At 59.9% G+C, this 114,432-nt stretch carries 109 protein-coding genes, 1 pseudogene and 2 riboswitches (1 of these 112 only partly in view); of the genes and pseudogenes, 88 read left to right on the top strand and 22 right to left on the bottom strand.

What is annotated here, in order from left to right:
* The 6 genes from PTZ19_RS11225 to PTZ19_RS11200 form a co-directional block, all read left to right on the top strand.
* Positions 1-934, top strand: partial view of an aldose 1-epimerase gene (locus PTZ19_RS11225; RefSeq protein ID WP_276354485.1) — the 3' portion only. Its footprint begins 44 nt before the window's first position; the window shows 934 of its 978 coding nt (coding positions 45-978); its start codon lies beyond the left edge, outside the window; it ends in the stop codon at positions 932-934.
* 39 nt (positions 935-973) lie between these two features.
* The gene (locus PTZ19_RS11220; RefSeq protein WP_276354483.1) at positions 974-2,068 is read left to right on the top strand and encodes a fatty acid desaturase family protein; all 1,095 of its coding nucleotides are present in this window, start codon (positions 974-976) and stop codon (positions 2,066-2,068) included.
* 71 nt (positions 2,069-2,139) lie between these two features.
* Positions 2,140-2,457 carry a MocE family 2Fe-2S type ferredoxin gene (locus tag PTZ19_RS11215; protein WP_276354481.1) on the top strand — a complete coding sequence of 106 codons (318 nt, stop codon included), beginning with the start codon at positions 2,140-2,142 and terminating at the stop codon, positions 2,455-2,457.
* Positions 2,458-2,476: 19 nt separating this feature from the next.
* The gene (locus PTZ19_RS11210) at positions 2,477-3,715 is read left to right on the top strand and encodes an NAD(P)/FAD-dependent oxidoreductase (RefSeq protein WP_276354479.1); all 1,239 of its coding nucleotides are present in this window, start codon (positions 2,477-2,479) and stop codon (positions 3,713-3,715) included.
* A 27-nt stretch (positions 3,716-3,742) separates the two neighbouring features.
* Positions 3,743-4,729 carry an aldo/keto reductase gene (locus PTZ19_RS11205; RefSeq protein ID WP_276354477.1) on the top strand — a complete coding sequence of 329 codons (987 nt, stop codon included), beginning with the start codon at positions 3,743-3,745 and terminating at the stop codon, positions 4,727-4,729.
* Entirely contained in the window at positions 4,707-5,606 is a 900-nt protein-coding gene (locus PTZ19_RS11200) for a creatininase family protein (protein ID WP_276354476.1), read from the top strand. The genes PTZ19_RS11205 and PTZ19_RS11200 overlap by 23 nt, the downstream gene beginning before the upstream one ends.
* 468 nt (positions 5,607-6,074) lie before the next feature.
* On the opposite strand, the gene PTZ19_RS11195 is transcribed toward PTZ19_RS11200, so the two are convergent.
* Both PTZ19_RS11195 and PTZ19_RS11190 read right to left on the bottom strand, forming a co-directional pair.
* A complete protein-coding gene (locus PTZ19_RS11195; protein ID WP_276354475.1) occupies positions 6,075-7,649 on the bottom strand; it encodes a response regulator transcription factor in 1,575 nt (524 codons plus the stop codon).
* Positions 7,624-9,180, bottom strand: a complete 1,557-nt coding sequence (locus tag PTZ19_RS11190) for a sensor histidine kinase (RefSeq protein WP_276354474.1) — start codon at positions 9,178-9,180, stop codon at positions 7,624-7,626. The genes PTZ19_RS11195 and PTZ19_RS11190 overlap by 26 nt, the downstream gene beginning before the upstream one ends.
* A 209-nt stretch (positions 9,181-9,389) precedes the next feature.
* Here PTZ19_RS11190 and PTZ19_RS11185 point away from each other — a divergent pair, with 209 nt between their 5' ends.
* From PTZ19_RS11185 to PTZ19_RS11165, 5 genes and pseudogenes are all read left to right on the top strand, one after another.
* The gene (locus PTZ19_RS11185) at positions 9,390-10,346 is read left to right on the top strand and encodes an ABC transporter permease (protein ID WP_276354473.1); all 957 of its coding nucleotides are present in this window, start codon (positions 9,390-9,392) and stop codon (positions 10,344-10,346) included.
* Between the two features lie 59 nt (positions 10,347-10,405).
* A complete protein-coding gene (locus tag PTZ19_RS11180) occupies positions 10,406-11,479 on the top strand; it encodes a sugar ABC transporter substrate-binding protein (RefSeq protein WP_276354472.1) in 1,074 nt (357 codons plus the stop codon).
* Positions 11,480-11,506: 27 nt separating this feature from the next.
* Positions 11,507-13,006, top strand: a complete 1,500-nt coding sequence (locus tag PTZ19_RS11175; RefSeq protein WP_276354471.1) for a sugar ABC transporter ATP-binding protein — start codon at positions 11,507-11,509, stop codon at positions 13,004-13,006.
* 87 nt (positions 13,007-13,093) lie between these two features.
* A pseudogene (locus tag PTZ19_RS25405) lies at positions 13,094-13,401 on the top strand (transposase zinc-binding domain-containing protein); the annotation flags it as partial.
* Between the two features lie 851 nt (positions 13,402-14,252).
* Complete coding sequence (locus tag PTZ19_RS11165) at positions 14,253-15,980, top strand: ABC transporter ATP-binding protein (RefSeq protein ID WP_276354469.1); 1,728 nt, start codon at positions 14,253-14,255, stop codon at positions 15,978-15,980.
* Positions 15,981-16,072: 92 nt separating this feature from the next.
* On the opposite strand, the gene PTZ19_RS11160 is transcribed toward PTZ19_RS11165, so the two are convergent.
* Positions 16,073-16,699, bottom strand: coding sequence for a response regulator (locus PTZ19_RS11160; protein ID WP_276354467.1), 627 nt, complete (start codon positions 16,697-16,699; stop codon positions 16,073-16,075).
* Positions 16,700-16,760: 61 nt separating this feature from the next.
* A complete protein-coding gene (locus PTZ19_RS11155) occupies positions 16,761-18,140 on the bottom strand; it encodes a sensor histidine kinase (RefSeq protein WP_276354634.1) in 1,380 nt (459 codons plus the stop codon).
* A 210-nt stretch (positions 18,141-18,350) separates the two neighbouring features.
* Between PTZ19_RS11155 and PTZ19_RS11150 the strand changes: the two genes are divergently transcribed.
* The 3 genes from PTZ19_RS11150 (at position 18,351) to gntK (ending at position 24,616) form a co-directional block, all read left to right on the top strand.
* Positions 18,351-21,488, top strand: coding sequence for an S-layer homology domain-containing protein (locus PTZ19_RS11150; protein ID WP_276354466.1), 3,138 nt, complete (start codon positions 18,351-18,353; stop codon positions 21,486-21,488).
* A gap of 200 nt (positions 21,489-21,688) precedes the next feature.
* Positions 21,689-23,050 carry a GntP family permease gene (locus tag PTZ19_RS11145; RefSeq protein WP_276354465.1) on the top strand — a complete coding sequence of 454 codons (1,362 nt, stop codon included), beginning with the start codon at positions 21,689-21,691 and terminating at the stop codon, positions 23,048-23,050.
* A gap of 36 nt (positions 23,051-23,086) precedes the next feature.
* Positions 23,087-24,616 (top strand): gluconokinase, encoded by a 1,530-nt coding sequence (gntK, locus tag PTZ19_RS11140; RefSeq protein ID WP_276354463.1) that lies wholly within the window; start codon positions 23,087-23,089, stop codon positions 24,614-24,616.
* Between the two features lie 97 nt (positions 24,617-24,713).
* Here gntK and PTZ19_RS11135 read toward each other — a convergent pair whose 3' ends face one another.
* Positions 24,714-25,907 carry a lysylphosphatidylglycerol synthase domain-containing protein gene (locus PTZ19_RS11135; protein ID WP_276354461.1) on the bottom strand — a complete coding sequence of 398 codons (1,194 nt, stop codon included), beginning with the start codon at positions 25,905-25,907 and terminating at the stop codon, positions 24,714-24,716.
* Between the two features lie 195 nt (positions 25,908-26,102).
* Here PTZ19_RS11135 and PTZ19_RS11130 point away from each other — a divergent pair, with 195 nt between their 5' ends.
* From PTZ19_RS11130 to PTZ19_RS11095, 8 genes are all read left to right on the top strand, one after another.
* Positions 26,103-26,477, top strand: coding sequence for a MerR family transcriptional regulator (locus PTZ19_RS11130; protein ID WP_276354460.1), 375 nt, complete (start codon positions 26,103-26,105; stop codon positions 26,475-26,477).
* Positions 26,474-26,794, top strand: coding sequence for a thioredoxin family protein (locus tag PTZ19_RS11125; protein ID WP_276354458.1), 321 nt, complete (start codon positions 26,474-26,476; stop codon positions 26,792-26,794). Before PTZ19_RS11130 ends, PTZ19_RS11125 begins: the two co-directional genes overlap by 4 nt.
* Before the next feature lie 165 nt (positions 26,795-26,959).
* The gene (locus tag PTZ19_RS11120; RefSeq protein ID WP_276354457.1) at positions 26,960-27,514 is read left to right on the top strand and encodes an MOSC domain-containing protein; all 555 of its coding nucleotides are present in this window, start codon (positions 26,960-26,962) and stop codon (positions 27,512-27,514) included.
* Between the two features lie 17 nt (positions 27,515-27,531).
* On the top strand, positions 27,532-28,125 hold the full coding sequence (locus PTZ19_RS11115) for an AAA family ATPase (RefSeq protein ID WP_276354456.1): 594 nt from the start codon (positions 27,532-27,534) through the stop codon (positions 28,123-28,125).
* A gap of 136 nt (positions 28,126-28,261) precedes the next feature.
* Positions 28,262-28,471, top strand: a complete 210-nt coding sequence (locus tag PTZ19_RS11110) for a DUF4177 domain-containing protein (RefSeq protein WP_276354453.1) — start codon at positions 28,262-28,264, stop codon at positions 28,469-28,471.
* 266 nt (positions 28,472-28,737) lie between these two features.
* A complete protein-coding gene (locus tag PTZ19_RS11105) occupies positions 28,738-30,258 on the top strand; it encodes a malate:quinone oxidoreductase (RefSeq protein WP_276354452.1) in 1,521 nt (506 codons plus the stop codon).
* 171 nt (positions 30,259-30,429) lie between these two features.
* Positions 30,430-31,299 carry an AraC family transcriptional regulator gene (locus PTZ19_RS11100; RefSeq protein ID WP_276354451.1) on the top strand — a complete coding sequence of 290 codons (870 nt, stop codon included), beginning with the start codon at positions 30,430-30,432 and terminating at the stop codon, positions 31,297-31,299.
* Between the two features lie 118 nt (positions 31,300-31,417).
* Positions 31,418-32,227: a hypothetical protein gene (locus PTZ19_RS11095; RefSeq protein ID WP_276354450.1), complete on the top strand. Its 810-nt coding sequence runs from the start codon at positions 31,418-31,420 to the stop codon at positions 32,225-32,227.
* 16 nt (positions 32,228-32,243) lie between these two features.
* On the opposite strand, the gene arfA is transcribed toward PTZ19_RS11095, so the two are convergent.
* Positions 32,244-33,755 (bottom strand): arabinosylfuranosidase ArfA, encoded by a 1,512-nt coding sequence (gene arfA, locus PTZ19_RS11090; protein ID WP_276354449.1) that lies wholly within the window; start codon positions 33,753-33,755, stop codon positions 32,244-32,246.
* Positions 33,756-33,926: 171 nt separating this feature from the next.
* Between arfA and PTZ19_RS11085 the strand changes: the two genes are divergently transcribed.
* On the top strand, positions 33,927-34,853 hold the full coding sequence (locus PTZ19_RS11085) for an ArsR/SmtB family transcription factor (RefSeq protein ID WP_276354448.1): 927 nt from the start codon (positions 33,927-33,929) through the stop codon (positions 34,851-34,853).
* On the opposite strand, the gene yyaC is transcribed toward PTZ19_RS11085, so the two are convergent.
* Positions 34,826-35,422: a spore protease YyaC gene (gene yyaC / locus PTZ19_RS11080; RefSeq protein WP_276354447.1), complete on the bottom strand. Its 597-nt coding sequence runs from the start codon at positions 35,420-35,422 to the stop codon at positions 34,826-34,828. The two genes, PTZ19_RS11085 and yyaC, sit on opposite strands and share 28 nt — an antisense overlap.
* 166 nt (positions 35,423-35,588) lie before the next feature.
* Between yyaC and PTZ19_RS11075 the strand changes: the two genes are divergently transcribed.
* Positions 35,589-36,200 (top strand): hypothetical protein, encoded by a 612-nt coding sequence (locus tag PTZ19_RS11075; RefSeq protein ID WP_276354446.1) that lies wholly within the window; start codon positions 35,589-35,591, stop codon positions 36,198-36,200.
* A 94-nt stretch (positions 36,201-36,294) separates the two neighbouring features.
* On the opposite strand, the gene PTZ19_RS11070 is transcribed toward PTZ19_RS11075, so the two are convergent.
* On the bottom strand, positions 36,295-37,152 hold the full coding sequence (locus PTZ19_RS11070) for a manganese catalase family protein (protein ID WP_276354444.1): 858 nt from the start codon (positions 37,150-37,152) through the stop codon (positions 36,295-36,297).
* Positions 37,153-37,358: 206 nt separating this feature from the next.
* Between PTZ19_RS11070 and PTZ19_RS11065 the strand changes: the two genes are divergently transcribed.
* The 8 genes from PTZ19_RS11065 (at position 37,359) to PTZ19_RS11030 (ending at position 46,917) form a co-directional block, all read left to right on the top strand.
* Positions 37,359-37,799 (top strand): MerR family transcriptional regulator, encoded by a 441-nt coding sequence (locus PTZ19_RS11065; protein WP_276354443.1) that lies wholly within the window; start codon positions 37,359-37,361, stop codon positions 37,797-37,799.
* 11 nt (positions 37,800-37,810) lie between these two features.
* Complete coding sequence (locus PTZ19_RS11060; protein WP_276354442.1) at positions 37,811-38,998, top strand: MFS transporter; 1,188 nt, start codon at positions 37,811-37,813, stop codon at positions 38,996-38,998.
* A 178-nt stretch (positions 38,999-39,176) separates the two neighbouring features.
* The gene (locus PTZ19_RS11055) at positions 39,177-40,184 is read left to right on the top strand and encodes a substrate-binding domain-containing protein (RefSeq protein WP_276354441.1); all 1,008 of its coding nucleotides are present in this window, start codon (positions 39,177-39,179) and stop codon (positions 40,182-40,184) included.
* Positions 40,181-41,644, top strand: a complete 1,464-nt coding sequence (locus PTZ19_RS11050) for a sensor histidine kinase (RefSeq protein ID WP_276354440.1) — start codon at positions 40,181-40,183, stop codon at positions 41,642-41,644. The genes PTZ19_RS11055 and PTZ19_RS11050 overlap by 4 nt, the downstream gene beginning before the upstream one ends.
* Positions 41,619-42,950, top strand: coding sequence for an AraC family transcriptional regulator (locus PTZ19_RS11045; RefSeq protein WP_276354439.1), 1,332 nt, complete (start codon positions 41,619-41,621; stop codon positions 42,948-42,950). Before PTZ19_RS11050 ends, PTZ19_RS11045 begins: the two co-directional genes overlap by 26 nt.
* A 215-nt stretch (positions 42,951-43,165) precedes the next feature.
* Positions 43,166-44,602, top strand: a complete 1,437-nt coding sequence (locus PTZ19_RS11040) for a sugar porter family MFS transporter (protein WP_276354438.1) — start codon at positions 43,166-43,168, stop codon at positions 44,600-44,602.
* Positions 44,603-44,787: 185 nt separating this feature from the next.
* A complete protein-coding gene (locus PTZ19_RS11035; protein ID WP_276354437.1) occupies positions 44,788-46,059 on the top strand; it encodes a methyl-accepting chemotaxis protein in 1,272 nt (423 codons plus the stop codon).
* Positions 46,060-46,146: 87 nt separating this feature from the next.
* Positions 46,147-46,917 (top strand): TSUP family transporter, encoded by a 771-nt coding sequence (locus PTZ19_RS11030; protein ID WP_276354632.1) that lies wholly within the window; start codon positions 46,147-46,149, stop codon positions 46,915-46,917.
* 8 nt (positions 46,918-46,925) lie between these two features.
* Here PTZ19_RS11030 and PTZ19_RS11025 read toward each other — a convergent pair whose 3' ends face one another.
* Positions 46,926-47,309 carry a carboxymuconolactone decarboxylase family protein gene (locus PTZ19_RS11025; protein WP_276354436.1) on the bottom strand — a complete coding sequence of 128 codons (384 nt, stop codon included), beginning with the start codon at positions 47,307-47,309 and terminating at the stop codon, positions 46,926-46,928.
* 89 nt (positions 47,310-47,398) lie between these two features.
* Between PTZ19_RS11025 and PTZ19_RS11020 the strand changes: the two genes are divergently transcribed.
* Together PTZ19_RS11020 and PTZ19_RS11015 are read left to right on the top strand one after the other, a co-directional pair.
* Positions 47,399-47,785: a MerR family transcriptional regulator gene (locus PTZ19_RS11020; protein WP_276354435.1), complete on the top strand. Its 387-nt coding sequence runs from the start codon at positions 47,399-47,401 to the stop codon at positions 47,783-47,785.
* Positions 47,786-47,877: 92 nt separating this feature from the next.
* On the top strand, positions 47,878-48,510 hold the full coding sequence (locus tag PTZ19_RS11015) for a GntR family transcriptional regulator (RefSeq protein WP_276354434.1): 633 nt from the start codon (positions 47,878-47,880) through the stop codon (positions 48,508-48,510).
* An 89-nt stretch (positions 48,511-48,599) separates the two neighbouring features.
* Here the strand turns inward: PTZ19_RS11015 and PTZ19_RS11010 are convergent, their stop codons facing one another.
* Positions 48,600-48,836 carry a transporter gene (locus tag PTZ19_RS11010; protein ID WP_276354433.1) on the bottom strand — a complete coding sequence of 79 codons (237 nt, stop codon included), beginning with the start codon at positions 48,834-48,836 and terminating at the stop codon, positions 48,600-48,602.
* A 603-nt stretch (positions 48,837-49,439) separates the two neighbouring features.
* On the opposite strand from PTZ19_RS11010, the gene PTZ19_RS11005 reads away from it, so the two are divergent.
* From PTZ19_RS11005 to PTZ19_RS10975, 7 genes are all read left to right on the top strand, one after another.
* Positions 49,440-50,663 (top strand): quaternary amine ABC transporter ATP-binding protein, encoded by a 1,224-nt coding sequence (locus PTZ19_RS11005; protein ID WP_276354432.1) that lies wholly within the window; start codon positions 49,440-49,442, stop codon positions 50,661-50,663.
* Complete coding sequence (locus PTZ19_RS11000) at positions 50,635-51,468, top strand: ABC transporter permease (RefSeq protein WP_276354430.1); 834 nt, start codon at positions 50,635-50,637, stop codon at positions 51,466-51,468. The genes PTZ19_RS11005 and PTZ19_RS11000 overlap by 29 nt, the downstream gene beginning before the upstream one ends.
* A gap of 42 nt (positions 51,469-51,510) precedes the next feature.
* The gene (locus PTZ19_RS10995) at positions 51,511-52,350 is read left to right on the top strand and encodes a glycine betaine ABC transporter substrate-binding protein (RefSeq protein ID WP_422614996.1); all 840 of its coding nucleotides are present in this window, start codon (positions 51,511-51,513) and stop codon (positions 52,348-52,350) included.
* 75 nt (positions 52,351-52,425) lie between these two features.
* Complete coding sequence (locus PTZ19_RS10990; protein WP_276354428.1) at positions 52,426-52,959, top strand: DUF2179 domain-containing protein; 534 nt, start codon at positions 52,426-52,428, stop codon at positions 52,957-52,959.
* Positions 52,960-53,195: 236 nt separating this feature from the next.
* A riboswitch (cyclic di-AMP (ydaO/yuaA leader) is annotated at positions 53,196-53,337 on the top strand.
* Between the two features lie 114 nt (positions 53,338-53,451).
* Complete coding sequence (locus tag PTZ19_RS10985; protein WP_276354426.1) at positions 53,452-54,669, top strand: KamA family radical SAM protein; 1,218 nt, start codon at positions 53,452-53,454, stop codon at positions 54,667-54,669.
* Between the two features lie 99 nt (positions 54,670-54,768).
* Entirely contained in the window at positions 54,769-55,473 is a 705-nt protein-coding gene (locus PTZ19_RS10980; protein WP_276354631.1) for a class I SAM-dependent methyltransferase, read from the top strand.
* 67 nt (positions 55,474-55,540) lie between these two features.
* A complete protein-coding gene (locus PTZ19_RS10975; RefSeq protein ID WP_276354424.1) occupies positions 55,541-55,996 on the top strand; it encodes an Hsp20/alpha crystallin family protein in 456 nt (151 codons plus the stop codon).
* On the opposite strand, the gene PTZ19_RS10970 is transcribed toward PTZ19_RS10975, so the two are convergent.
* A complete protein-coding gene (locus PTZ19_RS10970) occupies positions 55,980-56,480 on the bottom strand; it encodes a hypothetical protein (RefSeq protein WP_276354423.1) in 501 nt (166 codons plus the stop codon). The two genes, PTZ19_RS10975 and PTZ19_RS10970, sit on opposite strands and share 17 nt — an antisense overlap.
* A 9-nt stretch (positions 56,481-56,489) precedes the next feature.
* Positions 56,490-56,960: an Hsp20/alpha crystallin family protein gene (locus PTZ19_RS10965; protein ID WP_276354421.1), complete on the bottom strand. Its 471-nt coding sequence runs from the start codon at positions 56,958-56,960 to the stop codon at positions 56,490-56,492.
* A gap of 140 nt (positions 56,961-57,100) precedes the next feature.
* On the opposite strand from PTZ19_RS10965, the gene PTZ19_RS10960 reads away from it, so the two are divergent.
* Genes PTZ19_RS10960 through PTZ19_RS10945 form a run of 4 tightly spaced genes read left to right on the top strand, consistent with a single transcriptional unit; the run spans position 57,101 to position 58,124 of the window.
* Positions 57,101-57,355 (top strand): hypothetical protein, encoded by a 255-nt coding sequence (locus tag PTZ19_RS10960; protein ID WP_276354419.1) that lies wholly within the window; start codon positions 57,101-57,103, stop codon positions 57,353-57,355.
* A gap of 5 nt (positions 57,356-57,360) precedes the next feature.
* Entirely contained in the window at positions 57,361-57,630 is a 270-nt protein-coding gene (locus PTZ19_RS10955; RefSeq protein WP_276354418.1) for a hypothetical protein, read from the top strand.
* Positions 57,627-57,860: a hypothetical protein gene (locus tag PTZ19_RS10950; protein ID WP_276354417.1), complete on the top strand. Its 234-nt coding sequence runs from the start codon at positions 57,627-57,629 to the stop codon at positions 57,858-57,860. The genes PTZ19_RS10955 and PTZ19_RS10950 overlap by 4 nt, the downstream gene beginning before the upstream one ends.
* A 27-nt stretch (positions 57,861-57,887) precedes the next feature.
* Positions 57,888-58,124 carry a hypothetical protein gene (locus PTZ19_RS10945; protein ID WP_276354415.1) on the top strand — a complete coding sequence of 79 codons (237 nt, stop codon included), beginning with the start codon at positions 57,888-57,890 and terminating at the stop codon, positions 58,122-58,124.
* Between the two features lie 65 nt (positions 58,125-58,189).
* Here PTZ19_RS10945 and map read toward each other — a convergent pair whose 3' ends face one another.
* Positions 58,190-58,936 (bottom strand): type I methionyl aminopeptidase, encoded by a 747-nt coding sequence (gene map / locus PTZ19_RS10940; RefSeq protein WP_276354414.1) that lies wholly within the window; start codon positions 58,934-58,936, stop codon positions 58,190-58,192.
* Between the two features lie 76 nt (positions 58,937-59,012).
* The gene (locus PTZ19_RS10935; RefSeq protein ID WP_276354413.1) at positions 59,013-59,705 is read right to left on the bottom strand and encodes a DUF421 domain-containing protein; all 693 of its coding nucleotides are present in this window, start codon (positions 59,703-59,705) and stop codon (positions 59,013-59,015) included.
* A 207-nt stretch (positions 59,706-59,912) separates the two neighbouring features.
* Between PTZ19_RS10935 and PTZ19_RS10930 the strand changes: the two genes are divergently transcribed.
* Both PTZ19_RS10930 and PTZ19_RS10925 read left to right on the top strand, forming a co-directional pair.
* Complete coding sequence (locus PTZ19_RS10930) at positions 59,913-60,050, top strand: sporulation protein YjcZ (protein WP_276354412.1); 138 nt, start codon at positions 59,913-59,915, stop codon at positions 60,048-60,050.
* A gap of 136 nt (positions 60,051-60,186) precedes the next feature.
* Complete coding sequence (locus tag PTZ19_RS10925; protein ID WP_276354630.1) at positions 60,187-60,648, top strand: CBS domain-containing protein; 462 nt, start codon at positions 60,187-60,189, stop codon at positions 60,646-60,648.
* A gap of 53 nt (positions 60,649-60,701) precedes the next feature.
* Here PTZ19_RS10925 and PTZ19_RS10920 read toward each other — a convergent pair whose 3' ends face one another.
* Both PTZ19_RS10920 and PTZ19_RS10915 read right to left on the bottom strand, forming a co-directional pair.
* Complete coding sequence (locus PTZ19_RS10920; RefSeq protein ID WP_276354411.1) at positions 60,702-61,532, bottom strand: carbohydrate ABC transporter permease; 831 nt, start codon at positions 61,530-61,532, stop codon at positions 60,702-60,704.
* On the bottom strand, positions 61,532-62,419 hold the full coding sequence (locus PTZ19_RS10915; protein ID WP_276354409.1) for a carbohydrate ABC transporter permease: 888 nt from the start codon (positions 62,417-62,419) through the stop codon (positions 61,532-61,534). The genes PTZ19_RS10920 and PTZ19_RS10915 overlap by 1 nt, the downstream gene beginning before the upstream one ends.
* Before the next feature lie 209 nt (positions 62,420-62,628).
* Here PTZ19_RS10915 and PTZ19_RS10910 point away from each other — a divergent pair, with 209 nt between their 5' ends.
* From PTZ19_RS10910 to yjcZ, 13 genes are all read left to right on the top strand, one after another.
* Positions 62,629-64,476 carry a sensor histidine kinase gene (locus tag PTZ19_RS10910; RefSeq protein WP_276354407.1) on the top strand — a complete coding sequence of 616 codons (1,848 nt, stop codon included), beginning with the start codon at positions 62,629-62,631 and terminating at the stop codon, positions 64,474-64,476.
* The gene (locus tag PTZ19_RS10905) at positions 64,469-66,103 is read left to right on the top strand and encodes a response regulator transcription factor (protein ID WP_276354406.1); all 1,635 of its coding nucleotides are present in this window, start codon (positions 64,469-64,471) and stop codon (positions 66,101-66,103) included. Before PTZ19_RS10910 ends, PTZ19_RS10905 begins: the two co-directional genes overlap by 8 nt.
* A gap of 105 nt (positions 66,104-66,208) precedes the next feature.
* Complete coding sequence (locus PTZ19_RS10900) at positions 66,209-67,525, top strand: ABC transporter substrate-binding protein (protein ID WP_276354404.1); 1,317 nt, start codon at positions 66,209-66,211, stop codon at positions 67,523-67,525.
* 102 nt (positions 67,526-67,627) lie between these two features.
* Positions 67,628-69,727, top strand: coding sequence for a glycoside hydrolase family 36 protein (locus PTZ19_RS10895; RefSeq protein ID WP_276354403.1), 2,100 nt, complete (start codon positions 67,628-67,630; stop codon positions 69,725-69,727).
* A gap of 67 nt (positions 69,728-69,794) precedes the next feature.
* Positions 69,795-70,856 carry a hypothetical protein gene (locus tag PTZ19_RS10890; protein ID WP_276354400.1) on the top strand — a complete coding sequence of 354 codons (1,062 nt, stop codon included), beginning with the start codon at positions 69,795-69,797 and terminating at the stop codon, positions 70,854-70,856.
* 447 nt (positions 70,857-71,303) lie between these two features.
* Complete coding sequence (locus PTZ19_RS10885; protein ID WP_276354399.1) at positions 71,304-72,542, top strand: MDR family MFS transporter; 1,239 nt, start codon at positions 71,304-71,306, stop codon at positions 72,540-72,542.
* A gap of 72 nt (positions 72,543-72,614) precedes the next feature.
* Positions 72,615-73,211: a bifunctional transcriptional activator/DNA repair enzyme AdaA gene (locus PTZ19_RS10880; protein ID WP_422614993.1), complete on the top strand. Its 597-nt coding sequence runs from the start codon at positions 72,615-72,617 to the stop codon at positions 73,209-73,211.
* A gap of 831 nt (positions 73,212-74,042) precedes the next feature.
* Entirely contained in the window at positions 74,043-75,827 is a 1,785-nt protein-coding gene (locus tag PTZ19_RS10875) for a sensor histidine kinase (protein WP_276354396.1), read from the top strand.
* Positions 75,820-77,343, top strand: a complete 1,524-nt coding sequence (locus PTZ19_RS10870) for a response regulator (protein ID WP_276354394.1) — start codon at positions 75,820-75,822, stop codon at positions 77,341-77,343. Before PTZ19_RS10875 ends, PTZ19_RS10870 begins: the two co-directional genes overlap by 8 nt.
* 161 nt (positions 77,344-77,504) lie before the next feature.
* Positions 77,505-78,470: an ABC transporter permease gene (locus PTZ19_RS10865; protein WP_276354392.1), complete on the top strand. Its 966-nt coding sequence runs from the start codon at positions 77,505-77,507 to the stop codon at positions 78,468-78,470.
* A gap of 13 nt (positions 78,471-78,483) precedes the next feature.
* Complete coding sequence (locus PTZ19_RS10860; RefSeq protein WP_276354391.1) at positions 78,484-79,392, top strand: carbohydrate ABC transporter permease; 909 nt, start codon at positions 78,484-78,486, stop codon at positions 79,390-79,392.
* A 106-nt stretch (positions 79,393-79,498) separates the two neighbouring features.
* The gene (locus tag PTZ19_RS10855) at positions 79,499-81,235 is read left to right on the top strand and encodes an ABC transporter substrate-binding protein (RefSeq protein WP_276354389.1); all 1,737 of its coding nucleotides are present in this window, start codon (positions 79,499-79,501) and stop codon (positions 81,233-81,235) included.
* Between the two features lie 133 nt (positions 81,236-81,368).
* Positions 81,369-81,470, top strand: coding sequence for a sporulation protein YjcZ (yjcZ, locus tag PTZ19_RS10850; RefSeq protein WP_276354386.1), 102 nt, complete (start codon positions 81,369-81,371; stop codon positions 81,468-81,470).
* A 151-nt stretch (positions 81,471-81,621) separates the two neighbouring features.
* Here the strand turns inward: yjcZ and PTZ19_RS10845 are convergent, their stop codons facing one another.
* Positions 81,622-82,023 carry a hypothetical protein gene (locus PTZ19_RS10845; protein WP_276354384.1) on the bottom strand — a complete coding sequence of 134 codons (402 nt, stop codon included), beginning with the start codon at positions 82,021-82,023 and terminating at the stop codon, positions 81,622-81,624.
* Between the two features lie 156 nt (positions 82,024-82,179).
* Here PTZ19_RS10845 and PTZ19_RS10840 point away from each other — a divergent pair, with 156 nt between their 5' ends.
* From PTZ19_RS10840 to PTZ19_RS10800, 9 genes are all read left to right on the top strand, one after another.
* Positions 82,180-82,677, top strand: a complete 498-nt coding sequence (locus PTZ19_RS10840; protein WP_276354382.1) for an Hsp20/alpha crystallin family protein — start codon at positions 82,180-82,182, stop codon at positions 82,675-82,677.
* 33 nt (positions 82,678-82,710) lie between these two features.
* Entirely contained in the window at positions 82,711-82,935 is a 225-nt protein-coding gene (locus PTZ19_RS10835; RefSeq protein ID WP_276354380.1) for a hypothetical protein, read from the top strand.
* Positions 82,932-83,381, top strand: coding sequence for a hypothetical protein (locus tag PTZ19_RS10830; protein WP_276354377.1), 450 nt, complete (start codon positions 82,932-82,934; stop codon positions 83,379-83,381). Before PTZ19_RS10835 ends, PTZ19_RS10830 begins: the two co-directional genes overlap by 4 nt.
* Positions 83,382-83,385: 4 nt before the next feature.
* Positions 83,386-83,667: a hypothetical protein gene (locus PTZ19_RS10825; RefSeq protein WP_276354375.1), complete on the top strand. Its 282-nt coding sequence runs from the start codon at positions 83,386-83,388 to the stop codon at positions 83,665-83,667.
* A 108-nt stretch (positions 83,668-83,775) separates the two neighbouring features.
* Entirely contained in the window at positions 83,776-84,096 is a 321-nt protein-coding gene (locus PTZ19_RS10820; RefSeq protein WP_276354374.1) for a hypothetical protein, read from the top strand.
* A 124-nt stretch (positions 84,097-84,220) separates the two neighbouring features.
* A complete protein-coding gene (locus tag PTZ19_RS10815; protein WP_276354373.1) occupies positions 84,221-84,757 on the top strand; it encodes a hypothetical protein in 537 nt (178 codons plus the stop codon).
* Positions 84,758-84,806: 49 nt separating this feature from the next.
* Positions 84,807-85,019 (top strand): hypothetical protein, encoded by a 213-nt coding sequence (locus tag PTZ19_RS10810; protein WP_276354628.1) that lies wholly within the window; start codon positions 84,807-84,809, stop codon positions 85,017-85,019.
* A gap of 17 nt (positions 85,020-85,036) precedes the next feature.
* A complete protein-coding gene (locus tag PTZ19_RS10805; protein WP_276354372.1) occupies positions 85,037-85,306 on the top strand; it encodes a hypothetical protein in 270 nt (89 codons plus the stop codon).
* 12 nt (positions 85,307-85,318) lie between these two features.
* Positions 85,319-86,035: a S1C family serine protease gene (locus tag PTZ19_RS10800; protein ID WP_276354369.1), complete on the top strand. Its 717-nt coding sequence runs from the start codon at positions 85,319-85,321 to the stop codon at positions 86,033-86,035.
* 80 nt (positions 86,036-86,115) lie between these two features.
* Here the strand turns inward: PTZ19_RS10800 and PTZ19_RS10795 are convergent, their stop codons facing one another.
* Positions 86,116-86,832 carry a DUF1259 domain-containing protein gene (locus PTZ19_RS10795; RefSeq protein ID WP_276354368.1) on the bottom strand — a complete coding sequence of 239 codons (717 nt, stop codon included), beginning with the start codon at positions 86,830-86,832 and terminating at the stop codon, positions 86,116-86,118.
* 168 nt (positions 86,833-87,000) lie between these two features.
* Positions 87,001-87,636, bottom strand: a complete 636-nt coding sequence (gene udk, locus PTZ19_RS10790) for a uridine kinase (protein WP_276354367.1) — start codon at positions 87,634-87,636, stop codon at positions 87,001-87,003.
* A gap of 125 nt (positions 87,637-87,761) precedes the next feature.
* A riboswitch (ZMP/ZTP riboswitch) is annotated at positions 87,762-87,840 on the top strand.
* Between the two features lie 64 nt (positions 87,841-87,904).
* Here udk and PTZ19_RS10785 point away from each other — a divergent pair.
* The 7 genes from PTZ19_RS10785 to PTZ19_RS10755 all read left to right on the top strand — a co-directional run bounded on the left by PTZ19_RS10785 (position 87,905) and on the right by PTZ19_RS10755 (position 95,059).
* Positions 87,905-88,756 (top strand): bifunctional 5,10-methylenetetrahydrofolate dehydrogenase/5,10-methenyltetrahydrofolate cyclohydrolase, encoded by an 852-nt coding sequence (locus PTZ19_RS10785; RefSeq protein WP_276354366.1) that lies wholly within the window; start codon positions 87,905-87,907, stop codon positions 88,754-88,756.
* Positions 88,757-88,765: 9 nt separating this feature from the next.
* On the top strand, positions 88,766-88,921 hold the full coding sequence (locus tag PTZ19_RS10780) for a hypothetical protein (protein WP_276354365.1): 156 nt from the start codon (positions 88,766-88,768) through the stop codon (positions 88,919-88,921).
* Between the two features lie 353 nt (positions 88,922-89,274).
* On the top strand, positions 89,275-90,375 hold the full coding sequence (locus tag PTZ19_RS10775; RefSeq protein ID WP_276354363.1) for a type III polyketide synthase: 1,101 nt from the start codon (positions 89,275-89,277) through the stop codon (positions 90,373-90,375).
* 44 nt (positions 90,376-90,419) lie between these two features.
* The gene (locus PTZ19_RS10770) at positions 90,420-91,106 is read left to right on the top strand and encodes a methyltransferase domain-containing protein (protein WP_276354361.1); all 687 of its coding nucleotides are present in this window, start codon (positions 90,420-90,422) and stop codon (positions 91,104-91,106) included.
* Complete coding sequence (locus PTZ19_RS10765; protein WP_276354359.1) at positions 91,103-92,245, top strand: NAD(P)/FAD-dependent oxidoreductase; 1,143 nt, start codon at positions 91,103-91,105, stop codon at positions 92,243-92,245. Before PTZ19_RS10770 ends, PTZ19_RS10765 begins: the two co-directional genes overlap by 4 nt.
* Positions 92,246-92,273: 28 nt before the next feature.
* Positions 92,274-94,307, top strand: a complete 2,034-nt coding sequence (locus PTZ19_RS10760; protein WP_276354357.1) for an MMPL family transporter — start codon at positions 92,274-92,276, stop codon at positions 94,305-94,307.
* A gap of 185 nt (positions 94,308-94,492) precedes the next feature.
* Positions 94,493-95,059, top strand: coding sequence for a 50S ribosomal protein L25 (locus PTZ19_RS10755; protein WP_276354356.1), 567 nt, complete (start codon positions 94,493-94,495; stop codon positions 95,057-95,059).
* A gap of 74 nt (positions 95,060-95,133) precedes the next feature.
* On the opposite strand, the gene PTZ19_RS10750 is transcribed toward PTZ19_RS10755, so the two are convergent.
* Positions 95,134-96,600 carry a stalk domain-containing protein gene (locus PTZ19_RS10750; RefSeq protein ID WP_276354355.1) on the bottom strand — a complete coding sequence of 489 codons (1,467 nt, stop codon included), beginning with the start codon at positions 96,598-96,600 and terminating at the stop codon, positions 95,134-95,136.
* Between the two features lie 183 nt (positions 96,601-96,783).
* On the opposite strand from PTZ19_RS10750, the gene PTZ19_RS10745 reads away from it, so the two are divergent.
* Both PTZ19_RS10745 and PTZ19_RS10740 read left to right on the top strand, forming a co-directional pair.
* The gene (locus PTZ19_RS10745) at positions 96,784-97,572 is read left to right on the top strand and encodes a hypothetical protein (RefSeq protein ID WP_276354353.1); all 789 of its coding nucleotides are present in this window, start codon (positions 96,784-96,786) and stop codon (positions 97,570-97,572) included.
* Positions 97,572-98,030, top strand: a complete 459-nt coding sequence (locus PTZ19_RS10740; RefSeq protein WP_276354352.1) for a hypothetical protein — start codon at positions 97,572-97,574, stop codon at positions 98,028-98,030. Before PTZ19_RS10745 ends, PTZ19_RS10740 begins: the two co-directional genes overlap by 1 nt.
* A gap of 24 nt (positions 98,031-98,054) precedes the next feature.
* On the opposite strand, the gene PTZ19_RS10735 is transcribed toward PTZ19_RS10740, so the two are convergent.
* Positions 98,055-98,237 carry a hypothetical protein gene (locus PTZ19_RS10735; protein ID WP_276354350.1) on the bottom strand — a complete coding sequence of 61 codons (183 nt, stop codon included), beginning with the start codon at positions 98,235-98,237 and terminating at the stop codon, positions 98,055-98,057.
* A gap of 130 nt (positions 98,238-98,367) precedes the next feature.
* Here PTZ19_RS10735 and PTZ19_RS10730 point away from each other — a divergent pair, with 130 nt between their 5' ends.
* On the top strand, positions 98,368-99,288 hold the full coding sequence (locus PTZ19_RS10730; RefSeq protein WP_276354349.1) for an AraC family transcriptional regulator: 921 nt from the start codon (positions 98,368-98,370) through the stop codon (positions 99,286-99,288).
* Positions 99,289-99,407: 119 nt separating this feature from the next.
* The gene (melA, locus tag PTZ19_RS10725; RefSeq protein WP_276354348.1) at positions 99,408-100,910 is read left to right on the top strand and encodes an alpha-glucosidase/alpha-galactosidase; all 1,503 of its coding nucleotides are present in this window, start codon (positions 99,408-99,410) and stop codon (positions 100,908-100,910) included.
* A 130-nt stretch (positions 100,911-101,040) separates the two neighbouring features.
* Here the strand turns inward: melA and PTZ19_RS10720 are convergent, their stop codons facing one another.
* On the bottom strand, positions 101,041-103,743 hold the full coding sequence (locus tag PTZ19_RS10720) for a glycoside hydrolase family 78 protein (protein WP_276354347.1): 2,703 nt from the start codon (positions 103,741-103,743) through the stop codon (positions 101,041-101,043).
* 157 nt (positions 103,744-103,900) lie between these two features.
* On the opposite strand from PTZ19_RS10720, the gene PTZ19_RS10715 reads away from it, so the two are divergent.
* The 8 genes from PTZ19_RS10715 (at position 103,901) to PTZ19_RS10680 (ending at position 114,229) form a co-directional block, all read left to right on the top strand.
* Complete coding sequence (locus tag PTZ19_RS10715) at positions 103,901-104,779, top strand: AraC family transcriptional regulator (protein WP_276354346.1); 879 nt, start codon at positions 103,901-103,903, stop codon at positions 104,777-104,779.
* On the top strand, positions 104,767-106,356 hold the full coding sequence (locus PTZ19_RS10710; protein ID WP_276354344.1) for a response regulator transcription factor: 1,590 nt from the start codon (positions 104,767-104,769) through the stop codon (positions 106,354-106,356). The genes PTZ19_RS10715 and PTZ19_RS10710 overlap by 13 nt, the downstream gene beginning before the upstream one ends.
* Positions 106,353-108,179, top strand: coding sequence for a sensor histidine kinase (locus PTZ19_RS10705; protein WP_276354342.1), 1,827 nt, complete (start codon positions 106,353-106,355; stop codon positions 108,177-108,179). Before PTZ19_RS10710 ends, PTZ19_RS10705 begins: the two co-directional genes overlap by 4 nt.
* Before the next feature lie 103 nt (positions 108,180-108,282).
* Complete coding sequence (locus PTZ19_RS10700; protein WP_276354340.1) at positions 108,283-109,212, top strand: carbohydrate ABC transporter permease; 930 nt, start codon at positions 108,283-108,285, stop codon at positions 109,210-109,212.
* A 10-nt stretch (positions 109,213-109,222) separates the two neighbouring features.
* Positions 109,223-110,035 (top strand): carbohydrate ABC transporter permease, encoded by an 813-nt coding sequence (locus PTZ19_RS10695; RefSeq protein WP_276354339.1) that lies wholly within the window; start codon positions 109,223-109,225, stop codon positions 110,033-110,035.
* A gap of 100 nt (positions 110,036-110,135) precedes the next feature.
* A complete protein-coding gene (locus tag PTZ19_RS10690; protein ID WP_276354337.1) occupies positions 110,136-111,620 on the top strand; it encodes an ABC transporter substrate-binding protein in 1,485 nt (494 codons plus the stop codon).
* A 23-nt stretch (positions 111,621-111,643) separates the two neighbouring features.
* Positions 111,644-113,137 carry a sulfatase family protein gene (locus PTZ19_RS10685; RefSeq protein ID WP_276354336.1) on the top strand — a complete coding sequence of 498 codons (1,494 nt, stop codon included), beginning with the start codon at positions 111,644-111,646 and terminating at the stop codon, positions 113,135-113,137.
* A 138-nt stretch (positions 113,138-113,275) separates the two neighbouring features.
* Positions 113,276-114,229, top strand: coding sequence for an LLM class flavin-dependent oxidoreductase (locus PTZ19_RS10680; protein ID WP_276354335.1), 954 nt, complete (start codon positions 113,276-113,278; stop codon positions 114,227-114,229).
* Positions 114,230-114,432: the final 203 nt, after the last annotated feature.

The following is a 114,432-nucleotide window of genomic DNA, read 5'->3' as shown; positions in this document are numbered from 1 at the left end:
CGTCATCGTGCTGCGGGACGCGGAACGCGACGCGCACGCGGCGATCGTGCCGGAAATCGGCAACAACTTGTTCCGATTCGTCGTCGGAGGACGCCCAGTCATTCAATCTCCCGAGCAAACGCAAGATTTCAAGAAGGATCCGTCCGTTGCGTTCCGATACGGCATTCCGATCTTGTACCCGCCGAACCGGATCAAGAACGGCACGTTTTCTTACCAAGGCCGTACGTACCGGCTCCCGCTGAACGAACCGGGAAACCATCTGCACGGCGAGATCAGTTCGAAGGCATGGGAGGTGAGGGATTACGGGGCATCGGAAAAGGACGGCGCGTATGCGACGTGCCGGTTCCGGTATGCCGATCATCCTGAAATCATGGCGTACTTCCCGCATGCGCTCTTATTCGAAGTAACGTACCGGCTCTATGAAGGCGCTCTCACCATGGAGTCGTCGATCCTCAACGAAGGCAAGGAAGAAGCGCCCTTCGCATACGGCTTGCACCCGTATTTCCCGATTTTCGCCGAAGACGGGGACGAGGTCCGGCTTCAGGTGCCCGCCGCCCGGGAATGGCCGGTCACAAGCGAAGCGTTCGTGACGGGACTGCCGGAGGCGACTTCGTTCAGCATACGGGCGGCGGACGGCGTCGACCTGCGGGAGTACCCGGTGCTCGGCTGCAACATGCTCGAGATGTTGGACGGCGACCGAACGTGCCGAATCGCGATGAAATCGCGCGGGTATACGATCGCCTACCGCGTCGATCCGGGGTTCCCCTTCGTTCTGGCGTTCCGGCCCCCATGGGCGTCCGCTTTCTCGCTGGAGCCGTACACGTACGTCACGGATGCTTTCAATCTCCCGTATGACCGCGCTTTGACCGGGGCGAAAGGAATCGGTCCCGGGGAGGAGTTCCGCTTCGACAATCGCTTGTGGATCGAAGACTGATCGTCTGAATCCAAATCTAAAGAGGAGGATGTTGTCCAAATGGCTGCAACCGCAGGCAAAAGGGATTACAGCTTGACCGGGCCCGAGGGGAAACGGGCGGAGGAGAAAGGGCTGGTGGCCGCCGACTGGTATCAGACCCCGATTCCGCGGCCCCAGATGAAAGAGTTGATGAAACGCAAGAACGGGCCGGCGATCCGGGACACGATCATCTGGTTCGGCGGGTTGATCATCCTGGGGTACCTCGGGTATTTGTCCTGGGGCACCTGGTGGGCGGTCCCGGCGTTCCTGGCTTACGGCATTCTCTATGCCACGCCGGCCGACTCCAGGTGGCACGAATGCGGGCACGGCACGGCGTTCAAGACGCCGTGGATGAACGAAGTCATTTACCAGATCGCGTCATTCATGATGCTCCGCTCGGCGACGCCTTGGCGCTGGAGCCACACCCGCCATCATACCGATACGTTCATCGTCGGGCGCGACCCGGAAATCCTGACCGAAAGGCCGCCGGTCTGGAAAGTGCTGATCATGGAAGTCGTGCACTTGTACGGCGGACCGAAAGAGATCAAACGGTTCTTCCTCCACGCTTTCGGCAAGGTCGACAACACGGAGAACGAGTACATTCCGCAGTCGGAACGCCGCAAGACGTATTGGGAAGCGCGCATTTACCTGCTGATCCTGGCCGCGCTCGTCGCGACCTGCGTGCTGACCGGCAGCTTCCTGCCCGCCATGTACCTGTTCCTGCCTTCGTTCTACGGCTCCATCATCGTCATCCTGTACGCCATGACCCAACACCTGGGCTTGTACGAAGACGTGCTGGACCACCGCCTGAACACCCGGACGATGTACCTGAACCCGGTCCTGCGGTTCCTGTATTGGAACATGAACTACCATATCGAGCACCACATGTACCCGATGGTTCCGTACCATCAATTGCCCAAGCTGCACGAAGCGATGAAGCACGACTGCCCCAAGCCGATGCCGGGACTGTTCTCGGCGCTGAAGGAAGTGTACGTCGCGCTGCGGAAGCAAAGACACGATCCGGCTTACGTCATCGTCAAGCCGCTTCCGGCGACCGCGAATCCGTATTATTGGGGCGTATCGAACGTTCCCGACCCGAAATGGCACACGAGCTGAGGAGCAGGCATCGCTAAGGAAACACGCGGAATTCACACCATCGTAGACAAAACGCATAGGGAGAGAGAACAATGGCGCAAACCGAATGGATCGAAGCTTGCGAAGTAGACGACATCGAAGAAGAAGACGTGATCCGGTTCGACCACGGAGACCGGACTTTCGCCATCTACCGGACGGATAAAGGGGACTTCTACGCTTCCGACGGTTACTGCACGCATGAGCGGTTCCACCTGTCGAACGGCTTGGTGATGGGCAGCACGATCGAATGCCCCAAGCACAACGGCCGCTTCGACATTCCGACGGGCGCGGCGAAGCGCGCGCCGGTCTGCGTGGACCTGAAGACGTATCCCGTCAAGCTCGAGAACGGCAAAGTGTATATCCAGATCTGACGGCTAAGGAGCAACCATCATGAAAGATTACGGAATGGTCATCGTAGGCGCGGGCGAAGCCGGCGCCCGGGCGGCGGCCGAGCTTCGGGCCCGGGGTTGGACGGGCGCCGTCACCCTGATCGGAGACGAGCGCCACGCCCCCTACGAACGCCCGCCTCTATCGAAGCAGGCGCTGTCCGAGGACGGCGAGCCGGCGCCGGTCACGATCCTGGATCGGCCGAAGCTGGAAGAACTCGGGATCCGGCTGCTGTCCGGCGACGCCGCCGCGCGGATCGACCGCGCAAGCCATGAGGTTCATCTCGCCGGCGGCGCGCGGGTGCCCTACGAACGGCTTCTGCTGGCTACGGGCGCGAACCCCCGGAAGTTGAGCCTGCCGGGGAACGCCTCGAACGAAATGCTGTACCTGCGCAAATTCGAGGACGCGCTGGCGATCCGAGGCCGTCTGGCGGCAGGCAAGCGGGCCGTCGTCATCGGCGGCGGCTTCATCGGGTTGGAGACCGCGGCCAGCGCCCGCGCGAAAGGCTGCGAGGTGACGCTGATCGAAGCGGCGCCGCGGATCTTGATGCGCGGCGTGCCGGAGCCGATCGCCGCCATGGTCGAGGAACTGCACAGGCGGAACGGCGTGTCTTTCAAGACCGGCACGGGGATCGAAAGCGTGAACCGCGAAGGCGGGGAATACGTCGTCTCGCTGGCGGACGGAAGCCGGGTCCGGTGCGACGTCATCGTGACCGGCATCGGCGCGGTGCCGGAGACGTCGCTGGCGGCCGAATGCGGCCTCGAGATCGAGAACGGGGTCAAAGCCGACGAATATTTGGCGACGTCGGATCCGGACATCTTCGCGGCCGGGGATTGCTGCTCGTTCCCGCATCCGCTCTATGAGGGCAAGCGGATCCGGCTGGAAGCCTGGCGCAACGCGCAGGACCAAGGGACGCACGCCGCGGGCAACATGCTGGGCGACCGTGCCCCGTACGGAGCCGTGCCGTGGTTCTGGTCCGACCAATACGACCGGACGCTTCAAGTGTCCGGACTGGCGGATCCCTCGAATACGACCGTGCTTCGCGATCTGGGAGACGCCGGCAAGCTGTATTTCCACCTCGACGGCGAGGGCCGGCTGGTCTCGGCTAGCGGCATGGGAACGCCCGGCGGCATCGCCAAGGACATCCGCCTGGCCGAAATGCTGATCGAGAAGCGGGCCCATCCGTCGCCGGAATCGTTGGCCGATGCCGGGTTCCGCCTGAAAGAGCTACTGAAGGCCTGACCATTTTATCCGAAAGGAATTGAACTCATGCAATATAATCCGTTTGGCAAATTGGGGACGCGAGTGTCCCGGCTCGGCTTCGGCGCGATGGGACTGGGCGGTTCGTTCGGCTCCTACGACGAGAAAGACTTGATCCGCTCCGTCCTGCACAGCCTGGACAAAGGCGTCACGATGATCGACACCGCGCGCAATTACGGGGAATCCGAGCGGATTCTCGGCCTGGCGCTGAAGGAATGGAAGGGCGAACGGCCGTTCATCGCGTCGAAAATCCAGTCCCGCGGTCCCGGCAACCTGGGCTGGGGGCAGCCGATTCCCGTGGAAACGGCGTTTCCGAAGGGCTGGCTGCGGGAAAGCGCCGAGATTTCCCTCCGTCTGCTGGGCGTGGAAACGATCGACCTCATGCAGCTCCACCAATATTGGCCCCAATGGGATAAGGTCGATTATTGGATGGAAGAGCTGCTGCAGCTGAAGCAGGAAGGCAAAATCCGCGGCATCGGCATCTCCCTGCCCGACCAACGCCACGACCTCGCGCTGACGCTCGTCCAGACCGGGAAAATCGACTCCGTGCAGACGGTGTTCCACATTTTCGATCCGCTGCCGCTGGACTGTCTCATCCCGATCTGCCAGGAGAACAACGTGGCGGTCATCGCCCGCTGCATCCTGGACGAAGGCGGATTGACCGGCTTCCTGAGAGAAGACACCGAATTCGAGGAAGGCGACTTCCGCAAAAACTATTTCGATTATTTGCCGCGCAGCGTCTATATCGACCGCGTGAACCAACTGAAGGAAGCGTTCGTGCCGAAATACGCGGACAGCCTGGCCGAGCTGGCCATCCGGTTCGTGCTGCAGCATCCGGGCGTGACGACGGCGATCAGCTCCATGCACGTGCCGCAGTACGCGGACGAGAACATCGCCGCGGCCAGCCGCGGACCGCTGCCGGCCGACGCGTTCGAAGAGATCCGGCGCCATTACAGATGGGTGAGAAACCTGTATGAGACCAAGTACTGGAGCTAAGGTGCTATGGTCGGAACTGCTGCCCCATGAATTCAAGAAGCGGCAGGCGGAATGCCCGGTCGTCTATTTGCCGCTCGGGCTCTGCGAGCCGCACGGACAGGTCAGCGCGTTCGGGCTGGACACGATCAAGGCCGAATGGCTGTGCGAGGAAGCGGCCCGCAAGGTCGGAGGCGTCGTAGCGCCTTCCATGGGGTATCACATTCACGAGACCGGTTACCACGCCAGGTGGCTGGAAGATGAGATCGGGGAGGAAAACCCCCATTTCACGGGCATTCCGCCCGCGGTGATGCTGCATCTCTTCTTATATCAGCTGCGCGCTTTCGCGAATGCGGGGTTCTCGGCGATCGTCGTCATCTCCGGCCATAGCGGAGGCAACCAGCGGGATTTGCGCCTGGCCGCGGAAGCGTTCATGAAGCGGGTGCCGGTGAACGTCTTCGTCCGGAGCGATCCCGAACTGGTGGAAGGGCGGTATGAGGGGGATCATGCAGGCGCCTACGAAATCTCGCAGCTCATGTACCTCCGCCCGGACTTGATCGACATGGAGGCCAAAGCCCTTGAGGATCAACCCGGATCGGGGGGCCGGCTGGCGCTCGCGGCCGATGCCGTAGAAGCATCGCCCGAGCGGGGCCGGGCGATCATGGAGGCGTGCTTGGACAGTCTGTGCCGGGAAGTCGAAGGGATGAAAACGGGACTTCGTCCGTCCACCCATCCTCCGATCGATTACGCGACGGTCGAGGAAATATGGAGCGAGGTGCTGCGCTCGGCTCGTGACTGGACGACGGCGCAGCCATGGCCCGGGCAGGCGGCGGTATCGCGGAACTCAAGGTGGAAGCCGTACGAGCGTTACGCTCCCGTGAACGGGGAGGCGGGGAACTGAAGTTCCCCGCCAGCTCGTTGAAAATCCTTTAACAAGCACCTAACTTAGGGGCGTCTGGCGTAATGGGTTCGTACCATGATACCGCGATGCAATACGTAACTTTTTTACATAACGCTGCCGATATCCCTTAAACACGAGGCTCTTATGTAACTTTTTTACATAACTTTGCCGAATTCCCGTCGCCGCGATGCTTTTATGTAACTTTTTTGCATAATTCCGCTGAAATCCTATGAACACGAAGCTTTTGTGTAATTTTTTTACACAACTCGATCGAAAGTTCTTCTCCACGTGATTGATGATCCATCTTTCGAATCCCTGGAATAGGTCCTAAGATTATCAAAGAATACCGGTTTCGGCTTCGCCAAGCGTCTCGCGGGGAACTGAAGTTCCCCGCTTTTTTGTATTCGGGGGCTCCCCCGAAAGTAATCGGCATCGGCTGCAGCGCTTCGCGTCATTTTTGGGGGAAATCTATTTCAGCTCCGATGGAGCCCTGCCGGTCCATTTTTTGAACGTCCGGTGGAAGTAGTTGTAGTCCTTGTACCCGACCATTTCCGATACTTGATAGACGTAGTGGCGGGTGTTCAGCAGCAGCTCCCGGGCTTTGTCGATCCGGATCTTGTTCAAGTAATCGTGGAAGCTGAGTCCCGTTTCTTTCTTGAACAGCTTGCCGAGATAGCCGGGATTGACGAATACGGTCTCCGCGGCCTGCTTCAGGGAAATTTCCTTGTTGTAGTTGCGCTTCATGTAGTCCAGCACGCTCATGACGACTTTGGGCGGACGATCATTTTTCAAATGGGCGAGATACCCCATGATCGCTTTCAGCTTCCCGCAGAGAAAGCCGCGCATGTCGTCGATCGTCTTGTGCGCCAAAATGTCTTCGTACAAGCGTTCCGGCCGCTCTAGCACTTGGGAGACGTCGCCGTTGGCTTCCCGGATCAACCGCAAAGCCGACATGAGGATCTCGAACGTGGCATGGTGGACGAGCGATTTGCCGATTTTCGCGTGCTCCTTGAAGCCGTCGTAAATGCCGTGCGTCACCTGAAGGCAGGAGGTCTCGTCGCCGGCGAGGATGAACCGCTCCAGTTCCCGGATCCGGCCTTCGATTTCCACGTCGATCGTTTCCGCCCGGGAAGGAATCCGCCGCTCGCTGATCGTCGCTTCCCGGCCAAGATAGAACTTGTAATCCAGCAGCTTCATCGCTTCGAAATAGGAGGCATGGATTTCCCGGACGCCGCGGACTTCGGGACCGATGATGACGGAAGCGGGCTCCTTGACGAACCGTTTGAGCGCCGCCTTGATTTCGTCCGCCGCGGCGTGATAGTCGGCCGGTTCGCCGGCAACGTGCTGTTTCGCGATGAACACGAGGTGCTGCAGGGCGTCTTCGAACCAAATGCCGTCCGCATAGCCGCCCATGATTTCCGCGCAGACGTTCTGGGCGGAGAACAGCTTCCAATGCTCGGCCGGCTCGCCGGTCCGCTCGAACCCATCCTTCACGTTCTCCAGCTCCACCAAGATCACCCGATAGGATACGGCGGTCAGGTCGATCTGCAGGAAATCGGCCTTGTTCGAGAATTCGGACGGGCTGATGTTGCGGGTTACCAGCCGGTTCAGGATCTTCGAGCGGAGGATGTTCAGGTTTTCTTTTTCCTGCATGCTTACGGCCAAATCCTGACGGATGTCTTCCTTGACCTGAAGCAGCGTGGCGGTCAGCTCGTCATCGTCCACGGGTTTCAGGAGATAGTTTTCCACCCGGTATTTCAAGGCTTCCTTCAAGTATTCGAAGTCGTTGTAGGCGCTCAGGATGATGACGCTCTGCGTCAATCCCCTCGCCCGCATCTCCTTGATCAGCTCGAGTCCGGTCATCACCGGCATCGAAATATCGGCGATCACCAGATGGAGGGATTGAGATGCCAGCGCCTCCAGGGCTTCCTTGCCGTTGGACGCTTTCGCGGCAACGGTAAAGCCGAGCGCTTCCCAATCGATGAGCTGCGTCAAACCTTCCCGGATGTCGATCTCGTCATCGACCAGCAAAACTTTCCACATAGGCGGTTCTCATCTCCTGTGCGTATTGGGCGGGCAGCCGGATCGTGAACTCCGAGCCGGCGCCGTTTCGGCTGTCGATCGTCATGCCGTATGGCGGGCCGTACAGCAGCGCGATCCGGGAATGGACATTGCTGACGCCGATGCTGTCCGGGCGGGAATGGCCTTGGGTCAGCTGCTTCCGAAGCGAGGCCAGACGTTCCGGCTCGATGCCTTCGCCGTTATCCGTGCAAGCCAGTACCAGGTCGCCTCCGTCCATTCGGGCGGAAATCCGAATTTCGCAAACCTCCGCGCGGTCCGGGAAGCCGTGGCGGACCGCGTTTTCCACCAGCGGCTGCAGGATCAGCTTGGGAACGCCCATGGAGAGCAGGTCTCCCGGGATGTCGGTCGTGACGCGAAGCCGGTCCTGGAACCGGATCTCCTGCAGCTGCAGGTAGGACATCGTGTAGTGCAGCTCCTCCTCCAGGGTCACGATCGCGTTGTGGCCCTTGACGTTCCAACGGTAAATATCCGCCAGGATCTTGACCATGCCGGCGACCTGCCGGGCGCCGCCTTGCACGGCTTTCATCCGGATCACTTCCAGCGTGTTGAACAGGAAGTGGGGCTGGATTTGCAGCTGCAGCGCCCGGAGCTCCGCCTCCTTCTCTTTGATTTTGCTGACGAACGCGATGTCGATATATTCGCGCAGACGGCCGCACATGGAGAGGAAGCTTGCGGTCAGCAGACCGATTTCGTCCCGGGATCGGACTTTCATCGGCTCGATGTTCAGCTCCCCGCGAGCGACGCGTTTGGTGAGCAGCACCAAGTCCTTGATGGACAGCAGAATGCCCCGGCTGAGCAGCAGGCTGAACACCAAGGCGGCCGAGAACGTCAAGGAAGCGATCAGGACGAGAACCAGCTGAAGCTGCCGCTTGTTGTGCCTGATTTCGGCGGTAACCTCCGCGGAATGCCGGCCGAGGATGCTTTCGATGTTTTGGATGATTTCGTTCGCGGTGTCGAATTTCTCGTCCGCCGCGATGGCTTCGTCCAGGATGAGGCCTTGGAAAATGATCTTGTCTTCCCCGCGCAGCCCGCGCGTGGACATCGATTCGATGATCGTGTTGGAGCGGGTCTCCCATTGCTCGAAGGCTTTCAAATATTCGTCGATCAGCGCCGGCACGTCGGGTCCGGCGCCGGGCGGCACGATCCGGCCGTTCCGCTCGTTTCTCAGGACGAACGTTTTGGCCTGTTCGGTGTTGGACACCGCTTCCTTGACGCTGTTTTTGTAAGTGTCGTAGATCGAACGGTACTTATTGCTCTTGTAATCCGTGAAAATCAGCGTCCGCTGCGCCACCAGCGCTTTGTTCATGTAGCCCGCGGCATTTTGGATCAGCTTGCTGCTCTGGTACGTCTCCACGTACAGCGATTGCGTCAAGTCGTCCGCCATGGCGCTCATGCGCAGGATCGCGGTCACCGTGGTCAGAAGAAACACGGTTAAAGGAAGGAACAGCAGAGCGAGGAGCTTGGTGCGCAGATTCCATGGTCCTGTCAGCAATGAAGGTCACCCAGCCTTTCGGAACTAAAGTATAGCACAGAATGGAGCGCTTTCATTTCCGGAATCGCGAGCGCGGGCAGATTGGTCTAATCCGTCATGCAAAATTGCCAATCCGGCACATATCCGGAGCGCCGATTCTTTTTTAAGATGGATTCTGGGCAAGGCAGGAAGGAACATCTCAAGGGGGAACCGGCAATGGAGGTGGCAGGTTGCAAGCACTCGTAAGGCTGGCCAGGCAGGCCGGCCGGCAGAAGGAAATTCCGATTTTGGCCGCGTTGCTCATCCTTTGCGTCGTGATCGCCTGGATGAGCCCGTTTTTCCTGACCTGGCAAAACATTTTCAACGTGTTTCGCCAGTTCTCGGTCATCGCCATCCTGGCGGTCGGAGAAGGACTCATCATCATCACGGGCGGGATCGATCTGTCCGTCGGCGCGCTGCTCGGACTCATGGGCGTGCTGGGGGCGACGCTCGCTTCGCTCGGATGGCCGGCGCCGGCGGTATTCGTCGCGACGATGGCGTTCGGATGCGCGGCGGGCACGTTGTCCGGCTTGCTGATCACGAAGGTCCGGATCAATCCGTTCATCGTCACGCTGGGTATGATGAGCGTCGCGAGAGGGACGTCGCTGCTGATTACGGGCGGCATGCCGATCTCGATCGACAACGGGATCACGTACTTGGGCGGAGGGCATATCGGCAACGTGCCGGTTTCGGTGATCATCATGTTCATCGTGGCCATCTGCGGATACGTGTTCACGACCCGCACGCTGCCGGGGCGGAACATCTACGCGATCGGCAACAACGAGCGGGCCGCCAAGCTGTCGGGGATCCCGACGGACCGGATGAAGATCATGGTGTACGTCATCATGGGCGCGCTGTGCGCCTTGTCGGGGATGATCGTCTCCGGCACGCTCGATACCGCGGAGCCGGCTGCCGGCACGGGTTACGAGCTGGACGTCATCGCGGCGGTCGTCATCGGCGGCGCCAGCCTGTCGGGCGGCAAAGGCTCGATTCCGGGCATCGTCATGGGGGCCGCGATCATGGGCGTGCTGCGCAACGGTTTCGTCCTGCTCCAGGTTTCCGCCTATTGGCAGGTGGTGACCATCGGCCTCGTCATCATCGGCGCCGTAGCCATCGACAGCATCAAGAACCGATCCGCCAACGCTTAGCACACGGAAGAAGAAAGGGAAGGCCGCAAACCAAAACCAGACGAGGGTGGGTTATTCCAATGAAAAAAACGTTCGCCTTGCTGCTTTCGATGCTTCTCGTTACGCTTCTTCTCGCCGCTTGCGGCGGCAAAGCCAAGGAGGAAGGCGGAGCGTCGCCTTCCGCCGCGTCTCCGTCGGCAGGTTCGTCCGCCGCTGCGGGCGAAGCCGCTCCCGACGTACCGCTGCCGAAGGGCGCGAACGTCGCCGCCGTCAAGCAGCTTCCGAGTAAACCGCTTCGCATCGCGTTCCTGTCCTGGCAGAACAATCCGTTCTGGTTCCCGGTCCGCGACGGCGCCCAAGCGGCGAAGGACTATCTGAAAAATTTCAATACGACCGTGGATTACGTGGTCATGGGCGACGACCTGACGGCGGACCGCACGGTATCCGCCATGGAAACCGCCATCACGCAGAAATACGACGGCATCGTCGTCGTGCCGATTTTCGACGGCACCGAAGTGGTGATCAATAAAGCGATCGACGCGGGCATTCCCGTCTTGACGGCCGTCGCCGAAGGCGCCAAGCCGAGCAAACGCATCGCCTTCATGGGCCAGGACGCTTACGCCGCCGGGCAGCTGGCAGGCCAACAAATCGAGAAGCTGACCGGAGGCTCCGGCAAAATCGGCGTCATCACCGGCGTGTTCGGCGCGACCCAGCACGAGAAAAGAATGAACGGCGCGCTGGATTACCTGAAAGAGAAAGTCCCGGGCATCCAGGTCGTTGGCAAATACGAGAACAAGGATAAAGCGGAAACGGCTTATTCGCTCACGAAAGACATGATTACCGCCAATCCGGACCTGAAGGTGGTTTACGTGACGGCCGGCGGTCCGTTCGGCGCGGCCAAAGCCATTCAAGACCTCGGGCTTACGGGCAAAGTCAGCGTCGTGTGCTACGACCATATCCCCGAGAACGTAAAGTACGTCCGCAGCGGCGAAATCGCGGCGGCGATCGCGCAGGATCCGTTCGGCCAAGGGTTCGATTCCATCGTCACGATGTACAACTACCTCGCGGCGGGCCAAAAGCCGTCGGCCGATTTCCTGCCCGTGAAGCTGGACGTCCTGACGCCCGATAACGTGAACGAGCTGTTCCCGGAATAACCATTTCAAGCTTGCGGAGGTCCCTACATGAACCGGCCCATACTGCTGCACACCGACCGGATTTCCAAAACGTTTCCCGGCGTGAAGGCGCTGGACGGGCTGAACCTGCAAGTCCGCAAGGGCGAAGTCCACGCGATCGTCGGGGAGAACGGCGCCGGCAAGTCGACGCTCATGAACATCTTGTCCGGCGTGTACGCCCCGGACGAGGGCCGCATGACGTTCGACGGAAAAGAAGTCTTCTTCAAGCATCCGAGACAGGCCCAGGAAGCCGGCATCGTCATGATCCACCAGGAGTTGTCCCTGGCCACGAACGTCAGCGTCATGGAGAACGTCTACATCGGCCGGCTGAAAACCGGAAAGCTGGGCTTCGTCCGGTACCGGGAGATGGAGAAAGCCTGCAAGGAGCTGTTCGACCGCATCGGCATCGAGGGGATCCGGCCCGACCAGACGATCGAGGAGCTCAGCATCTCGCAGATGCAGATGGTGGAAATCGCCAAAGCGTTGTCCTTGGAAGCCAAGCTGCTCATCATGGACGAACCGACGGCGTCCCTGACCCACCGGGAAACGGAGATTCTGCTCGGCATCATCCGGGAATTGCGGGAACAAGGCGTTTCCGTACTCTATATCTCCCACCGGATGGACGAAGTGTTCGCCATCTCCGATCAAATCACGGTGCTGCGCGACGGGAAGTATATCGATACGCTTCGGACCGCGGAGACTTCGCCGAACGAAGTGATTTCGCTGATGGTCGGACGGGAGATCTCCAAGTCGTTCAAAAGGCAGTACGGCGCGGTGCCTTCCGGGGCGAAGCCGATTCTGCGGGTGGAAGGCCTATGCGCGGGCGAGAAGGTGCGCAACGTCGACCTGGAGGTATACCCCGGCGAAATCGTGGCGCTCACCGGTCTCGTCGGCGCCGGGCGGACGGAGCTGGTGCAGAGCATCTTCGGCATCGATCCCCGAACCGCCGGACGGATTCGCCTGGACGGACGGGAAGTCCGGATCCGTTCGCCGCGCGACGCGATCGGCCTCGGCATCGCCCTGCTGCCGGAAGGGCGGAAAATCCAGGGCATCTTCGCCGACATGTCGGTGCGGGAAAACATCAGCATGGCGGGACTCCGATCGTTCGCCCGCGGCCTGATGCTGATGCGGAAGAAGGAAGCCCGGGCCGCGGAAGAATACGTGAGCCGGCTGGCGATCCGGACGACCGATCTGGAGAAAGAGATCAAGTTCCTGAGCGGCGGCAACCAGCAGAAGGCGATCCTCGCGCGCTGGCTGCTCACGAAACCGCGGCTGCTGATCCTCGACGAACCGACGCACGGCGTAGACGTGGGCGCCAAAGCCGAGATTTACGAAATCATCGACCGGTTAGCGCAAGAGGGAGTCGGCATCCTGCTCATCTCCTCCGAGCTGCCCGAGGTGCTGACGCTGGCCGACCGCATCCTGGTCATGCGTTCCGGGGAAGTGGCCGCGGAGCTGCCGGTCGGCGAGGCGGATCAGGAGCGCATCATGAAGTTCGCGACGGCTTGAACCGGCATGATAAAGAGAGAGTGAGGAAGCTGCCCGAGGCGTAAGCCGAAGGCAGCTTCTTTCTTTGACATCTCGGCGCCAGAATTTATAACTTTTCGGGGTGAAGCTCAGGTTTCATCCGATGAACATGGACGTTGGGCAAGCTTGTCCGGAAGAATGAAGGCAGGATCCGAGCGAATGTCCTGAAAGAAGTTGCCGATTTCCGTGATCGCGGGAATCCAAAGAATGGTTTTAAGCTGCTGGTGTGCGAAGGGGGCCACGACCTGCGGCTTGTACTGTATCGCTGCAAAGGGAGGTTTTGCCCGACCTGTTCCTGTGGTGAGACGGAAGAGCGGAGCAGACTGCTGGAGGAGGATGTGTTCCAGGTCAATCAACGTCATGTGATCATGACGATCGGGAGAGATTCGGAACTTATATCTTTTACCGGCGGTTGAACCCCATGTATAGAGAGGAATTAAGAAACTTTCTTTCTTAACTGGAGGTTGAACCCCGTCTTTAGAGAGGAATTAAGAAACTTTCTTTCTTAACTGGCCGTTGAACTCCATGTATAGAGAGAAATTAAGAAACTTTCTTTCTTAACTGGCCGTTGAACCCCATGTATAGAGAGGAATTAAGAAATTTTCTTTCTTAACTGGCCGTTGAACCCCGTGTTGAGAGAGGAATTAAGAAATTTTCTTTCTTAACTGGCCGTTGAACCCCGTGTTGAGAGAAAAATTAAGAAATTTACTTTCTTAACTGATCAGCGTACTATGTCAAATGCTTTTTTTACCGACTTTTGAGCAAGGCAAATACACCAAACTCTCGCAATTTACAAATGCTGTAAATTATAGCTTTTTCGGGATTCAGAATGATTAAATTACCAAAATTGGGAAAGCAATGAAGCATGGCTTCGGGCCGCATCGGTTAAACGCTGCCCAAAGCAAGGGATAATTTCCGGTTAAGCTTGCCGCGCAAGCTTAACCCCAGCCAACGCAGGGGGCAGCAGTTGATTAAGCTTGCCGCGTAAGCTTAACCCCGGCCCCTCTGGACAAACTGGTCCCCATGGTCATGTTCATTTGAATACAGCTTTGAGGATGCTCGTGAAAAGAAGTTGAAACGTGACTGCGAGGCACGAAACGAAAGGACCGTCAGGGACGAATTTCTCCCTGACTTTTTCTTGCGCGATTCGGACCTCGTCATGCTGGACATTCGCTCCGCAAATCTTTACGATCATGAGAAAGAATGATTCTCAGTTGGAGGACACGGCATGATTCGTCGGTTTTTAACCTTCTATGCGCCTTACAAAAAGCTCTTCTACCTGGACTTCGGCTGCGCGATCGCGGTCGCCCTGCTGGAGCTTATGTTTCCGCTGGGCGTGCAGTGGATGATCGATACGCTGCTGCCCACGGGCAACTGGAGCAAGGTCGCGTGGGTATGCATCGGCTTGTTTGCCCTGTATCTGCTTAATATGGGCCTGCAATTCATCGTCAATTATTGGGGGCACATGCTCGGCATCAATATCGAAACCGATATGCGCCGGAAGCTGTACGAGCACGTGCAGAAGCTGTCGTTCCGCTTCTTCGACAACACGAAGACGGGGCAGATCATGAGCCGGATGACGAACGACCTGTTCGATCTCGGGGAGATGGCGCACCACGGTCCGGAGGACCTGTTCATCGCGCTCATGACCCTGGTCGGCGTGTTCGGCATCATGTTCACCGTGAACGGGGAACTGGCGCTCATTACGTTCATCGCGGTTCCGGTGCTGGCGTGGATTATCGTCTATTTCAATCAAAAGCTGAACAAAGCGGCGACGACGATGTTCGAGCAGATCGCCGAGGTGAACGCGCGCGTCGAGGACAGCATCGCGGGCATCCGCGTCGTGAAGTCGTTCGGCAACGAAACGTTCGAGCTGGAGCGGTTCGCCAAGCGCAACCGCGGATTCCGCCAAGCGAAGCTGCGCTCCTATTTCACGATTTCCTTCACTTCGGCCAGCATCTACATGCTGACTCGGCTCATCAACATACTCGTGCTAATCTGCGGCGCTTGGTTCGCGTACAAAGGCGATCTGAGCTACGGCGCGCTCGTCGGGTTCCTGCTGTACGTGAACATTTTCATGAAGCCGATCGAGAAGATCAACGCGTTGCTGGAATTGTATCCAAGAGGGATGGCGGGCTTCGGCCGTTATTGCCAGCTGATGGATACGGAGCCGGACGTGAAGGACGCACCGGACGCGATCGCGGTATCGGGCCTCCGCGGTGATATCGAGTTCAAGGGCGTGACGTTCGGTTACGAGGATCACGCGCGCGTGTTCAAGAACGTCAACCTTAGCGTTCGCGCGGGCGAGACGGTCGCGTTAGTCGGCCCTTCGGGCGCGGGCAAGTCGACGCTGTGCAGCCTGATCCCCAGGTTCTACGAAATCGATGAAGGCGCGGTGACGATCGACGGCATCGACGTCCGTCGGATGACGCAGCAATCGTTGCGGAGCCAGATCGGCATCGTGCAGCAGGAAGTGTTCTTGTTCAACGGCACGATTCGCGAAAATATCGCGTACGGACGACTCGGCGCGACGGAAGAGGAGATTTGGGAAGCGGCGCGCAAAGCCAGCCTTGAGCCGATGCTGCGGGCGCTGCCCGAAGGGCTCGACACGTTCATCGGCGAACGCGGGCTGAAGCTGTCCGGCGGTCAGCGCCAGCGGTTGTCCATCGCGCGGATCTTCTTGAAGAATCCGCCGATTTTGATCTTGGACGAAGCAACGTCCGCGCTCGATACCGAGACGGAGCAGCAGATCCAACAAGCGCTCGAGGAGCTTTCTCATAACCGAACGACGCTGATCATCGCGCACCGTCTAGCGACCATACGCCATGCGGACCGGATTATCGTCGTGACGGAAGGCGGCATCGAAGAAGAAGGCACCCACGAGGAGCTGACGAAGGCGGGCGGCATCTACGCGCGGCTTAGCGCGGCGCAGTTCAGGGACACGGTAAACTTATGACCATAGCGGTAGAGAAAACCCGCCTGCGGCTGATGCCCGGCGGGTTTTGATTTGCCATTGCGTATGCAATACGTCCGGCATGGAACTCGAATTTACTTCTCCTCCGGCAGCAACCCCCATTCGCGCGCGAGCCGAACGAGTTGGTTGTAGTTTTGCTTGCGAAGACCGAAATACGCCAAGTACGGGAATTTGCCCTTCAGCAGTCGGCTGATCTCGCAAATTTCCTTGTGGATGTTCTGCTCGGAGTAGAACAGGCGCTCGGCGATTTCTTTGCGGCTGAAGCCTTGCTGCAACAATCGGACGATCTGCAGCTGCTTCGGCGTGATTCGGGCTAGCATCGCTTGACGGTTGACGGCCGACATCCGCCGGACGAGCTGGCGGGTCGACGAGTGATGGATGCCGGAACGGCCGTTTGCCGCTTCGCGAATCGCTTCGGGAATGTCCGTCCAGTACTTCTTGGTGACGTAATTGGCTACGCGCCCATAAATGAAAGCATGCTCCACCAGCTCGTCGTCGTCCCAGGAAGACAGCACTACGGTTTTCACGTGCGGATGTGAACTGCGAAGCCGGAAAGATATCTCCAATCCTTCGAACTGCCGTTCGCCGGACAAGCTCAGATCGAGCAGCAGGATATCGAAAGGAATCCGTTCGATATCCCTTTCCAGCGCTTCTTTGCTCCCGGCCGTTCCGACGACGGTCAACCCGGACTCCCGGGACAACCGCCGTTCCAGTTAGTAGGCAAACGCTTCATCGTCCTCGCAAATATAGACACGGATCCGATTATCGGTCATGCGCGTCAAACCTCCTCGCAGGGGACCGGGTTTTAGGCAGCCGCACTAGAAACGTGCTTCCTTGGCCGGGGGCGCTCGCGACTTCGATCGTGCCGCCGTGCTTCCGCACGACCATCAGGCTGTATGCCAGGCCGATCCCGAAGTTGCGCTCCGGATCCTTGGTGGAGTAGAACAGGCCGAAAATGTTCTTCGCTTCCTTCCCCGACATTCCGTGCCCATTGTCGGTGACCGACAGGACGGCGTTTTTGCGGTCTTCGTAAACGGTGATCCCGATGCGCCCTTCGCCAGGGATAACGGCTTCCGCGGCGTTGCGGATCAGGTTCGTCAGCACTTCCGTCATGTGAACGGCGTCCGCTTCGAGCTCCGGTTCGCCGCGGATATCGACCGCCATCCGGATCCCTTTGCTTTCGATCCATGCGGAGCTGCCGCGGACGGCTTCTTCCACTAGCGGCTTCAGCTTGCAAGGCCGCGCGTAAACGGCAATATCCCGCAGCTGTTTGTTCAGCCTCGCCATCATCTCGTCCATCCGCTCGATCTCTTCATGCAGCAGATCCATGTTGCGCGACGCGGTCTCATCCCGACGCACCAAATCGGAATCCATCGCGTTGCGAAGAAGCAGCGACATGTTGGCCGTCCGGTTTTTCCACATGTGATGAAGGGAGCCGCTTCCGAACGCGACGGCCTGGTATGTGCTGTCGAACACCTGTTTTTCCAGGCGGATGCGGATCCCCATAACCCCGAAGCGGATGCCCAACAATACGAAAAGGGCGAATACGAGGACGATCAGCGGCGGCAGAAACGCGACGTAGGTCTGCTCTTGCCGCAGGGCATGGGGGACGGTATCCAGGAGAAGATAGGCGAGGAGAGGAGGCGCCACCAAAAAAGCCAGAACCCATTTGCCGCGCCGTTTCGTCCCGGCTCTCTCTCTGGCGGCGGTCCAGAACAACAGCGCGATCGCTGAAAGGTAGTAGGGGCCGGCCCATGCGAGCAACAGGGCGTAGTCCATCCGCCATACAGGCGCAAAAGACGTGGTGCCGATCATGATCGCGACGGGGGCGGCCAATCCGATCGCCAGTCGGTTTTTCGCGCGTTTCCCGACCCGCTCGGAGTAGATGACGGCAAACATCAGGATCGCATATGGCGCGCATGTCAAATTGACGAAGTACAGATAAGGCTGGATTTCGCCCAGCCTTTCCGCCGCCGCAAGCATCCCGCCCGCCCGCATGGCGGGTTTGACGGAATCTTCCGCGATCCGGTACAAGTCTCCCAGGCATCCGCACAGCAAAAAAAAGATGAACCATCTTGCGGCTTCGCTGCGCCGGTAGACCGAAGCCACGATTACAGCGGTCGCGAGCTGCACGATCAGCATCGTCAGCAAGGAAAACCCTCCGCATCTCTGCTTGTCGAAGCCTCTTCCTGGATGATTTTAACATAAGTAGACATTATACGATATCGAAGAGCGAAAAGATATAGTTTGTTTTCGGCCATATTTCCGTCCGGAGCCTTCCTTTACAATTGTACCGTAGTTTCGAACGGGCGCGTCTTGTCCGCGCTTGTCGGGAAGAGGAGGAATCGAGGAATGGCTTGGAAAAAAACGAGCCGGCGGGCCTTCGTGATACTGAGTGCGTGGATGATCGGCTCAGGGGCGGCTGCGGCCTCCGGTGCGGGGTTACCGTCGGATTTGGAAGGGCATTGGGCGGAACCGTCGCTGAAGCGATGGAATGTGGAAAACTGGCTTCAGGGCTACGGAGGCGCGATAAAGCCGGATGCGCCGGTCACGAGGGCGGAGTTTGCCGCCTTGATCAACCGGAGTTTCGGTTTTGACGAAGCAGCGGATATCAACTTCCCGGACGTCAAGCCGAACGATTGGTCCTACTCTGAGATCGCGAAGGCGGTGAAGGCCGGTTATACCCAGGGGTACCCGGATCAATCCTTCCGGCCGAATGCCTCGATCAGCCGAGCGGAAGCGGCGGCGGCGATCGCCAAGCTGCTTGCGCTCGCGCCAAGCGAAGGCGCGGCCGATCGATTCCGCGACGCGAGACGCATCCCGGAGTGGGCCAAGCCGGCGGTCGACGCCGTCGTCGGCGCGCGCATCATGAGCGGATACGCGACGGGGGATTTCCGTCCCGAAGGCGGCATGACCCGTGCAGAAGCGGTGGTGGCGCTGGACTCCGCGTTGAAAGCCTATACGACCGTCTACGCCTCGGCCGGTTCGTACGGTCCCGAGACCGGGAGCAGAACCATATACGGCAACGTAGAAGTGAGCGCGCCTGGCGTAAAGCTGCACAACCTAGTGATCGAGGGCAAGCTGGTTCTGGGAGAAGCGATCGGCAACGGCGATGTCGATTTGCAGCGGGTGACGGTGAAAGGCGCGACCGAAATACGCGGGGGAGGCAGCAGCAGCCTGCATTTCGCGGACAGCGTATTCTCCTCTATTGAAGTCAGGAAGAATCAGGGACCGGTTCGCATCGTGCTGCAGGGACAGACGAAGGCGGACCGCATGACGGTGCAATCCGCCGCGAACATCGAGCAGAACGCCGTTCAGGGCTTCGGGATCAACGAAATGGTTCTTGGCAGCGAAATTCCGCCGGGATCGGTTGTTAGGCTGTCCGGTTCGTTCAAGTCCGTAACGGTCTCGGCTGCGAAGCTCTCGATTCATGGCGCGCGAGGTACGATCCAAACGCTGACGGTGGAGAATCAGGCGGCTGGCAATACGCTGGAATTGGCAACGGATTCGAAAATCGTTCTGCTCACTCTGCATGCCGCTCTTAAAGTGCTGGGAGCCGGGACCATCGAAAAGGCCGTGCTGGACGAGAACGCGAAAGATTCCACGTTCGAGCATCCGCCCGGAAAGCTGGAAGGCGCGGGCGCCGCTAGCGGAAACTCCGGCAGCGCGAGCGGGAATGCCGGCGGCTCGATTGGCGGAAACAGTGGCGGCAACAGCGGAGGCAACAGTGGCGGCAACAGCGGAGGCAACAATAGTGGCAACAGCGGAGGCAACAATGGCGGCGGGAACGTTCAGCCGGATCCGCAAGATGCGCTTACAGCCGTCCAGAACGCCATCTCGGCAAAGGATGCGGATGCCTTGCTCATCGCGCTGAAAGATCCCGATGCGAACATCAGCGGGGTGCAAGACGAGAACGCGGAGTTGTACTTCGCGCTGTTAAGCGCATTGTCGGCGGGCAAAGGATCGCCCCTGACGCAAGCGGAAATTCAGACGGCGATCGACAACATCAACGCGTATGCCGAAGCGATTGCCGCAATCAACGACGCTATCTCCGGAGGCGATCCTCAGGCGCTGCTTACGGCGTTGAAAGATCCTTTGGCCGGCATCGAGTGGATTTTCGACGATCAGGCGGCCTATTATTTGCAGGGACTGCAAAATGCCAAAACCGCGAAAGGCGCGAATTTAACGGCGCAGGAAATTCAGCAGGAGATCGACGAGTCCAACGGTGCCGATCTAACGACATCCATCAAGCTCATCAACATGGCGATCGACATCGGCAATGCTTCGTTGGCGCTGCAGATGCTGAGAAATGAAAGCGTGGGAATCTTGTTTGTGATCGACGGCAACGTGGACGAATATGTGGCCGAATTGCAAGCGGCGAAACAGGCTGCCGGTGCCGATTTGTCGAGAATCGAAATAATGGACATCATAGACAACGCAAACGCGTGGGTCGCTTCGCGTCCCTTGCTCGAAACCGCGATTGATTCCCAGGATGCCGCGGCCCTGCTGTCGGCACTCAAGGGGCCGAACTTGACCGTCGAAGACGGCAATGCTGCCGCCTATCTCGCGATGCTTACCCAAGTCATGGGCAGCGGGGATACTTCAAGCTGGACGAAGCCGGACACGCAAGCGTGGCTGGATCAAGTCAACACTGCGGTTCAAGCCGTCAACGAAGCGATCGATGCCGGAGTGGAAGCCGATACGTTGATGGCATTGAAAGCGCCGAACGTTTTCCTGACCGGAGTCATCGCCGGCAATATCCATGATTATCAAGAAACGCTCGCCTTCGAGAAATTCGTGCACGGCGGAACGTTGTACCGGGACACCATGCAGACCGTCATCCAGGAAATGAATCTATATGCGCCTGCAGTCGCGGACATCAACGCGGCGCTCGACGGTACGGACGAGCAGGTCACTTTGTCGAAGCTGAAGGCGCCGGGAGCCGATCTCACATCAATCGATGACGCGTTGGCCCATGAATATCATCTGGCGTTGTCCGCGGCCAAAACGGCCAAAGGCTCCGCGCTTGTCCGGTATCAGATCCAGAACAAGATCGATACGGTCAATGCGAATTCCTATTTGCAGTTGATCAACGAGGCAATCGACAACGGGAATTCGGCGGTCACTTTCGCGGCGCTCCAGAAGCTCTATCCGCAATTGGATTCCGACTATGCCGGGGATTTGCAGGATACGCTGTTTGACGCGAAGACGAAGAAGAACGCGGATTTGTCGGACCAGGACATTCTGAACGTCATCAACCTCGTCTATCTCCGGGGGCCGTATGTTCAGGCCGTCAACGACGCCATCGACGGAGGAGATGCGCAAGCTCTTCTCGATGCGCTTAGTTCTCCGTTTCTTGCTCTGAACAACGTGACGCCGGCTGAAAAGAACGACTACATGCTATATTTGACCAACGCTAAAACGACGAAGAACGCTCCGCTCACCCGGAATGAGATACAATCGAAAGTCGATTTCGCGAATTTCGTCTGACGTTCGGCGATGCGTCTTCATCCAACCAACCGATCCCTTTTGACGGGGTCGGTTGGTTTTTATGTAGCATTGTTTTTGAATCATGGGGTCGGGGTTGGAATCGACCTGCCGTGTTGCCGAAAGCCGAATGGGGAATACTGGTGGAATGCCGCCCCTATTGCCAAAGGGGACGGAATTCCCTTCGAAGGAGTCGAGGCCGCATGCTTGCGACGTACAGCCTCAGCCATAACGTCACTTTGATCCTTTGGGCGCTGATCAGCATCGCGTTTCTGATCGTGATGATCGCCCGATTCAAATGGAACCCGTTCGTCACGCTGCTGTTGTCATGCTTGCTGCTCGGCTTCCTGGCCGGGATGAAGTCTCCGGATATCATCAAAGCCATCACGAGCGGATTGGGCGGCACGCTGGGGACGATCGCGATCGTCATCGGCCTGGGCACCATGCTCGGCAAAATGATGGCGGAGTCCGGCGGCGCCGAACGCATCGCGACGACGCTGATCAACCTGTTCGGTGAAACCCGGGTTCATTGGGCGATGATGTTGGTCGGGTTCATCGTCGGCATTCCGGTTTTTTTCGAGGTCGGCGTCATCCTGCTCATTCCGATCGTGTTCATCGTGGCGCGCAAGACGAACATGTCCTTGCTGCAGATCGGCATCCCGGTGCTGGCCGGCTTGTCCACGGTGCACGGACTCGTCCCTCCGCACCCCGCCCCCATGATCGCGATCGACGCTTATCAAGCCAATCTAGGCCGGACGATCCTGTATTCGCTTATCGTCGGCTTGCCGACGGCGATCATCGCGGGCCCGCTCTTCGGCAAGATCATCGGACGCCGCATCCAGCCTCATCCGAACGAAGAGCTGGTCGAGCAATTTTCCTCCAAGGACACCCGCAAGCTCCCCGGTTTCGGAATCACGTTGTTCACGATCCTCCTGCCCGTCCTGCTGATGCTGGTCGGTTCGATCGCGAGCATCGCGGATCCGGACGACTCGAGCCCGCTGACGGCGATCGCCGAGTTTATCGGGCATGAGGTGATCGCGCTGCTGATCGCCGTCGTGTTCTCGTTCTTCTCCCTCGGGTTCTCCCGGGGCTTCACCAAAGACCAGGTGTCGAAGTTCGCCAGCGAGTGCTTGGCGCCCACGGCGACGATCATCCTCATCATCGGCGGCGGCGGCGCGTTCAAACAGGTGCTGATCAACAGCGGAGTCGGCGACGCGATCGCGGACATCGCCACGCAGGCGCACGTCAACATCATCCTGTTCGCCTGGTTCGTGGCGGCCTTGATCCGCGTCGCGACCGGTTCGGCCACGGTGGCGATGACGACCGCCGCGGGCATCGTGGCCCCCGTGCTGGCCATGAACCCCGGAGCCAACGTCGAACTTACGGTACTGGCCACGGGTGCCGGCTCCCTTGTCCTGTCCCACGTGAACGACGCGGGTTTTTGGATGGTGAAAGAGTTCTTCAACATGTCCGTAGCCCAGACGCTGAAATCGTGGACCGTGATGGAGACGATCCTGTCCGTGGTCGGACTGGCGCTCGCTCTGGTGCTCAGCGCGTTTATTTAATCGCGACGGACGACCCAGGAAAGAGGGAAGCGGTTCATGTACATGATCGGTGTCGATATCGGGACGACGAGCACGAAGGCCGTGCTGTTCGACGAAGCGGGGCGGGTCATCGCCAAGGCGGACCGGGGATACCCCCTGTATACCCCGACGCCGGCGATCGCGGAGCAGGATCCCGACCAAATTTTTCGGGCGGTCCTGTACACGCTCAAGCAGGTGATGGAGCAAAGCGGGGCGAGGGCCGACCAGGTGCTGTTCGTCTCTTTCAGCTCGGCCATGCACAGCGTGATCGCGGCGGACGCGGAAGGAAAAGCGCTGACTCCCTGCATTACCTGGGGCGACAACCGCAGCGCGGGAATGGCGGACCGGCTGAAGCGGGAGCTTCGCGGCCACGAGATTTACATGCGGACCGGGACGCCCATCCACCCGATGTCGCCGCTCCCCAAGCTGATGTGGCTGAAGCGGGAACGGCCCGATCTGTTCCGGGAAGGCGTCCGGTTCATCTCCATCAAGGAGTTCGTGCTGGCCCGCCTGTTCGGGGAATTCGTCATCGATTATTCCATCGCTTCGGCGACGGGCCTGTTCAATCTGGCGAAGCTGGACTGGGACGAGGAAGCGCTGGGGGTCGCGGGCGTGACGCGGGACCAGCTGTCCCGGCCGGTGCCGACGACCTATGCGCTCACCGGCATGGTTTCCGTATGGGCGTCCGAGACGGGGCTGGCCGCCTCCACGCCGTTCATCGTCGGGGCCAGCGACGGCGTGCTTTCCAACCTGGGCGTGAACGCGATCTCGCCGGGCGTCGTCGCGGCAACGATCGGGACCAGCGGCGCGATCCGCACCGTCGTCGACCGTCCGTTGACGGATCCGAAAGGACGGATCTTCTGTTATGCCTTGACGGAGAAGCATTGGGTGATCGGAGGAGCGGTCAACAACGGCGGCATTCTGTTCCGATGGGTCCGCGACGAGTTGGCCGGCTCCGAAGCGGAGACGGCCCGCCGCCTCGGCATGGACGCGTACGATTTGCTGACGGAGATCGCGGGCAAGGTGCCGGCGGGCGCGGACGGACTGCTCTTCCATCCTTACGTGACCGGGGAGCGCGCTCCGTTATGGAATGCCGACGCGAGGGGGTCTTTTTTCGGCTTGACCCTGCACCATCGGAAGGAGCATTTGATCCGGGCGGTGCTGGAAGGCGTCATGTTCAACTTATATACGGTGCTGCTGGCGATGCAGGAGCAGATGGGGCGGCCGACGCGGATTCACGCCACCGGCGGATTCGCCCGTTCGAAGCTGTGGCGGCAGATGATGGCGGACATTTTCGACCAGGAAGTCGTCGTGCCCGAAAGCTACGAAAGCTCCTGCTTGGGCGCGGCGGTGCTGGGGCTGTTCGCCGTCGGCCGAATCGATCGGCTGGAGCGGGTCGCGGACATGGTCGGCGCCACGCACGCCCACAAGCCGGACCCCGCGAACGCGGCCGTTTACCACCGTCTGCTGCCGATATTCATCCGGGTCTCGCGCAAGCTGACGGACGAGTACGAGGCGATTTCCCGTTTCCAGGAGTCGATCCGGTGAAACGCAAGCTGCTGCAATCGGAAACGGCGGAAAATGCCCAACCATTCGGGAAGCTCCTGACGGCGAAAGCCGAACGGGAGCTTTCTTCGTTTCGCGATCAGGGAGGAGCGTCGGCAGGAGGGGGTTCTTCCGCCTGCGTTTCGCCGGCCCAAGCGGTTGGGTTCGGCAACGGGCCGTCCGCCGTTTCCGGACGATCGTCCCGCCGGTTCTCGATCGTGTCTTGGTTTACGGTAGGAGTCCATAAAGGAACCGAGGCAGGCCCCGGCTTCGCGTTCGGATGAGGAGGAGGCACGCGATTGACAGCCGCCGGCCGCGTCTTCCCGCGCACCGCCGCGAATTCGATTGCCGCCATGACCAACCCGATCAACCAGGGAAACAGGTAATACATGACCCGGTATAGCATGAGGACGGCCGCGGAGGCGCCGGAATCCCAGCCGAGCCCCGCCAGGCCCATCAGCGCGGTCAAGTCGAAGCCGCCGATGCCGCCCGGGGCCATGCTCACCAGCCCGGCCACCGAGGAGACGAGATAGACGGCCAAGCCGTCCTCCAGGGAAATTCCGGGCAGCAAACGCGCCGCGACGAGCCAGAACGCCGTCCCGGCCAGAAGCCATTCGAGCAGGGAAGCGGCGACCGAGGCGAAGATCGTAACCCCGTCCACGGGTTTCCGTTCTTGGCGGATCCAAGCGGCCAGCCGGCGGCTTCTTTGGATCAGGATCAGCACGGGCAGCGACAAGGCTTCTCCCCAGACGATCCAGCGAATCCACGGATGGGCGGCCATCATCCCGCGGATCGGAAGCAGCCCCGCGATGCCGGCCCAGGAGAGCAGCGAAAGTCCCGTCACCGTGATCGTCGAGAGGAACGCGATCCACGTTGCGACCGTCCGCAGCGGGACTCCCCTTCTTCGGTAGAGGAGCGTGCGCAAACCCGCCCCGGCCAGGCCGGCCACGCCGATCACGCTGTTGGACGTATTGGCGATCCAGGCGAACCGGAAGGTCGTCCATCGTCCGATCGGAACCCGGTACCGCCAGCGGAGGATGAAATCGTAGCTGCAGACGGAAGCGACCGCGGCCAGGTTGCATGCCGCCAGCAGCAGGAGAGACGGCATGTCCATCCCCCGGATCGATCCCCATGTCGTCCTCCAATCGATTCGCGCGATTTCCCTTCGGCCTTCCCAATAAATCGCGGCGATGATGGCAGCAGGCACGAGCACATGGATCGCGCGGGACCGCGACAGCTTTCGCAGCCGTTCGGCCAAAGCGTCCTTCGTGAACCGTTTACGGTAAGCTTCCATGGATGGACCTCTCCAAATCTCGCGGAATGGGGATGTTCACCAGTATGCCCAGACTCCCTCTTCCGCAAAAAAGCCCGTTTAACGAATCGGCATCGCCCGATTTGCCGCGAACATGGTATCATGAAGGGACTTGACTCTAACACCGGTGTCAGGGTTTAGAATGGAAGCAGTTCGGGCGGAAGGAGGGGACGGCGGATGAAAATCGGGGAGTTGGCGGAAAAAACCGGCGTCAGCGTCCGGTCGCTGCGGTATTACGAACAGCAAGGGCTGCTGACTCCGCTGCGCCAGGTCAACGGCTACCGGGAGTATTCCCCGCTGGCGGAAGAGCAGGTTCGCACGATCCGGTTCTATTTGGAGCTGGGGCTGTCCACGGAACAGATCGCGGGCTTCCTGCATTGCGTGCTGAAGAATAAAGAAGCGTTTTGCGAGGAAGTGCTGCCGCTTTACCGGTCGAAGCTGGAGGAGATCGACGAACAAATCCGGCTGCTGACGAACATCCGCCGGAACCTGGAGGACCGCATCGCTTCCATTCTGCTCGAGCGAGATCCCGGCGAGGAGGCGTTACCATGAGCGTACTAGCGGTGAACGACGCGAATTTCGGATCGGCGATCCGCCCAAGCGGCACGACGCTGGTGGAGTTCGGGGCCCGGTGGTGCCCGCCTTGCAAGGCGCTGCACCCCATTCTGGAGGAGTTGTCCGAGCGCTATGGGGAACGGTTGGCCGTCATCCGGGTCGACTGCGACGATTCCCCCGAAACGGCCGGGCAATACGGCGTCATGTCGATGCCCACCGTGATCGTGTTCCACGACGGACAGCCGGTCGAGAAGCTGGTCGGACTCCGGCCGAGAAGCGCGTACGAAAGCGTGCTCGGGAAATACGAAGGATGATTGCGAAGGCGCCGCGTCCGGTCGATGCGGCGCCTTTGCATTGTCCCGATCCGGAGAGGATGAGAGGCAGGGAATTCCGGCGCGTTCCGCGAAAGGATAAGGAGCCGATTTCGATGGAAATGACGCTGCGAGAGTAACAGACCAAAAACGGCAGGAGGAATACGCATGACGTCATACGAAAACGCGTCCGTCGAGTCCGTCAGCCTCAGCGTAACCCATTCGTTCAGCAAATTTTCCCAAGACCGCATTTTCCTGATCGAAGGGATCGGCGCGGAAGGCGACGCGCACGCGGGTAAGACGGTCCAACACCGCTCGCGCGTCGCCGCCGATCCGAGCCGGCCCAACCTGCGGCAAGTCCACCTCATCCACTCGGAGCTGTTCGAGGAGCTTGGGACGCGAGGCTTCACGGTATCCGCCGGACAGATGGGCGAGAATATCACGACCCGAGGAATCGACTTGCTGGCGCTGCCCGCGGGAACCCGGCTGGAGATCGGGAACGCCGCCGTCGTGGAAATCACGGGTCTCCGGAATCCTTGCGCGCAGTTGGACCGGTTTCAACCCGGCTTGATGTCGGCCGTCCTCGATCGGGACGACAACGGAGAGCTCGTCCGGAAGGCCGGCGTGATGGGGATCGTGATCGCAGGAGGAGAAGTCCGTCCCGGCGACAGGATTCGGGTTCGGCTGCCGGAGCAGCCGTTTCGCCGGTTAGAACGGGTATAGACGGGGGGCGAAAAAGGTTGATCATCTGGATCAACGGCGCATTCGGGTCGGGGAAAACCCAGACCGCCCATGAATTGCATCGGAGACTTCCGAATTCCACGATCTATGACCCGGAGAATGTCGGGTATTTCCTGCGCAGAAAGCTGCCGTTCCGCCGTCATGACGACTTCCAGGATTACGAGCTTTGGCGGGAAATCAACTACTCGATGCTCCGTTACATCAGCCGGGAGCATGAGGGGACGATCCTCGTCCCGATGACGGTCGTCGTTCCTCGGTATTTCGAGGAAATCGTCGGCCGGTTAAGGGCAGACGGCGCGGACGTTCGCCATTTCGCGCTGCTCGCCTCCCCGGATACTTTGCTGCGAAGGCTGAGGAGCAGGGGGGAAGGGCCGAATTCCTGGGCGGCCCGGCAAATCGAGAGGTGCGTGGCTTCGCTGTCGGATGACAGGTTCCGCGAACATCTCGAAACGGACCGGATGACCCTCGAAGAGGTCGCGAACGCGATCGCTTCGTCGGCCCATCTCCCTCTGCTGCCGGATCGCAGAAGCGCGGCGAAGAAGGCGTACGACCGTCTGGCCACGCAGTTCCGGCATATCCGATGGATCAAATGAAAAATGTCGTTTTCATCATGCGAGAAAAGGGGAAATCGGGCCGCGATTTCAGCGGTTGAACGGGGAATTCGGCAATTCCCCCTTATGCTGCGTACGACGTATGATTACTTGATTGAATCTATTGGAGGTGAACTGCATGTACGAGTATATTTTCGTGGAGGCTTCGCCGGGAGGATTTTTCTCGGAAGCGACGCACCGGGAAACGATCTTGGAATTCGCCCGGAAGGGATGGCGCTTGGTTCAGGTGCTGCCCGCGGATTTCAACATGGAAGGCAGACCGAGGACGTACGAAATCATCTTCGAGCGGCCGCTGACGGATACGATCGAACCTTCGGAGAACGCGTAAAGACACGGGGGCCGCCGCGGCGGCCCGATCCGCTTCCGGAATGGCAGACCAAAGCCGTCGCCCCATGCATACGATGGGGAGACGGCTTTGGTTTTCGTTCTTTTTCTTGGTCTTTTTGGTCGGAATCGAACCCTTCTGCCAGTGATTTAATAAATCTATCACGCCGATAAAATAGCGGATAAATATATGACTCGATATGCAATAGTGTTACAATATGTCTATGTTGTGTAGGGATCCGCAAAACGTATGGAATAAGGAAGGTAATCATGGGCAATCAACAAACGACAACGGACGTGATCCTGATCGGCGCCGGCATCATGAGCGCGACGCTCGGGACGCTGCTCAAAGAATTGGCGCCGGACTGGGAGATCACGGTGATCGAGAAGCTCGGGAGCGCGGGCGAGGAAAGTTCGAACGCATGGAATAACGCGGGTACGGGGCACGCGGCCCTGTGCGAGCTGAACTACACCGTCGAAAAACCGGACGGTTCCATAGATATCAAGAAGGCGATCAACGTCAACGAGCAGTTCCAGGTCTCCAAGCAGTTCTGGTCCTATCTCGTGAGCAGGAATTTGATCCGCAACCCGCAAGATTTCATTACGCCGCTGCCTCATATGAGTTTCGTGCAAGGGCACAAGGACGTCGCGTTTTTGAAAAAGCGGTATGAAACGATGTCCGCCTGCCCTTTGTTCCAGGGGATGGAATACTCCGAAGATCCGGCCCGATTGGCGGAATGGATTCCGCTGATGATGAAAGACCGCGCCGGAAGCGAACCGATCGCGGCCACGAAAATCGATGCCGGGACGGACGTCAACTTCGGCGCTTTGACTCGTTTGCTGTTCGACCATTTGGAGAATCACAACGTCGAAATCAAGTACAAGCATAAAGTCGAAGACATCAAACGTACCCGCGACGGTTCGTGGGAGCTTAAGGCGCGGAACCTCGGCGACGGCTCAACTTCCCGCCACACGGCGAAATTCGTCTTTATCGGCGGCGGAGGCGGCAGCCTGCATCTGCTGCAGAAATCCGGAATTCCCGAAGGGAAGCATATCGGAGGATTTCCGATCAGCGGCCTCTTCATGGTGTGCAAAAATCCGGAAATCGTGGCTGAGCATCACGCGAAGGTGTACGGCAAGGCGAAGGTCGGCGCTCCGCCGATGTCGGTGCCGCACTTGGACACCCGGTACATCGAGGGCAAGAAGTCGCTGCTGTTCGGACCGTTCGCCGGCTTTTCGCCGAAGTTCCTGAAAACCGGTTCCGTGTTCGATTTGATCACGTCCGTCAAACCGCATAATTTGTTCACGATGCTCGCGGCCGGCGTGAAGAACGTCCCGCTCACCAAATACTTGATCCAACAGCTGATGTTGTCCAAAGAACAACGCATGGAAGAGCTGCGCGAGTTCATCCCGAACGCCAAGGGCGAAGATTGGGATATGGTCGTCGCGGGCCAGCGCGTGCAAGTCATCAAAGATACGGATGCCGGGAAAGGAACGCTCCAATTCGGCACCGAAGTGGTCAGCGCCGCCGACGGTTCGATCGCCGCGCTGCTCGGCGCTTCCCCGGGCGCTTCGACCGCCGTTTCCGTCATGCTTGAATTGATCCGGAAATGCTTCCCGCAGCACATGAAGGCGTGGGAGCCGAAACTTACGGAAATGATTCCTTCTTACGGCGTTTCGCTGCTCCAAAACCCGGAGCTGATCGAACAAATCCACGCTTCGACGTCGCAGGCGCTGGGGCTGGGCAAACCCCAGCCGGCGAAGGCGGAGCGCCAAACCGTCGTATCCTAAACCGATCCGTTCCGGCCGTTCGGCGGCCGGGAACGGCCATCCATATGGCAGCGGCAGTCCACACCCGGGCTGCCGCTGTCGGCGTATCGGCCCATCCTGCAGGACGGTGCAGGGAATATCGGGAAAGCGGGAGCGGTTCTTGCTATGCTTAGCAACGAAAGGAGGAGAAACATGGATACGCTCGCGAGGTTGAACGCAGCCATGGGGTATATCGAAGAGCACTTGGATTCATGGGACGTGAAGGAGGCGGCAAGAATCGCCTGCTGCTCCGAATACCATTTTACCCGGATGTTTTCTTTTCTCGCCGGCATCCCCCTCTCGGAATACGTCCGGCGAAGACGCCTGACGATGGCGGCGCTCGAGCTCAGCCGCGGCGGCGTCAAGGTGATCGACGCGGCGCTGAAATACGGATATGCCTCGCCGGACTCGTTCGCCAGAGCGTTCCAGAACATGCACGGGATTTCCCCTTCGGATGCCCGGGCGCGGGGACAGTTCCTGAAAGCTTTCCCGAGAATGACTTTCCAATTAACCGTTCGAGGAGGAGACGAAATGAATTACCGGATCGTGGATAAAGAGGCCTTCCGCATCGCGGGGATCAAGAAGAGGGTGAAAGTCGTATTCGAAGGAGTGAATCCGGAGATCGCGGCGATGTACGAAAGCTTGACTCCGGAGTGGATCCGCACGATCAAGGACCTGTCCAACATGGAGCCTTCGGGCCTCATCAGCGCTTCGGCGAATTTCGGCGAAGGCAGGATGGAGGAGAAAGGCGAGTGCGATCACCATATCGGCGCGGCCACGACGCTTGACGTGCCGGAAGGGATGGATCGATTGGAGGTGCCGGCTTCCAAATGGGCCGTATTCACGGCCGTCGGAACTTTCCCGAGCGCCCTGCAGGATGTCTGGGGCCGGATCTATTCCGAATGGTTCCCGTCCACGGATTACGAGCTGAGCGCAGGGCCGGAAATCCTCTGGAACGAAGGGAAAAACACGGATTCGCCGCAATACAAAAGCGAAATCTGGATCCCCATTAAGCAAAAATAAAAGCATCGGCATCCCCGATTCCCGCGTTCGCGTGCAACGTTTCCGATAAGGCAGCGTCTAATCTGGAGTGCCGGTCATTACCGGACAATCGGAAAGCACGAAGGAGAACGCGGCGAGGATGTTCGGAAACGCGGTTGCCGAAAATAAAACGAAGATTTTCCTTTCCTTGGGGATCGCGGTCATGTTCGCGCTGCTCTGCGCGCTGTTGCCGCGGATCGCCGCCCCGGGAGAGGGGCCCGGCGTCGAAGAGAAAGGGCCGCGTGCGTATGCGTACGGCGTCGTGAAAGCTTTGGGCGGGGGCATGGAGCTTCATTATCTCCGCGTCCAACCGTCCAACGTCCTTCCCGAGGCCGTACATGGCAACGTCGTCTCCACGCCTTACTATGGCATCAACGGGGGTTTCTTTTACCAGAATGACCTGCTGAGCATCGCCGTCGTGAACGACGTTCCGGTGAACGGGCAAACGGGCGGTTACGGCGCGGGCGGGGCCAACGTGAAGTACGCGAGAGGAACGCTCGTCTGGGACGGCGCGGCGAACGCGCTGAGCGTGCAGGTGGTGCGGGACGCGGCGGAAATCCGGGTAACGGACCGCTCGCGCTACTGGGCGCAAGGGGGCGTCAGCATGAGCCTGGGATCGGACGATCGTTGGGCGGAGCAGGCCGCGCACGAAAACGCGCCGTTCGCCGATGAAGCCCGGCTGCGTTCGGCGGCGGTTTACGACGCGGACGGGAATTTGTACTTGATCGTAAGCGCGACGCCCGGCACGCTGGCCGAATTCCGGGAAACGGTGAAGACGAGGATCGGGGGAGGACGGTTGGTGGACGGCATTTTCCTGGACGGGGACGGCTCGTCGCAACTTCGCTCCAGAGAAGCGAAGCTGACGGGCGACGGCCGTCCGGTCGTCCAGATGCTCCGGCTGCTGGTTTAAGCCGCCGGGGCCCGGATTAAGGCTCGACTCGCAGACGGATCACGTTCCACGAGGCTTTGGCCAGCGAGGCGCCCACGCGGGAACCGTCCACCTTCGCGCTGCCGCCCGCGCGGGGCGAGACGCGCGCCGGGTCCGCCGCCGTATTGACGGCCTTCAGGTCGGCATGATCCAGCACCAGGTGCTCGATCAAGGAGCAAGCCCCGAAGCTGCGCAAATCCGCTTCGAACCGAAGCTCCTCGTCCAAGCTGCGATTGACCGCGAAAATCGTGATCTCGCCGCTCTCTTCGTTATGAACCGCAACGGACTCCAAATACGGAACGTCGGTGATTTCTTTGGTGTCGTATTTCGGCGATTGCACGAGCGGCACCAACGCCCGGCCGCGGCCGTACAAAGAGGCGTGCATGTACGGGTAGTAGATGGTTTGGGCCCAAGCCGCGCCGCCGTTCTCCGTCATGATCGGGGCGATGACGTTCACGAGCTGGGCCAGGCACGCGATCCGCACCCGGTCCGAATGCTTGAGCAGGCTGATCAGCATGCAGCCGACGACCAAGGCGTCTTCCATCGTGTACACGTCCTCGAGCTGGGGCGGGGCCACCTGCCACGGCTCGAGTTTTTTGTCCGATTCGTGGGAGTGGAACCAGACGTTCCATTCGTCGAAGGACAAATACATCGTTTTTTTGCTGCGCTTTTTGGCTTTGACGTAATCGCAGATCGCCGACACGCTGCGAATGAAATCGTCCATCTGCAACGAACGGGCCAGGAACGTCGGCGTATCGTTGTCCGCGTTGCCGTAGTACGTATGCAAGGAAAGATAATCCACGTGCTCGTACGTATGGTCGAGCACCGTCGCTTCCCATTCCGCGAACGTCGCCATGCCCAGCCCGGAGCTGCCGCAGGCCACAAGCTCGATGGAAGGATCGGTCCATTTCATCACTTTGGCCGCCTCGAGGGCGATCCTGCCATACTCTTCCGCCGTTTTGTGGCCGATTTGCCAAGGGCCGTCCATCTCGTTGCCCAAGCACCACGTTTTGATGCGGTGCGGTTCGCGGTAGCCGTGGCTGACCCGCAGGTCGCTCCAATAGCTGCCGGACGGATGGTTGGCATATTCGACCACGTTCCGCGCGTCTTCGATCCCCTGCGTCCCCAGATTGATCGCCCACATGACCGAGGAATCCGCGGCTTTGGCCCAATCGGCGAACTCGTTCAGGCCGAACCGGTTCGGTTCGACCGTCCGCCAGGCCAGCTCCAGACGGCGCGGCCGGTTCTCCACCGGACCGATGCCGTCTTTCCAGTCGTATCCCGACACGAAATTGCCGCCCGGATAACGGACGATCGGAACGCGAAGCTCCTTCACCATCCGCAGGACGTCCCGGCGGAATCCGCGATCGTCGGCTTCCGGATGGCCCGGCTCGAAAATGCCTCCGTACACCGCGCGGCCCAGATGCTCGATGAACGATCCGTACAGCCGGTCGTCGACCTGGCCGATCGCGAAATCTTTGTCGACGATCATTTTGGCGGATAATGCCATGTTTACGCACCTCACAATAAATTTATGTATTTATGAATCCAAAAATATAGGAATTCTACGAATATTAAACTACAGTTCAATCCGATGTGCAATATCCGACAGATAAAAAGTTTGCCCTCCTCATAGATTTATGTTTATATTAATCTATAAGCTTCGAGGGGGAAATTATTCGTGACCATTCGAGCGAACGCGGACCGCAAATTCATGCCGCTGTACGAAGCGTTGGCCAGCGAAGTTCGGTGGCGGATCATGGAGATGCTGGCGGAGAAGGAAATGAACGTCAAGGAGGTCGCGGCGGGACTCGGCCTCAGCCCGGCGATCGTCACGATGCACATCCGCAAGCTGGAGCTGGCGGAGCTGATCGGCACGCGGCGGGTTCGCCGGGACGGAGGCACGCACAAAATCTGTTTCCTCAAAGAGCATGCCGTCGAGATCCAGCTGCCGGCCCTTATGCCGAACCGGACGTACCTGGACCAGTCGATTCCGGTGGGTCATTATACGGCGTTCGAAGTGTTTCCGACTTGCGGCCTCGCCACCCGGGAGAAGCAGATCGGGCTTTTCGACGACCCCCGGTACTTTCTCGATCCCGAGCGGGTGAATGCGGCCATCCTCTGGTTCGGCAAAGGGTACGTCGAGTATAAGACGCCGAACTACCTGCATGACGGACAGGAAGCGGAGGAGCTGGAAATCTCCATGGAGATCGCGTCGGAGGCGCCGGGCGTAAGCGATCATTGGCCGTCCGACATCCGGTTCGTTTTCAACGGGGTTTCGCTCGGCACCTGGACGAGTCCGGGGGATTTCGGCCGCAGCGCGCGGGGAAGGTATACGCCGGAGTGGTGGAACGGAGAAGTGAACCAATACGGACTTTGGAAAACGATCCGGGTGGACGCTTCGGGAACTTACATGGACGGCGTGCGGATGTCGGATGCCGCGATCGGGGATTTGCGGCTGGAGGAGCCTTTCTGGACGTTGCGGTTCGCCGTGGAGGAAGGGGCGAAGCATGTCGGGGGGCTGACCCTGTACGGATCCGGCTTCGGCAACTACGACAAAGACATTCAAATCCGGGTGTATTACCGGAAAAGCGAACGCGGGGAATAATCGGTTTCCTCCATCGTTTGGCGGATGGCTTCGCTGACGCCCATGGCGATCGTTTCGGCCATGGTCACGACCAGATGGAGACGCGTGTTCTGCAGCACGAAATATTCCATGAATCCGCCGATGTTCACGACGCCGGAAACGTGGAGATCCCCGACCGGCGGCAGCTCCTTGTTCACGCCGGCCCCGGGGCGGATCGGCCCGGTCCCGGCATAGAGATATCCGACGCTGGCCGGCTTGCCCAGGCAGGCGTCGATTCCGATGACGAGCGGACGGGAATGGCGCTTCCGGATCGCGGAAAGCGTATCTTCGAGGTTCATGGCGTGCACCGGATCCTCCAGCGTGCCGTACAGATCGAAATCGGCCGTCCGGCGATTCGCCAGCGCGGTGCCCGTGAACGGACCAAGGGAGTCTCCGGTCGAACGGTCCGTGCCGAGACAGACGACCACGATGCTCCGCCCTTGGGCGAGAGGGCGCATGCAGGCTTTCAAATATGCGGCGAGCCGGACGGCGGCCGCCGGTTCGGAATGGGAGATTTTCAGGGGCGGTGCGGTCCATTGGGCCGGATTCACGATCGGGTTCACCTCGGAAATGGGACTTGTTGATGATAGGATACATATTGTAGCAGGAAAAGTCTGTCGGATTTCGCGCGAAAAGGACCCCGTACGGGCATTTTGTTTCGACATGAACGGGGGTTGCTGGGATATAATAGAGAAAGATGAGCGGAAGGGGATACGGATGAACAAGAAAGTTACCGTCGGCGGCCAAGAGGTATTCGTCGAATTCAGCGGATATTACGATACGACATACGGCGAATTCCTGTTTACGCAAGTCATGTGCGACGTATTCATGCCGGGGGGAGAAATCGTGCCCGTCGCGGTCGAGAAGGAACAAATCCGGAAAGTGCTGGAAGGCTTCAAGAAACGGGAGGCCTTGTACCGGGAAATCCGCAAGGAAACGGTAAAAGGGAAAAGCTGCTACGTCATTACGCCGAGGATGAGGTACGATCTCGGATGGCTGGCGGGGAAGAAAAAAGTGATCTTGTCCAAGGACAAGCCTCCGGTCGAAGTCCCGGCGGACGCGGCGTCCGTATCCGAGGCGCAAGCGGAGAATCCGCGGCGGGGAGAAGGGCGGCAGGCGGCGTTTCAAGACGCCCGGCGCAAGCACCTGCAGTCGGAAGGCTATCGTTATAACGAGCAGACGAAAAATTGGGAGATCGGATCGATCCGTTTCCCGGACGCCATGGTCGGCAAAGCTTCGACGGACGAAGAGTTTATCCGCAACATGGCGCGATTGCGGGAAGCGGACGAACAAGCGGCCCGAAGCCGGAAGGCGAAACCGCTAACCTAGCTCCCGTTGCGGAACGGGAATTGCCTCTCCCTTCACGAACGTAAATCGCCCCTCTCCTGCTCTTAAGACGCGCGGGAAGGGGCGATCGCCGTTTTCAGGCATGGAGGTCTTGCAGACCGGGGGAGTGTTCGTTCGGCATTTCCGGCAGCATCGGCAGCGGGTAACCCCGCGGCGGCGGAATGACCTGCAGCTTGCCGTCATTCCGGCTCGGGGATTCGCCTTGAAAGATGTCCCCGATCCGGGTCGGGTCGAGCCGGAAGTTGAATTGCGCGTTGTGGAAGCCCATATCCACGTACTTCCGGCATTCCGGATATTTATGGATGTCGTAATTGGGCACGGGGAACAACTTGCCCCAGTCGACGCCCAGTTTCTCCAGCGCTTTGGCGAAGGCGTTCTGGTGCGCGTTGTCCCGAACGATCAGGAACCCAAGCGTTTCGCGGAACGTCCGGTTCGCGCTCATCTCGTAGATCCGCGATTTCTGGAGTACGCCCGTGGACTCGAGCACGACGTTATCCAGCAGGTCGCTGATCAGGTTTCCATGGCTGTACACGTAATTGCCGTTCCAAGGCACCCCCGACGCGTCGACGGGGAGCGAGCTCTGCGCGCCGACGATGTAATGGTGCGGATTGGCGTGCCGGACCGCGTCCGCAAGCGGAGCATCTTCAGGTCCGGAGGCGCCGGGATTCGGCGAATCGCCGGAGCCGTTCAGCAGTTGGTTGATCGTGTGCTGAACCAACTCGACATGACTTAATTCCTCGAGAAACACGCCGCGGATCAAGTCCCGGAATTCCAGCGCGTCGCCCCGGAAGTTGTTGCTTTGGAAAAAAAACTGCATCATCGTGCGCATTTCGCCGAAGCGGCCTCCGAGCGTTTCCTGCAGCACCCTTGCGGCTTCCGGATCCGGCTCGTCCGGCACGATGACGTTGATCAAGTCTTCTTGGTAAAAATACAATCGAAAGACCTCCTAATGGGGTATTGGGCAAGGCTCCGCGATTGTAGTGTGCGCACGGGCCGGCTTTTAAAAACGCGGCATGCCGGAGGGGGAAATCCGTTGCCGCCAGCGATTTTGGCGGATTCCTCCATAACTTTAACGTTGACGTAAAGGTTAAGCGGGTGTATATTGATGAACGTTACCGGAACGGGAAACGGAGGTCGTGCATGCAGATTTACAAGATCGAAGACGTCGCCAAGGAATGCGGGTTGACGAAACGGGCGATCCGCTATTACGAGGAGATCGGCTTGCTCCCGCCTCCCGAACGGAGCGCGGGCGGATATCGCCTATATTCCGACAAGCATATCGAGCGGCTGAAGCAGATCATCAATGCCCGGGACGTGCTCGGCGTCTCCCTGCAGGAACTCCAGGAATATCTCTCGATCATCGAAGCGATCCGCCAGCAGCGGCAGGGCATCCATGACGCCGTGGACAAGGAGACGAAGCGGGAGAAGCTGGAGGAGCTTGAGGACATGACCGGCAAAATGCTGGGCGTCATCGACCAGAGGCTGGAGAAGCTGAACGGGCTTCGGACGGATGTCGTTCAGCTGCTGGGCCGAATCCGGACGGCCAAAACGGACAACATTCATACTACGGATCAGGAGTGAATCGCGCAATCATGAGCAACGACAGTATAATGAAACAACCCCGGGCGGTTTGGGCCGTCTTTTTCGCCGGAATCATCGCTTTTATGGGTATTGGACTCGTCGATCCGATTTTGCCCGCCATCGCGGAGCAAATGAGCGCGACGCCAAGTCAAGTCAGCCTGCTGTTCACCAGCTACAACGCCGTCATGGCGGTCGCGATGCTGATCACGGGCGCGTTGTCGTCACGGCTCGGCATCAAAGGCACGCTGCTTCTCGGCATCGTGTTCATCGCCGTTTTCTCCGCGCTTGGCGGGATGTCGAACGGCATTTGGACGCTGGTCGGTTTGCGGGGCGGATGGGGTCTCGGGAACGCCATGTTCGTCGCGACCGCGCTGGCGGCGATCGTCTCGCTGTCTTCCGGCGGCGTGGCGAAAGCCATCATTTTATACGAAGCGGCGATCGGCCTCGGCATCTCGGTCGGTCCGCTGCTCGGCGGGGAACTCGGGGCCATTTCCTGGCGGGGGCCGTTCCTCGGCGTCGCGGCGTTGATGGTGGTGGCGTTCTTCGCGCTCGTCTTCCTTATGCCGAAATCCGCCGCTCCAAGCGGAGCGAAGAAAAAGACTTCCGTGCTCGACCCGTTCCGCGCGATGAGATATCGCGGATTGACCGTGTTCGGCCTGACGGCTTGCTTGTACAACTTCGGCTTTTTCACCTTGCTCGCCTACGCTCCGTTCGTCATGGGATTGGACGAGCACGGACTCGGGTACGTGTTCCTCGGTTGGGGCATCCTGCTCGCCGTCACGTCCGTGTTTATGGCGCCTAAGCTGCAGGCCCGGTTCGGAACGGTGAAGTCGATGTCCCTCATGCTGACCTTGTTCGGGCTTCTGCTGCTCGCCATGGGGATCTGGACGGATACGCAATGGGTGATCATCGCCGCGGTCATCGTGGCAGGCGCCATGCTCGGCAACAACAACACGCTGATCACGACGGCGGTCATGAACGCGGCTCCGGTCGAGCGTTCCACGGCTTCCGCGGCTTACAGTTTCCTGCGGTTCATCGGCGGCGCGATCGCGCCGTACTTCGCCGGCAAGCTGGCGGAGTGGTTCAACCCGCACGTGCCGTTTATCGTCGGTGCCCTCTTCGTGCTGGCATCGGTGGTCTTCATCGCGGCCAACCGCAGCCATGTCAAGCACGTGGATGAGGCTGCGCCGGCACACTGAACCGCCGCTTCGCGTTAGAATTTGCTTGCTGCGCAATCGCACACAAAGCGTTCCGTTTCAACCATCCACAGGCTGCCTCCGGCAGCCTGTTTTGCGTTTGCCCCCGGGCCGCCGTATGAGATCGGGCGAGATCCGCATACTGAGGGGTAGCAACGGCTCTGCTTGGGGAGGGCTGCGAATGTCGAACCGAATCCGGAACACGTGCCTCGTCCTCCTCGCCGTCACTTTTCTCGTCTTGCTCGCGGCATTCGCGGCGTCGGCCGCGTCGACCCGGAATTTGGCCCGCCGGCTTGAACCGGATCATGCCGGCGGGCCGGCTCCGATTCGCGTCGTATTCATCTCCCAAGTTCAGAACAATCCGTTTTGGCGATCGATCGAGCAAGGCGCCCGCGCGTCCGCCGGCCGTTACGGCATGGACGTCGAATATGCCGGACCGCTGCGGATCGACGCCGCCGAGCAATCCCGCTTGCTCGAGAAAGCGATCGCGGCGGGAGCCGGCGCGCTGATCGTCCAAGGGCTGGACGATCCCGTTTACGCGAAGCTGATCGACCAGGCCGCGGCCCAAGGCATTCCGACGGTAACCGTGGACGCGGACGAACCGGACAGCAAGCGGATCGCTTACGTCGGCACCGACAACAGGCGCGCGGGAGCGTCGATGGGCGAGCTCGTTGTCCGGACGATCGGCACGGCCGGCCGGATCGGCGCGCTGCTCGGCAGCGAAGCGAACAACCAGCGGCTTCGCCTCGAAGGGTTCCGCAGCGTCGTGAACCGGTACCCCGGGCTCTCCGTCGTTGACGTGCGGTACTCCAACGTTTCGCGCGTGCAGGCCGCGCAGCAGGCGGAGGCCATGCTGCGCAAGGATCCCGGGCTGAAAGCGATCGTCGGCTTCAGCGCGCTGGACGGCTTGGGCATCGCGGAAGCGGCAGGTCGCGCGGGCAATGCCCGGGTGCGCGTCTTTGCCTTCGACGATCTGGAGTATACGCGGCAAGCGATCCGGGCCGGCCGGATTACGGCGACGATCGTGCAGGAGCCTTACGGCATGGGGGAAGAAGCCGTCGCCTTGCTTCATGCCGCCCTTCAGGGTGATAACGCGGATCCGATCCACTATACGGACACCTCCGTGCTGGACCGCGCTTCCCTGGGCACGTCCGGGTTAAACGGCGCCGACGGGGGAAGCCGCGAATGACGATCCGCGCCAAACTGCTGCTCGTCATCCCGTTGCTCGTGCTGCTGGCCAACGCCGTCACCTTTTTCCTGTTCCAAAGCACGGCCGTCATCCAATCCAGCTACGACCGGATGATGGAGAGGGTGCTGTCGTACCGGCAGACCGTGCAGAGCGCGGAGCGGTCGCTCGATGCCCTCTACGGCTTTTTGCTTAATCCGCTTCCCGCGAATCATGACGAGGTCATGTCCGGACGCGCCGAGCTCGTTCGATTCCGCCAGGAGCTGGAGCAAGGGGATCGGCCGTCCGGGCTCGCCTCCGCCGCGGCCGGATTCGTCCATTTGCTGAACACCTTGATCGAACAGGAGGATGCCGCGTTGGCCGCGGCCGGGTCGGTCGCGGATGCGCTGGCCCGCTACGAAACCGCGGAGAAAACCGCCGGCTTCATCCGCGAAGAAGGCGGTCGGCTCGTGGACCTGGAGCTGAACTTCGATTGGCCGATTTTCCGCCGGATGCGGGAGGAGAACGCGCGGATGAACCGCCTGGGAGCCGCCTTGATCGCGGTTCAGACGCTGTTGGGGGCCGCGCTCGCCTTTTGGATTTCCCGCAGCGTCACGGAGCCCGTCGGACGGCTGGTCCAAGCGGCCAAACGGATTTCCGAAGGTCATCCCCAGGCAGCGCTGCCTGCCCTCCCGACGGAAGCCAAGGACGAGCTGGGCGTGCTGTCCGGCGCGTTCCTGCAAATGCTGGAGGATTTGAAGGCGTCCGCGGACCGGGACAAGGAACGGCTGGAGCAGCGCCGCTTGGTGAAGGAATTGGAGCTGCGGGCGCTGCAAAGCCAGATCCATCCCCATTTCCTGTTCAATTCGCTGAACGTGCTGTCCAAGCTCGCGCTGATCGAAGGAGCGGAGAAAACGTCCGATCTGATCGTTTCGATGTCGCGTTTGATCCGCTACGTATTGCGCAATCCGGAAGAACCGGTCACGCTGCGGGAGGAGCTGCGCCACGTCGCGGAATACGCGGCGATCCAGCAGGCCCGTTTCGGCCGCCGCATCCGTTTCGAGACCGACGTGGACGAAGCCGCCCTGCCGGCCCGGATTCCTCCGCTGACGATCCAGCCCCTCGTGGAAAACGCGTTCGTGCACGGCATCGAGCGGATGGAGGAGGGAGGCGCGATTCGGCTGACCGTCGCGCGGGACGGCGAAGACGCCGTCGTCACGGTCGCGGACAACGGCGCCGGCATGGACGAAGCGACGCGGCAGGCCTTGCTCCGCATGGACTACGCGGAAACGGAGGAACCGCCGGATCGGCCGTCGGCGGGACTCGGCACGCGCAACGTGTTCCGCAGGCTGCAGCTGTTCGGCGGCCGGCGCGACGCGGTGGACATCCGCAGCGAACCCGGCAAGGGGACGGCGGTGACCGTCCGCATTCCGATGCAGAAGGAGGAGGAACGCCCCGATGTACCGCCTGCTGATCGCCGATGACGAAGCGCTGGAGCGGGAAGGCTTGGAATGGATCGTCCGGCGGCTGCTGCCGGATACGTTCGAATTCCTGCACGCCGAGAACGGCAGAAAAGCGATCGAGCTCGCGGACGAACGGCGCCCCCATATCGTGCTGATGGACGTCCAGATGCCGGGCATCGGCGGCATCGACGCCTTGAAGGAAATTCGGGCACGGCTCCCCGACGCCAAGCTCGTGCTCGTGACCGCGTACGATTCGTTCGCCTACGCGCAGGAAGCGATGCCGCTCGGCGTGAAGGAATACATCGTGAAGCCGGCCGGCCGCGAGCAGATCGCGTCCCTGCTCCGGCGGCTCGTGGAAGAACTGGAACGGGAAAAGCGGCAGCGCGACGAGCAATTGGAGCTGAAAAGCAAATTGTCGACGCTGGGGCCGCTTTTGGAGAACGAGCTGGCGCTGATGCTGATGGTCGATCAAGTGCTGGATACGGGCATCGGGCAGCTCGCGGAGTGGCTGGATTTCCCCCTCGGGGATTGCCGCTGTCTCGTCGCCGCTTTCCCCGCCCGCGATTCGGCGGACGAACGCAGACAGCTGTTCGAGACGATCCGCAAGTTCGCCAAATCCCAAGCCACCTGCATCGTCAGTTCCCTATTGGAGCATCACATGGCGATGTTCCTGCGCAAACCGCCTCAAGCCGCGGGAGATTGGAAGGAGGAGCCTGTCCGGTTCGCCGGACGGCTTCTCGAAACCGTGCGTTCCCAGACGGGCATCGACCCGTCCGTCGGCATCGGTTCGCTGCGCGGCGGGGCGGACGGCTTGCGCCGTTCCTATTTCGAAGCGGTGTTCGCCTCCACCGTCTCCTTCCGGGATCGGCAGGTCTGCCTGTTCGACGACCTGAAGGAGAGCAAAATCGACGACTTCCCGATGGCGGGAGCCGGAACGGACATCCGGCAAGGTTACGTGATGTCCGCGTTGCTGCGCATCCGCGACATGCGCGAAGAGCAGACTTCGTCGGTCATCGACCGGGCCGTCGCCTATATCCGGCAAAAGTTCAACGAAGAGCTATCCCTGGAGGACGTCGCCCAGCACGCCCATTTGAACCCGTTTTATTTCAGCAAACTGTTCAAACAGCATGTCGGCGAGACGTTCATCGACTTCCTGACCGGCCTGCGCATCGACAAAGCCAAGCAGCTCATCGAGGAGGACCGGCTGAGCCTGAAGGAAGTATGCTACGAGGTCGGCTACAACGACCCGAACTATTTCAGCCGGGTGTTCAAGAAGGTGACCGGCGTCACGCCTTCGGAGTACCGTTCGAACTTGCACCCGTCTTGACGGATCGATGTCCTTCGCCCGGCATGGACTTTTTTGCCGCGGCGGCGCAAAATCGTGCGGGTGCACGCAGGTTTGCAGCCGCCGCGCGGGCCTTCGGAAGATTTGTGCGGGTTCATCGCAAAATCGTGCTGTTCATCCTTCCCTTCGCGAAGCGGAAGCGATGTTATACTGAAACTCGCTTCAAGACGCGTTTTTCAATGAAGGGAGATCCTGATATGGCAGCGAATCCAACCTTATCCGCTCCAAGCGGCCGGCCGAACATGAAGTACGTGACGCTCGTGTCGATCGCGGCGGCGCTTGGCGGTTTGTTGTTCGGTTTCGATACGGCGGTCGTTTCGGGCGCCATCGGTTTTTTGGGAGACCATTTTCATCTCAACGACGTTCAGGTCGGATGGGCCGTCTCCAGCTTGATCATCGGCTGCATCGCGGGCGCGGCCGCTTCCGGATGGCTGAGCGACAGCTTCGGCCGGAAAAAGGTGCTCGTCGGGGCGGCGTTTCTGTTCATCGTCGGCTCGATCGGCTCGGGCCTGTTCCCGTCGTTCTCCGGCTACGTGGCGGCCCGCATGGTCGGCGGACTGGGGATCGGCGTCATCTCGACGCTGAGTCCGCTGTACAACGCGGAAATCGCGCCGGCCCGCTATCGCGGACGGCTCGTCGCGTTCAACCAGTTCGCGATCGTCACCGGCATTTTCCTGACGTATTTCGTCAATTCCGCCATCGCGGGCGCGGGCAACGACTCCTGGGACGTGTCGACGGCTTGGCGCTGGATGTTCGGCGTCGGCGCCGTGCCCGGGTTGATCTATTCGGTCCTGCTGCTGTGGGTGCCGGAAAGTCCGCGTTGGCTCATCAAGCAGGGCCGTGCGGAGGAAGCGCTGCCGATCCTGCTCCGCATTCACGGCGAAGAGGCGGCCAAGCGGGAAGTGCTGGAAATCAAGGCTTCCTTCAAGGAGGCGAAGGTGCCGTTCCGCGATTTGTTCAAGCCCGGCATGCGTTTCGCGCTGACCGTCGGCGTGATCATCGCGATTCTCCAGCAGGTTACGGGCATTAACGCCATCCTCTATTACGCGCCGGAAATTTTGAAGGAGACGGGCGCCGGGACGAACGCCGCGCTCGTTCAGACGATTCTCGTCGGCTTCACCAACATGGTGTTCACGGTCGTGTCCATCTGGCTGATCGACAAAGCCGGTCGCAAGGTGCTGCTCATGATCGGATCGGCGATCATGGCCGCCAGCCTGGCGCTGATCGGGCTCGTCTTCCACGCCGGCGCCGTTTCGGGGTATTTGGTTCTCGGGCTCATCATCGTCTACGTCGCCGCGTTCTCCATATCGCTCGGGCCGGTCGTCTGGGTGCTGTTGTCGGAAATTTTCCCAAACCGCGTGCGGGGAAGAGCGACGGCAATCGCGTCGATGGCGCTGTGGACGGCGGATTACGCCGTGTCGCAATCGTTCCCGCCGCTGCTCAAGTCGGCCGGTCCTGCCGTGACGTATTGGATCTTCGGGGTGCTCTCCCTCGCCACGGTGTTCTTCACCTGGCGATACGTGCCCGAGACGAAAGGCAAATCGCTCGAGCAGATGGAAGCGATGTGGGCGAACGAGGAGGAGCAGCCGTCGGAAAGCGGACTGAAGAAGTTCAAAGAAAGATTGAACAACTGATCGGCCAATAAAAGGACGCGATCCCGGGTTCGGACTCCACCCGCCCGGGATTGCGTTTTTATGCTGCCGCTCTGTCTCGGGAAATCAGCAGGCGACGACGTCTCCGAAAGTGACATGGATCACATCCGAAACGATTCCCTTCGGGTACAATAGGCTCATCAAGGAATCGGAAAGGATTGGAAACCATGAAATTCGGGCTGGTCAAAAAAATCGTGGCCGGGATGACGGCCGTTTCCATCGTGACATACGGCTGCAGCGCGTTTTTCATTTTCGAATTGAAACCGTGGATCGCGCCTGGGATGGCCGAATGGGCGTACATCACGTTGATCCTGTTGCTCGGGGTATTGTGGAGCGGCATTCTGGGATGGCTGGCGGCGATTTGGCTGATCAAGCCGCTGCAACGCCTGACGGAAGCGGCCAACGAAGCCGCCGGCGGGAATCTGCGGATCGAAATTCCGATCCATCCTTACCGCGACGAGATCCGGACGCTCAGCCTTTCGTTCGGGCAAATGATCCGGGAACTTCGGCAGACGATCCAAGACGTGGCGGGAAACGTCGCATTCACCCACCAGCAGGCCGAAGCGCTGCGGGGAGGCATGGAGCAGGCCGCCATCCAGACGGAACGGATCGCCGAAGCGTCGGCCGCGATATCGGGGGGCGCGGCGGATCAGGCGGCGGCGGCCGGCGATACGCGGGAGGCCGTTCTGGGCATACGGAACGCCGCCGCCGCGATCGACGGCATGGCGGAAGAATCCCGGAAAACGGTCAGAGACATGCGGGAAGCCGCCCGGGAAAGTGCGGCGTTGGTTCGTTCGCTGATCGACGGCATTCGGGAGCTGGCCGTTTCCAACCGGCAATCCGCCAAGCTGGTCACGGAGATGGACGAGAAGGCGAAGCAAATCCGCAACATCTCGCAAGTGGTGGGAGGCATCGCCGACCAGACGCATTTGCTCGCTCTGAACGCCTCGATCGAGGCCGCGCGGGCCGGAGACCAGGGGCAAGGTTTCGCGGTCGTGGCCGTGGAAATCCGAAAGCTGGCCGAGGAAAGTGCCAGCGCCGTCAAGCATATCGACCGGCTGATCGCCGATATGGAAGCCGGCGTTCTCGGCGTCGTCCGTTATTCGGCGGTACAGGAGAAGATGGCGGAGGCCGAAAGCGGCAAAGGGGAATCCGTCACGTCGGCGCTGGAAAGAATCGACGAAGCCGTGCGGGAGACGTTCTCGGCGGTCGAGGAAATCGCCCGCCGCATCTCTTCGCAGCGGGAGCAGGCGGATCGGGCGCTGTCGATAACGGACGGCGTCGGACGGACGGCGGACCGCATCCTGGGCGAAAGCCGGCAGGCGGCTTCCTCCGCCCAGGAGCAGACGGCGGCGATGCAGGAATTGGCCGCGTCGTCCGCTTTGCTGGAGAAGCAGGCGGACGAGCTGGAGGCCAAAATCGGCAAGTTTCGCCATTGACCCGGCACCGGGTTGACAAGCCGGCGGACAGGCTCCATCATGGGGCTATCGAACCGCCGGCACCGGCATCGGGAGGAACGCTTGCAAGTGGATTGGCCTTCGCTCGGAATCATGCTGTTTTTAGCCGCGGCCGGCTTCGCCGCCGCTTTCATCGACTCCGTCGCGGGAGGCGGAGGATTGATCGCGGTCCCGGCGCTGCTGATGACGGGAATGCCGCCCGATGCCGCTCTCGGCACGAACAAGCTGGGCGGCACGGCGGCCGCGCTCACCAGTTCATCGGCATTTCTAGCGTCCGGGAACGTCGATTGGCGGACGGTCCGCCTGCTGTTTCCTTTATCGTTCGCCGGAGCGCTGCTGGGGACGGAGACCGTGCACCTTCTCTCCCCGGAGTTTTTGCGGCCCCTGGTGATCGTGATGCTGGGCGTCATATTGGTCTATACGTTGTTCAAGAAAAAAGCGGCAGCCTCCCCTGCCGGAGACGTGCATTTGACCCGGAAAGCTTTGCGGCTCCTGGTACCCGCCGCTTTCGCGATCGGATTTTACGACGGCTTTTTCGGTCCGGGCACCGGATCGTTCTTGCTGTTCGCGTTCCTGCTTGCCGGTTACGGTTATGTCGGCGCTTCGGGCAACGCCAAAATGCTGAACCTCGGAAGCAACCTGTCCAGTTTGTTGATGTTTCTCCTTTTCGGCTCCGTCCAATTCGGCTCCGGAATCATTCTGGCGCTCTTCATGATAGGGGGCGCATGGACCGGTTCTAGGTTCGCGATCAAGCGGGGGGCGGCTTGGATCAAGCCGCTGTTCGCGGCCGTGACGGCGATTCTCATCGGCAAGCAGCTGTGGGACTTGCTGATCGGTTAAACGTGCCGTCAGAGGCTGACGGCGCGTTCCTCGAACACCCGTTTCGCCGCGAAAACCGCGTTCAGAACGCGGGGAAACCCGGCGTACGGAACGCAATGCATGATCGCTTCCACGATTTCCCCCGGTTCCAGCCCGACATTCAGCGCGGCGTTCAGGTGGACGACCAATTGGGGCTCGCATCCGCCCAGCGACGTCAATGAGGCGACGGTTACCAATTGACGTTGCCGCAAGCTCAACCCCGGCCTTCCGTAGATGTCCCCGAAGGCGAATTCGACGACATACCGGCCCAGATCGGGCGCGATGTCCCGCAGCGAATCGACGACCCTCCGGCCTCCTTCCCCATCGACTTCCATCAGTCTCTGCCATCCTCGTTCATAACGTTCTTGGTCCATTCGCGTATCCTCCTATTCGAAGTAACCCCATCCTACACGTTAGAGCGCGCTCGAACGCAAGCCTCGTTTTCTGTGATAGAATAATTGCCATGAAAACCTACACGATTCGGCAAATGTCCCGGCAAACGGGGCTTTCCGTCCACACGCTGCGTTACTATGAGAATATCGGGTTAATTCATGCGGTAGGCCGGGATGCCAGCGGCTATCGCGCATACTCGGAAGCGGACGTCGGCTGGCTGCAATTTCTGCTTCGGCTGCGAGCGACCGGAATGCCCGTCTCCGAGATGAAGCGGTTCGCCGAATGGAGAAGTCTCGGAGAAGCCACCGCGCCGGATCGGTTGGACATGCTGGAAGCGCACCGGCTCAGGGTGGAGGAGAAGATACGGACGCTCGAAGGCCACTTGGAACGAATCCGCGAAAAGATCGGGCATTACCGGGAGCTGGTTCGCGGCTCGGATCCGGCGCCGCCCGACTGATGGGGGGAGTTTACAGAAGTTGTCGAAATGGATATGCTTGATGGTGAATGATCCACGATTCGGCGAATGGACTAAGGGGTAGAGCACGCTCCATGGCAGAGCAGGAAACGGCGGTATACAAATCGATCGCGTTGGATATCGCGCAGCGCATCGTAAGCGGGGAATTTCCGGCGGGGAGCCGGATTTCCGGAAGATCGCTCTTGGCGGGGCAGTACCACGTCTCTCCCGAGACGATCCGCAAAGCCATCGGGCTGCTGAAAGACGAGAACATCGTTTCGGTCTCCCAAGGCAAGGAAATCGTGATCGTGTCCGAGCAGAAGGCGTACGATTACATCACCAAGAACAACTACCTCAAATCGGCTTACTCCCTGAAGCAGGATTTGCAGCAGCTGCTTCAGCAGAAGCGGGAAATCGACCGCAAGTTCGACGGTTTGCTGTCGGAAATCATTGAGGCTTCCGACCGGTTGCAAAATTTGAAGCCGTACAACCCCGCGGAAATCCGGGTCCACGAGAATTCCTACGCGGCCGGCCGAACGATCGGCGAATTGCAATTCTGGCAGAACACGGGCGCGACCATCATCGCTCTCCGCCGGGGCACCCAGGTTTCCATCTCCCCGGGTCCCCACGTCATTCTATTGGGCAACGACGTGCTCGTCATCGTGGGCAGCGAGAAAGCTTACGAAAAAACGGAGTCGTTCATCAACCAAGCGCGGGAAAGCGGATAATGCCGCGCTTAAGAAAAGGAAATCCTCCCCTCGCGGGGAGGATTTCCTTTTCCTTCGGCGTTGAGATAATGGGGGAGATTCCCCTTGCATCAGAAGCAGGTAAACGACCGGATCCGGTTCGTGTCGATGCCGAAGTAAGCCCAGAAGAAGCCGAACCATCTGAAACCCGCGACGGACCGGGCGCCTACGAAGGTGGGGAAAAACCAGAACTGTTCGCCGTTGTTCAACCAAATATACGTATTGCGGAACAGGCATCTCCGGATCGCTCCCGGATCGACGGCGAACGACTGGATCGGCATTTGCGGGACGAACTGCGGCGGCGGCAACGTCGGGGCCTGCGGACCGCCCGGGAACCCGCCTCCCGGAAAACCCCCCGGCGGTCCGCCAGGAAACCCGCCGCCCGGAAAACCTCCCGGCGGTCCTCCCGGAAATCCCCCGGGAAAACCGCCCGGCGTTCCGCCCGGCGGGCTTCCGGGGAAACCCGGAGTCGGAAAAAATCCCATATTCGCGATCGCTCCTTTTACTTAGGTTGAGATCATTCTATGCAGGAGCGGAATTGCCGGTATGGGCGGTTATTCGCCGACACGGGCATATTCTGGCATTTTAGACGGCCGCTTTTGCGGCACGAAGCCTTCCTTATGCAATGCCGAGGAAGGCTTTTTTGAGCTGCGAAAAGGGATTAGACCGGGCCACTCCTATATTCTAACAAACAACTTAAAATTATTTTGAGGGTTGTATGTATGGGAGATGTTTGCTATAGTGATTACCAATGCCAGCCCGCCCGTTCGAAAGGCATACGGGGAACCCGGCATCGATCCTCCGCCATTTTCGAAAACAGTACCCGGATCGCTGCTGCCGCGAAACCCGTGCCGTTCTGCGACAACGGGTTTTTCTATGACGATCATCGCGTTTTCAGGAGGGGGGAGCCTATGGCCGCCATCGAAGTGAAGCAATTGACGAAAGTTTTCGGATCGGACCCGAAACGGGCGCTGCAGCTGCTCGAAGAAGGCTGGTCCAAGGAGAAAATCTACCAGGAAACCGGGATGACCGTCGGCGTGCACCAGGCGGAGTTTTCCATACGGGAAGGAGAAATCTTCGTCATCATGGGGCTGTCGGGCAGCGGGAAGTCCACGCTGGTCCGCCTGCTCAACCGGCTCATCGAGCCGACGTCCGGCCAAGTCCTGTTCGGGGATGCCGACGTCGTCCGCATGAATGCCGAGCAGCTGCGGACCTTCCGGAGAAAGCACATGGGGATGGTGTTTCAGAAGTTCGCCCTGTTCCCGCACCGGACCGTTCTCGGCAACGTGGAGTACGGCTTGGAAGTGCAAGGGGCGGACAAGAAGAAGCGGCAAGAGCGGGCGCGCGAGGCGCTACGCATGGTAGGCCTCGAGGGATGGGAGAACAGCCGGCCAAGCCAATTGAGCGGGGGCATGCAGCAGAGGGTAGGGCTGGCCCGCGTGCTGGCGAACGATCCGGAGGTGCTGCTGATGGACGAGGCTTTCAGCGCGCTGGACCCGCTGATCCGCAAGGATATGCAGCACGAACTGCTGGAGCTGCAATCCAAAATGAAGAAAACGATCGTGTTCATCACGCACGACTTGGACGAAGCGCTGCGGATCGGCGACCGGATCGCGCTGATGAAAGACGGGAAGATCGTCCAAATCGGCACGCCGGAAGAGATCCTGATCCAACCGGCCGACAAGTACGTCGAACGGTTCGTGGAAGACGTCGACCTGTCCAAGGTGCTGACGGCCGCCCACGTCATGATCCAGCCCGAGACGATCTCTCCGGAGCGGGGGCCCCGGACGGCGCTGCAACTCATGAGGGACAACGGGGTGTCGAGCTTGTACGTCACCGACAAGGAAATGAAACTGCTCGGCGTCATCACGGCCGACGACGCGTCGCTGGCGCTCAAGTACGACAAGACGATCCTCGAGGTCATGCAGTCCAAAGTCCCTTGGGTAACGCCCGACACGCACTTGAACGAGCTGTTCGAGACAATGGCCGAAGCCAAGGTGCCGGTAGCCGTCATCGACCATCGGGAGAGGCTGCGAGGCATCGTCATTAAAGGAGCCGTGCTGTCCGCCCTCGCGGGCAACGCGGTACCGGAAGGAGGGAGCGCGGATGGATTTGCCCAAGCTGCCGCTCGGTGACGGCGTCGAATGGCTGGAAACCTGGCTTACGGACCATTTCGGCCCGTTTTTCGATCTGATCCGCATCATCATCGGGAGCATGACGGACGGCATCGAACGCGCGCTGCTCGGCGTGCCGGCCCTCGTCCTGATGGTGTTGATCGCCGCGCTGGCGTACGGGATCGGCAAGTGGAAAATGGCGGCGTTCGCTTTCGTCGGATTGTTCCTGATCGACAACTTGGGGTTGTGGGAACCTTCGATGAAGTCCCTGGCGCTGGTCCTGACGGCCTCGATCCTGTCCATCGCGGGAGGCGTGCCGATCGGCATCCTCTGCGCGCGCAGCGGCAAAGTCCGGCAGACGGTAACGCCGATTCTGGACTTCATGCAGACGATGCCCGCATTCGTGTATTTGCTGCCGGCGGTCACGTTTTTCTCGCTCGGCGTCGTTCCCGGCGTCATCGCGTCGATCATTTTCGCCATTCCGCCGACGATCCGGCTTACGAATCTAGGCATCCGCCAGGTGCCCTCGGAGCTTGTCGAGGCGGCCGACGCGTTCGGGTCCACGCCCGCGCAGAAGCTGTTCAAGCTGCAGCTGCCTCTCGCCTTGCCTACCATCATGGCCGGCATTAACCAGACCATCATGCTGTCGCTGTCCATGGTCGTCATTTCCTCCATGATCGGGGCGCAAGGGGTAGGCGCGCTCGTGTACCGGGCCGTCACCCAGGCCAAGACGGGCATCGGGTTCGAGGCCGGAATCGCGATCGTCATCATGGCCATCCTGCTTGATCGCTTGACGCAAAACGCGTTCAAGAGAAAACATACCTGAAGGAGTTGTCCGCTTTTGAAGAAATGGAGTTTAGCCGTATCGATGATGTTGGTGATCGCCCTGTTGGCCGCTTGTTCCAGCGGCAAAAAAGAAGAGAAGTCGATTAAACTCGCCTACGTGGCGTGGGATTCCGAAATCGCGAGCACGAACGTCGTCAAAGAGGTGCTCGAGTCCAGGCTGGGCTACGCGGTGGAGATGATGCAGGTCGACGCGGGCCCGATGTGGGCGGGCATCGCGGACGGCAGCGCGGACGCGATGGTCGCGGCCTGGCTCCCGGGCACGCATGCTTCCTATTGGGAGAAATACCAGAAGGACGTCGTGGATCTCGGCACGAACCTGGACGGGACGAAAATCGGCTTGACCGTTCCGGCCTACATGGACATTCAGTCCATCGAGGATTTGAATAAACCCGAAGTCGCCAAATCGATCAACAACCGGATCGTCGGGATCGAGCCGGGCGCCGGCATCATGATGGCGGCCGAAAAAGCGATCAAGGAGTATCCGCTGAAGGACATAGCGCTGCTCGAGAGTTCGTCGGCCGCGATGGCCCAAGAACTGCAGAAGGCATACGACAATAAGCAGCCGATCGTCGTCACGGGCTGGACGCCGCACTGGATGTTCGCGAAGATGGACCTCAAATACTTGGACGACCCCAAAGGCGTCTTCGGCGGAGACGAGCAAATCCATACGATCGTCCGCAAAGGATTGGACAAAGACAAGAAAGACGCGTATACGTTCCTGGACCAGTTCGAATGGACCTCGGACGACATGGCGAATGTCATGGTCGAGATCCAGGGCGGCAAGTCCCCCGAAGACGCCGCCAAGGCATGGGTGGAAGCCAACAAAGACAAAGTGGACGCCTGGGTGAATGGCGCGGAATAAGATATCGATAGGCGGTCAATCCTGCGGGAATGGCCGCTTTTTCGTTTGAACAACGGCGAGGGGGATCGGATCCGAATGATCAGCGTGTATACCGTTCTCGTCATCATTGCGATCAACATCGTTTACGTGTCGCTCTCCACGCTGCGGCTGATCTTGATGATCAAGGGCCGGAAAGCGGTCGCGTCTTTACTCTCGACCGTCGAAGTTTTCGTCTATTTGCTCGGTTTGACGCTGGTGCTCCGTAACGTATCTGATCCGGTCAATATGGCGGCTTACTGCGTAGGCTACGGTCTGGGCGTCTATTTGGGGAACAAAATCGAAGAAAAACTGGCCCTCGGCTATTTGGTGGTTCAGGTGATCGTGGATTCCGCGGAATTGGAACTGCCGGTCCAATTGAGGAACCTGGGATACGGAGTCACCTCTTGGCTTGCGGACGGACGGGACGGCAAACGGATGGTCATGCAGGTGCTGGTGAAGCGAAGCAACGAAGAACGATTGATGTCCTCGTTATCCGAACTGGCGCCGAAGGCGTTCGTCATTTCGCACGAACCGTCGCGATTCCAAGGCGGCTTTTGGACGCGGGTGACGGAAAGACACCGGGTGCGGTAGGGAAACGCAAAAAAACATCCTATGCGATGGCCATATAAATTATTACAAACAACTTAATTATAAAGATGAGATTGTCAGATAATCCGTCCTTTGATATAGTTTAGGAAACGTTGCGCTTCCATCGCGCTTGGTGACAAAAATCTACAAAAAATTTACAAACAACTTTATTAGAAAATTTAAATTGTCGGTAAAGCAATCATTTGTTATAGTGTAGGTAAGTCAATCTTTCCCATAATCGCATAACCGAGCTTAATTCCCGGTTTCGGCCGGGAAGCGGGGGAACCAATCTTGTGGGGCGAATCGGTCCTTGCCGGGGCCGTAGGGAACCATCTATCCCGAGTCCGTCAGCTAACCTCGTCAGCTTTGGATGGGTCAGGCATGTATTCGGCGGAACGAGTATGCTCCGTTCGTCTATTGACCCGTGCAGCGGGTCTTTTTTGTTGCCGCAAAAGACCCTGTCGGGAAAGAAAACCATGTTTGAGGAGGGTGTTTATGGCACAACCGAAGTACATCACCGACATCGACAAGTTGACGCATATTCCGGAACAGGACCGCCAGAAACTCAAACGCATTACGGAGAAGTTCGTTTTTCGGGTGAACGATTATTACCTGAATCTGATCGATTGGAGCGATCCCGCCGATCCGATCCGCAAGCTGGTCATTCCGAACGAAGACGAACTCGGGGAATACGGAAGGTGGGACGCCTCCGACGAAGATACCAACTATGTCGTCCCCGGGTGCCAGCATAAATACGGTTCCACCGCGCTTCTCATCGTTTCCGAGGTGTGCGGCGCCTATTGCCGGTACTGCTTCCGCAAGCGGCTGTTCCGCAACGACGTAAAGGAAGCCGTGTCGGATGTCGAGCCCGGCTTGCAGTACATCGCCGAGCATCCCGAGATCAGCAACGTCCTGCTGACCGGCGGCGACAGCCTGATCCTCGGCACGCCCAAATTGCGGACCATCATCGAGCGTCTTCGGGCCATCGACCATGTCAAGATCATCCGTCTCGGTTCGAAGCTTCCGGTATTCAACCCGATGCGCATATACGAAGACGAGGCGCTGCTCGATCTGATCCGTGCTTATTCCACGCCCGAGAAGCGGATTTACGTGATGGCCCATATCAACCACCCGCGCGAAATCACCCCCGAAGCGATGAAGGGTTTCGAAGCGCTGCACCGGGCCGGCGCGATCGTGGTCAATCAGACGCCCGTGCTGCGCGGCATCAACGACGATCCGATCGTGCTCGGCGAGTTGCTCGACCGTTTGTCCTGGGCGGGCGTGACCCCGTACTATTTCTTCGTGAACCGGCCGGTGGCGGGCAATAAGGCGTTCGTCCTGCCCTTGGCCAAAGTGTACGAGATCGTAGAGCAGGCCAAAGCGAGAACGTCCGGGCTGGGCAAACGGGTGCGGCTTTCGATGAGCCATACGTCCGGAAAAATCGAAATCCTGGCGATCGAGAACGGCAAGGCGTACCTGAAATACCATCAGTCGCGCGAGGGAAATTACGGACGGTTCATGACGCTCGATTGTCCGCCGGACGCTGCCTGGTTCGACGATTTGCCCGGCAACGAGCGCTATTGGACCAAGCCGGCGAAGAAGACGGATGCGGTCGTCTCCGTCAACGAGCTCGCCGACCTTCCGCCGGCGATTCGCAGAAAGCAGCATGCGTACGCCGCGAAGGACCCGGTTCGGGGAACGGTTAGCTCCTAAAATTTGCCCGGTCTGGGCGAACGCAAACACGGCATTTGAACCTCCTCCATATACCTATTGGGAAATGCATCCTTGGAGGAGGAGTTCCTTTTGGAATACATGGATATGTTGTCGAGGCTGGGCGTGTCTTCCGCGCATCCGGGCGGCTTCCGGGCGACCCGGAGGCTGCTCGGCCAACTCCCCGCGTCGGACTTGCGCATTCTGGAAGTCGGCTGCGGCACCGGAAGGACCGCGTGTTACCTGGCGAAGCAGGGCTATCGCGTCACCGCTTTGGATCAGCACCCCCTGATGCTGGAGAAAGCCCGGAAGCGGGCGGCGGAGGAAGGGTTGGACGGAATCGAGTGGGTGGAGGGCAGCGTAACGGCTTTGCCGTTCGAGAACGAGACCTTCGACGTCGTGTTCGCCGAATCGGTCACCTTGTTCGCGGGGCTGGAGCCGTCCATCCGGGAGTATTACCGCGTACTCAAGCCGAATGGACGGCTGCTCGACCGGGAAATGGTCCTACATGAGCCGATGCCCGAGGAAACCTATGACGAAATCCTGGATTATTTCGGCATCGACAAGATCGCTTCGGTGGACGAATGGATGGAATGCCTCCGCGGAGCCGGCTTCCGCTGCGACAGGCCGCAGCCGGAAGCTTTCATGAGCCATGAAGCGGACGTAGACGAGAGCGAGCTCCAGGATCTCGACTTGACGACGTTGTTCGATCCCGAGGTGGGCATGGGTCTCCTGAAATATACCCAGCTGATGCTGGCCCAGGAACAGTATTTCCGGGCTTGCGATTTCTCGGCCGTCAAAGCCTGAAACGGTATCATTTGGGCGGCGGGCGGCATACAATAGGTCAGATCGCGACGGAAGGCGGGAAATTTCGATGAACGGGAAACGTCATCCCGCGATGGATTGGCAGCAATTTCAACGGGACTTGATGAAGCAAATGCCGTTTATCGGCAAGGACTTGGACGCGGGCAACCTTTCGAACTTCGTGCAGAAGGCGATCGGGGAATTCCTGCCGAAGGCGGTGCCGGGCTGGCAAGGGATTCTTCCCGCATTCAACAAGGAGATCGATTACGAGCTGTTCGAGACCCACCGTTCGATTTTCGTCCGCTGCAAGCTCCCGGAAGGGACTTCGCCCCGCAGCGTCCGTTTTTTCGCCACCCGGAGAAAGCTGAAAATCGAGCACGGCAGCGAGTCGCAGGAAATCCCATTGCCGTCGGACATCAACACCGGCCGCACGATTGCCCGTTTCCATGAAGGCGTGTTGGAAATCCGGATGCCGAAAATCAACCACGCCGAGCCGTTTCGGGAAATTTTCATCCGGGATTCGTAGACGACGCGCCTTTATCGCCCGCCGATTCGGCGGGCTTTTCGCCGTTTCCCCCGAACGGACGGCGGGGGCGGATATGGCAGGCGGGTCCGCTGTTGGGCGGACCTTGCGGCTTCGCGTCGTGCGGCAACGAGCCGGGAGGGGGATCGTCGGCTGGCAAACCCGGGAAGGCAGGCCCGCCCGGAGGACGCGCCGGACTCGCGAATCCGGGCAAAGGCTCGTCCGGCCCGAGCGGCCTTTGGACGTTCAAGCCGATGTTCAGCTGGCCGGACAAGCTGTCGATGTCCAAGGTGCCGAAATGGCTGCTGTAATCCACCCGTTCCACCACGACCTTCTCGGCATGCTGAATCACCAGCGGCGGGCAAGAGGGCTTGTCCTCCGACAACCGCCGGATTTGCCTTTCCACGGTCTCGACCCGCTTTTCCAGCTCCCGAACCCGTTCCCGTTCGCGGGCGCGGGGTCCGAAAAGCCAGTCCAGGAGCGCCATACGTTCACCTCAATCGATGGGAATCGTCTTTTTCCAAGCCGGAGGAAGGGGGATGCGCACGATCAAGGTGCCCTGACGGAACGTCGCCCGGATGGCGGCGTTCGATCCGTCGATCTTCACCGGCAGGCCGATCGGGCGTTCGAAGCTTCCCGTGAACCTTTCCGAGTTTACGGGGACGTGCTGGGGAAACAACGCTTTGGCTTCTCCTTTGATATAAAGAACCTCGTCGCCTACGGACAGATGGATATCTTCCTTCGCCACTCCCGGCAAATCGACGATGACCAGCACTTCGGTATCGGAGGTCAGCACGTCCGCGGCCGGGAACAGGGGGCGCTTGCCCATCGGTTTGCCCTCCCAGACGGGGCTTTCGCCGGCGGCTTCCGCGGATCCGGGCGTCCCGCTGAACATGTCCGACCAAAAATCGTTGCCGGTAAAGCTTCTCGCCAGCTCCAGCCATCTGTTGATTTTGTCGGAGTTCATTTCGGCCTCAACCCTTTACCAGAGTTCAGCGATGCTCTTTTCATTTTATTTTCGCAAGGCGCCGGAAATGACAAGGGGTTCATATTTCGGGACGACGGCGAGTAAGCTTACGTATAAGCCTCCGGAAAGGAGAATCCCCCATGCCCCGGGTTCCGATCGAGATTAACCTAGGAAACGTGAAGCTGAACAACGTCGACCATCTCAGTTCCGTCTCCGTCGGTAAGGCGTGCAAGATCAACCGGAACGTCGCCGCCAAGAAAAACCAAGGCTTCGGGCAGCAGCACGCCGACGGCGTCCGGAGGGTGCTGAACGTCCATTGGACTTTGGATGACGAGGCGATCGACGCCATCTCGATCAAAGTCACCCGGTATCCGGGGAGCCGGCCAAAGGAGTGAGCGCGATGCCGAATCACCCCCCCTGCATGATCATCAACATCCATATCATCAAGGTCAATTCGTTCGAGAACGCCTCGGCCATCAACGTCGGCCAGAACTTGCTGGCGGAGTGGCACAATTCGGACAAGAAAAACATGGGGATCGGGCAAAACATGGGGGACGGCGCGGAATTCCTGGGAACGCGGAGCTTCGTGGACGATCGGGACCAGCTCGACTCCAACTCCTCCTTCGAATCGGACCGCATCGCGCTTCCGACAAGGGGGAACGCTTCGTGAGCCTGACCCCGGTCATGGTGAACATCCTGGGGCTGAAAATCAACGCCATCGACAATGGAGCGACCGTGCAGATGGGAACCGCCCAGCAGATCGACTTTTTCGTGTCCTACAAGCGCAATCAAGGCATCGGCGAGCAAAACGGGGATTTGTCGCCGATGTCCTTCACCTTGTCTTGGGTCAGAGACCAGGAACTGATCGATTCGCCGACGTGGAAGATCAGCCTGCTTTAGCCGATAAAAACACAGGGAGGAAATCCGATGTTCTTTTTCGCGCCGACGGCGGTGAACATCCTCGCGTTCAAGGTGAATTCCAACGATAACGGTTCCGTGGTAGGCGCCGGCCCGCTGCAGTATATCGACCAATTCGTTTCTTATAAGCGCAACCAGGCTCTTGGGGAAATCAACGGCGATTTGTCGCCGTCCAACGTGCCGATCAACCTGTTGGCAGACCCCGATTTGAACGACAGCTCTTCCGTCAAGAACAGCGCGGTGTGAGAAAACTCCCGCAAAAAAGATCCCCGGGGAATCGGATTCCCGGGGATCTTCGCGCTGCCGCGGGTTCACTGTTCCGTCAGGATCAGCGGACCGTCGGCGGTGATGGCGATCGTGTGCTCGTATTGCGCGGACAAGCTGCCATCGGCCGTCCGGGCGGTCCACCCGTCGGGATCGATCTTGCAGGCGAACGTGCCGATGTTGAGCATCGGCTCAATCGTGATGACCATCCCTTCTTTAAGGCGGGGCCCCCGATGAGGCGGACCGTAATGCGGGACTTGCGGCTCTTCGTGCATTTCCTGCCCGATGGCGTGGCCGATGAACTGCCGGACGACGGAGTAGCCGTTCGACTCGGCGTACGTTTGGATGGCGTGGGATATGTCCCCGATCCGGTTGCCGACGACCGCCTGCTCGATGCCGAGGTACAGAGACCGCTTGGTTACGTCCAGCAAGCGGCGAGCCTCTTCCGAGACTTGGCCGACCGCGTAGGACCAGGCGGAGTCGGCCAGCCAGCCGTCCAGGTTGACGACCATGTCGATCGTGACGATGTCCCCGTCGTTCAGCGGTTCGTCTTTTGGAAAGCCGTGGCAGATCACGTCGTTTACCGACGCGCAGGTGGCATAGGGATAGCCGTGGTAGCCTTTTTGCTCGGGAATCGCCCCGCGGCTGGCCAGGAAGTCCTCGACGAACCGGTCGATTTCCATCGTGGTGACGCCCGGACGGATTTTACCGGCGATCTGCCGGTGGCACTCGGCCAGGATTTTCCCGGCCGCTTTCATCTTCGCGATTTGTTCTTTCGTTTTCAAAGTAATCAAAGCGTTGCTCCCCTCCGTCGTGCTGCCCTGCTCCATTCCATTATACTACGCAGGCGGCGAAAGTGCGGCCCGGCCGTTAGTGCAGCAGCGGATCCTTCTTCAGGTCGACGTGGAGCCTGTCGCTTCCGTCGATTTGGGCCAGCGATACGTCCCGCACGTCCTCGACGCCTTGCCGCTTTAAAGACCGGCGCAGCCACTCCAGGTCTTTGCCGGCCGCCTCCAGGGCGCTCGACATCACGGTGCCGTCGACGATGACGGCGCGGGGCTCCCCTCTGGCGGCTGCGGGCACACGCAGATCTCTCCTCGACGCCGGCATGAATTCCGGTTTTTTCTGAACGGACAGGCTGCCGTCCGTCTCCAGGTACGCGAGCTCCACTTCGTCCACGTAAAAGACGTCTTTTTTGCGGAGCAGCATTTGCAGGTCGTCCATCGTCAAGCGGACCTTCGCCATGGCATTCTCCAATATTTGCCCCTGCCGGATGACCGGGGTAGGCTTGGAATTGAGGATGCCGCGGGCACGGACGCTCTTCAGCGCGATCCACCCCGCCAGAAACGCCATCCCGCAAAAGACGCTGAGCGGAATGGCGCCGGTCTTTAAACTGAGTGAACGGTCCAAGATGATGATCCCGCCGATATCCCCCATCGTGATGCCTGCGACGAAATCGAAAAAGGTCATTTGGGAGACCAGTTTCTTGCCCAATATACGAGACCAAATGAGGAGAATCACGAATACGGCGGCGGCGCGGCCCGCCATTTCCCAACCGTTCATCCGTCAGCCTCCCGTGCCCGATTTCCCCCTGAGTATCTCCCGACGCGTTTCCATTCATTCCTTCCCGAACGTCTGTAAACCGGGGGACTGACCGAGGCAATCGCGGATATTGGCCGGACCGGGCATCCGTACTGACCGTATAAATAACCATGGCATAAGTTAGGGATGTGATGAGGAATCACAATCCTGCCAAGGTGGTGATGATTCATGGGCTTCCCGGTTGGCGGCATCGGCTTCGGCTGCGGAGTCGGGTTCGGAGGCTTCGGCGGATACGGAGCATTAGCTTTCGTGCTCGTGCTGTTCATCCTGCTGGTCATAATCATTCGCGCAGGCTTCATCATCTAGCTTCGATTCCCGGCGGTCGTTAGACCCCAAGCGTCGGCGTTTGCCGGCGCTTTTCCGCATGATGGGGCGGGCATCCGAATACACCCGGGGGTTGTCGGGCAACGCTACGGGAAAAAGGAAGAGATTGGTGATCGCGATGAACGTACGGGAACTCATGATCAAGGACGTCATCCAGGTGACCCAGGACACGCCGCTGAAAGAGGTGCTGGGGCTTTTCGTCCGGCATAAGATCGGCGGGGCCCCGGTCGTGAACGAACGGGGACAGCTGACCGGCATGGTCAGCGACGGAGACGTGCTGCGGTTCATCAAGCCCATTTCGCCTAAATACGTCAACCTGTTTTCGTACTATGTGGAGCTGGACCGGGTACAAGCCGAAGAGCTGATTCCGGCCCAACTGGAGAGACCGGTACGGGACTGCATGAAGAAGTCGAACCTGGTGACGCTGCAGGAATCCGACGGTTTCGAAGAACTCGTTTCCATTCTGTCCCGTCATCATTTCAAAAAAGTCCCGGTGCTGGATCCGGACCGGCGGGTCGTCGGCGTGATCAGCAGAGGGGACGTCCTCCGATACATCGTCTCCAAATGGATTCAGCCGTAAGGGCGGCCCGTTGGGGCGCGCGCTTACGGCTGAATGGAGAAGGCGTGCGGGGATTAACCTTTGACGGCGCCTGCGGTGACGCCCTTGACGATGTGCTTCTGCAGCAGGATGAAGACGACGATGGAAGGAAGCACCGCCATCACGACGGCCGTCATCGTATACTGCCAGTCGGTATTGTACTGGCCGACGAAGGAGTAGGCGGCCAGCGTCAGCGTCTTGGTGTCGGGCGAACCGTTGACCATGAGCAGCGGAAGCAGGAAGTCGTTCCAAATCCACATGACGTCGATGACGGCGATGGTGGCGGTCACCGGCTTCAGCAGCGGGAAAACGATGCGGAAGAACAGGCTGAAGCCGGTCGCTCCGTCGATCATGCCGCTCTCGTCGAGCTCTTTCGGCACGCCTTTGACGAAGCCGTGGTAGATGAACACGGCCATCGGAGCGCCCAGCCCCCAATACTGCAAGCCGAGACCCCAAACGCTGCCCGCCAGGTGCAGGTTCTGGGCCAGCTTCAGGACGGTGACCATGATGCTCTGGAACGGGATCAGCATCGGAATGATGACGAGCATGTACAGCAGGGCGCTGAACTTGCTTTTCGTCCGGGCCAGCTTGTAAGCGGCGACGGAGGAAATCAGGATGATGCCCGCAAGGCCGAGAGCCGTAATCACGACGTTATTGACGAACAGCTTCGGGTAATCGATGTATTTCCATACATACGAATAGTTCGCGAAAGTCCACTGGTGAGGCAGCGCGATGACGTCGCGCATGACCTCGCCGAACGATTTGAACGAATTGTAGAACACGAGGATGATCGGGTACAGGAACAGCAAGGCGACCGCGATCATCACGATTTCGAGCGCCGCGCGGGCCGTTTTGTTGCCAGCCATTACTGCTCGACCTCCTTGCGTTTGAAATAAGTCAGCTGAAGCACGGTGATGATCAGCACGACGACGAACAGAACGAGCGCTTTGGCCGTGCCGTAGCCGAACAGGTTGTTTTGGAACGTCTCCCTATAGATATCGAAGGACACGCTGTACGTCGATCCGCCGGGACCGCCTCCGGTCAGCGACAGGATGACGTCGAACACCTTGATCGAGTTCGTCAGCGACATGAAGACCGCGATCGTGACGGAAGGCGCGAGCATCGGCAGGACGACGCTGAAGAAGCGGCGGAACGCGCCGGCGCCGTCGACCTTCGCCGCTTCCAGCAGGTCGGACGGAACGGACTGCAGCCCCGCCAGGTAAATCACGATATAGAACCCGATCGACTGCCACACGGAGACGAGCAGGACGGAGACGAAGGCCAGCTTCGGCGTGCCCAGCCAGCTCCAGCCCCAGATCGGCCAACCCGTCGTGTCCGCCAGGGACGCGAAGCCTTGGGAAAAGATGAATTTCCAGATAAACCCGACGATGACCAAGCTCAAAATGTACGGGATGAAGAACGCGGCCCGCAGCAGCGAAGACGTCTTCAGCTTCTGGTCCAGCAGCACCGCGATCACGATGGCGAGCACGTTGGACAAAACGATGAACAGGATGGAGAATTTCACGGTAAACCAAGAGGCGCTGCTGAAGTTGGCGTCGCCCGAGAAAATTTGCCGGAAGTTGTCCATTCCGATGAAATTCACCGATCTGGAAATGCCGTTCCAGTCCGTCAGCGAGTAGTACATACTCATGAAGAACGGAATGTAGAAGGCCAGAACGATGCATATCAAAACCGGCAACGTAAACATCCCGAACTCGATTTTGCCGGATGTTTTTCTCCCGATTCTCTGCATGTCGGTTCACTCCCCATTTCATAACCGCCCGATACGAGGGCTTTAAGCTAGTTCCCATTATATAAAGTGCGCTTCATGCGCCGAAATATAGATTCGTGATCAATTAAGGGTAATAACGTGTACACTTCCGCCGCGAAATCGGTTATGGCGCTCCGCTCGCGCATCGTTATAATGAAAGAATCCACTCTACAGAGACGGGGGACCCGGAATTGGGGAAGCTCTGGCTATGGCTGAGGCGGCTGCCTCGGCGGCTGATCCGTTCGGTAACCGGGCGGCTGGCGGGCAAACTCATCCTGCTTTTCGCTACGATCATCGTGCTGTCGGTCGGCTCTTTGACTTATATTTCCTACAAAACGCTGGAGAACGAGTCGTTCAAAAGCAACGTCAGCGGGACGGGGAGCAATTTGGCGATCGTGGGCAAAAACCTGGACAAGTTCCTGTCGGAAGTGGACCAGCTGTCGCTGCCCCCGCTGCAATTCGAGCAGCTCATGCTCGCCATCCGCAACGAAGAAAACGACTACGCCTCCCAGCTCTATTTGGAGGATTACGTTCGGGGGCTTTATTATTCCCGCGGCGATCTGGTCGGCGTTTACCTTTATTTGATCGACGAACAAAAATATTACTATATTTCGCGTTCCGATCCCGATATCCGCGTGCGGGTGGCGGCCGACACCGCGCTCAAAATCCCGGCCGCCCCTTGGTACCGGGCAACGCTGGATAACCCGCAAAACCGTACGGTGCAGACGCTGCTGCTCGGAGAGAACGCCGGTTACGCCGTGGACGCCCGAACGGCGTTCATGGGGTACCACCGCGTGTACCGAAGCCTGATCGACCGCAAGCCCCAGGCCATGGTTTCCTTCTTTTTCAACACGTCCGGGCGAAATCAGATCATCGGGGACATCCCGATCGCGGACGGGGAACAGGTCGTGCACGTCGACCCGGACAACCGGCCGTTCTACTGGAGCAACGCCGGTTTCTATCAGGACATGGCACGCGGAGGCTTGTTCCGGCAGATGGATGAAGACGGAGGACGGAACCGGCTCGACTGGGCCGGGCCGGACGGCGCCAAATACTTGATTCTGTATAATCGCCACCAGGAGAGCGGCTGGAAGCTGATCAAGGCGATCCCGTATTCGGAAATCAACCGGGCCGCCCGCACGAACCGGATGTACAGCTATGCGATCGGGCTGGGATTCCTCATCGTTTCCCTGCTGCTGGTCACCGTCACATCCAATGCGATCACCCGTCCGCTCAAGCAGCTCTCACGGAAGATGAGCCGGTTCGGGGACGGTTTTTTCGACGTGGAAGTCGAGGTCAAAGGCCACGACGAAATCGCCCGTCTCGCGGCGCGGTTCAATTCCATGGTCATCCGGACGAACGATCTGATCAACGAACGGTACCGGATGAAGCTGGTGGAGAAAAGCGCCATCCTCAAGGCGCTCGAGGCGGAAATCAACCCGCATTTCCTCTACAACGCGCTTCAGGCCATTTCCACCAAGGCGTTGAAAAACGGCATGACCGACATTACGGATATGGTAGACGCCCTCGCGCTGACGCTTCGATACAGCATCAGCGACAAAGACGTCGTCACGCTGCAGGAGGAGCTCCGACACATCCGGCAGTATTTCACGCTGCAGAAGGCGCGGTTCGGCGAGCGGTTGATCGTCGCGTACGAGCTGGAGGAAGAGGCGATGGGTTTGCTGATCCCGAAGCTGTCCGTCCAGTCGCTGGTGGAAAACGCGATTAAGCATGGCCTCGAGAAAGTCTCCTCGCCCGTGACGATCACGATCGCCTATGCCAAGCGGGACGGAGAACACGCGATTTCCGTCGCGGATAACGGTCCGGGCATCCCGCCGGACAAGCTGGAGCAAATTCGCCAGTCTTTGGACAAGGAATGGGAAGAGCAGGAGCGGGACAGCATCGGGCTCAAAAACGTGAACACGAGGCTGCAGATGATTTTCGGCGGGGAAGCGCGGCTGGAGATCGCAACGGAGGCAGGAGTCGGCACGGAAATGCGCATGGTATTGCCGGACAGGGGGACAGGTCTTCATGTATAAGGTACTGATCATAGACGACGAGCTGCCGTCGCGCGAAGCGATCCGGATCCTCGGGGAATGGGACCGGCTGGGCGTCGGGGAAATCCGGGAAGCCGCGGACGGCAACGCCGCGATGGAGCTGGTCCGCTCATGGCGGCCCGACTTGGCTTTGGTGGACATGAAGATGCCCGAAATGGACGGGACCGAATTCCTCAAGCTGGCGGAGGCCGAGGCTCCCGGCATGCTCACCATCGTGATCAGCGGCTTCGACGACTTCGAATACACGAAGCAGGCCATCCAATCGAAGGTGGTCGACTATTTGCTCAAGCCGGTCATCCGCCGGGAACTGAACGCGGCGCTGGAGAAGGCGGTCGGTTACCTGGAGGAGCGCCGCAAAGAGGCGAGCGAATCGATCGACAAGGAAATCGCGCTCAACATGTCTTTGCCGAAGTTGAAGGAAAGAATTTATTTGTCGATGATCGAGCGCCATGCGCAGGATCCTTCCCTGGCGTCTTCGCTGAAGCTGATCGACGCGGACCATCCGGATACCCGCCACCTGGCCGCGGTGCTGCGGATCCTGAATTTGGACGAGATCAAGAGCGGGAAATTCCGGGGCGACGTCTCGCTGCTCCATTTCGCGCTGAACAACGTGATCGAGGAGATCGGCACCCGCGTCATGCCCTGTTCCAGCTTCGCCAATCCGAAGGAGGAGCGGGAACTGATCGTCATGTTCCGGTTCAAGGATAACGGGAACGATTCGATGCGCCGGCAGGAAGCGGCTGCCCTGCTGCGGGACGCCTGCCGGAAGCTGGAGAGCATGTTCGCCGTCTCCTCTCTGGCCGCAATCGGTACCGTGGCGGCGAATCCCAGAGAAACGGCGGACTCCTACGATAAGGCGTTGCAGCGGCTTTTGTCCATGAATTTGCTGCGGCTCGGCGATCCGGTCACCGCGGAAGACGCCCCCTCGGCCCGGCCGGCGGAGTGGTTCGCTTTGTCCGGGCGGATCGCGATGATCCGCGGCGCGCTTCAGGATCGCAATCCCGGTTTCGTGCAGGGAATGGCGGAGGATTATTTGGGAAAAATACGCAAGGCGGGCGTCTTCACCCTCGGGGACGCGTTTCGGACGATCGGCGAGATGGAGGTGCTGCTTCAAGATCTGGCTCTGGACATGGGAGTGCCTCCGGAGGAGCTGGAAAGAAGCGGGACGAGGTCCGAAGGGATTTCGCGCGATTTCCGCGATTTCTCCGGCTTTGAAGACCTGTTCATGCGGGTGCTGGACCACTATTGCGAGAAAATCCGCCGGTACTCGAAAGAATTCGGAAGCTTCCGGATCCAGGACATCAAGGAATACATCGACCAACGGTATGCGGAGGACATCAACATTTCGACCTTCACGGAAAAATACTTCCTGAGCCGCGAGTATTTGATGAAGCTGTTCAAGCAGGAATACGGCATGGGGATCTACGAGTACGTCCTGAAGGTCCGGATGGACAAAGCCAAGGAACTGCTCGAGGCGCCGCACTTGAAAATCCAGGATATCAGCGACCTGATCGGCTACAAGGACAAAAACTATTTCAGCAAAGCGTTCAAAAACGCGTTCGGGATGTCGCCCACCGAATATCGGCACCAACTCGAAGACGGAAAATGAGCAGTCCACTTTTTTACCCTCGATGGGATACTTAAATGCATTTCTCTTGAGGACCCGTTTCTCTAGAATGTAAACGTAGTCAAATTCGATTGGGGGCTTAAAGAAATGGTCAAAAAATGGATGAGCTTGTCCCTTGCTCTGGTCCTGACGACCGGCGTTCTGGCCGCCTGCGGTTCCAAGAACGACGGCGGGGCGTCTCCGAGCGCCGGCGGCGCGGCATCCTCTCCGGCGGCTTCGGCCGGCGGCAGCGACGCGCCCGTGACGATCAAGATGTTCACCGCGTCTCCGGAGTATACGGACGCTTTCCACGCGTACATCGAAGAGTACAAGAAAGTGAAGCCGAACGTCACGATCGACCTCGAAATCATGCAGTCCGATTATCCGACGGTGCTCAAATCGCGGATCGCGTCGGGCAATACGCCGGACGTGTTCCAAACGACGGCCGGCGGCGAGATCAAGCAATACGCCGAATACAGCGCCGACCTGACGAACGAGCCGCTGGCCGCCGCCATGACGGACGCCGTCAAAGCCAACATGTCCTATGACGGCAAAGTGCTGGGCCTTCCGGTCAAAGGCAACCTGTTCACGCTGATCTACAACAAGAAGCTGTTCGCCGACGCCGGCATCACCGAAGCGCCCAAGACGATGACGCAGCTGAAGGACGCCGTCGCCAAGCTGGAAGCCAAAGGCATCACGCCTTTCACCAACGGCTACAAGGAATGGTGGGTGCAGAAGCATATCCTCCAGCCTTACATCGACGTCGCCGCGAACGGCAACGCCGCCGACCTGGCCGCGAAATTCCAGCAAGGCCAAACGACGTTCAAGGATAACCCGGTCATGATGAACTACTTCGATTTCGTCGACTACACCGTCGAGCACGGCACGCCGAAGCCGCTGGAAAGCGACCTGAACAAGGAAATCACCGACTTCGCGACCGGCAAAGCGGCCATCATGACGGGTCAAGGCGCTTGGGTCGAAGACGGCATCCGCAAGATCGATCCGAACATCGAGATCGGCATCATGGGCTACCCGGTCGACGATAACCCGGACCATTCCTTCATCATTACGGGCGCCGACCAAGCGCTCCGCATCAACAAGGATTCCAAGGTCGCCCGCGAGACGATCGATTTCTTCAACTGGCTGTACACGTCCGACTACGGCAAAGGCTGGTTCGCCAACGTGGCGAAAGTCATCCCACCGATCAAGGACGGCACGATGCCGGACCTGCAAATGCCGAAAGCGATGGACGAGTATCTGGAAGCAGGCGGCAAATCCGGCGACCTGGCGATCAACTACTCGCTCGACAGCTTCCACCAGAAGCTCGGCGAAATCATGCAGGCCTATATCGGCAAGAGCAAGACGAAAGACCAGGCGATCGACGAGATCCAGAAAGCCTGGATCCAGCTCGGCGCCGCGAAATAATCGAACCGTCCCGAACGGGAAAGAAGGGAAGAAACCATACACGCGCCCGCGCGTCGTATGGTTTCTTTATATACCAGGGGTTAACGGAAGGAGAGGAACGGGTTGGCGAAACGGATTGAGCTGACGGAAAACGGGCTGTTTCTCGTATTCGAGGTGACGGAGGACGGCGACGTGCGGCTGCTGCATTTCGCGGCGGTTCCGTTCGACGAGACGAGGATCCGGGAAGCGCGCAAGCCGGGATTCCGCGCGCTGGAGGTGCAATTGACCGGGGAAGACCGGGCCGAGTACCACGGCAGAAGCCATCGCGCTTCTTATCCGGGCTTGCGCATGAAATACGCGGGGCACGAGGAGGAGCGGAACGCCTTGGGGCGCGCGTTCGCGCTGCGTCTCGCCGATCCCGCGACGGGGCTGGAGGCGGTCTGCCGCTACCAGTTCTACGACGGCTTGCCGATCGTTCGCTGCCGCACGGAGCTGCGCAACGGCGGGAACGCTCCGCTGGGGCTGGAGTATGTCTCCACGGTCGCCTTGACCGGATTGTCCAAAGAAGGGGACCGCGACCGCGACGAGAAAATGGTGCTGTCCGTTCCGCATAACGGTTGGCAGAGCGAGCTTCAATGGCGGTCGTACACGTTGCCGGAACTGGGCTTGTCCCACATGAAGGACCGCAGCTCCAAGCGGATCGCCTTCAGCAATACGGGTTCGTGGTCGTCGGCGGAGCACATTCCGATGGGCTGGCTGGAGAACCGCGAGGCCGGGCTCGGCTACTTCTGGCAAATCGAGCATAACGGTTCCTGGCACTGGGAGCTGAACGATCAGTTCGACCATTTGTCGATCCTGATCAGCGGACCGACGGAGCACGACAATCACTGGTGGAAGAAGCTGGTGCCCGGGGAGACGTTCGAATCGGTGCCGGTCGCGTTCGGTTCGTGCACGGGAGGATTCGAGGAAGCGGCCGGGTGTTTGACGCGATACCGCCGGATCATCCGCAGCCCCAACGAGGACAACCGGGAACTGAAGATCATTTTCAACGATTACATGAATTGTTTGTGGGGCAATCCGACGACGGAGCGGCTGCTGCCGCTGATCGACGCGGCGGCCGAAGCGGGCTGCGAGTACTTCTGCATCGACGCCGGCTGGTACGCCGAAGGGGAATGGTGGGACGGCGTCGGCGAATGGAAACCGTCCGAAAAGCGGTTCCCGGAAGGGATTCGTTACGTGCTGGATTATATCCGCGGCAAGGGCATGGTGCCCGGCTTGTGGCTGGAGCTTGAGGTGATGGGCATCCGGAGTCCGAAGCTCGCGGAGACGGACGACGGCTGGTTTTTCAAGCGCCACGGCAAGCGGGTGGTGGACCGCAGCCGCTATCAGCTGGATTTTCGCAACCCTGAAGTCGCCCGGCATGCCGATGAAGTGATTCGCCGGCTGGTGGAGGATTACGGGGCGGGTTATATCAAGATGGATTACAACATCAACGCCGGCATCGGCACGGAGACGGACGCCGACAGCTTCGGCGACGGCCTGCTTCAGCACAACCGCGCCTATCTGGCTTGGCTGGACCGGATTTTCGCGCGGTACCCGGGGCTGGTCATCGAGAACTGCTCGAGCGGAGGCATGCGCATCGACTACGCGCAGCTCAGCCGCCACAGCATCCAGTCGACCAGCGACCAAGAGGATTACGTCAAGTACGCGCAGATCGCCGCCGCTTCGCCTTCGGCGCTCACGCCCGAGCAGTCGGCGGTCTGGTCGTATCCGCTGCGGGAAGGGGACGACCGGGAGGTCGTGTTCAACATGGTCAACGCCCTGCTGCTTCGCGTCCACCAGAGCGGGCACCTGGCGGAACTGACGCCGGCGCGCCGGGCGCTGGTCAAGGAAGCGCTCGACTATTACAAGCGGATTCGCCGCGACATTCCCGAATCCGTGCCGTTCTGGCCGCTCGGCTTGCCGACGCCGCAGGACGGCTGGATTTGCCTGGGGCTGCGGGCCCCCGGCGGGCGGAATTACTTGGCCGTCTGGCGGACGTTATCGGAGGAGGGAGAGCAAGCGATCCCGATTGCCCGACTCGCCGGGAAACCGGTCACGGTCCGCTGCGGTTACCCGAAAGAGACGGATGCTCGATGGAGTTGGGACGCTTCGGCGGGCGTACTGACCGTGGCGCTGCCCGAGCCGAAGTCGGCCTTGCTGTTCGAATTGACGGAAGGTTGAGGGCAGCAACTGCCATGCCCGGTCGGCATCGGATCCGGCGCGAAAGACCGGCGGAGGGACTTTCACCATGTCCTCGGCCGGTTTTTTCGCGTTACCGGAGAATCAAGAATCAAGTTGTCCGAAGAGCCGAAGCACGCGAAATTATTCGCCCTACAGCAGTAACGAAGGGTCTATCATCCGCCGAAATCCCGATCCTGCGCTGCTTTTATGTAATTTTTTTACACAATTCCGCCGAAATCCCGTTACCGCGCTGCTTTTATGTAATTTTTTAACACAATTCCGCCGAAATCCCGTTACCGCGCTGCTTTTATGTAATTTTTTAACACAATTCCGCCGAAATCCCGTTACCGCGCTGCTTTTATGTAATTTTTTAACACAATTCCGCCGAAATCCCGTTACCGCGCTGCTTTTATGTAATTTTTTAACACAATTCCGCCGAAATCCCGTTACCGCGCTGCTTTTATGTAATTTTTTAACACAATTCCGCCGAAATCCCGTTACCGCGCTGCTTTTATGTAATTTTTTAACACAATTCCGCCGAAATCCCGTTACCGCGCTGCTTTTATGTAATTTTTTAACACAATTCCGCCGAAATCCCGTTACCGCGCTGCTTTTATGTAATTTTTTAACACAATTCCGCCGAAATCCCGTTACCGCGCTGCTTTTATGTAATTTTTTAACACAATTCCGCCGAAATCCCGTTACCGCGCTGCTTTTATGTAATTTTTTAACACAATTCCGCCGAAATCCCGTTACCGCGCTGCTTTTATGTAATTTTTTAACACAATTCCGCCGAAATCCCGTTACCGCGATGCTTTTATGTAATTTTTTAACACAATTCCGCCGAAATCCCGTTACCGCGATGCTTTTATGTAATTTTTTAACACAATTCCGCCGAAATCCCGTTACCGCGCTGCTTTTATGTAATTTTTTTGCACAACTCCGCCGAAATCCCGATCCTGCGCTGCTTTTATGTAATTTTTTTACACAATTCCGCCGAAATCCCGTTACCGCGCTGCTTTTATGTAATTTTTTTGCACAACTCCGCCGAAATCCCGATCCTGCGCTGCTTTTATGTAATTTTTTTACACAACTCCGCCGAAATCCCGTTACCACGTTGCTTTTATGAAACTTTCTTACACAACTCCGCCAAAATCCCGTTACCGCGTTGCTTTTATGTAATTTTTTTACACAGCTTCGCCGAAATCCCGTTACCGCGATGCTTTTATGTAATTTTTTTACACAACTCCGCCGAAATCCCATTACCGTGATGCTTTTTTGAAACTTTCTTACTCAACTCCGCCGAATCCCGATCCTTCGCTTCCCCTTCATCTCGCCGATTTGAAGCACTTACGTGTTTGCGGCCTGACGGAGTCAACGCTTCAACTTGTCCGCGTAATCAGCGCAACTCCCGCGATCGCGGGGAGGATCACGGGGAAGATGACGGGGAATCTGACGGGGAAATCGGCGATACGATCATCCCATCGAGAGGAGATTTCACGACTGTTCTTGTCGGAAGCTTCGCGGTGCCTTATGATGAATGAATCGACGCCGCCATCGGCTTCAGGAGGCCGTTATGAAATCCAAACTCTCCGCCGCCCTCGGATTCCATCCCGTCGCATGGGGCATCCTCATCGGGACCTTTCTCTCGCGGGCTGGTTTTTTCATGGTCATCCCTTTTCTCGGCATCTATCTGGGCAAGGTCAAAGGCATCGACCCCGGCACGATCGGAGCCATTCTGGGGGTCAGCTTCCTGGTAGGTACGGCGAGCAGCTTCTTCGGCGGCGCGTTGTCCGACCGCGTCGGCCGGTATCCGGTGATGGTCGTCTCGATGGTTTTATGGAGCCTGACGTTCGTCGGATTCGCTTTTGCCCGGTCCACGTGGGTCTTTTTCCTGCTCAGCGCGCTGAACGGCTTGTTCCGCAACGTGTTCGAGCCGTCGGCCCGGGCGCTGCTGACCGACGTCGTGCCGGCCGAGCGGAGATCCGACGTGTTTGGCGCCCGGTATTTCGCCATCAACGTCGGAGGAGCGGCGGGGCCGATCCTCGGCCTGAAGCTGGGCGCGGGGGCTTCCTCCTCCCTTGTTCCGTTCTTGATCGGCGCCGGCATTTTCGCGGCGTATGCGCTGGGTATCGTCGCGATGATGCTGAAGTACAAGGAAAAACCGCATGAAACGGCCGAAGCCGGAGTTGCCGCGGTTTCGTTCCGGCAAATGGCGCAAATCGTGTTTACGGACAAGGTGTTCCTCTGTTTCCTGCTGGGGAACTTGTTTGCGGCGGGTGCCTATTCCCACCTGGACAGCACGCTTTCGCAGTATATCGGCCACGACCGGGTGGACTTCTATTCGTTCTTGTTCTTCGTCAACTCCTTGTCCGTGCTGGTGTTCCAATATCCGCTCGGCAGGCTGATGAAACGCGTAACCGCCCTGCAGTCGCTCAAAATCGGGTGCTTGCTGTTCGGATTGGGCTTGTTCGGCTTCGGCATTTTCGAGCACATCGCGCTGCTGGCGGCCTCGATGGCGGTTTTCACGATCGGGGAAATCCTGTGCTTCGTCGTCGGCGACGTGCTGATCGGCGAGATCGCGCCCGAGCGGCTGCGGGGCGCTTATTACGGGGCCAGCGGCTTCGCGTTTATCGGGCAGAGCGTGATGTCCTGGGTAGGCGGATATTTGCTGCATCTGTTGGGCTTCGGCCAAGGTCCGCTTCTATTCGGCATTCTGATGCTGCTGGCGTTCGCGGCGTATCCGTTCTACCAGGCGGGCCAATCCTTGCTCAAGAGACGCGTGGAGATCAGAGGGGAAACGGTCGGTTTTTGAAATGTTGCCGTTTCATCCGCGGCGGCTTGCGGACCGGCAGTAACGGGGTACAATGGGGTTGAGGTGATCGGTTTGGCAACGGAAGAACAGTGGCAGGCGATCGTAGGGAACGAAGGAACGTATGACGGCGTTTTCTATTACGCGGTAGAGACGACGGGCATTTACTGCCGTCCGTCCTGCAAATCCAAAGCTCCGAACCGGTCGAACGTGCGGATATTCGCCGACGCTTCGGCCGCCGAAGCGGAAGGCTTCCGGCCGTGTAAGCGCTGCAGGCCGCAGGGCGTGCGGCTGCCCGATGAAGAATGGGTGGAGCAAATCGTCCGGTACATCGACCGCCATTACGCCGAGAGGCTGACGCTGGAGGAGCTCGCGGACCGCTGCCACGGCAGCCGGTTTCACTTGCAGCGCACCTTCAAGCGGATCAAGGGCGTTTCCCCGATGGAGTACGTGCAGCAAGTCCGGATGGACCAAGCTTCGGAGCGCCTGGTCACGACCGGCGAGTCCGTGCTGGAAATCGCCCAAGCCGTCGGCATCGGGGGGGCCGCTTATTTGACCACTTTGTTCAAGCGGAAAACCGGACTGACCCCGGGGGCTTATCGGGAACGGATTTGGCAGGACAGACGGCATGCGGAAACGTCGGAGGGAGCCGATTCGGCGAATCCCGCATAAGACGACGTTTCTCGTTCGAACGCCGGAAGGCACATCGGATGGGCTTGGCGGACCCATACTAAGGGGAGTCCCTTAGAAAGGAGCCAGGTCCGATGAGCGACGAAGTCAAGCCGAACGGATCGCAGCGCGCAGCGCCTCCGCCGGACGATCCGAAGAAACAGGGCAGGTCCGCGGCCAAGAAGAAATCCAAATAAAACAAGCAAGCCCATCTTCCTTGGCGGGACGGTGGGCTTGTTCGTTTCGGTCGGCGAGACCGACTTTACGCTGTGTACTTTTTGTTAAGCCGGTGCGGCTAGCTTTCAGACCCTGGTCGAGTGCGGCGAGCTTTAGACACTGGTCGAAGGTGCAATGCATCCGGTTAAGTCGGTGTGACCGACTTAAAGCCATGGTTGCAGGTGTTGTGCATCCGGTTAAGTCGGTGTGACCGAGTTAAAGCCATGGTTGCAGGTGTCGTGCGTCCGGTTAAGTCGGTGTGACCGAGTTAAAGCCATGGTTGCAGGTGTCGTGCGTCCGGTTAAGACGGTGTGACCGACTTAAAGCCATGGTTGCAGGTGTCGTGCGTCCGGTTAAGACGGTGCGACCGACTTAAAGCCATGGTGAAGGTGTCGTGCATCCGGTTAAGACGGTTTGACCGACTTAAAGCCTTGGTTGGATACGTGGTCGGCGACTCGCTCTTCGAGCGGCCGATCGGGATCGTGAAAAGTCAGCAACAATCGCACGGAAAATCCCTGGAAAATCCGACATTCCCGGCTATATGGACAATTCCCCGTTCCGTGTTAAGATGAACGATGGAAGCGGATTCAACCGAAGGGAAGGGAGGGGAGGGGAAGCGTGCTGCCGCACATCACCAAACGGTTCAACGACATGAAGCTCCGCGACAAAATGATGCTGTCCTACGTGTTGTTTTTCCTCCTTCCGTTCCTGATCATCGGCTTCTTCGTCGTCCGGGAATACCGGCAATCCGCGCTGGACAAGGCGATGGAGCAGACGGAAAATTCGATGGAACGCGTCAAGGCCCGGACGTTCGATCTGCTGGGCGTCGCCGAGGCGCTGTCCAACCGGTTGTCGCTGGACTCGGACCTGGAGAGCGTCGTGACGACCCGTTATCAAGACGCCGGCCAAGTCGTGGATGCCTATAAGAGCTATAAGACGTTTCAAATGTATTTGGATTTCAACGAGGAAATCACCCGGATCAAGCTGTACGCGGATAATCCGTCGCTGCTCAACAACTGGGAATTCATCCCCCTCGACGAGCCGACGAAGAGCGGTTTCTGGTACCAGTCGGCCATCGCTCAGGCGGGACGGATCGGATGGTACTATTTCCCGAGCGAAAGCCGGGGAGCAGGCAGCATGCTCAGCCTCGTCCGCAGCGTCTATTTCCAAGGCAGCCGCACGTTCGGCGTGCTCGACATCGATTTGAACACGACCCTGCTGAACAAGACCCTGCTGCAGGAAGATTCCGAGACGTTGCTGGCCGACGCCAACAACGTGATCGTCGCTTCGAACCGGCCGAACATGATCGGAAAGCGGATCGGCGACACCCATTTGGGCGAAGAGCTGGCCATGCTGGAACCCGGTACTTACGAACGCAGCATCGACGGTCAGCGGTCCAAAGTGCTGATCGGGGAATTGGCGCCTGCCCAAAGCTTCACGAATCTCAAAATCGTATCCGTTTTCTCGATCCGGAGCATCACGAAAGAAGCGAACCGGATTAGCGAACGGGGATTGCAAATCATCTTGTTCGTCACTGCAGCCGCTCTCCTTCTGATTTATCTTATCTGCGCCGTATTGACCAAACGGCTCCTCCTGTTCAACCGCCAGATCAACAAAGTCGCCATGGGCAATTTCAACGCGGCGCTGATCGTGGACGGCAACGACGAACTCGGGCAAATCAGCCGCCAGTTCAACCAGATGGTGGCGAACGTCAAGGAGCTGATGGAGGAAGTCAACCGTTCGCACGAACAGACGAGCGAGCTGGAGCGGAAACAGAACGAAATCAAGCTGAAAATGCTGGCGAGCCAAATCAACCCCCATTTTCTCTACAACGCCCTCGAATCGATCCGGATGAAGGCGCATTTGAAAGGGGAGAAGGAAATCGCGCAAATCGTGAAGCTGCTCGGCAAACTGATGCGCAAAAACCTGGAAATCAAAGGCCGCGAGATCAGCTTGGAAGAGGAAATCGAGATCGTCCGCTGCTATTTGGAAATCCAGAAATTCCGGCATGACGACCGGCTGGAGTACGAGCTCGAGATCGATCCGGGAGCGGAGCGCGCGCGGATCTTGCCGCTGCTCGTTCAGCCTTTGGTCGAAAACGCCGTCATCCACGGCCTCGAAAGCCATGCGGAAGGCGGAGCCGTGCGCGTGAAGGCGATGCTGCGGGAAGATGGGCTGGAAGTAAGCGTGGCGGACAACGGGGCCGGCATGCCGCCCGAACGGCTGGCGCAGATCCGGGAATCGGTCGGGCATCAAGACGCCGACCGGATCGGCTTGCATAACATCCAGCAAAGGCTGCGAATGACGTACGGAGAGTCGGCGGGGCTGCGGATCGAGAGTTGGCCCGGCAAAGGAACGGTCGTGACTTTCCGGATTCCGTTGGAGGGTATGCAGGATGTATAACGTACTGATCGTAGACGACGAGAAGCTGATCCGGGAAGGCCTGCGCACGATCGTAGACTGGGAAGCCTACGGGTTCCGGGCGGCGGACGCCGCCGCGGACGCCGAGGAAGCGCTGCGGAAGCTGGAAACGTCGGATGCGGATTTGATCGTCGCGGATATCCGCATGCCGGGCATGGACGGCCTGCAGCTGATGGAGAAGGTCACGCGGCGGCCGGGAAAGCATCCCCGCTTTCTGTTCCTGAGCGGCTACGCGGATTTCGACTACGCGCGGACCGCCATGCGCTTGAAAGCGGACGGCTATATGCTGAAGCCGGTGGACGAGGACGAGCTCGTCGAATATTTGATCAAGCTGAAGCCGATTCTCGACAAGGAGAGGGCCGCCGCCGAAGCCGGCAAATCGGCGGAGCCTATCCTGCTTTCGCTGCTGACGGGCAGCTCCCGTCTGCCTTCCGAATCGGAATGGGCCGCTGCCGGCCTGCTGTGGCCGGGTTACGAGCTGATCCTCATCCGACCGCACGGCGACGGGAAGAACGGCGCGGATACGTCTGCCCGCCTCAAGCGCAAATGGGCCGAGACGCTCGAATCGGACGGCGCGGGGACGGCGTTCGCACTGGAATCCTGCATCGTCCTTCTGCTTCGCGAGGACTTCCGTTCCGTTACGGGGCGCCATGCCCGGATCCACGCCGAGATTATGGAGGCTTGCCGGGAAGAGGGGATATCCTTTACGGCCGTGACCGGCGGATCGACCCGGGAGATCGTGGAGATCGAGGCTCTGTATCGCAGGGCCCGCGAGCTGATCTCCGCCCGATTTTGGCTCGGGGACGACCGGATCTACGACCGGGTACCGGCCATGGAAGCGCAGGCCGCGGAAGGGGCCGAAAGTTTCCGGACGGATGACTTCGAGGAGCGGCTGTTCCTGTCGCTGGACATCGGCAACGCCGAATCGGCGGCCGCTCTGATCCGGAAAGCCGGACGGGCGATGGCGGCGGAAGGCAAGCCGGGCGAGGACATCAAGGCGGCTTTCGCGGCCGCGACCGGTTCCGTCATCGGCAAGCTGGCCCAGAGCCGTCCGGAGCTTCGTGGGCGCAGCCATGCTTGGTCCGCCGAAGCGTTCGCCATCCACGGGGAGCCGCACTATCGGGGCATGATGGAGCGGCTGACGCGGCTGGCGGAGGAAATCGCGGGGAGCCTGCGGGGCAGCGGGAACGAACGGCATATCCGCAAAATGACGGATTTGATCCACCGCCGCTACCAGGAGAACTTGAAGCTCGAGACGTTGGCGGAGGCGCTGGGGTATAACAGTTCCTATCTCGGCAAGCTGTTCAAAAGCGTCACCGGCGAATCTTTCAACACCTACTTGGACAAAGTCCGGATCGGGAAAGCCATGGAGCTGCTGGAGCAAGGCATGAAGGTATACCAGGTGGCGGAACGGGTCGGCTACTCCAACGTCGATTATTTCCATGCCAAGTTTCGCAAGTACGTCGGCACTTCGCCGACCGCGTATCGCAAAAAGTAACGCATAACGGCGTCCTTCCGGGGGCGCCTTTTTTTGCGGATGCGCGGTCACGACCTCTAATTTTTATATGATTTTGCGCCCGATCTGTGGTGTAGGAACCTGGCGGCGAATTCCTTATCATGAAGACAGGCACCGCGTTTCAAGCAGCAAGGAGGGATTCGATGAAAGCGGTCTCAGCTCGGAATCCGGACGTCTCGCTCTCCGCGAAAACGGGCAAAAGCAACTTTTGGAAAGTTGCGTTCCGGAACCGTTACTTGTATGCGATGTCCCTGCCTTTCGTCGTCTGGGTGTTCGTTTTCAGCTACTACCCGCTATGGGGATGGCTGATCGCGTTCCAGCGATGGAAGCCCGGCAAGTCGATCTGGGAACAGAAATGGGCCGGCCTCGACCAGTTCAAGACGCTCTTCCGGGACGACATGTTCTACCAGGTCATGCGCAACACGCTGGCGATGAGCGTCATGGGACTCGTCGCTACCTTCACGGTGCCGATTCTGTTCGCCGTCCTGCTGAACGAAATCCGGAACATGTTTTTCAAACGGGCGGTACAGACGATTTCCTACCTGCCCCATTTCGTGTCGTGGGCGGTCGCGACCAGCATCATCACGCGGATGCTGGCGGGCGAGAACGGCGTCGTGAACGATTTTCTGATGTGGCTCGGCATCCTCCATGAACCGATCCAGTGGATGGGGAAAGAGCATCTGTTCTGGGGCATCGTCACCGTATCCGACGCGTGGAAGGAGACGGGCTGGAACGCGATCATCTACCTGGCCGCGATGGCCGGCATCGGCCCCGAGCTGTACGAAGCGGCCAAAGTGGACGGCGCGAGCCGCCTGCGCCAGATTTGGCACATCACGCTGCCGGGCATCCGTTCGACCGTCATCGTGCTGATGATCCTGTCGATCGGCCATCTGATCAGCATCGGCTTCGAGAAACAGTTCCTGCTCGGCAACAACCTGGTTCGGGATTACTCCCAGGTTCTCGACCTGTACTCGCTGCAATACGGGCTGCAGATGAGCCGTTACTCTTTCGGCACCGCCATCAACATTTTCAATTCCGTCGTCAGCGTCATCTTGCTGTTCGCCGCGAACGGGCTGTTCAAGCGGATCGCCAAAGAAAGCATCATGTAAGGAGGGAGCCGCCATGGCCAGACGACGAATGACGAAAGGGGTTCCCTGGTCCGACCGTTTGCTCGACACCGTCATCGCGATCGCGATGATCGGCGTCGCGATCGTCACGCTGTATCCGTTCCTGAACGTGCTCGCGCTCTCGTTCAACGATTCGACGGACAGCGTCCGGGGAGGCATTACGGTATTCCCGCGGGAATTCACGCTCAAAAACTACAGCATCATTTTCTCGTTCGACGGCCTCGTGACCGGGTTCAAAATTTCGGTGCTCCGGACGGTCGTCGGCACGATCCTGGGGTTGATCAGCGCGTCCATGCTCGCTTACACGCTGGCCAGGCCGGACTTCCAAGGCCGCAAATTCGTATCGACCTACCTGGCGGTCACGATGTACGTTTCCGCGGGGCTCATTCCGTTCTATCTGCTGATCAAGGACCTGCACATGATGAATACGTTCGCGGTCTACGTGCTTCCCGGCCTCGTCAGCGCGTTCAACGTGTTCGTCATCCGGTCGTTCATCGACGGAATTCCCTACGCGCTGCAGGAATCGGCGAAGATCGACGGCGCCAGCGACTTCGCCATCTATTGGCGGGTCGTCCTGCCGATGGCGACGCCGGCGCTGGCGACGATCGCGCTGTTCCTTGCGGTCGGACAGTGGAACTCCTGGTTCGATACGTTCCTGTACAACGGTTCCAGCGACCATTTGACGACTTTGCAATACGAGTTGACGAAGGTGCTGCTCAGCACGACTTCCGGCAACAACGGGGATTACCGAAACACGAACATCACGCAGGTGCTGGCCACCGTTTCGCCGGAATCCGTCAAGATGGCGATCACGATCGTCGTCACGGTGCCGATCCTGCTCGTCTACCCGTTCTTGCAGCGCTACTTCGTGCGAGGCTTGACGCTTGGCGCCGTCAAAGGCTGAAGGACCTCAGCCGTACCGGACTCCGCGAATTTCGGTATCGACAGGCACAACCTGTTCATACGCATACGCTCCGTCATTCTCTTTACGATCTGGAGGGGTATAGAAGATGGCAAAACGAAGAAAATGGCCGGTTTTGCTCATGAGCACCGCGCTGTTTGCCGGACTGCTCGCCGGCTGCGGAGGCAAGGACAATAACGGCAGCGCCAGCCCGAGCGGCAGCGCCGCCGCAAGCGGCTCCGCGAGTCCATCGGCGTCGGCGTCCGCGCCCGCGGAAGATTTGAAACCGCTCACGCTCACCTACTACAGCGAAGACCCGAACCCGAACTGGGCGAACATGCAGGACGAGACGGGCAAATACATTACGGAGAAAACGGGCATCACGCTCGACGCGGAATTCGCCGTCGGCGACGCGGTGCAGAAATCCGCGCTGATCGCGACGAGCGGCAAATATCCGGATCTCATCAGCGCCAAGACCAGCATCAGCAAATTCGTCGACGCCGGCGCGGTGATCGACTTGACGGACCTGATCGACAAATACGGCCCGAACCTCAAGAAGGTTTACGGAGACGAATTGAAACGCCTGCGTTACAGCGAAGACGACCCTTCCATTTACGTGCTGCCCAGCTATGCCGGCGTAGGCCAAACGTATTTCGAAGCCGGCGGCGGGTTCGAGCTGCAGCACCGCGTCGTGAAAGAGCTCGGTTATCCGAGGATCCGCACGGTGCAGGATTTCGAGAACGCGATCAAGCAATATCTCGCCAAACACCCGACCGACGAGAACGGCAACAAGAACATCGGCCTGACGCTTAACGCGGACGACTGGCACATGTACATCTCCGTCACGAACCCGGCGTTCCTCACGACGGGCGGCGCGGACGACGGCGAATTCAACATCGACGTCGACACGTACAAAGTGACGTACCACTTCCTCCGGCCGGAGGAGAAGGAATACTTCCGCTGGCTGAACCACATGAACGCGGAAGGGCTGCTGGACAAGGAAAGCTTCGTGCAGAAATACGACCAATACAAGGCGAAAGTCGCTTCCGGCCGCGTGCTCGGCTTGATCGACCAGCTATGGGACTACGCGGACGGCGAGAAAGCGCTGAAAGCCGCAGGCAAGTTCGACCAGGCCTATGGCCATTATCCGGTTACGCTGAACGAGAACTTCAAGGACACGTCCTTCTGGCCGACGGGCTTCATGGCCGGCAGCGGCGTCGCGATTTCCAAGACGAACCCGGATCCGGTCCGGACGATCAAGTTCCTCGACTGGCTCGCTTCAGACGAAGGCCAAGTCCTGATCAACTGGGGGATCGAAGGCAAGCACTACACCGTCGAGAACGGCAAACGCGTGATGATCAAGGAAGTGAACGACCGCCGCATCAACGACGGCACCAACTTCCAGAAGGAATCGGGCATCGGCAACTACACCCTGCTGTCCGCGCATTACGGCGACGGAGTGAAAGATCCGACGGGCAACTATTACACGCTGAAATTCCCGGAGCAGCTGACGAACGACTACAGCGACGTGGAAAAAGAAGTGCTCAAAAACTACGGCGCGACGATCTGGAAGGACCTGTTCCCGAAAGAGGAAGAGTTCAAAGTCAAGCCTTGGGGCGCGGCGTGGAACATTCCGATCCCGTCGGACAGCGATTCTACCGTCATCGAAGAGAAGCTGAAGAACATTACTTGGAAAATGATTCCGAAAGCCATTCTGGCGAAGCCGGAAGAATTCGACGACATCTGGGACGATTACGTTTCCCAGCTGGAGAAAGCCGACGTGCACAAAGCCGAAGAGCTTCGCGCCGAACTCGTGAAAGCGCGCGTCAAGCTCTGGAACGAGTAAGCCAAGCGCCGCCCATTTTCGCGGGTACGGATGACGACCCGGGTTAAACGTACAGTCTCTGCATCCGTCCCCGACATATGTTAGCAGGGTGATGACTCATCACAAATCCCTAACAAATGGAGGCTGACAAACGATGAGTGCTGGAGTAGGAGTCGGGTTCGGCGGCGGCGCGGCGTTTGTGCTCGTACTGTTCATCCTGCTGGTGATCATCCTCGCTAGCGGCTGGTTCATCTAATCCGCATTCGGTTTCCAGGGCGGCGTTTCGCCGCCTGGGGAAGCATGAACGGCAAGGCCCGGTCAGTACGCTGACCGGCCTTTTTTCCGTTTATTTCCGGCTTAAGAAGCATAAACATGCAGGAGAAGGACGGCGGAGGCCGCCCGGGGCCTCAAATTTTGAGACCGCCGAGCAGGGGCATGATCATGCGCATGAGGCCGAATCCCATCTTGATCCCCGGCCATGCTTTGCCGAGCATTCCCAGCAACCCGCCCCCGCCTGCGCCCGCGCCGGCATTCGCCTGGCCGAATAACCCGCCAAGCCCGCCGCCGCCCGGCAAACCTCCGCCTCCCGGGAGGCCGCCGCCGAACGGAAATCCTCCGCCGAACCCCATGGCCGGGAACGGCGAGAACAAACCGCTCACCCGCGCTTGCTCCGCCCGCTTCAGGGCGGACGGGCCGAGTTTGCCCCGTCTCCGCTGTCCGGCGAGGGTCAGCGCGTTGTCTTCTACACCGGTAACCCACCCTACGTAAAAACTTCCGTCCTTCAACACGACGCATACGGGAAGCCCCATCCATTTCCGGGCTTCCTCCGCGGTCGGAGTTTGCGGCGCGCGTCCGATGTCGATCACCTCATTCGCGAGTATGAATCAACTTATTCGGTAAGCGGCCGTTCCGCTTGTACGTTTTCGGGCAAAACGCGTATTTGGACGATTGGAGGGGAATGAGAGATGGAAGCCGACCGGGGGAAGCTGCCGAAGCACGTGTTCGACCAAGCCGGCGAAGTGTTGGGGGAAGAATTTTGGCAGGAAATGTCCGAGCTGATTCCGGTCGCGGGCCCCCGCATCGACATGTACCATGAACCGGCAGCCGTCGTCGTGCTAGCCGAGCTCCCCGGCCTTCTTTCCCCCGACCAAATCGGCATCCGGCTGGAGGGCCAAACGCTGGAGCTTGAGGGGGAGCTCCCATGCCCCTATCCGGTCACCGAAAACCGGATCGTGCGGAGGGAGCGTTTTTTCGGCGTTTTCAAGCGATCGCTCGCGCTGCCGAAGCCGGTGGTCGCGGAAGCCGTCAAAGCCCGGTACGCGAAGGGATTGCTGATCATCGAGCTGCCGATCGCCGAAGCCGAGAGCCTCACCCGGATTCCGGTAGAATTCGAGCCGCCGGCGTCCCGCGCGAACGGGAAGGGCGAGAGTCCGTCTGACGGCGGGAGCGGAGACATAGAATAGAAGGAAACGGCGATCCCGAAAGGAAGCGAGGCCATGGTGCGCATAGAATTTGGAGATCTTCGCGTCGGCACGGTTTCCGGTTCGTCCGGCATTTTCACGGGAAGCAACGAGCAGCGGGGGTTCAAAAGCGTCGACAAACGAAACCAAGCTTTCGGGACGGTGAACGGAGAGCGTTTCCGGGCGGTTTTCGTCCGGAGCCGGCTTGAGGACCGGGACGCGACCGACTCGGAATTCCGCGGGCAGATGAACGAGCGGTGAGAAATCCGTTTCGCAAACGCGTCCGTCGCGGGCGGGATCCCGCAGACGCCGTGCTGCAGGATGTCAAAAGGCAATTCGGGGAATTGGACGAACGGTTCCGCCGCTTGGAGGAAAGCTTGAACCGGCTGCACGCCCGATTCCCGCAGGTGACGATCGAGCATCTGCAAATCCATCAGCCGGTGCTGGAGAAGCTGGAATTCCGCTTGGACGCGCTCGACATCGAGCAACTCAGCGGTTCCTTGAACCTGGGCAACAATTTCGGCGCCAAGCTGGCTTCTTCGGAGCGAAAGCGGGAAGAACCGCCCCGTACGCCGGAAGGGCGCGAACGGCCGGCGGCGGGGGCCGCCGCGCGAAGCCGGGACCCGGCCGGGCCTGCCGCCCCTTCCCGTTCCGGGGAGGGAATGGAGCGAACGTCGACCGGCTTTCGGGTGAACTATCGGAGGTGAAGGCATGTCTTCGTTCCTGTCCCCGCAGTTCGTCATCGGGTCGATTCGGATCGGGTCGGTGGAAAACGCTTCGTGCATCAACATGGGGAACAACTGGCCGACCGCGTTCGAAAGCCATCAGAAACTGACGCAGGGCTTCGGTTCCGTAAGCGGGGACCGCAACCTGGTGGCCGGCATCCGTTCGCTGCTGAACGACTCCGACTTTCTGGATATGCTGAACGTGGCGGACGGCGAGCTGCCGGCATGGCTGCGGGAGACGCTCGCCGAACGCCGGAACGCCGGATAGGCGGGGGTTTTGATCCGGTACAGGGCAAGCGAACAGGCGGAAATCCTTCCAGGGCATATGCTATCCCGACAGGCAGGCGTCTGATCCCTGAAGAGAGGAGATAGGAGCTTGGTTCCGATTACCCCCCTGACCCCGGCCGGCATCTCGCCGTTTATCGGCAAACCCGTGTGCGCCGTGATGCAGGACGGCACTCGCCATTTCGGCATTTTGCACGGCTGCGACGGCGGGCAGCTGTTTCTGAACGCGTTGCCCGGAGGTCCCGTGCTGGCATCCGTCGAACGCGGGAAAGCCCGCGGCGCCAAAACGGAGAAAGCCCAAACGAGGGCGTTTTTCGGCCCCTTCGGCGGTTTTGGCTTCGGCTTCGGCGCGATCGCGCTCAGCCTGGCGCTTTTGGCCGCCCTGTTCTTCATTCCGTGGTTTTGGATCTGACGGCCCGCGTGCCATCCGGAGGGATCCGTTCCGTTCCGGATGGCCGTCAATACATATCCGCAACACCAGACGTCCGCTTGAATAGGCTATGGTCGTAGGTTTCGTTCAACGGGGAGGCGATCGTTTGATGTTGCCCGGACAGAAAGCCAACGTCCTGTTCCGGAAGCTTCAGGTCAACGTCGTGGAGAATACGTCCGGCATTTTCATCGGCACGAACCAGGCGATCGGCTGGAGCTCGTACGGCAAGAGCAACCAAGGTTTCGGCAGCTGGAGCGGGGGGACGCTGACGAATGCCGTGAGCGCCGTGTACGATTCGGATTTGGTCGACGCGCCGATGCACGACGTCCGGAACATCCAGATTTACGAAACGGCGGGGAGCCGTCGGCAGACGAGCGTCGGTTTCCAAGCCATCCAGGCGAACGCGGTGGCGAACGGTTCGGCTATCGGTCTCGGGGACAACGATCAGCCGGGATGGAGGAGCGCGCGCAAAAACAATTACGGAAACGGAAAAGTGACGGGATCGAACCGTCTTCGGCAATTCGCCAGCTTTACGTTCGACAACGACGCGGTCGATACGCCGATTTCCATGGAGGGGGGAGTGACCGACGCTTCCGGAGTGGCGAAAAATATCCGGATCGTGCAAAACACCGAAGAGCCCTGACCGGAATATCGTAACCATATAGGCACTTACCGGGGGTGATAGCTTGGCGGTGTTCATCACGATGGCCGCGGGGGCGATCAATGTCAACGCCTTGAACAGGGGCAGCGCGGTAGCGGTCGGGGAAATCGCGCAACCAGGCTGGATAGAAATTCGGCGCCAACGTGGAGACCGTGTCCTCACGAACGTGTTCGACAACGATCTGTTGGATAACCCGATCACCGAAGCGCAGCCCTCGACTTCACTTCAGAACCAATCTTTATAGGCATTGGGGGAAACGACATGAGCAAAAAGCCCGAGAGACACCCATGCATCCGCTGCTCGCGAATGCCGGACGAAAACGACAAGTATTGCGCGGTGTGCGGGGCTCCGGTATTGAATCGCTGTTCCGACGAGCCCGGCATTTTGAAAAAAGGCTGTACGTTCGTGAACCCGCCGACGGCGGCCTATTGCGTGAAATGCGGCGAGCCGACTCTCTATCTGACGCATGGGCTGCTCCAGACCGCGTATCCGAGCGCGAACAAACCTTCGTCGATCGCGGGCTTTCGTTAAAGGACGGGTCGCATGGAAGCGAGAAAAGGCAAGCGCCTGGCAAGCAAATCCCATGCGTTTCCGGCGTATCGGCACGCCGGGAATTATTTCGTCCGCATTTTCCGCAAAGCCCGCAAAGGCGTCGTCTTCATCCGGGCCATCAAGGAAAACGAGTCCTACGAGCCGGCGGCGCCTTACTCGTATTTCTTCCCGGGGGAACCGGAACCGAATCTTACGGCCGTCGGCATCGGCACGGGCTTTATCATCCGCCGGGACGGCTTGATTTTGACAAGCGAGCACGTCGTGAACCGGCCCCGCCAAATTCTCGTCAAGCTGCATAACGGCCGAATTTATCAAGGCCGCCTGGTTTGGAGCGACGAGGATCAGGATATCGCGCTGCTGCGCATCCAAGCCCCCGTGCCGCTTACTCCTTTGCCGCTCGGATCGTCCGGGGCGAGCAAAGTCGGGGAGATCGTCATGTCCATCGGCAATCCGCTCGGGCTGGAGAATTCCATTACTTCCGGAATCATCAGCCGAAAGCACGACTCCGTTACCATTTCCGGGATCGAGATGAACGACCTGATCCAGACGGACTGCGCGATCAATCCGGGCAGCAGCGGGGGACCGCTCATCAACCTGCGGGGCCGGGTCATCGGCATGAACGCGTTCATGGCCAAGAACAAGAACGGACTCGGTTTCGCGCTCGGCATCGACGGGATCAAAGCGCGGATCCGGCCGTTCCTGCGGTAGGCGGCGTGCTTCGGGCGGAATGAAACAGGCTGCCCTCCGGCCATAAGACCGAGGACAGCCTGCGTGCTTGTTAGCTTGTTTTAACGCTTAACAGGTTGACGGGACTGCCGTAGGCCGACTCGGCCGCGGCCGGAGGCGTTCCGCGCGCCCGACGAACGCACGTTGCGGGTGAAGCTTCGCACGCTCGACGTCCGCACGGCTTGGGAAGAGCTCCGCGCGCCCGACGAACGGCGAAGGCCGGCGGACTTGCCCCGCCGTAGGCCCATGACCATCGCTTGGGAGAATCCCGCCGATCGGCCGCGGGAACGCGCGCATCCGCACGATCCCCATTGCTGCACCTGGCCGTGGGATCTTCCTCCGGAAGAGGAGGAACGGCTCGGGGATACCGTCCGGGTCGTAAGCACGCGGAACGCGTTCGCGGCTTTGACGGCGAACGACAACGGAGGCTCGACGGATTTGAAATGGATGAACATCAGCCTCGGATCGTCGAACAGCCAGTGGTTGTGCAGGGCGGTGACTTCGATGCCTTGGGCGCGCAACGCGGAGATGAACGGATTGATCTCCTCTTGCAAGATGACCGTCTCCCCCAAGTTCAGGGCATTGCCGCGGTTGTCCAAATCCTCGAACGAGAAAAAGGCGGCAAGGGCTAGAATGGAATTCGTCCGGCGGCCTTCGATGAGCGGGCGCAGGTTATCGCGGAGCCGGGTGACGGTGCACACTCCGTTGGCGACCTCGGCGGTGCCTCCCAAAATTCGCGCGAACTGCTGACAGAGCGGGCTTGGTATCATCATGGCCATACGTTATCTCTCCTCCTTGGATCGAGAATGGTACAAGATATGATCCGGGAGGAGCTGCCGCATGTTCGATGATCTATGAAATTCGAAAAATAGGGAGTTTCATATAACGGTCGCCGATCCTTCGAAGGCATCCGTCTTTCCGGGACCGAGCATCCGGAAGGCGAGGGTTCAGTCGTCCGCCCGCCCGGGGCCGCCGGTCAAATACGTCTCCACCAAAGTCGTCAACATGCGGATGCCGACCCGGTTATGACCGCCTTCGGGCAGGATGAGGTCCGCGTATTTTTTGGACGGCTCGATGAACGCCTCGTGCATCGGTTTGACCGTCTGCAAGTATTGGTCGCGGATGGACCGGATCGTCCGGCCGCGCTGCTCCAGATCGCGCATGACCCGGCGGAGAATGCGCACGTCCGGATCGGTGTCCACGAACACCTTGATGTCGAGCATTCCCCTCAAGTTTTCGTCCCAGAGGACAAGCAGTCCTTCGACGATGACGATCGGATTGGGCTGCAGCTTTAACGTTTCCGCGGAAGAGCGGGTGTGCAGCGTGAAATCGTACACGGGGCCGTCGACGGCTTGTCCGTCCTTCAGCCGCCGAAGATGCTCGGCGAGCAGCCCGTTGTCGAACGCGAGCGGATGATCGTAGTTCGTCTTGATCCGAGTAGGCATGTCGAGATGGGTCTGGTCCTTATAATAGTTGTCCTGGGAGATGAACGTCACCTTATCCGCTCCCAGTCGGTCGATGACGGAGCGGGCGACCGTCGTTTTGCCCGATCCGGTGCCTCCTGCGATTCCGATCATAAGCATGATGTTTTGCGAAACCTCCTGTGGCTGCGTACCGATTTCAATTCCAGTATTGTAGCATATCGGATCGTGTCGATACATCCGAATCTTGATGGAATCGCAGGGGTCTTGGTATAATCAGGGAAACAATCGCCGCGCGTGACTGGCGTAACGCGGATGACCGCGGGGGAGCGCGCGGAATACGAGCCGTACGCCTGGGCAGAGGTAAGGGGGATTTTCCTCCTTGCCTCTTTCTGTTTTCTTAACCATTTTCGAGAGAGGAAGATGATGCATGGAAAAGCAACCTCTGATTTTGGACGGAAACCGGGTGGCGGACCGCATCAAGGAACGGTTGAAAACGAGGATCGGCCGGCTCGCGGAAAGGGGAATCGTCCCTTGCCTCGCGACGATTCTGGTGGGAGACCATCCGTCTTCGGCCACCTACGTGAAAATGAAAGGCAACGCGTGCCGGCGTCTGGGCATGGAATCGACGGCCGTTCACCTTCCGCAGTCGACGGCGACGGAAGAGTTGATCGCCAAAATCCGGGAGTTAAACGAGAATCCGCAGGTCCACGGGATTCTGCTTCAGCATCCCGTTCCGCCTCAGATCGACGAGCGTGCCGCCTTCGACGCGATCGACATCGGGAAAGACGTGGACGGCGTCACGACGCTGGGATTCGCCCGGAACGCGTTCGGATTCGCGCATTACCCGTCCTGCACGCCGGCGGCGATCCTGGCGATGCTGGATGATTATCGGATTCCGATCGAGGGCAGGCATGCCGTCGTCGTCGGACGCAGCCCGATCCTGGGCAAGCCGGTGTCCGCCATGCTGCTGAACCGCAACGCGACGGTGACGGTCTGCCATTCGAGAACGACGGGCCTGGCGGATCTCGTTCGCCTGGCCGACATCGTCGTCGCCGCGGTGGGGAAACCGAAGTTCGTGCAAGGGGAGTGGATCAAGCCGGGGGCCGTCGTCATGGATGCCGGGTACAACGAAGGCAATGTCGGCGACGTCGATTACGAGGCTTGCGCCCGGAACGCGTCCGCCATTACGCCGGTGCCCGGGGGAGTCGGGCCCGTCACGATCGCGACGTTGCTGAAGCATACCGTGGAAGCGGCGGAAAGAGCCGTTTCGGCCGATTGAAGCCGTCTGATGGGCACACCGATTTACATCATAGCCAAAGCAGAAGCCAGCCTGGGCGGCTGGCTTTTGCTGTCGGCGATGGGCTTGATCTCGGAGCGGGCCAACGTTCGCCGTTCGCGACTGGGCTTGACGGATGCCGCATCGTCGAGGGCGACGTGGCGCTAACGGACAGGACGGCCGTTATTGGGGGGAATCTTGCTCACCCGGCGATCTAACGGACACGGGTGCTCTTATTCGGTTGATGGGTAACCTGATCCGGCGGTTTCCGGGAAAATAAGGGCTCGGGTGTCCGTTACAGTGGGAACGTGGTCTTATATTGCCATATAACGTCTCCGGTGTCCGTTACGATTCATCGCTGCCTAAGACCAGCCTCCTCCGTCGGACTGGGGAAGGGTCAGCCCATTGCACGTCCGGTTGGACGGGTATTCGTTGCCGAACGAAACACGATTGGAATGATCCGGCGGAACGGCCCGTACAATGGAAGTGCGGCAACTTGTCCGCCGGGGAGGAATTGATCCGTGGAACATCCATCCATTCTAGGCATCGGAACGGCCGTTCCGGCCTATCTTCTCGATCAGGAAGACACGCTGGCCCGAATCAGCGGGGCGCTTCGGGATCGACCGGACGCCGCGAGATGGGCGAAGCGCATCTTCGCCCGCTGCGGCGTGGATACGCGTTATACCTGCGAACCCAATCTCCTGGAGCCTGCGGAACGGTGCCGGTACGTTTCTTCGGCAGGCGGGCCCCCCATCGCCACCACCGAGGAGCGGATGGCCGCGTACCGGAAGGAAGCGGCGCGGCTTGCGGCGGAAGCGGCCCGCAAGGCGCTCGCGGACGGCCGGATCCGGCCCGGGGACGTCACCCATCTGTTCGCGGTGACCTGCACCGGCTTCTTCCTGCCGGGTTTGGACGCGGAGCTGGCTTGGGAGCTGGATTTGCCGGCGGACGTCGAGCGGTTTCCGCTGACGTTCCAGGGCTGCGCGGCCGGCATGACGGCGCTGCGGATGTCGGAAGCCGTCGTCCGCGGCCGTCCGGACGCCAAGGCGTTAATCGTCGCCGTGGAGCTTTGCACGTTGCACATCCAGCCTTCCCTGGACAAGGAGGAATTGTACTCCGCCTCCTTCTTCGGCGACGGGGCTTCGGCTTGCGTCGTCGGCCGGGCATCGGCGGAGCGGCCCGGCGCGTTCGCCTTGCGGGAGGCGCGGGCCGTGCCGTTCCCCGGTACCCGGGACCGCATGCGGTGGTCCGTCGGGAATCACGGCTTCCGCCTGCACCTGTCCTCGGAAATCCCCGAATTGATCGGGCGTTTCGTACCGCCGGCGTTCGAGGAGTTCTGGGGCGGGAGAGAACGGCCGGAGCTGTGGGCGATCCACCCCGGCGGCAAAGGAATCGTCGACGCGCTTCAAGCCGCCTTCCGGCTCTCGGACGAGCAGACGGCCGACAGCCGATCCGTGCTGCGCCGTTTCGGCAACATGTCCTCCGCCACCATCTTGTTCGTCCTGAACGGACTAAGAGAGCGGCTTCGCGGAGGCGGCGCCGGGGAGAAGGCGGGGTTCGCCGCGGCGTTCGGGCCCGGCATGACGGCCGAATTCCTTCGTTTCGACTATCGGCCGTCATGAGCCGCGGGGGCTTTTTATCGCGCCGGGCTTCCGAACCCGAGTACATGGACGATTTGCGCGTTGGAGGCGAGGAACTGCGGGAAGCGCTGCGCCATCTGCGGAGGCTGAACCGGATTTTCGGGGCTTCCGGCCCGGCGCTGTACGGCGTCCGGACGCTATGGGGGGAAGCGGGCAAGCCCGGACGTCTGACGATTCTGGACGTCGGCTCCGGATCGGGGGAACTCAACCGCCGCATCCTGCGGTGGGGCGACCGGCAAGGCATGGACCTCAAGGTGACGCTGGCCGACGTGACCGACGAAGCCGAGGCGGAGTCGAAGCGGATCTACCGGAACGAGCCGCGGGTCCGTTTCGAGAAGCGAAGCGTGTTCGAGCTGCGGCACGGCGAGGCGGATATCGTGACCGCCTCCCAGTTCCTTCACCATTTTCCTACGGAAGAGCTGCCGGCCGTGCTGGATCGGATGCTCGCTGCCGCCCGGATCGGCGTGGTGATCCACGACCTGCACCGGCACTGGCTGCCCTGGACGGCCGTGTGGGTCGCGGTCCGCTGCTTCTCCCGCAACCGCTGCATCCGGCATGACGGCCCGTTGTCCGTGGCGAAAGGCTTCCGGGGACCGGAATTCCGCGATCTCGCCGCGCGGCTGAACGGCGCGGGGCTGATCTGCCGGTGGCGGCCGTTGTTCCGCTATACGGTGACGTTGCGCAAATCCCGAACGGGAGGGCGGGGCGGATGAAGGCGGATTGCGACGTCGCGGTCATCGGCGCCGGCGTGGCCGGCAGCGCCATGGCGGACGCGATGGCCCGGCGGGGCTGGGAGACCGCTCTGATCGACAAGGAGGTTTTCCCCAGGCACAAAGCGTGCGGCGAATTCCTATCGCCGGAATCCGCGGGCATCCTGCGGCGGCTCGATCAACTCGGAACCGTAGAGGCGCTGAATCCGCCGGCGATTACCTCGGTCAGGCTGCATTCGGAACGGGGCGTTTCGCTGGAAATCCCTTTGCCGGGCACGGCCTGGGGGATAAGTCGCCACGCGCTTGACGCGAAGCTGCAGCAGTCCGCGCGGATGCGGGGAGTCCGCCTGTTGACCGGTTGGACGGCAGCGGCGGTCGAAAAGAACGGATGCGGGGATTACAGCATCGATCTTCGCGGCAGGGACAGTGGCAACCTGCGGCTGACGGCCCGTTCGGTCATCGCGGCGTGGGGAAGGAGGCCTCCAAACGGGTTCCTAACGCCCGTTCATCGCCGAGGCCGGTCCTATGTCGGCTTGAAATCGCACTTCACCGGATTCGACTCGAGCCCGGCGGTCGATCTTTATTTTTTTCGGGGCGGCTATTTCGGCGTGTCGCCCGTCGAGGGCGAGCGGCTGAACGCCGCCGCCCTCCTGGATCGCGCCGGACTGAACCGGCGGGAGACGGGCGGCGCGCTCCGGGAGATTTGGGGCTCGGCGGCCGAGCGGATTCCCGCGCTCCGGGAACGGTTCGACAAAGCCGAGGCCGTTCCCGGCACCCAGGCCGCGACGTACCCGGTCCGGATCCCGACCGAACCGTCGCCGTGGAACGGGCTGCCTTGCATCGGCGACGCGGCCGCGGTCATTCCGCCTTTCTGCGGGGACGGCATGGCGATGGCTTTGCGCTCCGTGGAGCTCTGCGTCCCGCTGGCCGACGCCTATCTCCGCGGAACTTGCTCCCTTGAGGAGTGGAGAAGCGCGTATACCCGGCATTACCATCGGCATTTCGCGGGACCTCTGCGATGGGGCGGATGGATGAACCGCCTGTTGGCTTATCCGACCGCCGCCGCATGGCTGCTGCGAATCGGATCGGTCGCGCCGGAAACCGCCAGGCGCCTTGTGCGGGCGACCCGGCTGGGCGACTGAGTCCGGCAGCGGAACGGGAGGTGGGCGTTTGAGTCGGAGGATGGCGGAGTTGGCCGCCGCATATGGCCGCTGGATCGTCCGGGGTTGGTTGTTGCTTGCCGCGCTTGCGCTCCCGCTGGCCCTCAAGCTGCCAAGCGTGCTGGGAGATCACGGACTGGTGACGGACGGCGCGTTCGCCCAAGCCCAAACCCGGCTGGAGCGCGAGTTCCTTCTGCCGGAAGAACCTTTGTATCTGTTGTTCCATGACCCGTCCGACCGCCCGGAAAAGACGTTCCGCGAACGGATTTCGCGCTTCCTGGACGAAGCCGACCGCGTCAGCGGGGTGAACGTGGCGGCTTCCCCGCTCAATAAGCCCGGGATGAAGCGGGGCGGGTACGCCTACGCCATGCTGACGTTGCCCGGCTCCCCCCGGGAGAGAAGCGAAGCGATCGATCGGCTACGCGGGAGAATCGCGGCGGCCGGTCCGGGCATGGAGATCGCCATGACCGGTAAAACCGTCGTGCAAGAAGACGTGAACCGCTCCAGCAAACGCGACCTGCTCGCGGCGGAGGCCATCGGCGTGCCCGCCGCTTTCGTCTTGCTGGCCTTATCGCTCGGCGGACTGCTGCCGGCGGCCATTCCGATCGCGGCAGGATGCATCTCCACCGTAATCGCCATGGCGGCGTTGTACGGAATCGGCGCTCTCTCCGGGGCGACTTTATCCGTTTTCGTGCAAGACGTCATCCCCATGGTGGGCATGGCCGTCAGCATCGATTTCGCCTTGTTGATCGTCAGCCGTTTCGGGGAGGAGAAAGCCCGAAGAGCAGAGCCGGATGCGCTGGAGGCCGCGTTCCGCACGTCGGGCCGGGCCGTCGCCGTATCCGTCTGCTGCGTGCTGCTGGCCGTCGCCGGGACGCTCTGGATCCGCATGCCCATTTTCCGCTCGGTGGCGCTCGGCACTTTGGTTGTCCTGGCGGTCTCGGCCGTCGTCAATCTGACGTTCGTTCCGGCCATGCTCTACGTTTTGCGCAGGCGGATCCCCGCCCGCATCGAGCGAAGCGGCGGCCTGCTGCGAATCTGGATTTCTTCCGTCATGAGGAAGCCCGGTGTTTGGGCCGTCTTCGCGCTGGCCGTAATGGCCGCTTGCTGGCTTCCCGTCCGAACGATGCAGCTCGGCGTTCCCGGTCCCGAGTCGCTGCCGAAGAATCAGGAGTCAAGGCTGGCCTCGGAGCTCCTCTTGGAGCGTTTTCAGCCTTGGAACGTTACGCCGGTGTATGTGATCGCCGCCGCCGGCCGCGGCGAAACGGGCATTTCCGCGGAATCGATCGGGAGGATCCTGCAAGGGGATCCGAGGGTTCTCGGCATCGACGGAACAGCTGCGCGCGCAAAGTCGGATGCTGCCCTATTGACCGTATGGCTGCGGGGGGATCCGGCTTCCGAGGAGACGAGGCGGTGGGTCCGAAATTTCGAGGCGGCGCTGGCGGATACGGGCGCGTTGATCGGAGGGGAGGCGAAGTACCGTCAAGAGGTGCACGACGAGGTGTTCGGGCGGATCGCGCCCGCGCTCGGGTTCATCTTGCTGTCCAACGGGCTCGTGCTGGCCGCGGCGTTCCGGTCGCTGTTGCTGCCGATCAAAGCGGTGCTGATGAACCTGGCCGGCATCGCGGCGTCATTCGGCTTGCTCGCTTGGTTGTTTCAAGCCGGCCGGTTCGGATTGGAACCGACCGATATCGCGATCATGATCCCGGTGTTCGTCTTCGGCCTGGCTTTCGGCGTCAGCATGGATTACGGCGTCTTCCTGCTGTCGCGGATTTACGAGTCCTATCGGGAGACGGGAGACCATGACGCCGCCGTGAGGGAAGGACTGGCCTCGTCCGGGCGGATCATCACCGCGGCCGCGGCCATCATGATCGCGGTGACCGCGCCGTTCGCCGTTGCGGGCGTATCCGGCGTGAAGCAGCTCGGCATCGGAATCGCCGCGGCGCTGTTCCTGGACGCGACCCTCATCCGGATGGTGCTGGTGCCCGCCCTCATGAAGCTGCTGGGGAAATGGAACTGGTGGATGCCGTTCGCCAAGCCGTAATCCGCCTGTCCACGCGATCGATCCAAATCGGGAGAAATCATCGGGAGGGGTACGGGTATCGGACTTTTATCGGATTTCACGCGGTCAGACAGCCCTATATCCGATTCGCGGCGCCTGTCCGCGCGGATGCAGTGGAGTAGAATGGAAGAGGAGCCGAAATTCAATTGCCAAGGAGGAGATCAGGCATGTCTATGAATCTGAAAGCGGAGGTCCGCAGCGCGTTCACGCGTTCCGCCGTCCGGGAGCTGCGGCTGGCGAAGAAGGTGCCCGCGGTCGTGTACGGGAAAGCCGCCGAGCCGCTGGCGATCGCGCTCGAGCGGAAGGACGCCCTTCGGGCGATCCAACATCCGAACGCGCTGCTGCAGCTGGAGATACCGGGTCAGCCGCCCCGTCAGGTCGTGCTTCATGCCGTGGAGCGGCATCCGCTCGATCGATCCGTACTGGCCGTCGATTTTCACCAGGTGAACGCGAAGGAGAAGATCAAAGCGTTCGTTCATATCGTGCCGCTGCCCGATCCGGAAGGCAAAACCATTCCTTATCAAATGTTCCTTCACGAGCTTCACGTTGAGAGCCTGCCCGACCGGATCCCGGCTTCCATCGAGCTGGATTTGGCGCCGGTTCGAGGTGGGAAGCCGATTTTGGTCCAGGATTTGCCCGTGCCGAAAGACGTGCACGTCTTGAACCGTCCCGACGAAGTGGTCGCCGCTCCGTTCCATCCGGCCGCTTCCGCGACGCAGGAAGAGGCGGGCTGAGCCGCGTATCCGCCCGAAACGAAAGCAGCAGGCCGAATCGGCCTGCTGCTTTTGTTATCCGCGTTCGATGACTGTTATGACGGCATGGAGATTTTCACCGTTTTGGCAACGGAATCCCATTCGACGTCCGCGCCCAAGGATTCCGCGATGAAACGGGCCGGCACGAGCGTCCGGCTGTTGAGGACGACGGGGGGAGCCTCCAAGGGAACGGGCTTTCCGTCGACTTCCGCGACCGGGCTGCCGATCGTGAGGGAGATCTTCCGATCCCCTTTCGCCGCCTGAACGGTTCGGGTGTCCGGATCCCAAGTCATGTCCGCTTCGAGAACTTCGAAGATTTTGCGAAGCGGGACCATGACGCGGTCGCGGACGATCGCCGGCTGCTGATCGAAATCGACGGGAGATCCGTTAATCTCGACGGTAACGGGGTCTTTCACAAGTCGTTCCGATGCGTAACCGGGAATCCAGACGGGCGTGGTGCGATACCACTGCGTCCCGTCTCCCACGTAACCGTTGCCCCAAGCCCACAGGGTGTTGTCTTGACGGATCGCCAGCGCGCGGAAGCCGATGCCGCTCGAAGCGATTTTTTTGATTTTTTTCAGCCCCGGTATTGGGGTGGGTACCTTACGGTCTTCATAGGAACCGATGCCGAGCTGCCCCCCGACGTTGTCGCCGTTGGTCCATACGGTGCCGTCTTTTTTGAGGTACAGGGGACCGCCGGCCGAAGAGGCGATTGCCGCGACGTCGCGAATCGTCTGGAGCCGGACCGGTTTCGGACGGGGCTCGGTCGTTCCGTCTCCGATTTCCCCGTCCGCGTTGATTCCCCATGCCCACACCGTCCCGTCGCTATCCAAAGCGTGGGCGTTGCCGGCGCCGACCGCGATTTGAACGATATCCCGCAATCCTTCCACTTGCTCCAACGCGAAACGGCCGGCGGGCGCCCATACGGTGCCGTCTTTCTTCAACACGATATACCCGGCGTACCCCATGGAGATGGAAGCCACGTTCGCGTACGCCTCCAGTTTGACCGGCCGCTTGCCGATGAACGCTCCCCACGCCCACACGGTTCCGTCCGCCCGTACGGCAAAGCTGGAGTTCCAATCCGCGGCGATCGAAACGACGTCCGTAACCCCTTCCACTTGATGCGGAACGGACTGGTCATGGTCGACGAGCGTGCGTCCCGATCCGTTTTCCAGTTCGGTTTCGTAACCGTTGCCGAGCTGCCCGCCTTCATTGCCGCCCCATGCCCAGACGGTTCCGTCTTGTTTAAGCGCCAAGGAATGGGAGGAGCCCGCCGCGACCTGAACGGCGCCGGTCAGCCCTTCGACGCGGGCCGGCACGCTGCCGCGCGGGTGATCCGTGCCGTTATCCCCGGTCCCCCATTCCCACACGGTGCCGTCCTGCTTGATGGCAAGGCTGTGGACGGATCCCGCGGAGATTTCGGACCATCCGGCCGGCGGCGGAAAGCTTTCCGCCGCAGCGATGCCATGAGGACGGACCATGACAAACGCAAAGGCCATTACCAGAAATGCCCGTTTTTTCATTGCCAACGTCTCCGTTCGAGCGGAAGTGAGTGGAATCAACGCTGGGATTTTGTTTTCGACACGAACTTGCCGTCTCCTGCCGATGAGTTAGACTAACCCGCGTTCATTTTTCGAATGAAATCTGGTTGAAGGTGGAAATTCTAGAGAAAGACGAGTTCCATCATTTGCTTGGGAGACGGCAATATGAACAATTTCCGGAACCGGTACCGGAGCCGGCGCTACAAAGCGCATGTCAGCCTGGTCGGCACCACGCAGCTGCATTTGAGGAGTCCTTTTACCATCGCCTTATGGTCTGTGGCCTTTCCCGGCTTCGGCCACCTGCTGCTCAACAAATATTTGCGGGGCTATGCGTTGGTCGTTTGGGAAATGTTCATCAACCAGAAAATCCATCTGAACCTGGCGATGGTCTATTCGTTCAACGGGCAATTCCAGGCGGCGAGGGAGGTGCTCGATCCCCGCTTTATGTCGTTGTATATTCCCGTGTACCTGTTCGCGATTTGGGACAGCTACCGGACGGCGGTCGACATTAACAAAGTGTATTTGCTCGCCCATCGGGAAAATTCCCGGTTTAGTACGTACAGCATCGGAGCGTTCGAAATCAATTACCTCGACAAACGGCCGCCTTGGCTCGCCGCCGTCTGGTCCATGGGCATCCCGAGCACGGGGCAGCTGTACCTGCATCGGATCATCCTGGCGTTTTTCACTCTGGCCTATACGATTATCCTCATCGCGCAATCCCGTTTGCTGCTGGCGATTCACCATTTGATCCTCGGGGAAATCAAGGCAGCCTCGGCCGTCGTGGATCCGCAATGGCTGATGTACGTTCCTTCCTTCTACTTCTTCACGATTTACGACGCCTATACCACTTCCGTGGAAAACAACAAATTGTTCGTCGACGAGCAGCGCAATTTTCTCCTGCGCAACTATCAACCGGCCGGCACGGTCATTCCGGCGGGAAGCAAGGTGGAGTAATGCAAATTTTCGCCACGTTCGAGCATTCCACTTTTTTGGAGATGGCCATATCGGAGCTCGAATCCAAAGGAATCAGAGGCATTTACGCGCTGCCTTTGGATTCGCGACAAGGACAAGCCCGGCTGATCGACAGCCTTCATCGGGCGGACGGAACGTCCTTCGTCGACAAGGGCTTTATCCTGGCCTTCATGTTCAGCACCATCGGAGCGAGCAAAGGCTTCGTATGGGCTTGGGGGCCGGTGATTTGGGGGTTGATCGGGGCGGGGACCGGTTTCCTGCTGGGCGTGTTGATCAACGCGGCCGCGTTTTACCTGAAGAACCGAAAGCTCAAGCGCCGCAAAATCAAGGGCCTGAAGAGCGAGGTCATTCTCATCGTGACGTGCGAAGAGGGGCAGTCCGTTTTGGCGGAGGATATCCTGTGGGATCATTTCGCTCTGGGCATGGCGAAGACGAAATAAGGAAGGGCGCGGCGCGCTCCTCCTTTATTTGGGATGGTTCGAATTCAACCACTTGGTCAGGAATGCCTTTACCAGCGAAACATCGAACTCTCCCGTACCGTATAGGTCCGTTAAGGAATCGACCAATAAAAACGGGAGCAATCCGATCACGATCAACGCAAGGACAAGTCCGACCGATAGATAACGGACGATTCTGAGCGGGGCCATCGCCTCATCTCCTTCGTTTCGTTGGGTTCCCTTTTCATTCAATATGTTTATAGGTGACGAAATTTTAGTAGATTCGGCGATTTTTTTATAAAATGAAGGGGAGAGAGGTTGGACGGGGGGAGACGGAAGGATGGCGGACCAAGGATTGTTTCGATTGGACTTGTCGGACCGGGGCCTGGAGAAATGGTCGCCGCGCGTTTACGCCTACTATTTCAAACATTGGAACGGGTTCCGGATGCCCTTCCACCGGCACGATTCCACGGAGGTCATGTACGTCATCAGCGGGTCGTGCCGGGTAGAAGTGCAAGACGGGAGAGCGCCCGCGGATGCCGTTCCGGCCCAGATCGCGCTGAAGAAAAACGACTTCATCGTCGTTGGGGAAGGGATCAGCCACCGATTGACGGTCGACTCGACCTGCCGGATGCTGAACGTCGAATTCGGCTTCGTGACCGGCGCCGACGGTCCGTCCTTCATCGGCGAGCTGGCGGCCTCCGAGGGAAGGCTGGAAGCCTTGCTGCGTTCCGATGTCCCCTATTTGGTTTTACGGGACGCCGACGAGGTGTACCATTCGCTGAAAAATTTGGTGTTGGAGCTGGACGGCCAAGGGGGCGAGATCGGCGGGTTGTCCGCGATCCTCTTGGCGGAATTGCTCGTATGGATCGCGCGGCTGAAGGAAGAAGGGGCGGCGGGCGATCCGCTGGCGGAGAACCGTTACGTCCGGCAAAGCCTGGAGTACTTGCGCCAAAATTACGACCGCGGCATTCAGGTGAAAGACGTGGCGTCCTCGGTCAATCTTCACCCGGGCTATTTGCAGCGGATTTTCCGTTCGGTCACGGGCAGCACCTTGATCGAAACGTTGACGGAGCTCCGGATGGACAAGGCGAAAATGCTGCTCCGGCAAACGAACGTACCCGTGACGGACATCTACGACTACGTGGGCATCGGAAGCCGGCAATATTTCCACGCCTTGTTCAAGAAGCATACCGGCATGACGCCGATGGAATACCGGGAATCGGCCGGGACCGAACGGTGGAACTATACGGAAAGTTAGGATTTTTGACACATTACCCGCGAGGAAGTCATGATTTTGATAACGCTTCCCGATTCGCCGCTGTTACAATGGGGCTGTAAATCAAGCCAGCTCGAAAGGCGAGACGGAGGGGAAAGATCATGTTTTTCAAAATTGCGTTTATCGGAGCGGGAAGCATCGGATTTACGCGGGGGCTGCTGAGGGACGTGCTCAGCGTGCCGGAATTCCGCGACATTGAAGTTGCGTTTACGGACATCAGCGAGCACAACCTGCAGATGGTGACGGAACTGTGCCGGCGCGATATCCGCGAGAACGGCCTGGACGTGCCGATCACGGCCACGACGGACCGCCGGGAGGCGCTTCGGGGCGCCAAATACGTGATATGCACGATCCGCGTAGGCGGTCTCGAAGCTTTCGCGACGGACGTCGACATTCCGCTCAAGTACGGCGTGGACCAATGCGTCGGGGATACGCTGTGCGCCGGCGGCATTATGTACGGCCAGCGGGGCATCGCCGTCATGCTCGACATCTGCAAGGATATCCGCGAAGTCGCGGCCAAGGATGCGCTGCTGCTGAATTACGCGAATCCGATGGCCATGCTCACGTGGGCGTGCAACAAGTACGGCGGCGTGCGGACCGTCGGCTTGTGCCACGGGGTGCAGCACGGCCACGAGCAAATCGCCGAAGTGTACGGCCTGAAGCGGGAAGAAGTCGACATCGTGTGCGCGGGGATCAACCATCAAACGTGGTACATCCAAATCCGCCACCAGGGCAAGGATTTGACGGCGGGACTGCTGGAAGCGTTCGAACGCCATCCGGATTTCAGCCGCACGGAGAAGGTCCGGATCGACATGCTGCGGCGGTTCGGTTATTACAGCACCGAGTCCAACGGACACCTCAGCGAATACGTGCCGTGGTACCGCAAGCGCCCGGACGAAATCCGGGACTGGATCGACCTGGGCAGTTGGATCAACGGGGAAACCGGCGGTTATTTGCGGGTCTGCACGGAAGGGCGCAACTGGTTCGAGACGGACTTCCCCAACTGGATGAAGGACCCGGCGTTCCGATATGCTCCGGGCGAACGAAGCCATGAACACGGGTCCTACATCATCGAAGGGTTGGAAACGGGCCGGGTGTACCGGGGACACTTCAACGTCGTGAACAACGGCGTCATCTCCAACCTGCCGGACGACGCGGTGATCGAGGCGCCGGGCTACGCGGACCGCAACGGCATCTCCATGCCTGTCGTGGGGGATTTGCCTTTAGGGCCGGCAGCCGTATGCAACGCGAGCATCTCGGTGCAGCGCCTGGCCGTGGAAGCGGCGGTTCATGGCGACGACCGCTTGCTCCGCCAAGCGTTCATGATGGATCCGCTGGTCGGCGCGGTGTGCAACCCGAAGGAAATCTGGCAGATGGTCGACGAGATGCTGGTTGCCCAGGAGAAGTGGCTGCCGCAATACGCGGAGGCGGTCGCGGCGGCGAAGAAGCGGCTGGAAGAAGGACCGCGGATTCCGACGCGGGAAGGTTACCGGGGGGCGGCCCGCTTGAACGCGAAGACGGTCGAGGAGATGCGGCAGGATCGCGAGGCGGCGAACAAGAACGCCGGCGAGGCGGACAAAGGCAAGGAACGCGCCAAGGGATAAGGCAAATCGGTGCTTCAATCACAAGAAACATCAAGTTCAGATCAAAGTCCCAAAGCCCTATAAAGGCGTCTGGCATGCAGACGCCTTTATGGGGCTTTTGGGCGCTCGTTTCACCGATGATCAACCTTGCTCATCCGTTCCGCGAAAATTCGAAGCGGTAATCGCCGGAACCGACGCGCAGCCGGAGCACGCCGCCCGCGGCCTCGGCGCCGAAGACGCCTACCGCGCGGGACACGGGGAGTCCGCTTTCCGTCACGCCGTCCACGGTGGCGCCCGGGAGCTCCACTTCCGCTTCCGTGTTGGGCGGAATCGAGACTTCCACCGTTATCCGGCCGTCGCCTTGAAGCGCCCAGCGGGAGCGGATCGTGCCGTGCACGGATTCGTAGGCCGCCTTCACGAAGGTTAACCCCCCGCCGAATCGCGGCGCGATCCGGATCCGTTTGTAACCGGGAAATCCCTCCGCGGTGTCGATCCCGGCGGCGACGCGGAACAGCCATTCGCCGACGGAGCCGTAGGCGTAGTGGTTATACGAGTTCATGTCGTCGCTCCAGAACGTTCCGTCCGGCTTGATGCCGTCCCAATGCTCCCAGATCGTGGTCGCGCCTTGCTTGACGGAATACAGCCAGGACGGGTATTCCTCCTGCATGACCAAGCGGTAAGCGGCGTCGTGGTACCCGAACCGCGAAAGCACGGGGCACAGATAGGGGGTGCCGACGAATCCCGTCGTCAATTTATAGCCGTTCTTCCGGATCATCTCCTCCAGCCGGGCGGCGGCCTGCGGCCGGTGCGTTTCCTCCAGCAGGTCGAACGCCAGGACCAGCGCATAGGCCGTCTGGGTCGGCGCGATCACGCGGCCGTTCGGGGAGACGAACTCGAGACGGAAATGTTGGACGACGTTATCGTGCAGCCGCCGGTACGCCTGCTCGTCCTCGGTCCGGCCGAGCGCGCGGGCGGCGCGCGACAGCAGCGAAGTTCCGTGCGCGTAGTAGGCCGTGGCGATCAGATCCGTCGGCGTCTGGCCGATGTATTCGCCTTCCTTGCCGTCGAGCGCGAGCCAATCCCCGAAATGGAAGCCGGTGTTCCACAGGTATTCGTTGCCGCCTTGGGCGCGGATGTACTCGATCCACGCTTTCATGCTGGGGTACTGCTCCTCCAGCAGCCTGCGGTCGCCGTACACTTCGTACATCGTCCAGGGACAGATCACGGCGGCGTCCCCCCAGGCCGCGGAGGAATGGTTGCTGTCGTCTTCGTCGAAGTGGACGTTGAACGGCACGAACGGGATGACGAACGGCACGCCGCCGTCCGGCCGCTGGTCGGCCGCCAGATCGCGCAGCCATTTGGCGAAGAACGGGGCGACGTTGTACGGATAGGTCGATGTCCGGACGAACACCTGGGCGTCGCCGGTCCAGCCCAGCCGTTCATCCCGCTGCGGACAGTCCGTCGGCACGTCCAGGAAGTTGCCGCGCTGCCCCCAAACGATGTTCCGGTAGAGCCGATTCAGCCGTCCGTCGGAAGTCTCGAAGCTGCCGGCCGGCTCCAGGTCGGTATGGACGACGCAGCCCGCGAATCGGTCCAGGAGCCCCTCGGTATCCGCGAGTCCGGTGATTTTGACGTAACGGAAGCCCTGGAAGCTGAAATGGGGCTCGTAGGTTTCCGCTCCGCCTCCCTTGCAGACGTACGTAATCAAATTGCGGGCGGACCTCATGTTGCCGGTGTAGAAGTTCCCGTCCCGGTCGAGCACCTCCGCGTGCTCCAGGCGGATGACGGCGCCTGGCGCCTCGCGGACCGTGAACCGCATCCAGCCGACCATGTTCTGGCCCATGTCCAGCACGAGTTCGCCTCGCGGCGTCACCAGGGAGGCGACGGGGCGGATCACCTCCGTGACCCTTACCGGCTCGTTCTCCTGCGCGATCAGCGTGTCGAAGGGATCATCCCGTTCGGATACCGGTTCCCAGGCGGAATCGTCGAATCCCGGCAGCAGCCAGCCTTCCGGCTCGATCCTCGCGTCATAGGTTTCGCCGTGGTAGAGCTCGGACATGCGCAAAGCGCCTCGCCCGGCTTTCCATCGGCCGTCCGCGGCGCTGACGACCGTATCTTCCGAGCCGTCGGCGTAGGTCACGTGCAGCTGCAGCAGGAGAGACCGCTCATCGCCATATACGCGGCGTTTATTCTCCCAGGCCAAATAGCCGGCGTACCATCCGTTGCCCAGCGTCGCCCCGATCGCGTTGTCTCCGGCGGACAGCAATCCCGTCACGTCGTAGGTTTGGTATTGCAGCCTGTGTCCATAGCTGGTCCAACCGGGCGCCATCCGGGTATCGTCCGCTTCCGCTCCGTTGACGTACAACCGGTACAGGCCGCGCGCCGTGGCGTAGATTCGGGCGGATACGGGCTTCCCGCGAAGCCGGAACGAAGCGCGCACGTAGTCGCAAGGATCCTCGCCCTCCGGCGGCGCAAGTCCGGCGGCGATCCACCGCGCTTGCCACCCTTCCGGGGAACGCAGTCCCGTCTCCCAGAATGCGGGTTCGCTCCAGGCGGACATGCGTCCGTTTCCGTTCCACGCGCGGACGCGGTACCAGTACCGGGTCCGGGGTTTCAATGCCGGGCCGGCGTATTCGAAGTGGATCGATTGATCCGAGTCCACCCGACCGGTGTCCCACAGCGGTTCCCGCCCGAACATCGGGTCCGTCGACACCTGGATCTGGCAGGCGCTTTGGACGGCCGCCCGTTCGCCGGAAACCAGCTTCCAGCTGAACCGGGGACGGGGAACGTCGAGGCCGACCGGATTTTCCTTATATTCGCAGCGCAGTTCGCGGATTGCCCATTGCGGGTCCATGTCGTTATCCCCCTTATCGTCGTCGTCGCGTATGCGAATCAACACCAGTTTAACGGGGAAGTCATGGAAAACATACGGGCGATCTTGACATTTCGACAAGGGGTAACGGACAATTAACCCCAACGAACGGCCCAAGGGTCGGTCAGGAGGGTTCGGCATGGAAGCAAGAGTCGGCTTGCTGCGCGGTTCGGCGTTTTTCGGCGACGGCCTGGAACTGTACGTCAACCGGGCGGAGGAAACGTTCGAGCTCGAGTTCCACGCCCACGATTTTTACGAAATCGCTTACGTGGCGGAAGGCCGCGGTTACCACCACGTCCGGGATCGGGTGATTCCGGTGTCCAAAGGCGACGTTTTCCTGCTCCCGATCGGCCATCCCCACGTATTTCGCCCCTCGTCCGCGGACCGGCGGCAGAAGCTGGCCGTGCGCAACTGCGTGTTCTCGGAAGCGCTGCTGCGGGATGCGCAGCGCCATGTTCCCGAACTCGACCTGCGGCGGCTATTCGAAGGGGAGGGCTCGAAAGCCAAGGACGTTCGCTTGGGTCTCGAACCCTTGTTCCGGACGATGGACGAAGAGCAGAACGTTCCGATTCCCGGGTCGAAAGGCTTGCGGTTCGCCCTGTTCCTTCAGCTGCTGATCCGGCTGGTCCGCTTGGTTGGGCAAGCGGGGGCGTCAACGGAGGGGGGGCCGCCGCTTCAAGCCGATCCGATCGAGGAGGCGCTGGATTACATTCGGCAGCACGCCGCGGAGAATTTGAACCTTCGCATGCTGGCGGAACGAAGCGGGCTTAGCGAGCGGCATTTTTTCCGTCTCTTCAAAGCGAGGACCGGCCAACCCTTCCTGGCTTACGTGCGGGACTTGCGGATCCGGATGGGCTGCGAGCTGCTGCTTGGCACGAAACACAAAATCGGGGCGGTCGCCGCAATGGTCGGGTACCGCGACACGCAATCTTTTCACGAAGCCTTCAAACGGATCGCGGGCATGACGCCGGGCGAATATCGGAGAACGGGCTGGGAGGCACAACGATGCTCAAAGTGATGATCGCGGACGACGAATCGTGGATCCGCAAAGGCTTGAAAGCGATGATCGAGTGGGACCGGCTCGGACTGGCGTGCGACGCGGAAGCCGTCGACGGCTGGGAAGCGCTTGAGCTTGCCGAAACGCGCATGCCGGATATCCTGATCACGGACGTACGGATGCCGGGCATCGACGGACTGCAGCTGGCGGCACGGATGCTGGAGCGGTCTCCGCGCCTGAAAGTGCTGATGATCAGCGGATACAGCGAATTCGAATACGTCAAATCGGCCATCCAGCTGGATGCGGTCAGCTACATTCTCAAGCCGATTAACCCCGCGGAATTGAACGGCGCGCTCGGGAAAGCGGTCGACCGTCTCCGGTCGGAGAAGAAGGAGGAGCTGCTAGCCGGGCAATTGCCCGGCTATCTGGAGAAGCTGGCCGGCGATTTATGCCTGGGCCGCGCCGGCGCTTCCGGAGCCCAGGCTTTCCGCGATACGCTGCAGCTGCAGAATATGGCCGCGGAATATTTGGCTTGCGCCATCTTTCACTACGACGATTCCCAATACGACGCCGAGACGATGGCCCATCTGCTGGAGCGGGCGGAAGCGTCCTGGACGCCGGAAGGCAAACGCCTGATCCTCTGGGAGCGGGGAAGCCGGCGGATCGCCGCGGTCGTGCTTTGCGACGGAAGACGCGAGACCGCCGGCGATTTGAGCCGGCTGCTCTTGGCGCTGAAACGGATGAACGTCGGCGGCGTACGCGTTTCCGTCGGCGACGCCGTCCGGATCGGGGAATGCGACAAGCTGTCCCGGTCTTGCAGGGAAGCCTGGGAGACGGCGGAACGGCATCCGTTCCAATCCGAGATCGAAGTCATGTCCTACTCTCCTGCGGAGGAAGAACCCCCCGGTACTCCATACCCCTTGCATTTGCAGAAGAAACTGGCCGATCTCATGGCGCTGGGCGACTTGCCGGGGATGGAAGCGGCCGCCCAAGAGATCGGTGCGTATTACCGCGGCGTCGAAGGGGCGACCATGAAGCACGTCCGCAGCTTTTATCTCGGCATCGTCACGGAGATCGTGAAAACCTTGCTGGCAAAGCCGTCCTTTCACGAAGACCTCGTCCAAAAAGGTTTCGATTTCTGCCTGCGCCTGGACCGATACGAGGATCTCCGGCGGCTTACGGACTGGCTGCTCGGCTATTTGCGCGAAATCCACGCGGTCCGGGAAACCGCCGGGCAACGGGACGTCCAACGGAACATCCTGGCGGCGGCCGACTATATCCGCGAGCATTACGCCGAAGAAATCAGCCTGAATTCCGTCTCGACCCGGTTCTTTATCACGTCCACCTATTTCAGCAGCATGTTCAAGGAAGTCATCGGCGAGAACTTCCTGGAATTCCTGACGCGCATCCGGATGGAGCATGCCAAAGAACTGCTGGAGCACTCCGCGCTCAAAGTCGGGCAAATCGGCGAGCGGGTCGGATACGCCGACAGCCGGTACTTCAGCAAGCTGTTCAAGAAGCAAACGGGACTGATGCCCACGGAATACCGGCAGAGCCGCTCCGGCGACTTTCCGCCGGATCGCGAGGAGCCGCGATGAGAAGCCTTCTTTTTTTCAAGAAGAGCATTCAGGCGAAAATGCTGCTGAGTTTCATGGCGGTCAGCCTGATCCCCCTCATCCTGCTGGGGTGGGTCTCCTACGCCTGGTATTCCGGCGTCGTGGAAAACCGGACGGCGGAATACAACGCCAAGCTGATCCGGACCTTCACGACGGACATGGACCAATTCCTGTCCCAGATCGAGCAGTTTTCGTATACCGTTTACCAGGACAATTTCCAGGCGTTGTGGAAGGACAGCATGACCGCCGGCGTCTTCCAGAAAGTTCGCAACGAATTGAGCATGAACGAGCTGTTCCTGAGGCAGGAGGAGTTCTACAACTTCCGCGGGGTCATCCGGTCCGTCACCCTGCTGGACGAGTCCGGCCGCGTATTCTACGAGAATAAATTAACCGTGGTTCCGGGTTACCGCTTCGAAGCGGAGCCCTGGTTCGCCTCGCTGCGAGCCGGGGAAACCAGCGACGCGCTCATGGGCCCGTACCTCACCCAGCCATGGCTACCGCGGAGCCTGGTCGCGGACCGGAACACGGACGCGTTGGACTTTTCTTTGACGTACGTGCGGAAAGTCACGGATTTGGATCGGCCCCAAACGGTGCTCGGATACATCATGCTGCATTTCGATTTGCAGGAGGTGCTGAAGTTCCTCGATCCGATGGAGCTGGACGCGCTGGACTCGCTGCTGATCGCCGACCGCCAAGGCCGGATCGTGTACGACACCGGTTCCGGCCGGATCGGCATGCCGGTCACGGAGAACTTGAAGCTCACGGCGAAGGACCGGGAATCGGGCTACAAAGTGATCCGCGAGAACGGACGCAGGTACTTGGTGACTTCCACGTCCCTGAACGCGGCCCCCTGGGACATTTATTCCAAAAACGACCTGGCGAAGCTGCTGTCGGACGGTTGGAAAATGCGCATGTATACGCTGCTTTTCTTGCTCGTCAGCTTCGTCCTTGCCATCTTGGCGGCGCAGATGCTGTCGGTCGGACTCGTCACGCCGATCAAACGGCTCAAAAACGCGATGGTCAAGGTCAGCCAAGGCTACATGGGCGTGCAGGCCGGCCGGCTCTCCCAGGACGAAATCGGCGAACTGGGGCGTTATTTCAACGAAATGATCGCGCGCATCAAATATTTGATCGAGCAGGTCTACCAAGCCGAACTCCATGAACGGGAAGCGAAGCTGACCGCGCTGCAGGCGCAGATCAACCCGCATTTCCTGTACAACACGCTGGAGACGATCAACAGCATCGCGGCCGTGGAAGGCGTAACCAAAGTGAGCGATATCGCCCGGGCGCTGTCGGACATGTTCCGGTACAGCACGAAGGCGGGCGGGTTGAAAGTTTTCGTCTTCGACGAAATCCGCCACATCCGCAATTACCTGGATATCGTCTCCATCCGTTTCGAGGACAAGCTGTCGGTCCATATCGACATTCCGGACGAGCTGCTGTATTACAAAATGATCAAGCTGGTGTTCCAGCCGATCGTGGAAAACGCGGTGTTCCACGGCATCGAGACCAAGCGCGGGCGGGGAGAGCTTCGGATCGACGCCCGGAAGGAGAAGGAAGATCTGATTTTCCGGATTCGGGATAACGGCACGGGCATGACCGAGGAACAGCTGGCGGCGATCCGGAAGAGACTGGCCGATCCCGTGCCGCAGGAGCAGAACGAAGGAGGTTCGGGCAAGGTCGGCATCAAGAACGTGCACGACCGGATCCGGTTCTATTACGGGGAAGCTTACGGCATTTCGCTGGAAGGCTCCTTGGACGAAGGCACGACGGTAACGGTGAGGATCCCGGCTCAACTGGCGTAAAAATTTGCACATAACGGCATAAGTCTGTCGCATTGTCCGCGCTGCCCCCCCCTTCTATAATGAAGCCATCCAAGCTTCGGGATAGAAGGGGGAATTGCTTTTCATGAGCGGAAACGCATACAGCACAACGTCCCGCGGCACAGGACTCCCGCGGCGCATCTGGAAGCACCGGACGGCTTACCTGTTCCTGCTTCCCGCATTGCTGCTCCTGGGGTCGATCAAATATTACCCATTTTTCACCGCCTTCGCGGAGTCGCTATTCGACTGGAACGGCGTCAACGTCAATCACTTTATCGGCCTCGGCAACTACAAGGAAATGCTGACCGACGAGAAAATCCGGGTCGCTTTCGCCAACGTCTTCAAGATCGCCGCGGCCACTTTGGCCATCAACCTGACGCTGCCGATGCTGGTCGCCTGGCTCGTTTTCCGGGTCAAGAACCGGCGGCTGCAGAACTTCCTGAAGCTCGGCTTCATCGTTCCGCTGGTCGTGCCGATGATGGTGCTCATCCTGCTTTGGCGCTGGATGTATTCGGGGGACTTCGGCCTGATCAACCAGCTGCTTGCCCATACGGGACTGGCCGCCCTCAAGCACTCGTGGCTGGGCGATCCGGCCACCGCGCTGTGGGCGATCGTGTTCGTCGGATTTCCTTGGGTGGCGGGACTGCCGTTTTTGCTCTACCTGGCGGGACTCCAAAGCATTTCCGAGGATTTGTACGAAGTGGCCGATTTGGAGGGGGCGGGACCCATCCGCAGGTTCTTCTCGCTCGAGCTTCCGCTGATCGCGAACCAGGTGCGTCTCGTGCTGATGTATTCGCTCATTTCCGCCTTCCAAGTATTCGAAGCTCCCTTCGTCTTGACGAACGGGGGACCGGGCATCTCCACCATCACGCCGTCCCTGCACATCTACGACCAGGCCTTCAATTATTCGCGTTTCGGCTATGCCTCGGCTATCGGCGTCGTCATGTTCGCCGTCCTGATCGTCTTGACCGTCGTCGTTCAGAAGCTCGTCAAAAACGCGGAAACGCTGGATTAGGAGGCGGAGCATGAAAAAAGGGAACATCGGGATCAACGTCGCCGCCCTTCTGATTTTCGCCGTGGCCATGTATCCGTTTTTCGTGATGCTGGCCGGCTCGTTCAAATACCAGATGCAGCTTTTCCGCAACCCTTGGTTTTTCTCGGCGCCGTTCCACTTCGACAATTACGCGGTGGCTTTCGGGCAAATCTCGAAGCCGATCGCGAATTCCGTCATCGTCACGGGAATCGGCGTGCTGGTCACGCTGCTTGCTTCGTCCACCGCCGCGTATTCCTTCGCGCGCCACGCGTATCCGTTCAAAAATTTTTTCTACGGCGTGATCGTGATGCTGCTCATGATACCGGGCTTCGTCATTCTCGTGCCCCAGTTCATCAACATCAAAAACATGGGGATGTACAACACGATCATCGGCCAGGCGCTTCCTCCGGCGGCCAGTTACACGGCGATGGGCGTCATGCTCATGAGGACCTTCTTCGAAGGCATCTCCAAAAGCCTGTACGAGGCCGCGGAGATGGAAGGCGCCAAAGATTTCCGCATTTTCGCGGGGATCGTTCTCCCCCTGTCGAAGCCGATCCTGGCGACGGTGGCGATCATGTCGGGCTTGCAGATTTGGAATAACTTCGTCTGGTCTCTGGTGGTGACGACCGGAGACAAAGTGAAGCCGGTCATTATCGCGATCACGACGATCATGGGCAGCATTAACGGAGGAGACGGCGTGAAGCTGGCCGGCTACATCATCGCCGCGGTTCCGCTGCTCATCCTGTTCTTCGCGGCGACGAAGCCTTTCGTCTCCGGACTTACGCAGGGCGCGGTCAAGGGCTGATCCGCCGGTTCCGTATATAACCCGGACGGTGTGACGTCCTCCGTCCCGGGCTTATATAAATGTAAACTTTCGAAAATACGCACAGGGAGGGTTTCACGAAATGCGCAAAACGAAAATCTTCTTCCTTCTACTCTCCGTCTTCTTGGTGTTATCGGTGCTGTCGGCCTGCGGCGGCGGGGGAAATTCGGACGGCGGAGATTCCAAGTCTTCTTCGTCCGGGGCGCCCGCTTCGAACGCCGCGTCCCAGCCGTCGGGGAAAGGGACGAAACTCAGGGTCGCTTACTGGGGGGCCGATTTCGCGACCGCCCAGAAAGTCGAAGCGGTTCACAAGCAGATCTTCGCGGATTATAAAGCCAAAACCGGCACGGACGTGGAGTTCGTTTTCGTACCGGACAGCAACTATCGCACCTGGATGGTCACGCAGCAGGCGGCCAACAGCATGCCGGAAGTCGTCCTCACGCGGATGGCGTGGGTATGGGAGGATTTCGCCAAGAACCAGGTGTACGACTTGACGCCTTACTTGGAGAAGGAGTCTCCTTATAACCCGGGCAAGCCCTGGAAGGATACGTTCATCCCGAGCTTCTACAAGGACAGCATCAACCCGGCCAACGGCATCGTGAATTCGGCGCCCTCTTTCACGGCCATGATCCGGATTCTCTATAACAAAGATTTGTTCGCCAAAGCCGGGATCTCCGAGCCGCCGAAGACGTGGCCGGAATTCATCGAGGCATGCAAGAAGCTGAAAGCCGCGGGCATTACGCCGATGGCCATGTCCGGGCAATCCAACGACCATATCAGCTGGTTCCTGACGTCCATCTTCGGTCAGCTTGACGAGCAGCTCCGCAAGAAAATGGATACGGACGGCGACAACATGGTCGTGAAGAACGAGCTGGCGCGCGCGACCGACCAAGGATTGATCGATTTCACGAAATATCCGTTTAAAGACGGCATGGAGCTGTTCAAGGATTTCTCCCAATACTGGAACTCCGACTTCAACGGCATCGACGTGAAAACCGCGCAGCAGCTGTGGCTGACGGGACAGGCCGGCATGCTGATCTTCAACTCCGCCAACCTGTCCATGGTCGACGACATGGAAGGCCGGAACTTCGAATACGGAGGTTTCCCGATCCCGTACATCACGAAGGCGCAGTTCCCGGAAGCCATGGAGAAATCCGTCATGCTGGGCGGAGCGGCCAACGAGTCGTGGGCGATTTCCACGTCCGCGAAGGATGCCCAGCTGGCTGCGGCGGTCGATTTCATCCAGTACATGACCTCGCCGGAAATCGAAGGCAAGCTGGGCGACGCGCTCGGGTACCTGCCGACGATCACGAACGCCAACCTGCCGGATAAGCTCAAAGGTTTCGTGATGCAGAACGAGGATATCCGCCGCGCCAACTATACCGGGCCGGCCACGATCAAGGAATTTTCCGATTTCATCGTCAAGTCGATGCAGCTGTATCTCGGCGGATCGGTCGACTCGAACAAACTGGGGACCGAATGGAACGCGGAGTGGTACAAGGGCATGGATCAGGCGAAGAAAACGAACGACTGGTCCGAAGCCAACAATTACGGCATGAAGAAGTAAGCCGGACCGGGGAGCCTAATCCAATGAAGCAACCGAACATCCTGCTCATCATGTGCGATCAGCTTCGGGCGGACGCCATCGGCGCCTACGGCAACGGGGTCGTCAGAACCCCGAACATGGATCGGCTTGCCCGGCGCGGGCTTACGTATACCAAGGCTTATTCTTCCTGCCCGGTGTGCATGCCCGCCCGCTACACGATCCGGACCGGACGGGAGCCGTACAACACCGGCTATTACGATAACGGCGGCCTTCACTTGGAAGAAGGCCAGCCGGCGGATCCGGAGGAGCGCTGCGGGGCTTATCTGCCCCGGACGATGCGGACGCTCGGTTACCGCACGTTCGGCGTGGGCAAATTCCATACGGATCCCTGGAACGAAGATTTGGGATACGAGGTGCAGCTGAGAAGCGAAGAGCTGTACGATACCGAGGAACAGGCGCGGGGCGACGATTACGCCCGATACATCGCCGAGAGGCATCCGGAATACGGCCATATCGAGCAGCTTCACGGGGAACGGACCGAGATGTACTACATGCCGCAGACGAGTCCGCTTCCGGCGGAGATCACCGTGGAGGCTTGGGCGGCGGACCGCGCCGTGGAGCTTATCGGGGAAACGGACGACGACCGCCCGTATTTCGGCTTCGTGTCCTTTATCGGGCCCCATCCGCCGCTCGCGCCGCCGGTTCCGTTCAACCGGATGTATAACCCGGACGCGATGCCGAATCCGGTGCGAGGGGAACTCGCGGTCGACCATATGGACGAACAACTTCCTTGGATGAATTACCTGATCTGGGCCGAGGACATCGACGATCCGCGAGCGAGGGCGCTCAAGGCCCGCTATTACGGGGAAATCACGTACATCGACGAATGCCTGGGCAAAATCCTGGACGCCGTGGACCGCCGGCCGGACGCCGACAATACGCTGATCGTTTTTTTCAGCGATCACGGGGACCACATGGGCGATCACCACGCCTGGCAGAAGGAGAGCTTCTTCGAAGCCGCGGCGCGGGTTCCGTTCCTGCTCAGCTGGCCCGCCCGCTTGCCTGAGGGGGAGCGGCGGGAAGAGCTGGTGTCGCTTACCGATCTGTTCGCCATCGCGACCCACGCGGCCGGCCGGACGGAGACGCGCGACGGAATCGACGTGCTGGGCGCGGAGGCCGGGTCCGCGGAGCCGAGGACGCACCTGTTCGGGTGGTACGGCAAACCCGGAACGCCGACGTTCAAAGTCATGGTGCGGGACCCGAACTTCAAGTATATTTTCATGGCGAACGGCGGGCGCGAGCAGCTGTTCCATATCGGGGATGACCCGGATGAGCTCCGCGAACTGAGCGGGAAGCTTCCGCCGATCGCCGCCGCCATGAGAAACATCGCGGCGGAGGAAGCTCGGCGCCATCCGGGGTTGGCACGCGCGTTAAGCGAAGACGGCGGCCTGCGGAGCTTTCCTTTCGCGGCCAGGCCGTACAGCCGGATTCGGCAATTCAACCTCGCGCGCGGCGTCGCCGATTTTCAAGTCAACTAGTTTCCATCGGGCAGACTTCGGTCCAAAAACCGAAGTCTGTTTTCCGTCTGTCTAGGATTGGACAAACGCGGGGAAATTCCTCATGATGGAGAATATCGCCGCAGGGCTGCTAGCTTGGACGGTAAGGGAGGTGCGAAGATGAAGGGACGCGGAAAGCCGCTGAAACTGGGCGTGCTGGATTTGCTGCCCGTTCCGGATGGCAAGGACGACGCCTACGCGCTGAGCATGGGGGCGGAGCTCGCCCGGTTGGCCGAGCGGCTAGGTTACTCGCGTTACTGGGTGGCGGAGCATCATGATATGCCGCACTTGGCTTGCCCCGCGCCGGAGGTGTTCCTGGCACACGTCGGGGCGGTGACGAACCGGATTCGGATCGGCTCCGGCGCGGTGCTACTGCCGCACTACGCGCCGCTGAAGGTGGCGGAATCGTTCCGCCTGCTCGCCAGCTTGTATCCCGGGCGGGTCGATCTGGGCATCGGCAGGGCGCCGGGCGGCAATGCGCATGCAAGCATGGCGCTGAGCGGGAACTTCCTGGAGAACGTGGCGCGGATGCCGGACAAGCTGAGGGACCTGACTCGCCTGCTGCAAGGGAATTATGCGTATGAGGGTCAGCCGGTCGCCGCCCGTCCGGATCCCGCCGAGCCTCCGGAAATCTGGCTGCTCGGGACCCACCGCAAAAGCGCCGGATACGCCGCGGAGTACGGGATGGGATACGTGTTCGGCCAATTCATGAGCGATACGGATGCCGCGTCGGCTTTGGCCGCTTACCGGGACTCGTTCGTTCCGTCGCCGCTCTGCCCCGAGCCGAAAGCCGTCGTGGCGATCGGAATCGTCTGCGCGGAAACGGACGAAGAAGCGCGCGGACTGGTTAGGGCTTCCGGCGAGTCGTTCGGGCAAGAGGCGGCTGGCGGGGAATCGCCGGATGAACGCATGGAACGCAAACTCTTGGCTGGCTCGCCCCGTACGGTTCGGGACCGGCTGCTACAGTTGTCGGAGGAGTTCGGGGTGGATGAATTCCTCGTCGTGACGATGATCTCTGACTACCCGACGCGGATGCGCTCTTACGAACTGCTGGCTCAATGCCTGTACGCATAGCTGCTCGGGAGAGTCGTAACCCTCGTATGGCACGACTTCGCAGGAATAGCGTATGAGTTACGCTATTCGCTAGGCGTATGGCCCGACTTCGGCGAAATAGCGTATGAGATACGCTATTTGCCAGCGTATGGCCCGACTTCGGCGAAATAACGTATGATATACGCTATTCTCCCGCGTACGGCCCGCCTTGACCCCAATAACGT

It is taken from the genome of Cohnella caldifontis (genome assembly GCF_029360585.1).
Lineage (GTDB): Bacteria > Bacillota > Bacilli > Paenibacillales > Paenibacillaceae > Cohnella > Cohnella caldifontis.
This window is presented reverse-complemented; position numbering and strand designations above follow the sequence as displayed.

Bases quoted from the DNA above. Each gene is read 5' to 3' on its own strand.
- PTZ19_RS11180 (WP_276354472.1), top strand. From the start codon at position 10,406: ATGAAAAAAACGTTCGCCTTGCTGCTTTCGATGCTTCTCGTTACGCTT.
- PTZ19_RS10745 (WP_276354353.1), top strand. From the start codon at position 96,784: ATGAACAATTTCCGGAACCGGTACCGGAGCCGGCGCTACAAAGCGCAT.
- PTZ19_RS11060 (WP_276354442.1), top strand. From the start codon at position 37,811: ATGAGCAACGACAGTATAATGAAACAACCCCGGGCGGTTTGGGCCGTC.
- PTZ19_RS11055 (WP_276354441.1), top strand. From the start codon at position 39,177: ATGTCGAACCGAATCCGGAACACGTGCCTCGTCCTCCTCGCCGTCACT.
- PTZ19_RS11065 (WP_276354443.1), top strand. From the start codon at position 37,359: ATGCAGATTTACAAGATCGAAGACGTCGCCAAGGAATGCGGGTTGACG.
- PTZ19_RS11015 (WP_276354434.1), top strand. From the start codon at position 47,878: ATGGCAGAGCAGGAAACGGCGGTATACAAATCGATCGCGTTGGATATC.
- PTZ19_RS10720 (WP_276354347.1), bottom strand. From the start codon at position 103,743: ATGGACCCGCAATGGGCAATCCGCGAACTGCGCTGCGAATATAAGGAA.
- PTZ19_RS10840 (WP_276354382.1), top strand. From the start codon at position 82,180: ATGGAAGCCGACCGGGGGAAGCTGCCGAAGCACGTGTTCGACCAAGCC.
- PTZ19_RS11045 (WP_276354439.1), top strand. From the start codon at position 41,619: ATGTACCGCCTGCTGATCGCCGATGACGAAGCGCTGGAGCGGGAAGGC.
- PTZ19_RS10990 (WP_276354428.1), top strand. From the start codon at position 52,426: ATGATCAGCGTGTATACCGTTCTCGTCATCATTGCGATCAACATCGTT.
- melA (WP_276354348.1), top strand. From the start codon at position 99,408: ATGTTTTTCAAAATTGCGTTTATCGGAGCGGGAAGCATCGGATTTACG.
- PTZ19_RS10855 (WP_276354389.1), top strand. From the start codon at position 79,499: ATGGCAAAACGAAGAAAATGGCCGGTTTTGCTCATGAGCACCGCGCTG.
- PTZ19_RS10715 (WP_276354346.1), top strand. From the start codon at position 103,901: ATGGAAGCAAGAGTCGGCTTGCTGCGCGGTTCGGCGTTTTTCGGCGAC.
- PTZ19_RS10730 (WP_276354349.1), top strand. From the start codon at position 98,368: ATGGCGGACCAAGGATTGTTTCGATTGGACTTGTCGGACCGGGGCCTG.
- PTZ19_RS11210 (WP_276354479.1), top strand. From the start codon at position 2,477: ATGAAAGATTACGGAATGGTCATCGTAGGCGCGGGCGAAGCCGGCGCC.
- PTZ19_RS11040 (WP_276354438.1), top strand. From the start codon at position 43,166: ATGGCAGCGAATCCAACCTTATCCGCTCCAAGCGGCCGGCCGAACATG.
- PTZ19_RS11145 (WP_276354465.1), top strand. From the start codon at position 21,689: ATGCTTGCGACGTACAGCCTCAGCCATAACGTCACTTTGATCCTTTGG.
- PTZ19_RS11155 (WP_276354634.1), bottom strand. From the start codon at position 18,140: ATGCTGATCGTGCAGCTCGCGACCGCTGTAATCGTGGCTTCGGTCTAC.
- PTZ19_RS11195 (WP_276354475.1), bottom strand. From the start codon at position 7,649: ATGTGGAAAGTTTTGCTGGTCGATGACGAGATCGACATCCGGGAAGGT.
- PTZ19_RS11020 (WP_276354435.1), top strand. From the start codon at position 47,399: ATGAAAACCTACACGATTCGGCAAATGTCCCGGCAAACGGGGCTTTCC.
- PTZ19_RS10965 (WP_276354421.1), bottom strand. From the start codon at position 56,960: ATGAACTCCGACAAAATCAACAGATGGCTGGAGCTGGCGAGAAGCTTT.
- PTZ19_RS11205 (WP_276354477.1), top strand. From the start codon at position 3,743: ATGCAATATAATCCGTTTGGCAAATTGGGGACGCGAGTGTCCCGGCTC.
- PTZ19_RS10735 (WP_276354350.1), bottom strand. From the start codon at position 98,237: ATGGCCCCGCTCAGAATCGTCCGTTATCTATCGGTCGGACTTGTCCTT.
- PTZ19_RS10890 (WP_276354400.1), top strand. From the start codon at position 69,795: ATGTCCTCGGCCGGTTTTTTCGCGTTACCGGAGAATCAAGAATCAAGT.
- PTZ19_RS11150 (WP_276354466.1), top strand. From the start codon at position 18,351: ATGGCTTGGAAAAAAACGAGCCGGCGGGCCTTCGTGATACTGAGTGCG.
- PTZ19_RS10765 (WP_276354359.1), top strand. From the start codon at position 91,103: ATGAAGGCGGATTGCGACGTCGCGGTCATCGGCGCCGGCGTGGCCGGC.
- PTZ19_RS10770 (WP_276354361.1), top strand. From the start codon at position 90,420: ATGGACGATTTGCGCGTTGGAGGCGAGGAACTGCGGGAAGCGCTGCGC.
- PTZ19_RS11035 (WP_276354437.1), top strand. From the start codon at position 44,788: ATGAAATTCGGGCTGGTCAAAAAAATCGTGGCCGGGATGACGGCCGTT.
- PTZ19_RS11025 (WP_276354436.1), bottom strand. From the start codon at position 47,309: ATGGACCAAGAACGTTATGAACGAGGATGGCAGAGACTGATGGAAGTC.
- PTZ19_RS11100 (WP_276354451.1), top strand. From the start codon at position 30,430: ATGGATACGCTCGCGAGGTTGAACGCAGCCATGGGGTATATCGAAGAG.
- arfA (WP_276354449.1), bottom strand. From the start codon at position 33,755: ATGGCATTATCCGCCAAAATGATCGTCGACAAAGATTTCGCGATCGGC.
- PTZ19_RS11000 (WP_276354430.1), top strand. From the start codon at position 50,635: ATGGATTTGCCCAAGCTGCCGCTCGGTGACGGCGTCGAATGGCTGGAA.
- PTZ19_RS10805 (WP_276354372.1), top strand. From the start codon at position 85,037: ATGAGCAAAAAGCCCGAGAGACACCCATGCATCCGCTGCTCGCGAATG.
- PTZ19_RS10695 (WP_276354339.1), top strand. From the start codon at position 109,223: ATGAAAAAAGGGAACATCGGGATCAACGTCGCCGCCCTTCTGATTTTC.
- PTZ19_RS10800 (WP_276354369.1), top strand. From the start codon at position 85,319: ATGGAAGCGAGAAAAGGCAAGCGCCTGGCAAGCAAATCCCATGCGTTT.
- PTZ19_RS11075 (WP_276354446.1), top strand. From the start codon at position 35,589: ATGAACAAGAAAGTTACCGTCGGCGGCCAAGAGGTATTCGTCGAATTC.
- PTZ19_RS10835 (WP_276354380.1), top strand. From the start codon at position 82,711: ATGGTGCGCATAGAATTTGGAGATCTTCGCGTCGGCACGGTTTCCGGT.
- PTZ19_RS10795 (WP_276354368.1), bottom strand. From the start codon at position 86,832: ATGGCCATGATGATACCAAGCCCGCTCTGTCAGCAGTTCGCGCGAATT.
- PTZ19_RS10955 (WP_276354418.1), top strand. From the start codon at position 57,361: ATGCCGAATCACCCCCCCTGCATGATCATCAACATCCATATCATCAAG.
- PTZ19_RS10985 (WP_276354426.1), top strand. From the start codon at position 53,452: ATGGCACAACCGAAGTACATCACCGACATCGACAAGTTGACGCATATT.
- PTZ19_RS10920 (WP_276354411.1), bottom strand. From the start codon at position 61,532: ATGGCTGGCAACAAAACGGCCCGCGCGGCGCTCGAAATCGTGATGATC.
- PTZ19_RS10710 (WP_276354344.1), top strand. From the start codon at position 104,767: ATGCTCAAAGTGATGATCGCGGACGACGAATCGTGGATCCGCAAAGGC.
- PTZ19_RS10825 (WP_276354375.1), top strand. From the start codon at position 83,386: ATGTCTTCGTTCCTGTCCCCGCAGTTCGTCATCGGGTCGATTCGGATC.
- PTZ19_RS10995 (WP_422614996.1), top strand. From the start codon at position 51,511: ATGATGTTGGTGATCGCCCTGTTGGCCGCTTGTTCCAGCGGCAAAAAA.
- PTZ19_RS10885 (WP_276354399.1), top strand. From the start codon at position 71,304: ATGAAATCCAAACTCTCCGCCGCCCTCGGATTCCATCCCGTCGCATGG.
- PTZ19_RS11095 (WP_276354450.1), top strand. From the start codon at position 31,418: ATGTTCGGAAACGCGGTTGCCGAAAATAAAACGAAGATTTTCCTTTCC.
- PTZ19_RS11125 (WP_276354458.1), top strand. From the start codon at position 26,474: ATGAGCGTACTAGCGGTGAACGACGCGAATTTCGGATCGGCGATCCGC.
- PTZ19_RS10945 (WP_276354415.1), top strand. From the start codon at position 57,888: ATGTTCTTTTTCGCGCCGACGGCGGTGAACATCCTCGCGTTCAAGGTG.
- PTZ19_RS10865 (WP_276354392.1), top strand. From the start codon at position 77,505: ATGAAAGCGGTCTCAGCTCGGAATCCGGACGTCTCGCTCTCCGCGAAA.
- gntK (WP_276354463.1), top strand. From the start codon at position 23,087: ATGTACATGATCGGTGTCGATATCGGGACGACGAGCACGAAGGCCGTG.
- PTZ19_RS10870 (WP_276354394.1), top strand. From the start codon at position 75,820: ATGTATAACGTACTGATCGTAGACGACGAGAAGCTGATCCGGGAAGGC.
- PTZ19_RS10685 (WP_276354336.1), top strand. From the start codon at position 111,644: ATGAAGCAACCGAACATCCTGCTCATCATGTGCGATCAGCTTCGGGCG.
- PTZ19_RS10860 (WP_276354391.1), top strand. From the start codon at position 78,484: ATGGCCAGACGACGAATGACGAAAGGGGTTCCCTGGTCCGACCGTTTG.
- PTZ19_RS11165 (WP_276354469.1), top strand. From the start codon at position 14,253: ATGATTCGTCGGTTTTTAACCTTCTATGCGCCTTACAAAAAGCTCTTC.
- PTZ19_RS11050 (WP_276354440.1), top strand. From the start codon at position 40,181: ATGACGATCCGCGCCAAACTGCTGCTCGTCATCCCGTTGCTCGTGCTG.
- PTZ19_RS10975 (WP_276354424.1), top strand. From the start codon at position 55,541: ATGAACGGGAAACGTCATCCCGCGATGGATTGGCAGCAATTTCAACGG.
- PTZ19_RS10930 (WP_276354412.1), top strand. From the start codon at position 59,913: ATGGGCTTCCCGGTTGGCGGCATCGGCTTCGGCTGCGGAGTCGGGTTC.
- PTZ19_RS10755 (WP_276354356.1), top strand. From the start codon at position 94,493: ATGTCTATGAATCTGAAAGCGGAGGTCCGCAGCGCGTTCACGCGTTCC.
- PTZ19_RS10705 (WP_276354342.1), top strand. From the start codon at position 106,353: ATGAGAAGCCTTCTTTTTTTCAAGAAGAGCATTCAGGCGAAAATGCTG.
- PTZ19_RS10925 (WP_276354630.1), top strand. From the start codon at position 60,187: ATGAACGTACGGGAACTCATGATCAAGGACGTCATCCAGGTGACCCAG.
- PTZ19_RS11005 (WP_276354432.1), top strand. From the start codon at position 49,440: ATGGCCGCCATCGAAGTGAAGCAATTGACGAAAGTTTTCGGATCGGAC.
- PTZ19_RS10690 (WP_276354337.1), top strand. From the start codon at position 110,136: ATGCGCAAAACGAAAATCTTCTTCCTTCTACTCTCCGTCTTCTTGGTG.
- PTZ19_RS10935 (WP_276354413.1), bottom strand. From the start codon at position 59,705: ATGAACGGTTGGGAAATGGCGGGCCGCGCCGCCGCCGTATTCGTGATT.
- PTZ19_RS11110 (WP_276354453.1), top strand. From the start codon at position 28,262: ATGTACGAGTATATTTTCGTGGAGGCTTCGCCGGGAGGATTTTTCTCG.
- PTZ19_RS11120 (WP_276354457.1), top strand. From the start codon at position 26,960: ATGACGTCATACGAAAACGCGTCCGTCGAGTCCGTCAGCCTCAGCGTA.
- PTZ19_RS11105 (WP_276354452.1), top strand. From the start codon at position 28,738: ATGGGCAATCAACAAACGACAACGGACGTGATCCTGATCGGCGCCGGC.
- PTZ19_RS10680 (WP_276354335.1), top strand. From the start codon at position 113,276: ATGAAGGGACGCGGAAAGCCGCTGAAACTGGGCGTGCTGGATTTGCTG.
- PTZ19_RS10845 (WP_276354384.1), bottom strand. From the start codon at position 82,023: ATGGGGCTTCCCGTATGCGTCGTGTTGAAGGACGGAAGTTTTTACGTA.
- PTZ19_RS10785 (WP_276354366.1), top strand. From the start codon at position 87,905: ATGGAAAAGCAACCTCTGATTTTGGACGGAAACCGGGTGGCGGACCGC.
- PTZ19_RS10960 (WP_276354419.1), top strand. From the start codon at position 57,101: ATGCCCCGGGTTCCGATCGAGATTAACCTAGGAAACGTGAAGCTGAAC.
- PTZ19_RS11220 (WP_276354483.1), top strand. From the start codon at position 974: ATGGCTGCAACCGCAGGCAAAAGGGATTACAGCTTGACCGGGCCCGAG.
- PTZ19_RS10905 (WP_276354406.1), top strand. From the start codon at position 64,469: ATGTATAAGGTACTGATCATAGACGACGAGCTGCCGTCGCGCGAAGCG.
- PTZ19_RS10970 (WP_276354423.1), bottom strand. From the start codon at position 56,480: ATGGCGCTCCTGGACTGGCTTTTCGGACCCCGCGCCCGCGAACGGGAA.
- udk (WP_276354367.1), bottom strand. From the start codon at position 87,636: ATGCTTATGATCGGAATCGCAGGAGGCACCGGATCGGGCAAAACGACG.
- PTZ19_RS10980 (WP_276354631.1), top strand. From the start codon at position 54,769: ATGGATATGTTGTCGAGGCTGGGCGTGTCTTCCGCGCATCCGGGCGGC.
- PTZ19_RS11130 (WP_276354460.1), top strand. From the start codon at position 26,103: ATGAAAATCGGGGAGTTGGCGGAAAAAACCGGCGTCAGCGTCCGGTCG.
- PTZ19_RS11175 (WP_276354471.1), top strand. From the start codon at position 11,507: ATGAACCGGCCCATACTGCTGCACACCGACCGGATTTCCAAAACGTTT.
- PTZ19_RS11135 (WP_276354461.1), bottom strand. From the start codon at position 25,907: ATGGAAGCTTACCGTAAACGGTTCACGAAGGACGCTTTGGCCGAACGG.
- yjcZ (WP_276354386.1), top strand. From the start codon at position 81,369: ATGAGTGCTGGAGTAGGAGTCGGGTTCGGCGGCGGCGCGGCGTTTGTG.
- PTZ19_RS10900 (WP_276354404.1), top strand. From the start codon at position 66,209: ATGGTCAAAAAATGGATGAGCTTGTCCCTTGCTCTGGTCCTGACGACC.
- PTZ19_RS11200 (WP_276354476.1), top strand. From the start codon at position 4,707: ATGAGACCAAGTACTGGAGCTAAGGTGCTATGGTCGGAACTGCTGCCC.
- PTZ19_RS10700 (WP_276354340.1), top strand. From the start codon at position 108,283: ATGAGCGGAAACGCATACAGCACAACGTCCCGCGGCACAGGACTCCCG.
- PTZ19_RS10740 (WP_276354352.1), top strand. From the start codon at position 97,572: ATGCAAATTTTCGCCACGTTCGAGCATTCCACTTTTTTGGAGATGGCC.
- PTZ19_RS10780 (WP_276354365.1), top strand. From the start codon at position 88,766: ATGGGCACACCGATTTACATCATAGCCAAAGCAGAAGCCAGCCTGGGC.
- PTZ19_RS10750 (WP_276354355.1), bottom strand. From the start codon at position 96,600: ATGAAAAAACGGGCATTTCTGGTAATGGCCTTTGCGTTTGTCATGGTC.
- PTZ19_RS11215 (WP_276354481.1), top strand. From the start codon at position 2,140: ATGGCGCAAACCGAATGGATCGAAGCTTGCGAAGTAGACGACATCGAA.
- PTZ19_RS10915 (WP_276354409.1), bottom strand. From the start codon at position 62,419: ATGCAGAGAATCGGGAGAAAAACATCCGGCAAAATCGAGTTCGGGATG.